This window comes from Sphingomonas phyllosphaerae, assembly GCA_036946405.1.
Lineage (GTDB): Bacteria > Pseudomonadota > Alphaproteobacteria > Sphingomonadales > Sphingomonadaceae > Sphingomonas > Sphingomonas phyllosphaerae_D.
In genome coordinates this window covers 3,534,230-3,649,572 of record JAQIJC010000001.1, presented here as the reverse complement: position 1 = coordinate 3,649,572, position 115,343 = coordinate 3,534,230, and the positions used below count along the sequence as shown (strand labels likewise).

General features: G+C 65.2%; 100 protein-coding genes and 1 tRNA gene (1 of these 101 cut by a window edge). 54 read left to right on the top strand and 47 right to left on the bottom strand.

Annotation, left to right across the window (positions count from 1 at the left end; genetic code table 11):
• From ftsZ to PGN12_16890, 3 genes are all read left to right on the top strand, one after another.
• Positions 1-1,042, top strand: the 3' portion of a protein-coding gene (gene ftsZ, locus PGN12_16900) for a cell division protein FtsZ (protein MEH3105566.1). It extends 449 nt beyond the left edge of the window; 1,042 of the gene's 1,491 nt are visible here — the last part of the coding sequence; its start codon lies beyond the left edge, outside the window; its stop codon occupies positions 1,040-1,042.
• Positions 1,043-1,291: 249 nt separating this feature from the next.
• Positions 1,292-3,247, top strand: coding sequence for an SPOR domain-containing protein (locus tag PGN12_16895; protein MEH3105565.1), 1,956 nt, complete (start codon positions 1,292-1,294; stop codon positions 3,245-3,247).
• A 1-nt stretch (position 3,248) separates the two neighbouring features.
• Entirely contained in the window at positions 3,249-4,412 is a 1,164-nt protein-coding gene (locus PGN12_16890; protein MEH3105564.1) for a deoxyguanosinetriphosphate triphosphohydrolase, read from the top strand.
• A 186-nt stretch (positions 4,413-4,598) separates the two neighbouring features.
• On the opposite strand, the gene PGN12_16885 is transcribed toward PGN12_16890, so the two are convergent.
• On the bottom strand, positions 4,599-4,886 hold the full coding sequence (locus PGN12_16885; protein ID MEH3105563.1) for a hypothetical protein: 288 nt from the start codon (positions 4,884-4,886) through the stop codon (positions 4,599-4,601).
• 155 nt (positions 4,887-5,041) lie between these two features.
• Here PGN12_16885 and argS point away from each other — a divergent pair, with 155 nt between their 5' ends.
• Together argS and PGN12_16875 are read left to right on the top strand one after the other, a co-directional pair.
• Positions 5,042-6,769, top strand: coding sequence for an arginine--tRNA ligase (argS, locus tag PGN12_16880; GenBank protein ID MEH3105562.1), 1,728 nt, complete (start codon positions 5,042-5,044; stop codon positions 6,767-6,769).
• Positions 6,769-7,503 (top strand): SPOR domain-containing protein, encoded by a 735-nt coding sequence (locus PGN12_16875; protein MEH3105561.1) that lies wholly within the window; start codon positions 6,769-6,771, stop codon positions 7,501-7,503. The genes argS and PGN12_16875 overlap by 1 nt, the downstream gene beginning before the upstream one ends.
• On the opposite strand, the gene PGN12_16870 is transcribed toward PGN12_16875, so the two are convergent.
• Positions 7,493-8,365, bottom strand: coding sequence for a MipA/OmpV family protein (locus PGN12_16870; GenBank protein MEH3105560.1), 873 nt, complete (start codon positions 8,363-8,365; stop codon positions 7,493-7,495). The two genes, PGN12_16875 and PGN12_16870, sit on opposite strands and share 11 nt — an antisense overlap.
• Positions 8,366-8,594: 229 nt before the next feature.
• On the opposite strand from PGN12_16870, the gene PGN12_16865 reads away from it, so the two are divergent.
• Positions 8,595-9,608, top strand: a complete 1,014-nt coding sequence (locus tag PGN12_16865) for a beta-hexosaminidase (GenBank protein ID MEH3105559.1) — start codon at positions 8,595-8,597, stop codon at positions 9,606-9,608.
• Positions 9,609-9,677: 69 nt separating this feature from the next.
• Here PGN12_16865 and PGN12_16860 read toward each other — a convergent pair whose 3' ends face one another.
• From PGN12_16860 to aroQ, 4 genes are all read right to left on the bottom strand, one after another.
• Positions 9,678-9,965, bottom strand: coding sequence for a GIY-YIG nuclease family protein (locus PGN12_16860; protein MEH3105558.1), 288 nt, complete (start codon positions 9,963-9,965; stop codon positions 9,678-9,680).
• Positions 9,966-10,049: 84 nt separating this feature from the next.
• Positions 10,050-11,399, bottom strand: a complete 1,350-nt coding sequence (gene accC / locus PGN12_16855; GenBank protein MEH3105557.1) for an acetyl-CoA carboxylase biotin carboxylase subunit — start codon at positions 11,397-11,399, stop codon at positions 10,050-10,052.
• 131 nt (positions 11,400-11,530) lie between these two features.
• Positions 11,531-12,016: an acetyl-CoA carboxylase biotin carboxyl carrier protein gene (accB, locus tag PGN12_16850; protein MEH3105556.1), complete on the bottom strand. Its 486-nt coding sequence runs from the start codon at positions 12,014-12,016 to the stop codon at positions 11,531-11,533.
• Between the two features lie 39 nt (positions 12,017-12,055).
• Positions 12,056-12,490, bottom strand: coding sequence for a type II 3-dehydroquinate dehydratase (aroQ, locus tag PGN12_16845; protein MEH3105555.1), 435 nt, complete (start codon positions 12,488-12,490; stop codon positions 12,056-12,058).
• A gap of 74 nt (positions 12,491-12,564) precedes the next feature.
• On the opposite strand from aroQ, the gene thiS reads away from it, so the two are divergent.
• The gene (thiS, locus tag PGN12_16840) at positions 12,565-13,599 is read left to right on the top strand and encodes a sulfur carrier protein ThiS (protein ID MEH3105554.1); all 1,035 of its coding nucleotides are present in this window, start codon (positions 12,565-12,567) and stop codon (positions 13,597-13,599) included.
• An 83-nt stretch (positions 13,600-13,682) separates the two neighbouring features.
• Positions 13,683-13,865 carry a CsbD family protein gene (locus tag PGN12_16835; GenBank protein ID MEH3105553.1) on the top strand — a complete coding sequence of 61 codons (183 nt, stop codon included), beginning with the start codon at positions 13,683-13,685 and terminating at the stop codon, positions 13,863-13,865.
• Between the two features lie 243 nt (positions 13,866-14,108).
• On the opposite strand, the gene PGN12_16830 is transcribed toward PGN12_16835, so the two are convergent.
• The 12 genes from PGN12_16830 to PGN12_16775 all read right to left on the bottom strand — a co-directional run bounded on the left by PGN12_16830 (position 14,109) and on the right by PGN12_16775 (position 22,391).
• On the bottom strand, positions 14,109-14,702 hold the full coding sequence (locus tag PGN12_16830; protein MEH3105552.1) for an exopolysaccharide biosynthesis protein: 594 nt from the start codon (positions 14,700-14,702) through the stop codon (positions 14,109-14,111).
• A gap of 34 nt (positions 14,703-14,736) precedes the next feature.
• Entirely contained in the window at positions 14,737-15,075 is a 339-nt protein-coding gene (gene grxD / locus PGN12_16825; protein ID MEH3105551.1) for a Grx4 family monothiol glutaredoxin, read from the bottom strand.
• A 37-nt stretch (positions 15,076-15,112) separates the two neighbouring features.
• A complete protein-coding gene (locus PGN12_16820; protein MEH3105550.1) occupies positions 15,113-15,346 on the bottom strand; it encodes a BolA/IbaG family iron-sulfur metabolism protein in 234 nt (77 codons plus the stop codon).
• Positions 15,347-15,351: 5 nt separating this feature from the next.
• Positions 15,352-15,675 (bottom strand): DUF1476 domain-containing protein, encoded by a 324-nt coding sequence (locus PGN12_16815; protein MEH3105549.1) that lies wholly within the window; start codon positions 15,673-15,675, stop codon positions 15,352-15,354.
• Between the two features lie 61 nt (positions 15,676-15,736).
• On the bottom strand, positions 15,737-16,738 hold the full coding sequence (locus tag PGN12_16810) for an NADPH:quinone oxidoreductase family protein (protein ID MEH3105548.1): 1,002 nt from the start codon (positions 16,736-16,738) through the stop codon (positions 15,737-15,739).
• A complete protein-coding gene (gene leuD / locus PGN12_16805; GenBank protein MEH3105547.1) occupies positions 16,701-17,330 on the bottom strand; it encodes a 3-isopropylmalate dehydratase small subunit in 630 nt (209 codons plus the stop codon). The genes PGN12_16810 and leuD overlap by 38 nt, the downstream gene beginning before the upstream one ends.
• Positions 17,331-17,454: 124 nt before the next feature.
• Positions 17,455-18,885 carry a 3-isopropylmalate dehydratase large subunit gene (gene leuC / locus PGN12_16800; GenBank protein MEH3105546.1) on the bottom strand — a complete coding sequence of 477 codons (1,431 nt, stop codon included), beginning with the start codon at positions 18,883-18,885 and terminating at the stop codon, positions 17,455-17,457.
• Positions 18,886-19,075: 190 nt separating this feature from the next.
• Complete coding sequence (locus tag PGN12_16795) at positions 19,076-19,768, bottom strand: glutathione S-transferase (protein MEH3105545.1); 693 nt, start codon at positions 19,766-19,768, stop codon at positions 19,076-19,078.
• A gap of 4 nt (positions 19,769-19,772) precedes the next feature.
• Positions 19,773-20,423, bottom strand: a complete 651-nt coding sequence (locus tag PGN12_16790) for a 3-oxoacid CoA-transferase subunit B (protein MEH3105544.1) — start codon at positions 20,421-20,423, stop codon at positions 19,773-19,775.
• Positions 20,423-20,737, bottom strand: coding sequence for a DUF5076 domain-containing protein (locus tag PGN12_16785; GenBank protein MEH3105543.1), 315 nt, complete (start codon positions 20,735-20,737; stop codon positions 20,423-20,425). The genes PGN12_16790 and PGN12_16785 overlap by 1 nt, the downstream gene beginning before the upstream one ends.
• Positions 20,734-21,681 (bottom strand): acid phosphatase, encoded by a 948-nt coding sequence (locus PGN12_16780; GenBank protein MEH3105542.1) that lies wholly within the window; start codon positions 21,679-21,681, stop codon positions 20,734-20,736. The genes PGN12_16785 and PGN12_16780 overlap by 4 nt, the downstream gene beginning before the upstream one ends.
• Entirely contained in the window at positions 21,678-22,391 is a 714-nt protein-coding gene (locus tag PGN12_16775; protein MEH3105541.1) for a CoA transferase subunit A, read from the bottom strand. The genes PGN12_16780 and PGN12_16775 overlap by 4 nt, the downstream gene beginning before the upstream one ends.
• Positions 22,392-22,596: 205 nt before the next feature.
• Here PGN12_16775 and PGN12_16770 point away from each other — a divergent pair, with 205 nt between their 5' ends.
• The 8 genes from PGN12_16770 to PGN12_16735 all read left to right on the top strand — a co-directional run bounded on the left by PGN12_16770 (position 22,597) and on the right by PGN12_16735 (position 32,315).
• Positions 22,597-24,249: a thiamine pyrophosphate-binding protein gene (locus PGN12_16770; protein ID MEH3105540.1), complete on the top strand. Its 1,653-nt coding sequence runs from the start codon at positions 22,597-22,599 to the stop codon at positions 24,247-24,249.
• Between the two features lie 96 nt (positions 24,250-24,345).
• Positions 24,346-24,714 carry a BlaI/MecI/CopY family transcriptional regulator gene (locus PGN12_16765; GenBank protein ID MEH3105539.1) on the top strand — a complete coding sequence of 123 codons (369 nt, stop codon included), beginning with the start codon at positions 24,346-24,348 and terminating at the stop codon, positions 24,712-24,714.
• Positions 24,711-26,333, top strand: a complete 1,623-nt coding sequence (locus PGN12_16760) for a peptidase M56 (GenBank protein MEH3105538.1) — start codon at positions 24,711-24,713, stop codon at positions 26,331-26,333. Before PGN12_16765 ends, PGN12_16760 begins: the two co-directional genes overlap by 4 nt.
• A 156-nt stretch (positions 26,334-26,489) precedes the next feature.
• On the top strand, positions 26,490-27,347 hold the full coding sequence (locus PGN12_16755; protein ID MEH3105537.1) for an MBL fold metallo-hydrolase: 858 nt from the start codon (positions 26,490-26,492) through the stop codon (positions 27,345-27,347).
• On the top strand, positions 27,332-28,039 hold the full coding sequence (locus tag PGN12_16750; protein ID MEH3105536.1) for a DUF4230 domain-containing protein: 708 nt from the start codon (positions 27,332-27,334) through the stop codon (positions 28,037-28,039). The genes PGN12_16755 and PGN12_16750 overlap by 16 nt, the downstream gene beginning before the upstream one ends.
• A 345-nt stretch (positions 28,040-28,384) precedes the next feature.
• Entirely contained in the window at positions 28,385-29,383 is a 999-nt protein-coding gene (nadA, locus tag PGN12_16745) for a quinolinate synthase NadA (protein MEH3105535.1), read from the top strand.
• Positions 29,384-29,808: 425 nt separating this feature from the next.
• On the top strand, positions 29,809-30,180 hold the full coding sequence (locus tag PGN12_16740) for a hypothetical protein (protein ID MEH3105534.1): 372 nt from the start codon (positions 29,809-29,811) through the stop codon (positions 30,178-30,180).
• Positions 30,181-30,230: 50 nt separating this feature from the next.
• A complete protein-coding gene (locus PGN12_16735) occupies positions 30,231-32,315 on the top strand; it encodes a prolyl oligopeptidase family serine peptidase (protein ID MEH3105533.1) in 2,085 nt (694 codons plus the stop codon).
• A gap of 269 nt (positions 32,316-32,584) precedes the next feature.
• On the opposite strand, the gene PGN12_16730 is transcribed toward PGN12_16735, so the two are convergent.
• The 7 genes from PGN12_16730 to PGN12_16700 form a co-directional block, all read right to left on the bottom strand.
• Positions 32,585-33,550 carry a cation diffusion facilitator family transporter gene (locus tag PGN12_16730; protein MEH3105532.1) on the bottom strand — a complete coding sequence of 322 codons (966 nt, stop codon included), beginning with the start codon at positions 33,548-33,550 and terminating at the stop codon, positions 32,585-32,587.
• A 239-nt stretch (positions 33,551-33,789) separates the two neighbouring features.
• Positions 33,790-34,461 carry a spermidine synthase gene (locus PGN12_16725; protein MEH3105531.1) on the bottom strand — a complete coding sequence of 224 codons (672 nt, stop codon included), beginning with the start codon at positions 34,459-34,461 and terminating at the stop codon, positions 33,790-33,792.
• Positions 34,458-34,820 (bottom strand): DUF6481 family protein, encoded by a 363-nt coding sequence (locus tag PGN12_16720; GenBank protein ID MEH3105530.1) that lies wholly within the window; start codon positions 34,818-34,820, stop codon positions 34,458-34,460. The genes PGN12_16725 and PGN12_16720 overlap by 4 nt, the downstream gene beginning before the upstream one ends.
• A gap of 154 nt (positions 34,821-34,974) precedes the next feature.
• Positions 34,975-36,024 (bottom strand): glycerophosphodiester phosphodiesterase, encoded by a 1,050-nt coding sequence (locus tag PGN12_16715; GenBank protein MEH3105529.1) that lies wholly within the window; start codon positions 36,022-36,024, stop codon positions 34,975-34,977.
• 47 nt (positions 36,025-36,071) lie between these two features.
• Complete coding sequence (locus PGN12_16710) at positions 36,072-38,483, bottom strand: TonB-dependent receptor (protein ID MEH3105528.1); 2,412 nt, start codon at positions 38,481-38,483, stop codon at positions 36,072-36,074.
• Between the two features lie 16 nt (positions 38,484-38,499).
• Positions 38,500-40,812 carry a TonB-dependent receptor gene (locus PGN12_16705; GenBank protein MEH3105527.1) on the bottom strand — a complete coding sequence of 771 codons (2,313 nt, stop codon included), beginning with the start codon at positions 40,810-40,812 and terminating at the stop codon, positions 38,500-38,502.
• 269 nt (positions 40,813-41,081) lie between these two features.
• Positions 41,082-42,671: an alkaline phosphatase D family protein gene (locus PGN12_16700; protein MEH3105526.1), complete on the bottom strand. Its 1,590-nt coding sequence runs from the start codon at positions 42,669-42,671 to the stop codon at positions 41,082-41,084.
• A 167-nt stretch (positions 42,672-42,838) separates the two neighbouring features.
• Here PGN12_16700 and PGN12_16695 point away from each other — a divergent pair, with 167 nt between their 5' ends.
• Positions 42,839-43,693, top strand: coding sequence for a type 1 glutamine amidotransferase (locus tag PGN12_16695; protein MEH3105525.1), 855 nt, complete (start codon positions 42,839-42,841; stop codon positions 43,691-43,693).
• A 51-nt stretch (positions 43,694-43,744) separates the two neighbouring features.
• Here PGN12_16695 and PGN12_16690 read toward each other — a convergent pair whose 3' ends face one another.
• Complete coding sequence (locus PGN12_16690) at positions 43,745-43,900, bottom strand: DUF2256 domain-containing protein (protein MEH3105524.1); 156 nt, start codon at positions 43,898-43,900, stop codon at positions 43,745-43,747.
• Positions 43,901-43,986: 86 nt separating this feature from the next.
• Here PGN12_16690 and PGN12_16685 point away from each other — a divergent pair, with 86 nt between their 5' ends.
• Both PGN12_16685 and PGN12_16680 read left to right on the top strand, forming a co-directional pair.
• A complete protein-coding gene (locus PGN12_16685) occupies positions 43,987-45,006 on the top strand; it encodes an SMP-30/gluconolactonase/LRE family protein (protein MEH3105523.1) in 1,020 nt (339 codons plus the stop codon).
• Positions 45,007-45,093: 87 nt separating this feature from the next.
• Positions 45,094-45,321: a hypothetical protein gene (locus PGN12_16680; protein MEH3105522.1), complete on the top strand. Its 228-nt coding sequence runs from the start codon at positions 45,094-45,096 to the stop codon at positions 45,319-45,321.
• 156 nt (positions 45,322-45,477) lie between these two features.
• Here the strand turns inward: PGN12_16680 and mnmA are convergent, their stop codons facing one another.
• The gene (gene mnmA / locus PGN12_16675) at positions 45,478-46,602 is read right to left on the bottom strand and encodes a tRNA 2-thiouridine(34) synthase MnmA (GenBank protein ID MEH3105521.1); all 1,125 of its coding nucleotides are present in this window, start codon (positions 46,600-46,602) and stop codon (positions 45,478-45,480) included.
• A 140-nt stretch (positions 46,603-46,742) separates the two neighbouring features.
• Between mnmA and PGN12_16670 the strand changes: the two genes are divergently transcribed.
• The 3 genes from PGN12_16670 (at position 46,743) to PGN12_16660 (ending at position 47,702) form a co-directional block, all read left to right on the top strand.
• Entirely contained in the window at positions 46,743-46,883 is a 141-nt protein-coding gene (locus PGN12_16670) for a hypothetical protein (protein MEH3105520.1), read from the top strand.
• Between the two features lie 101 nt (positions 46,884-46,984).
• Positions 46,985-47,287 carry a DUF1153 domain-containing protein gene (locus PGN12_16665; GenBank protein MEH3105519.1) on the top strand — a complete coding sequence of 101 codons (303 nt, stop codon included), beginning with the start codon at positions 46,985-46,987 and terminating at the stop codon, positions 47,285-47,287.
• A 157-nt stretch (positions 47,288-47,444) separates the two neighbouring features.
• Positions 47,445-47,702 carry a GlsB/YeaQ/YmgE family stress response membrane protein gene (locus PGN12_16660; protein ID MEH3105518.1) on the top strand — a complete coding sequence of 86 codons (258 nt, stop codon included), beginning with the start codon at positions 47,445-47,447 and terminating at the stop codon, positions 47,700-47,702.
• A 130-nt stretch (positions 47,703-47,832) separates the two neighbouring features.
• On the opposite strand, the gene PGN12_16655 is transcribed toward PGN12_16660, so the two are convergent.
• On the bottom strand, positions 47,833-48,564 hold the full coding sequence (locus PGN12_16655; GenBank protein MEH3105517.1) for an SIMPL domain-containing protein: 732 nt from the start codon (positions 48,562-48,564) through the stop codon (positions 47,833-47,835).
• A 166-nt stretch (positions 48,565-48,730) separates the two neighbouring features.
• Between PGN12_16655 and PGN12_16650 the strand changes: the two genes are divergently transcribed.
• The 7 genes from PGN12_16650 (at position 48,731) to PGN12_16620 (ending at position 58,308) form a co-directional block, all read left to right on the top strand.
• The gene (locus PGN12_16650; GenBank protein MEH3105516.1) at positions 48,731-49,909 is read left to right on the top strand and encodes an efflux RND transporter periplasmic adaptor subunit; all 1,179 of its coding nucleotides are present in this window, start codon (positions 48,731-48,733) and stop codon (positions 49,907-49,909) included.
• Between the two features lie 13 nt (positions 49,910-49,922).
• Positions 49,923-53,132 carry an efflux RND transporter permease subunit gene (locus PGN12_16645; GenBank protein ID MEH3105515.1) on the top strand — a complete coding sequence of 1,070 codons (3,210 nt, stop codon included), beginning with the start codon at positions 49,923-49,925 and terminating at the stop codon, positions 53,130-53,132.
• Between the two features lie 230 nt (positions 53,133-53,362).
• The gene (locus tag PGN12_16640; protein MEH3105514.1) at positions 53,363-54,571 is read left to right on the top strand and encodes a DUF445 domain-containing protein; all 1,209 of its coding nucleotides are present in this window, start codon (positions 53,363-53,365) and stop codon (positions 54,569-54,571) included.
• A gap of 88 nt (positions 54,572-54,659) precedes the next feature.
• Entirely contained in the window at positions 54,660-55,781 is a 1,122-nt protein-coding gene (locus tag PGN12_16635) for an ABC transporter permease (protein ID MEH3105513.1), read from the top strand.
• On the top strand, positions 55,781-56,737 hold the full coding sequence (locus tag PGN12_16630) for an ABC transporter ATP-binding protein (GenBank protein MEH3105512.1): 957 nt from the start codon (positions 55,781-55,783) through the stop codon (positions 56,735-56,737). Before PGN12_16635 ends, PGN12_16630 begins: the two co-directional genes overlap by 1 nt.
• A 3-nt stretch (positions 56,738-56,740) precedes the next feature.
• Positions 56,741-57,706 carry an MlaD family protein gene (locus PGN12_16625; GenBank protein ID MEH3105511.1) on the top strand — a complete coding sequence of 322 codons (966 nt, stop codon included), beginning with the start codon at positions 56,741-56,743 and terminating at the stop codon, positions 57,704-57,706.
• Between the two features lie 11 nt (positions 57,707-57,717).
• Complete coding sequence (locus tag PGN12_16620) at positions 57,718-58,308, top strand: ABC-type transport auxiliary lipoprotein family protein (GenBank protein ID MEH3105510.1); 591 nt, start codon at positions 57,718-57,720, stop codon at positions 58,306-58,308.
• Positions 58,309-58,483: 175 nt separating this feature from the next.
• Here the strand turns inward: PGN12_16620 and PGN12_16615 are convergent, their stop codons facing one another.
• Positions 58,484-59,335, bottom strand: a complete 852-nt coding sequence (locus PGN12_16615; GenBank protein MEH3105509.1) for a peptidylprolyl isomerase — start codon at positions 59,333-59,335, stop codon at positions 58,484-58,486.
• Between the two features lie 90 nt (positions 59,336-59,425).
• On the opposite strand from PGN12_16615, the gene PGN12_16610 reads away from it, so the two are divergent.
• From PGN12_16610 to PGN12_16600, 3 genes are all read left to right on the top strand, one after another.
• A tRNA-Ser gene (locus PGN12_16610) sits at positions 59,426-59,516 on the top strand.
• A 156-nt stretch (positions 59,517-59,672) separates the two neighbouring features.
• Entirely contained in the window at positions 59,673-60,980 is a 1,308-nt protein-coding gene (locus PGN12_16605) for an integrase arm-type DNA-binding domain-containing protein (GenBank protein ID MEH3105508.1), read from the top strand.
• A 390-nt stretch (positions 60,981-61,370) separates the two neighbouring features.
• Positions 61,371-61,652, top strand: coding sequence for a hypothetical protein (locus PGN12_16600; GenBank protein ID MEH3105507.1), 282 nt, complete (start codon positions 61,371-61,373; stop codon positions 61,650-61,652).
• A 194-nt stretch (positions 61,653-61,846) separates the two neighbouring features.
• Here the strand turns inward: PGN12_16600 and PGN12_16595 are convergent, their stop codons facing one another.
• The 3 genes from PGN12_16595 to PGN12_16585 all read right to left on the bottom strand — a co-directional run bounded on the left by PGN12_16595 (position 61,847) and on the right by PGN12_16585 (position 63,595).
• Complete coding sequence (locus PGN12_16595) at positions 61,847-62,077, bottom strand: AlpA family phage regulatory protein (protein MEH3105506.1); 231 nt, start codon at positions 62,075-62,077, stop codon at positions 61,847-61,849.
• Complete coding sequence (locus PGN12_16590) at positions 62,077-62,361, bottom strand: hypothetical protein (protein MEH3105505.1); 285 nt, start codon at positions 62,359-62,361, stop codon at positions 62,077-62,079. Before PGN12_16590 ends, PGN12_16595 begins: the two co-directional genes overlap by 1 nt.
• A gap of 193 nt (positions 62,362-62,554) precedes the next feature.
• Entirely contained in the window at positions 62,555-63,595 is a 1,041-nt protein-coding gene (locus tag PGN12_16585; protein MEH3105504.1) for a hypothetical protein, read from the bottom strand.
• Between the two features lie 233 nt (positions 63,596-63,828).
• Here PGN12_16585 and PGN12_16580 point away from each other — a divergent pair, with 233 nt between their 5' ends.
• From PGN12_16580 to PGN12_16555, 6 genes are all read left to right on the top strand, one after another.
• Positions 63,829-64,164, top strand: a complete 336-nt coding sequence (locus tag PGN12_16580) for a hypothetical protein (protein ID MEH3105503.1) — start codon at positions 63,829-63,831, stop codon at positions 64,162-64,164.
• Positions 64,142-65,896: a hypothetical protein gene (locus PGN12_16575; protein ID MEH3105502.1), complete on the top strand. Its 1,755-nt coding sequence runs from the start codon at positions 64,142-64,144 to the stop codon at positions 65,894-65,896. The genes PGN12_16580 and PGN12_16575 overlap by 23 nt, the downstream gene beginning before the upstream one ends.
• Positions 65,881-66,303, top strand: coding sequence for a TIGR02594 family protein (locus PGN12_16570; GenBank protein ID MEH3105501.1), 423 nt, complete (start codon positions 65,881-65,883; stop codon positions 66,301-66,303). The genes PGN12_16575 and PGN12_16570 overlap by 16 nt, the downstream gene beginning before the upstream one ends.
• Positions 66,300-66,737, top strand: a complete 438-nt coding sequence (locus PGN12_16565; GenBank protein ID MEH3105500.1) for a hypothetical protein — start codon at positions 66,300-66,302, stop codon at positions 66,735-66,737. Before PGN12_16570 ends, PGN12_16565 begins: the two co-directional genes overlap by 4 nt.
• Positions 66,738-66,925: 188 nt before the next feature.
• The gene (locus tag PGN12_16560; protein MEH3105499.1) at positions 66,926-70,660 is read left to right on the top strand and encodes an FAD-dependent oxidoreductase; all 3,735 of its coding nucleotides are present in this window, start codon (positions 66,926-66,928) and stop codon (positions 70,658-70,660) included.
• A gap of 61 nt (positions 70,661-70,721) precedes the next feature.
• Positions 70,722-71,963 carry a DUF1996 domain-containing protein gene (locus PGN12_16555; GenBank protein ID MEH3105498.1) on the top strand — a complete coding sequence of 414 codons (1,242 nt, stop codon included), beginning with the start codon at positions 70,722-70,724 and terminating at the stop codon, positions 71,961-71,963.
• Between the two features lie 187 nt (positions 71,964-72,150).
• Here the strand turns inward: PGN12_16555 and PGN12_16550 are convergent, their stop codons facing one another.
• The gene (locus PGN12_16550; GenBank protein ID MEH3105497.1) at positions 72,151-73,038 is read right to left on the bottom strand and encodes a hypothetical protein; all 888 of its coding nucleotides are present in this window, start codon (positions 73,036-73,038) and stop codon (positions 72,151-72,153) included.
• Positions 73,039-73,242: 204 nt separating this feature from the next.
• Between PGN12_16550 and PGN12_16545 the strand changes: the two genes are divergently transcribed.
• Positions 73,243-73,788, top strand: coding sequence for a hypothetical protein (locus PGN12_16545; GenBank protein MEH3105496.1), 546 nt, complete (start codon positions 73,243-73,245; stop codon positions 73,786-73,788).
• A gap of 31 nt (positions 73,789-73,819) precedes the next feature.
• Here the strand turns inward: PGN12_16545 and PGN12_16540 are convergent, their stop codons facing one another.
• The gene (locus tag PGN12_16540) at positions 73,820-74,569 is read right to left on the bottom strand and encodes a hypothetical protein (protein ID MEH3105495.1); all 750 of its coding nucleotides are present in this window, start codon (positions 74,567-74,569) and stop codon (positions 73,820-73,822) included.
• A 501-nt stretch (positions 74,570-75,070) separates the two neighbouring features.
• Between PGN12_16540 and PGN12_16535 the strand changes: the two genes are divergently transcribed.
• The 5 genes from PGN12_16535 to PGN12_16515 all read left to right on the top strand — a co-directional run bounded on the left by PGN12_16535 (position 75,071) and on the right by PGN12_16515 (position 79,862).
• The gene (locus PGN12_16535; protein ID MEH3105494.1) at positions 75,071-75,760 is read left to right on the top strand and encodes a hypothetical protein; all 690 of its coding nucleotides are present in this window, start codon (positions 75,071-75,073) and stop codon (positions 75,758-75,760) included.
• Positions 75,760-76,365 (top strand): hypothetical protein, encoded by a 606-nt coding sequence (locus PGN12_16530; protein ID MEH3105493.1) that lies wholly within the window; start codon positions 75,760-75,762, stop codon positions 76,363-76,365. The genes PGN12_16535 and PGN12_16530 overlap by 1 nt, the downstream gene beginning before the upstream one ends.
• On the top strand, positions 76,355-77,434 hold the full coding sequence (locus PGN12_16525; protein ID MEH3105492.1) for an MBL fold metallo-hydrolase: 1,080 nt from the start codon (positions 76,355-76,357) through the stop codon (positions 77,432-77,434). The genes PGN12_16530 and PGN12_16525 overlap by 11 nt, the downstream gene beginning before the upstream one ends.
• Positions 77,435-77,593: 159 nt before the next feature.
• A complete protein-coding gene (locus PGN12_16520; protein MEH3105491.1) occupies positions 77,594-78,217 on the top strand; it encodes an SOS response-associated peptidase family protein in 624 nt (207 codons plus the stop codon).
• A 91-nt stretch (positions 78,218-78,308) separates the two neighbouring features.
• Positions 78,309-79,862 carry a diguanylate cyclase gene (locus tag PGN12_16515; GenBank protein MEH3105490.1) on the top strand — a complete coding sequence of 518 codons (1,554 nt, stop codon included), beginning with the start codon at positions 78,309-78,311 and terminating at the stop codon, positions 79,860-79,862.
• A gap of 687 nt (positions 79,863-80,549) precedes the next feature.
• Here the strand turns inward: PGN12_16515 and PGN12_16510 are convergent.
• Complete coding sequence (locus PGN12_16510; GenBank protein MEH3105489.1) at positions 80,550-80,966, bottom strand: BLUF domain-containing protein; 417 nt, start codon at positions 80,964-80,966, stop codon at positions 80,550-80,552.
• Positions 80,967-81,642: 676 nt separating this feature from the next.
• On the opposite strand from PGN12_16510, the gene PGN12_16505 reads away from it, so the two are divergent.
• From PGN12_16505 to PGN12_16495, 3 genes are all read left to right on the top strand, one after another.
• Positions 81,643-81,945, top strand: a complete 303-nt coding sequence (locus PGN12_16505) for an integration host factor subunit beta (GenBank protein ID MEH3105488.1) — start codon at positions 81,643-81,645, stop codon at positions 81,943-81,945.
• Between the two features lie 1,016 nt (positions 81,946-82,961).
• Complete coding sequence (locus PGN12_16500; protein MEH3105487.1) at positions 82,962-86,792, top strand: DNA methyltransferase; 3,831 nt, start codon at positions 82,962-82,964, stop codon at positions 86,790-86,792.
• 644 nt (positions 86,793-87,436) lie between these two features.
• Positions 87,437-88,351, top strand: a complete 915-nt coding sequence (locus tag PGN12_16495) for a DUF2971 domain-containing protein (protein MEH3105486.1) — start codon at positions 87,437-87,439, stop codon at positions 88,349-88,351.
• A 392-nt stretch (positions 88,352-88,743) separates the two neighbouring features.
• Here PGN12_16495 and PGN12_16490 read toward each other — a convergent pair whose 3' ends face one another.
• The 4 genes from PGN12_16490 to PGN12_16475 form a co-directional block, all read right to left on the bottom strand.
• The gene (locus tag PGN12_16490; protein MEH3105485.1) at positions 88,744-89,424 is read right to left on the bottom strand and encodes a hypothetical protein; all 681 of its coding nucleotides are present in this window, start codon (positions 89,422-89,424) and stop codon (positions 88,744-88,746) included.
• 184 nt (positions 89,425-89,608) lie between these two features.
• Positions 89,609-90,763, bottom strand: a complete 1,155-nt coding sequence (locus PGN12_16485) for a hypothetical protein (protein ID MEH3105484.1) — start codon at positions 90,761-90,763, stop codon at positions 89,609-89,611.
• Between the two features lie 290 nt (positions 90,764-91,053).
• The gene (locus PGN12_16480) at positions 91,054-92,730 is read right to left on the bottom strand and encodes an alpha-L-fucosidase (protein MEH3105483.1); all 1,677 of its coding nucleotides are present in this window, start codon (positions 92,728-92,730) and stop codon (positions 91,054-91,056) included.
• A gap of 184 nt (positions 92,731-92,914) precedes the next feature.
• A complete protein-coding gene (locus PGN12_16475) occupies positions 92,915-93,778 on the bottom strand; it encodes a GDSL-type esterase/lipase family protein (protein MEH3105482.1) in 864 nt (287 codons plus the stop codon).
• A gap of 144 nt (positions 93,779-93,922) precedes the next feature.
• On the opposite strand from PGN12_16475, the gene PGN12_16470 reads away from it, so the two are divergent.
• The 3 genes from PGN12_16470 (at position 93,923) to PGN12_16460 (ending at position 102,391) form a co-directional block, all read left to right on the top strand.
• The gene (locus tag PGN12_16470) at positions 93,923-96,787 is read left to right on the top strand and encodes a TonB-dependent receptor (GenBank protein ID MEH3105481.1); all 2,865 of its coding nucleotides are present in this window, start codon (positions 93,923-93,925) and stop codon (positions 96,785-96,787) included.
• Between the two features lie 1,007 nt (positions 96,788-97,794).
• The gene (locus PGN12_16465) at positions 97,795-100,632 is read left to right on the top strand and encodes a TonB-dependent receptor (GenBank protein ID MEH3105480.1); all 2,838 of its coding nucleotides are present in this window, start codon (positions 97,795-97,797) and stop codon (positions 100,630-100,632) included.
• Positions 100,633-100,705: 73 nt separating this feature from the next.
• On the top strand, positions 100,706-102,391 hold the full coding sequence (locus PGN12_16460; protein ID MEH3105479.1) for a DUF5597 domain-containing protein: 1,686 nt from the start codon (positions 100,706-100,708) through the stop codon (positions 102,389-102,391).
• A 138-nt stretch (positions 102,392-102,529) separates the two neighbouring features.
• On the opposite strand, the gene PGN12_16455 is transcribed toward PGN12_16460, so the two are convergent.
• On the bottom strand, positions 102,530-103,312 hold the full coding sequence (locus PGN12_16455) for a FadR/GntR family transcriptional regulator (GenBank protein MEH3105478.1): 783 nt from the start codon (positions 103,310-103,312) through the stop codon (positions 102,530-102,532).
• Between the two features lie 359 nt (positions 103,313-103,671).
• On the opposite strand from PGN12_16455, the gene PGN12_16450 reads away from it, so the two are divergent.
• On the top strand, positions 103,672-103,827 hold the full coding sequence (locus tag PGN12_16450) for a transposase (GenBank protein MEH3105477.1): 156 nt from the start codon (positions 103,672-103,674) through the stop codon (positions 103,825-103,827).
• Here the strand turns inward: PGN12_16450 and PGN12_16445 are convergent.
• Together PGN12_16445 and PGN12_16440 are read right to left on the bottom strand one after the other, a co-directional pair.
• Positions 103,818-104,129 (bottom strand): hypothetical protein, encoded by a 312-nt coding sequence (locus PGN12_16445; GenBank protein ID MEH3105476.1) that lies wholly within the window; start codon positions 104,127-104,129, stop codon positions 103,818-103,820. The two genes, PGN12_16450 and PGN12_16445, sit on opposite strands and share 10 nt — an antisense overlap.
• Positions 104,130-104,132: 3 nt before the next feature.
• Positions 104,133-104,270 (bottom strand): hypothetical protein, encoded by a 138-nt coding sequence (locus tag PGN12_16440; protein ID MEH3105475.1) that lies wholly within the window; start codon positions 104,268-104,270, stop codon positions 104,133-104,135.
• 161 nt (positions 104,271-104,431) lie between these two features.
• Here PGN12_16440 and PGN12_16435 point away from each other — a divergent pair, with 161 nt between their 5' ends.
• A complete protein-coding gene (locus PGN12_16435) occupies positions 104,432-106,537 on the top strand; it encodes a TonB-dependent receptor (GenBank protein MEH3105474.1) in 2,106 nt (701 codons plus the stop codon).
• Between the two features lie 351 nt (positions 106,538-106,888).
• Here the strand turns inward: PGN12_16435 and PGN12_16430 are convergent, their stop codons facing one another.
• The 5 genes from PGN12_16430 to PGN12_16410 form a co-directional block, all read right to left on the bottom strand.
• A complete protein-coding gene (locus tag PGN12_16430) occupies positions 106,889-107,650 on the bottom strand; it encodes an SDR family NAD(P)-dependent oxidoreductase (GenBank protein MEH3105473.1) in 762 nt (253 codons plus the stop codon).
• An 81-nt stretch (positions 107,651-107,731) separates the two neighbouring features.
• A complete protein-coding gene (locus tag PGN12_16425; protein MEH3105472.1) occupies positions 107,732-108,817 on the bottom strand; it encodes a catalase family protein in 1,086 nt (361 codons plus the stop codon).
• An 11-nt stretch (positions 108,818-108,828) separates the two neighbouring features.
• On the bottom strand, positions 108,829-110,859 hold the full coding sequence (locus PGN12_16420) for an L-dopachrome tautomerase-related protein (protein ID MEH3105471.1): 2,031 nt from the start codon (positions 110,857-110,859) through the stop codon (positions 108,829-108,831).
• 170 nt (positions 110,860-111,029) lie between these two features.
• The gene (locus PGN12_16415; protein MEH3105470.1) at positions 111,030-112,112 is read right to left on the bottom strand and encodes a catalase family protein; all 1,083 of its coding nucleotides are present in this window, start codon (positions 112,110-112,112) and stop codon (positions 111,030-111,032) included.
• Positions 112,113-112,167: 55 nt separating this feature from the next.
• Positions 112,168-113,259, bottom strand: coding sequence for an alpha/beta hydrolase (locus PGN12_16410; GenBank protein ID MEH3105469.1), 1,092 nt, complete (start codon positions 113,257-113,259; stop codon positions 112,168-112,170).
• Positions 113,260-113,388: 129 nt separating this feature from the next.
• On the opposite strand from PGN12_16410, the gene PGN12_16405 reads away from it, so the two are divergent.
• Together PGN12_16405 and PGN12_16400 are read left to right on the top strand one after the other, a co-directional pair.
• A complete protein-coding gene (locus PGN12_16405; GenBank protein ID MEH3105468.1) occupies positions 113,389-114,135 on the top strand; it encodes a Crp/Fnr family transcriptional regulator in 747 nt (248 codons plus the stop codon).
• 102 nt (positions 114,136-114,237) lie between these two features.
• Complete coding sequence (locus tag PGN12_16400; GenBank protein ID MEH3105467.1) at positions 114,238-115,317, top strand: sodium:calcium antiporter; 1,080 nt, start codon at positions 114,238-114,240, stop codon at positions 115,315-115,317.
• Positions 115,318-115,343: the final 26 nt, after the last annotated feature.

Sequence of the window (115,343 nt, the reverse complement as noted above, 5' to 3'; positions counted from 1 at the left end):
CGATGCGGGCATCGAGGAATTGCAGAAGTTCGTCGACACGCTGATCGTGATCCCGAACCAGAACCTGTTCCTGGTCGCCAACGCCAACACCACGTTCAAGCAGGCCTTCGAAATGGCCGATGAGGTGCTGCAGCAGGGCGTGCGCGGCATCACCGACCTAATGGTCATGCCCGGCCTCATCAACCTCGACTTCGCCGACGTCCGCTCGGTGATGCAAGAGATGGGCAAGGCAATGATGGGGACCGGCGAGGCGGAAGGTGACGACCGTGCGCTGATCGCCGCGCAGAAGGCGATCGCCAACCCGCTGCTCGACGGCGTGTCGATGCAGGGCGCCAAGGGCGTGATCGTCTCGATCACCGGCGGCGACGACATGCGCCTGCTCGAGGTCGACGAGGCCGCCAACCACATCCGCGAGCTGGTCGATCCGGACGCGAACATCATCTGGGGTTCGGCGTTCAACCCGGAGCTGGAAGGCAAGATCCGCGTCTCGGTGGTCGCGACCGGTATAGAGAGTGTCGGTCAGGCGACGGCCCCCGCCGCCGCCAGCGCGCCGTCCGAGCCGCCGCGCACGTTCAGCTTCTCCGCGCCGCGTCGCACCGATGCCGCCCCGGCGCCAGCCGCCGCCGCGCCGGCCGCGACCCCCGCGCCGCAGCCGGTCGCTTACGAGCCGACCCCGGCCGTCCCGCCGCAGCAACCGAGCGGCGCCGCCGCCGGCGCGATGGCCGAGGGCGTGCCGCCGGCCAACGGTGGCGCGAACGTCGATCCCTCGCCGGCGCGCCCGGCCGAGGACGAACTGGTACTGGGGGCGGAGTCGCTGATGCCCGCCACGCCGCCGGCGGGTGACGCGCAGCGGCGCCGCTTCCTCGCGCCGGGTGCCGAGGAAGAGACGCCCGCCCCCGCACAGCCGCGCGTCAAGCTGGGCGGCACGCTGTTCGAGCGGATGCAGAACGCGACCCGCAATGCCGGTGGCCGCGCGGTCGAGGACGACGGGCGCGAGCCGGGCGATCTGCCGCGCTTCCTGCACCGCCAGAACAACCAGTAACGGCTGCGGCGGCGGCGCGCGGACCGACCGCGCACCGCCGTACAGGCTCGCTTCGTCGCAGCCGGGTCGGCCATGTCATTGCCGGCCCGGTGGCGACACGCTCTATGGCGCGATGACCTTCCGTCCGCCTGCCCTCGTCGCCACCGGGTCCGTGGTGATCGATGCGGGCGACGGTGGCGCCGCGATTTCGACACCTTCTTTTTCCGATCCGTCCTGCTCCGTCGCGGGTGGGCGCGGGGAGCTTTGCGCATGACCCATATCGCTCGATCGCGATCGGGACGTTTTCCGCTCGCCGGGTGCCTCGCGGTGGCGCTTGCCGCGGGTACGATCGTCGGCGCGGGGCACGCAACCGCGCAGGAGGTCGTCGCGACTCCCAACCCCGACGCCGACCGGCTCGCCGATGTCGTGCGTCGGCTCGGCAGTGCGCCGCGCGACCTGTCGGCGCTGATCGAGGCGGGCGACCTGTCGTTCGCGCTCGGCGATGCGACCGCCGCCGCCGCACTCTACAAGCGCGCCGAGGCGGTCGATCCCAACAACGGCCGCGTCAAGGCGGGCATCGCGCGCATCCTCGTCAACGGTGAGCGGCCGGGCGAGGCGCTGCGCTATTTCGAACAGGCGCAGCGGCAAGGCGCGCCGATGCCGCAATATGCCGACGATCGCGGCCTCGCCTATGATCTGATCGGCGAGCAGGAACGCGCGCAGCAGGACTATCGCCTCGCGCTGGCGCAGGGCGGACGCGAGGCCGCGAAGGAGGATGAGATCCGCCGCCGCTACGCGCTGTCGCTCGGCATCTCGGGGCGCCGCGACGAGGCGCTGGCGGAAATCGAGACGTTGCTGCGCCGGCAGGATCGCGGCGCATGGCGTGCGCGCGCTTTCATCCTCGCGATGAACGGTGACGTGCCGGGCGCGAACAAGATCGCGACCAGCATGATGCCGCGCGGCATGGCGGGCGGGCTGGCGGCATTCTTCCAGCGACTGCCGTCGCTGTCGCCGGTCGATCGCGCGTTCGCGGTCCATTTCGGCGAAGTCGCGCCGACCCCGGCGCGGCTCGCCGATGCGCGGATGGTGCCGCCGCTGACGCCGCTGGCGGTGACGCCGGCGCGCACGCAGGTCGCCGCGATCGCACCCACGGTTCAGCCGCTGCCGACGTCGCAGAAGAAGCTGTCGCGCAGCGAGCAACGCCGCCGCGACCGCGCCGAGGCGCAACTGGCGGCGGCGAACACGCGTGCGCCGGTGCCGACCCCCGCCACACCCGCATCCACACCCGCACCCGTCCCCGTGCCGCCCGTGCAGCAGGCGGCGGTGGAAGCGTCGCGTCCGGCTCCGCAACCCGTGATCGAAACCGCTCGGCCGACGCCTCAGGTCGCCGCCGCGACACCCACACCCGCACCGGCGCGCGCGTCTGCGCCGACCGCCGTCGCGTCGGCACAGCCGGTTCCTGCGCGAACCGCTACCCCTCCGCCGGCGCCGCAACTCGCCGCCGCGACGACCACGCCGCCGCGTCGCGAGATCACACGCCGCGCGCCGCCGCTGCGCGTCAGCCCGCCGCGGATCAGCGAGGATTCGATCCTCGCCCGGATCGTCGCGGGCATCTCGGTGCCGGCCGCCGAGCTCGGCGTCGCGCCGATGCCGGGGGCGCAGCGCGTGCCGGTGGTCGCCCCGCCGGCGCCGTCCGCCGCGACGCTGGACGAAGCCGCGCGGACCGCCGAGCGCAATGCCGCCGCCGACGAGCAGAAGCGCACCAAGCTCGCCGCCGTCAAGCGCCTCTCGCAAAAGGCGGTCGCCGCCGCCGATGAGCCGGAGGAGAAGCCTGCCGCCAAGCCGGCGGCCAGGCCGCTCGATCGCAAGGCGCGCGCGAAGGAACTCGCCGCGGAAAAGGCGAAGAAGGAGGCCGCCGCCAAGGAAGCCGCCGAAAAGAAGGCCGCACGCGCCGAGCCCGAGCGGATCTGGGTACAGGTCGCCAGCGGCGCCAACGAAGGTGATCTGCCCAAGGCGTGGAAGAACGTGCAGGGCAAGGCCGATGCGCTTGCCGGCAAGCGCGCCTATACGGTGTCGAACCGCGCCACCAACCGGCTGGTCACCGGGCCGTACAAGACCGAGGCCGAGGCTCGTGCGATGGTCAACACGCTGAAGAAGCAGGGGTTGTCTGCTTTCACCTTCACCAGCGAGGCCGGGCAGAAGATGACGAAGCTGGGCGGCAAGTAACATGGCCGCGCTCGCGCCGTGGGCGGCGGATCCGGCGCGCAGCCGCGGGCGGCTGCACCGCGAGGAAAGCGCCGATCGCGGCCCACGCGACGCGTTCCAGCGCGACCGCGACCGGATCATCCACTCGATCAGCTTCCGCCGCCTGCGCCACAAGACGCAGGTGTTCCTCGCGCCCGACGGCGATCATTTCCGTGTCCGCCTGACTCACAGCCTCGAGGTCGCGCAGATCGGGCGGACGATCGCGCGCGTGCTGGGGCTCAACGAGGATCTCACCGAGGCGCTGTGTCTCGCGCATGACATCGGCCACCCGCCGTTCGGCCATGCCGGCGAGGACGCGCTGCGGCAGGCGATGGGCGCGGCGGGCGGGTTCGACCACAACGGCCATACGCTGCGCACGCTGATGCGGATCGAGCGCCCCTATCCGCGCTGGCCGGGGCTCAACCTGACGTGGGAGACGCTGGAGGGGCTCGCCAAGCACAACGGCCCGATCGCGGTGCCGGCCTGGGCGCTGGCGGAAGCGGATGCCGAGGGGGCGCTGGAGCTGACCAGCCATGCCTCGCTGGAGGCGCAGGTCGCGGCGCTGGCCGACGACATCGCCTATGACAATCACGATATCGATGATGGCTTGCGCGCCGGGCTGCTGACGCTCGACCAGATCGAGGCGGTGCCGCTGATCGCGGACGGCTGGCGACGCGTCACCGCGCGCTTCCCCGACTTGCCGCGCGAACGGCTGGCGGGCGAGCTGGTCCGCAGCCAGATCGGCGCGATGGTCAACGACCTGATCGCCGAATCGCGCGCGCGGATCGCGGATGCTGGCGTCGCGAGCGTCGAGGACGTGCGCGCCGCCGGTCGCGCGCTGATCGGCTTCTCGCCGTCGATGGCAACCGCCGAGCGCGAGCTCAAGCGCTTCATGTACGCCAATCTCTACCACCACCCACGACAGCTGGCGGCGGCGGGCGCGGCGCATCGCGTCGTGTCGGGGCTGTTCGCCGCCTATCGCGACGACCCGCGGTTGTTGCCGGAGGAATGGCGCGAGCGATTGCCGGACAGCGAGCCGGGGATCAGCCGGCACATAGCCGACTTCATCGCCGGGATGACCGATCGGTACGCGGTGTCGCGCTATCACGAGACGGTCGGGGCGATCGACCTGCCCGAAGGCTTCTGATCGGAAACGTCATTGCTTCGCTAGGCTCGCAGTGACGGACTTTCTTCGTCGTCCCGGACTTGATCCGGGACCCCGCTTCCTTTCTGACCGTCGCCGGTAGAAGCGGGATCCCGGGTCAAGCCCGGGATGACGGGCTATTTCAGCGATCCGCCTCCCGGGTCACACCCAGGCTGACGAGGCGCCAGATCAGTTCGTCGCGACCGACACCGGCGCGAGCGGGTGTGCCGCGCGGAACGACACGTCGCGGCCGTTGGCCTGCCCCGACACCCGCGTGCCGTTGACGGTCAGGCGGAAGCGACCGTTGCTGCTGCCGACCTCATGGCCCTGGATCAGCGTGGTGCCGTCCTGGTTCGCGGTCAGCGAATAGACATAGGTGTGCCCATCGCGCGTGAAGCTGCGCTCGACCGGTGCGGCGGCCGCAACGGCGGGGAGCAGCGCAGCGGCGATCAGGGCGAGGGAGAGCGAGGAGCGCATGCGACGTTTCCTTGTCTGGAGATGATGCGCTGCAGCATCCCTGCTGCACTGCAACAGCGCAATTGCCGGTCGCGCATTCGTCGTTGCGATTGCTGCAACCAAGCCGGTGCAGCGGCATTTTGCGTCCGCCTCGCCCTTGAGCTAAGCGGCGCGGCATGACGCTTTTCACCCGCTTCACCGCCCATGTCGACACCGCGCTCGACGCGCTGACCGCCGCCGGCACACTCCCGGCCGACCTCGATCGCCGCAACGTCACGGTCGAGCCGCCGCGTGACGCGACCCACGGCGATCTGGCGACGAACGCCGCGATGGTGCTCGCCAAGCCCGCCGGCACCAACCCGCGCGCGCTGGCAGAGGCGCTCGCGGGCGAATTGCGCGCGCTGCCGGAGGTCGCCGACGTGTCCGTCGCAGGGCCGGGGTTCATCAACCTCCGGCTGCACGACGATGTGTGGCGCAAGGAGATTGCGACGATCGTCGGCGAGGGTGGCGATTATGGTCGCTCGACGCGCGGGCAGGGCGTGTCGGTGAACATCGAATATGTCTCCGCCAATCCGACCGGGCCGATGCACATGGGGCATTGCCGCGGCGCGGTGGTCGGCGATGCGCTCGCCAGCCTGCTCGAGTTCGCCGGACACAAGGTGGTCCGCGAATATTACGTCAACGACGCCGGCGGACAGGTCGACGTGCTCGCACGCTCGGCGCACCTGCGGTATCGCGAGGCGCTCGGCGAGGATGTCGGTGCGATCCCCGAGGGGCTGTATCCGGGCGATTATCTCGTGCCGGTCGGGCAGGCGCTCGCGCAGGAGTTCGGCGACCTTTATGCCGCCGCGCCCGAGAGCGAGTGGCTGGCGCTGTTCCGCATCCGCGCGGTCGCGGCGATGCTGGTGCTCATCAAGGATGATCTCGCGCTGCTCGGCATCCACCACGACGTCTTCTCGTCGGAGGCGGAGTTGCAGGCGGCGAAGAAGCCCGAGGCTGCCGAGGCGGTGCTGCGCGCGCGCGACCTGATTTATGACGGCGTGCTCGAAGCGCCTAAAGGCGAGACGCCCGAGGATTGGGAGCCGGTCGAGCTGCCGCTGTTCCGCTCGACGCAGTTCGGCGACGATCAGGATCGCCCGATCCGCAAGTCGAACGGCAGCTGGACCTATTTCGGCGCCGACATGGCGTATCATTTCCAGAAGGCCGAAAGCGCCGATCAGCTGATCGATATCTGGGGCGCCGACCACGCCGGCACCGTCAAGCGCATCCAGGCGGCGGTCGCCGCGCTGACCGGGGGCAAGACGCGCTTCGACGTGCGGCTGGTGCAGATGGTGCGGCTGCTGCGCGGCGGCGAGCCGGTCAAGATGTCGAAGCGGGCGGGCAATTTCGTGACGCTGGCGGACATGGTGCGCGAGGTCGGCAAGGACGTCGTCCGCTTCACGATGCTGACGCGCCGGCCGGATGCGCAGATGGACTTCGACTTCGCCAAGGTGGTCGAGGCATCGAAGGAAAACCCGGTTTTCTACGTCCAATATGCGCACGCGCGCGTCCATTCGCTGCACCGCCGCGCCGCGGAGGCAGGTATTTCGGCCGAGAATGCCGACCTGTCCCGGCTTGATACGGAGGAATTGGCGCTGGTGCGGCTCGCCAGCCAGTTCCCGCGCGTCGTGGAAACCGCTGCGGCAGCGCGCGAGCCGCATCGCATCGCCTTCTACCTCTATGATCTGGCGGCCGAATTCCACTCGCTATGGAATGCCGGCAACGACCGCCCCGACCGCCGCTTCCTGGTACCCGACGATCACGCGGTCACCGCGGCACGTCTGGCGCTCGCCGCCGCGATCGGCCAGATCATCCGAAACGGCCTCGCCATCATGGGGGTAGAGGCGGTGGCGGAGATGCACTGATGCGGGAGGGGGAGCCGATCGGCCGGATGAGCGACGCGGATCGCCTGCCGTGGCTCGACACCGTCGAGGCCGACGATCCCTATGCGGTGCCGGTCGGGCGGATCGTCGCGCTGGTCGCGGTGGGGTTGCTGGTGCTCGCCGCGATCCTGTTCGGCCTGTATCGCTGGCAGTTTTCGGGCAGCGGCGGCGACGGGCGGCTGATCGCCGCCCCGGCCGGCGACTATAAGATTCGCCCCGACGAGCCCGGCGGGATGAAGGTGATCGGCGAGGGCGACTCGGCGATCGCCGCCAGTGCCGGCAGCCACACCGATGCCGCGATCGATCTCGCGCAGGTGCCCGAGGCGCCGGTCGCCCGCGCCACGTCGCCCGTGCCCGGCCCCGGGGCGACCGCCAGCGGCGCGTCGACCGCCAGCGTGTCGGTGCCGCAGGCGGCCGCGCCGCTGCGCGCGCAACGCCCGGTCAGCGCACCCGCGACGCAGGTGTCGGGCGCGTCGTCGGGTGGGGCGATGGTCCAGCTCGGCGCTTTTCCCAGCCAGGCGGTCGCGAACACCGCATGGAGCCAGATCGCGCGCCGCTTCGGCTATGTCGCGACGCTCGAGAAGATCGTCCAGCCGGCGGTCGTGAAGGGTCGCACCGTCTATCGCCTGCGCGTCAACGCCGGCAACGCCGCCGCCGCCAGCGATCTCTGCGCACGGCTGAAGCTGGCCGGCGAGGGCTGTTTCGTCACCGGATGAGGCGGAAGATGCCGCGATCGGGGAGCCGCACCGAAAAGGTGTAATGCACGCCGATCGCGACCTGTAGCTGCGTCGCCGAATCGACGCGGCGGATGATCGGCGAATCGGCGGCGCCACCGACCAGCCGTTCGTAGGTCACGTTTGTCTCGACGCCCCAATGGCGCGTGATTTCCTTCGACGCGCTGCCGGTCAACGCCAGCGAACGCAGCCCGGCCTTGGGCGTGTAACGCGCCAGCCCGGTCGCGGCGGCGGCGCGATCGTCGACGCCGAACCAGGCGCGTTGATAGCGTCCGTCGCCGATCAGGACGCGCGGGCCCAGCGACACCAGCCAGTCGTCGCCATCGCGGCGGACATAGTCCATCCCGAGCTGGCTGATCCAGCCGTTGTGCCCGTTGACGCCCTTGCGCACGTCGCCGCGCCAGCGGACCTGATCGCCGGTCCATGTCTCGATCGAGCCACCCAGTTCCAGCGTCCGCCCGATACCCGGCAGGCCGGGGACGAGATCGTTGCCGCGCCGCCGCCCTTCACGGCGCAGTGCGATCGCATATTCGGTCCGCCCGCGGCGGATCAGCGTCAGGTTGGTGCCGTCATCCGGCGCGCCGAACGCGAACGGCGTGTCGCCGCGCGTGCGCGAGAGGCTGAACCACGGGCTCAGCCGCCGCTGGTCATCGCCGGGAAACCACGGCTGCCATTGTGGCCCAACGGCGACCTGCACGCGCATTGGGACCCGCGGCGGGGGAAGGTCGTCGGGCGTGGTCGATTGCAGCGCGCCCGGATCGGCCGGCGGCGGCGCGTCCTGCGCCCGTGCGACGTGGGGCAGGGCCGCGACGATGAGGCAAGCCAGGCAACCCGAAACGCGCATCGTCTTCTCCCGCAATCGTCACCCAAAGCGCTTCCCGACCCGCCGGCATCACCCTGACCGTTCGTGCTGAGCTTGTCGAAGCACGTGCCCGTTCATCCGCCCTTCGACAAGCTCAGCACGCACGGCAGGTGTGGGTCGACGGCCCGACATTAGCGCCCATAGCTAAGCCGGACGCGCAGACTTCCAAAGTCATTTCCTCCACCCCGCATTCCGCCCTAGAAGCGCGCGCATGAAGCCTGTGATCTTCGGCCTGTCCGGCCCCGTCCTCACCGCGGCGGAACGCGCCTTCTTCCATGCGGTGCGCCCCGCCGGCTACATCCTGTTCCGCCGCAATGTCGAGACGCGCGCGCAGCTGCGGGCGCTGACCGATTCGCTGCGCGAGCTGGAGGGCCGCGACGATGTCGCGATCCTCGTCGATCAGGAGGGTGGACGCGTCGCGCGGCTCGGGCCGCCGGAATGGCCGGCGTTCCCCGCCGGACCGGACTTCGACCGGCTCTACGAGCTGGCGCCGATGTCGGGGATCGAGGCGGCGCGCGCCAACGGCCACGCGCTGGGGCTGATGCTGTCGGAGGTCGGGATCACCGTCGACTGCCACCCGATCCTCGACGTGGCGCGCCCCGAGACGACCGAGGCGATCACCTGTCGCGCGTTCGGGCACGAGCCGATGCGGGTCGCCGCGATGGGTCGTGCGACGCTGGAGGGGCTGGCAGCGGGTGGCGTGGTCGGCGTGGTCAAGCACATGCCGGGACACGGCCGCGCGCTGGTCGATACGCATTACCACTTGCCGACCGTCACCGCCTCGGCGGCCGAGCTGGAAGACGACCTCGCGCCGTTCCGTACGCTGGCGCACGCTCCGATGGGGATGACCAGCCATATCGTCTATCAGGCCTGGGATGCCGAGCGCCCCGCGACCTTGTCACCGGTGGTGATCGAGGAGGTGATCCGCGGGCGGATCGGCTTCGACGGGCTGTTGATGACCGACGACATCGACATGAAGGCGCTGTCGGGCTCGGCGGGCGACAAGGCCGCCGGCGCAATCGCGGCGGGGTGCGACGTGGTGCTCGATTGCTGGGCACGGATGGCGGAAATGGAAGAGATCGCCGCGCGGCTGGGGGATATCACCCCCGCGGCGCGGACGCGGCTCGACCGCGCGATGGCGGGGCGCGTGGCGCCGACGGGCGACATGGCGGCGCTGCTCGACAAGCGCGATCGGTTGCTGGGGCTGGTGGAGGGGCACGCCTGAACTCACTCAAGCCGTCGCTTCGGACCTAACCGTTTCGTCGCCCCGGACTTGATCCGGGGCCCCGCTTCTTCACGCGAACCGCTCCAACAAATCGAGCCAGTCGGGATTGTGACGCTCGATCAACGCGAACTTCCACTCGCGTCGCCAGCGTTTTAGGCGCTTCTCATGCGCAATGCAGGCGGCAATCTGCTCGCTGAACTCGGTCCAGACGAGCCGGTTCAAACCGTAATGAGCGCAGAACTCCGATCCCTTGCCGGCGCGATGCTGCGCGACCCGCGCGACCAGATCAGCCGTCACGCCGACATACATCGTCCCGCGATAGCGATCGGCCATGATGTAGACCCAGCCGCCAGCCATGCGCGAAGGGGAGAAGAAGCGGGGCCCCGGGTCAAGCCCGGGGCGACGCAGATTGGTGAGAATGGCCGGAAGAGTGAGCTTATCTCACCCCTGTTTGGCGAGCCACTCCTCCAGCCATTTGATCGTGTACGCCCCCTCGCGGAACTCGGGATCATCCAGCAGCGCCTGATGCAGCGGGATGGTGGTCTTCATCCCCTCGATCACGAACTCCTCGAGCGCGCGGCGCAGGCGGCGTAGCGCGCCTTCGCGGGTGGTGCCGTAGACGATCAGCTTGGCGATCATGCTGTCGTAATAGGGCGGCACCTTGTAGCCGGCGTACAGCCCCGAATCGACGCGGACGTGCATCCCGCCCGGCGCGTGATATTGCTTCACCAGCCCCGGCGACGGCGCGAAGGTGCGCGGGTCCTCGGCGTTGATCCGGCACTCGATCGCATGGCCGCGGAACACCACGTCTTCCTGACGCAGCGTCAGCGGATGCCCCTCGGCGACGCGGATCTGCTCGCGGACCAGATCCAGCCCGGTGATCGCCTCGGTCACCGGATGCTCTACCTGCAGCCGGGTGTTCATCTCGATGAAGTAGAATTCGCCGTCTTCCCACAGGAACTCGATCGTCCCCGCGCCGCGATAGCCCATGTCGGCCATCGCCTTGGCGACGATCCCGCCCATCCGCTCGCGCTCGTCGGCGGTGATGACCGGGGAGGGGGCTTCCTCGACCACCTTCTGGTGGCGACGCTGGAGCGAGCAGTCGCGCTCGCCGAGGTGGATGGCGTTGCCGTTGCCGTCGCCGAACACCTGGAACTCGATGTGCCGCGGGTTGCCGAGGTACTTTTCCATGTAGACGGTCGCATCGCCGAACGCCGCCTTCGCCTCGCTGCCCGCCTGCTGCATCAGCGTTTCGAGCTGATCGGCGGACTGGCACACCTTCATGCCGCGTCCGCCGCCGCCGCTGGCGGCCTTGATGATGACCGGATAGCCGATTTCCTCGGCGAGCGCCTGCGCCTCGGCAACATCGCTGATCGCGCCGTCCGAGCCCGGCACCAGCGGCAGCCCGAGCGCGCCCGCGGTGCGCTTGGCCTCGACCTTGTCGCCCATCACGCGGATATGCTCGGGCTTCGGCCCGACGAAGATCAGATTATGCAGCTCGACGATCTCGGCGAACTTCGCGTTTTCGCTGAGAAAGCCATAGCCGGGATGGATCGCGTCCGCGCCGCTGATCTCGGCGGCCGAGATGATGTTCGGGATGTTGAGATAGCTGTCCGCCGCGGCGGGCGGCCCGATGCAGATCGCCTCGTCCGCGAGCCGGACGTGCATCGCATCGGCGTCGGCGGTCGAGTGGACCGCGACGGTCTTGATGCCCATTTCGTGGCACGCGCGGTGGATGCGCAGCGCGATCTCGCCACGATTGGCGATCAGCAGTTTCTTGATCTGGGGCATGGGTGACAAACCTAGAGGTCCGTTCGCCCTGAGCTTGTCGAAGGGCGTGTCCGAAGCGCGATGCTTGCGGCACGTGCTTCGACAGGCTCAGCACGAACGGGGAAGAGAAAGGCGCGCGGGAGCGGCGTAGCCTACTCCACCACCACCAACGGCTGGTCGAACTCGACCGGCTGGCCGTTGTCGACCAGGATCGCCTTGACGACGCCCGCCGATGGCGCGGTGATCGGGTTCATCACCTTCATCGCCTCGACGATCAGCAGCGTGTCGCCCGCCGCGACGCTCTGCCCGACGCTGGAGAAGGGCTTCGCACCCGGCTCGGCGGCGAGATAGACGGTGCCGACCATTGGCGAGCGCACCGCGTTTGCATCCGACGGTGCCGACGGCCCGGCGACGTCGACCTGCGGCGCGGCCGGGGCCGCGGGCGCAGCAGGCGCCGGCGCATAATGCATCGCCGGCGCGGCACTGACCGCTGCCGCCTTGCGCGCGACGCGAATCTTGCGATCGCCGTCCTCGACCTCGATCTCGGTCAGCTGCGTGGTGTCGAGCAGCTCGGCGAGCTGGCGGACCAGATCGACATCGACCTGCATCGACCCGCTATTGTGTGAAATGTCAGCCATTGAACCCCGATTATCCCTGACCTTTGGTCGCGGCTCCTGTCAGAAGCGCGCCGCGGCTTCAAGCGCGAGCTGGTACGACAGTGCGCCGAAACCGGCAATGCTGCCCTTCGCGGCGCGCCCGACGAACGACGTGTGACGAAATTCCTCGCGCGTGTGCGGGTTCGACAGATGCACCTCGATCACCGGCGTCCTGATCGCCTTGATCGCGTCATGGATCGCGATCGAGGTATGGGTGAACGCCCCGGCGTTGAGCAGCACCGCGCGCGCGTCATGCGCCTGCGCCTCGTGCAGCCAGTCGACCAGATGCCCTTCGTGGTTGGACTGGCGCATATCGATCGCCAGCCCCAGCTCGCGCGCCCGGTCTTCCAGCGCGCCGGCGATATCGTCGAGCGTGTCATGCCCATAAATATCGGGCTCGCGCATCCCGAGCAGGTTGAGGTTCGGTCCGTTCAGGACATAGACGGTGTCGGTCATCGCGCCGCATCATCGCATCCGGCGCGGTGCGGCGCAACGTTGCCCCTCGCGGCGCGCGTGCCTAGATGACGCGCATGGCACATACTGACGGCACCATCACCATTTCCGTGAACGGCGAGCACAAGCGCGTGACCGCCGGGATCACCCTCGCCGAGCTGGCGGAGTCGCTCGGGCTGGTTCCCGAGAAGGTGGCGGTGGAACGCAACCTCGAGGTCGTCCCGCGCTCGACGCTGACGCAGGTGGTGGTCGAGGATGGCGACGAGCTGGAGATCGTCCACTTCGTCGGCGGCGGCGACCATCCGGTCGCGGGGGGCGGCGGCGATCATGTGCAGCCGATCACCGACGACAGCTGGACGGTCGCCGGGCGGACGTTCCGCTCGCGGCTGATCGTCGGCACCGGCAAGTACAAGGATTTCGCGCAGAACGCCGCCGCGGTCGAGGCCTCCGGCGCCGAGATCGTCACCGTTGCGGTGCGCCGCGTCAACGTCAGCGATCGGAACGCGCCGATGCTGACCGACTATATCGACCCGAAGAAGGTCACCTATCTGCCCAACACTGCCGGATGCTTCTCGGCCGAGGACGCGATCCGCACGCTGCGGCTGGCGCGCGAGGCGGGCGGCTGGGATCTGGTGAAGCTGGAGGTGCTGGGCGAGGCGCGCACGCTCTATCCGAACATGCGCGAGACGCTGAAGGCGACCGAGGTATTGGTCCGCGAGGGCTTCAAGCCGATGGTCTATTGCGTCGACGATCCGATCGCCGCGAAGCAGCTCGAAGAGGCGGGCGCGGTGGCGATCATGCCGCTCGGTGCGCCGATCGGCTCGGGGCTCGGCATCCAGAATCAGGTGACGATCCGGCTGATCGTCGAAGGTGCAGGCGTGCCGGTGCTGGTCGATGCCGGGGTCGGGCAGGCGAGCGACGCGGCGGTGGCGATGGAGCTGGGCTGCGACGGCATCCTGATGAACACCGCGATCGCCGAGGCCAAGGATCCGGTGCTGATGGCGGCGGCGATGAAGGCCGCGGTCGAGGCTGGACGGCTGGGTTACCGTGCCGGTCGCATGGGCAAGCGCCGCTATGCCGACCCGTCGAGTCCGCTGTCGGGATTGATCTGAAACAAGGTTTGTCCTGCCGTTACGGAACTGCGGCGTTGCAACACCGTTCTGTCGTCACAGGGTTTCGAGTAAGGAGATCGACGATGGGCGAGCTGACCGACAAGATCAAGGGCAATGTCAACGAAGCGATCGGCAAGGTGAAGGAAGCCGTCGGCGACCACAACCGCGATCCGAACCTCGCCGCCGAAGGCAAGGCACAGCAGGCCGAAGGCAAGGGCGAGCAGTTCAAGGGCAAGGTCAAGGGCGCGCTCGGCGACGACATCTGATCGGCCCTGCGCGTGAGATGAACGGGAGGCCGCACCGTGAACAACGGGGCGGCCTTTTCTTATCGTCATCCCGGACCTGATCCGGGATCCCGCTTCTTCTTGCCGAGCCAAAGGCAAGCGGGGCCCCGGATCAAGTCCGGGGCGACGATACCAGTATCACGTCATTGCGAGCGGAGCGAAGCAATCCAGAGCCGGACCAGGACGCCCTGGATTGCTTCGCTCCGCTCGCAATGACGATGCGCGCTAACCCCGCCCGCTCCACAACCCCACACCGATCCCGACCGCGGCCATCGCCAGCACCGTCGCGACGATCATCAGCAACCCGTCGCGCGCGGTGATCGCCAGCCCGAACGCCGCGATCGCCAGCATCGGCGCGGTGGTGGCGAGCGGCAGCAGTTCCAGCGGCGGCACCGCGCAGGCGAGCGCGATTACGCCGATCGCCGCCGCGCGCACGAACGGCCCGCGCGTTAGCGCCGGCAAGCGCCCGTGGAACCAGCGATCCATGAACCGCGCGACCCCGCGCGTCTTGTCCACCGCCTTGCGCACCTTGTCCGAGGACACGGCGCGCCGCCGCACGAAGCCGGGCAGCCACAGGTGCTTGCGCCCCAGCGCCATCTGCACCGCGATCAGCATGATGACCGCCGCCATCGCGGTCGGCAGGCCGGGAATGCTGCCGATCGGCGAAATGTCGATGAGCGGCATGACGATCAGGAACGGCCCGAAGCCGCGCGCGCCCAGCGCCTCGACGACGTCGCCGACTGCGATCTCGTCCTGCTTGCCGGCGAGATCGTCGATCGCATCGAGGATGTCGCCGACGCTGTGAGGTTCATCCACCATCGCCGATCAACCGACCGGCGCGGCGCAGGTTTCCTTACGCCTGCGGCGCCGCTGCCGCACCCGCCTTCTGGAACAGTTCGGCCAGCTCGCCGGCCTCGTACATCTCCATCATGATGTCCGATCCGCCGACGAACTCGCCGCCGACATAGAGTTGCGGGATCGTCGGCCAGTCCGAATAGCCCTTGATCCCCTGCCGGATCGCCTGATCCTGCAGCACGTCGACGCTCTCGAACTGCACGCCCAGCCGCTCTAGGATCGCGATCGCGCGGCTCGAGAACCCGCATTGCGGGAACAGCGGCGAGCCCTTCATGAACAGCACCACCGGGTTGTTCTTGACCAGCGCGTCGATGCGGGCGTTGGTATCGTCGGTCATATCGTCTTCCTTGCGAATGCGGTCGTGCGTCTCGCGCTTACTTCGGAACGGCGGTGGTCAACTGCAAGGCGTGGAGCACGCCGCCCATCCGCCCGCCCAGTGCGGCATAGACCGCCTGATGCTGTTTGACGCGCGGCATTCCGGCGAACGATGCCGACACGACGCGCGCCGACCAGTGATCGCCGTCGCCGGCCAGATCGGTCATCTCGACATCGGCATCGGGGATGCCGGCCTTGATGAGCGCGGCGATGTCGCTTCCTTCCATCGGCATCGGGGTTACTCCGGCTGCATCAGCTGGCGACGCGCCTCGACGGTCTGGTCCGCCAGCGCCTGGCGCACCGCCGCCTCGTCGATGTCGATGTTGGCCGCGGTCAGGTCGCCATAGACCTTGCGGACCACGTCCTCGTCGCCGGCCTCCTCGAAATCGGCCTGTACCACCGCCTTGGCGTAAGCGTCGGTTTCGGCGGGGGTGAGCTGCATGAGTTGCGCCGCCCACTGCCCGACCAGCCGGTTGCGGCGCGCCGTGATCCGGAACGCCACCTCCTCGTCGCGGGCGAACTTGGCTTCGAACGCGCGCTCACGATCGTCGAAAAGGGTCATGCTGGCTCCCATCGGTCTATGATCGATGGATAGTGCGCGCCCCGACGACATTCAATGTCGCTCAATCGGCGACGCGCACCACCATTTTGCCGATCGCGCTGCGCTGGCCAAGCCGGGCGACCGCCGCGCCGCCCCGATCGAGCGGGAACACCTCGGTGACCCGCGGCGCGATCCGCCCCGCCTCCCACAGCTCGAGCAGGTGCAGGATGTGCGCGCGATTGGCCGCCGGCTCGCGTCCGGCGAAGGCGCCCCAGAACACCCCGCACACGTCGCAGCTTTTCAGCAACGTCAGGTTGAGCGGCAGCTTCGGGATCCCGGCCGGGAAGCCGACCACCAGATAGCGTCCCTCCCAGCCGATCGCGCGCAGCGCCGGCTCGGCATAGTCGCCGCCGACCGCGTCGTAGATCACCTGAAAGCCATGCGCGCCACCGGCCTGCTTGAACTGGTCCGCCAACGCCTTCGACGCCGGCTTGTCGAACGGCGCGTGCGGATAGACGATCACCTCGTCGGCTCCGGCAGCGCGCACCGCCTGTGCCTTGTCCTCGCTCGACACCGCGCCGACCACCTGCGCGCCAAATGCTTTCGCCAGCTCGACCGCCGCCAGCCCGACTCCCCCCGCCGCGCCGAGCACCAGCACGCGGTCGCCCGCCTTCACGCGCCCGCGATCGACCAGCGCATGGATGCTGGTGGCATAGGTGAGCAGCACCGCCGCGCCCTCCTCGAATCCGCGCCCGTCAGGCAACGGATAGAGTGCATCGGCGGAGACGGCGCGTCGTTCGGCGAGCCCGCCCATCAGCACCGTACCCATCACGCGGTCGCCGACGCGCCACTGCGTCACACCCGCGCCGATTTCGGCGACGATGCCGGCGATGTCACCGCCGGGCGCGAAGGGGCGGGGCGGCTGGAACTGGTAGCGATCCTCGATCACCAGCACGTCGGGATAGTTGATCGAACAGGCCTTGATCGCGACCACCACCTCGCCCGCACCGGGGCTCGGATCGGGCAGCTCCCCGACTTCCAGAGTTTCAGGTCCGCCCGGCGCCCTCGACAGCAAAGCCCGCATCCACCCGCTCTCCCTTGATCCAGGGCCGCTCGTCGTCGAGCCGCTCCTCGAATTTCGAAATCGCGGTATCCTTTGCCAGTGTCAGCCCGACCTCGTCCAGCCCTTCCATCAGGCAGCGACGGCGAAAGGCGTCCAGTTCGAAGGGGAAGCGGTCCTGATAGGGGGTGGTGACGGTCATCATCTCCAGATCGACGATGACCGGATCGCTTTTCGCCACCTCGATCAGCCGGTCGACCGCCTCCTGCGGCAGCACGACCGGGACGATGCCGTTCTTGAACGCATTGCCCGAGAAGATGTCGGAGAAGCTCGGCGCGATCACCGCCTTGATCCCCATGTCGCCCAGCGCCCAGGCGGCATGTTCGCGGCTCGACCCGCAGCCGAAATTGTCGCCCGCGATCAGGATCGGCGCGCCGGCGTAGCGCGGATCGTCGAAGATGTTGCCCGGCTGTGCGCGCACCGTCTCGAACGCGCCCTTGCCCAGCCCCGAGCGCTTGATCGTCTTCAGCCAATGCGCCGGGATGATGACGTCGGTGTCGATATTCTTGGCACCCCAGGGATAAGCGGTGCCCGCAACGCGCGTGACCGGCTCCATCAGCGCGCCGGTCGGCTGGCCGGGATCGCCGGGCGCGCGATCGCGGCATAAGCGGCGACACCGCTCAGCACCGAGCCGGCGATCAGGAAAATGAAAACCTTCTTCATGTCGCGTCCCCTTATCCTCAACCCATCAGTTCGCGCACGTCGGCGAGCCGTCCGGTGACCGCGGCCGCCGCCGCCATTGCCGGCGACAACAAATGGGTGCGGGCGCCAGGTCCTTGACGTCCCACGAAATTTCTATTGCTGGTCGAGGCGCAGCGCTCACCCGGCGGGACCTTGTCGGGGTTCATCGCCAGACACATCGAGCAGCCCGGCTCGCGCCACTCGAACCCGGCCTCGGTGAAGATGCGATCGAGCCCCTCGGCCTCCGCCTGCCGCTTGACCAGTCCCGAGCCGGGCACGACCATCGCGTGCACGCCGTCGGCGACGTGCCGGCCGCTCGCCACCCCGGCGGCGGCGCGCAGGTCCTCGATGCGGCTGTTGGTGCAGCTGCCGATGAAGACATGCTGGACCGGCACGTCCTGCATCCGCATGCCTGGGGTCAGCCCCATGTAATCGAGCGACTTCTGCGCCGCCTCGCGCTTCGACGGGTCGGCGAAGCTGTCGGGCGCGGGGACGAAGCCGGTGATCGGCACGACATCCTCGGGGCTGGTGCCCCACGTCAGCGAAGGCGCGATGTCGGCGGCGTTGAGCACCACGCTCTTGTCGTAGCGCGCGCCTGCATCGCTCGGCAGCGTCCGCCACCACGCGACCGCCTTGTCCCAATCCGCGCCCTGCGGCGCGAGTGGACGACCCTTCAGATAGGCGAAGGTCGTCTCGTCGGGCGCGATCATCCCGGCGCGCGCACCGCCCTCGATCGACATATTGGCGATCGTCAGCCGCCCCTCGACTGACAGGTTGCGGATCACCTCGCCGGTGAATTCGATGACATGGCCAGTGCCGCCGGCCGCGCCGATCTTGCCGATGATCGCCAGCACGACGTCCTTGGCGCTGACCCCGAAGCCGAGCGTGCCGTCGACGCGCACTTCCATCGTCTTCGACGGCGACAGGATCAGCGTCTGCGTCGCGAGCACATGCTCGACCTCGCTGGTGCCGATCCCGAACGCGAGCGCGCCCAGCGCGCCATGCGCCGAGGTATGGCTATCGCCGCACACCATCGTCGTGCCGGGCAAGGTGAAGCCCTGTTCCGGTCCGACGACATGGACGATGCCCTGCTTGGCCGACAGCGCATCGATATAGGGCACGCCGAACGCGGCGACGTTGTGGCGCAGTGCGCCCAGTTGCTCGGCACTCTCGCGATCGGCGATCGGCAACTCGTGCCCGTTCGCATCGACGCGCGCGGTGGTCGGCAGGTTGTGATCGGGCACCGCGAGCGTCAGGTCGGGGCGCCGCACCCGGCGTCCGGCGGCGCGGAGCCCCTCAAACGCCTGCGGGCTGGTCACCTCATGGACGAGGTGCCGGTCGATATAGATCAGGCAGGAACCATCGTCGCGACGCTCGACCACGTGAGCGTCCCAGACCTTCTCGTACAATGTGCGGGGAGCGGAGGACATGATCCGCGGCTGTTAACCGAAAAGCATCGCGCATCCAAGTTCGCGCGTAACAAAATGGCGTGGACGACGGGGGGCGTCGCCCTCCGCCGTCATTGCGAGCGTAGCGAAGCAATCCAGGGTTGAACCAGGACGCCCCGGATTGCTTCGCTCCGCTCGCAATGACGAAAGAGAGAGCCGGCTTCGTAATCTTTTACGTTGAAGACGCCCGACGATCCTCGGTCACTACGCCGACCGCCGCCACTTCCGCCTCATGCGACGCCTCGCGGAACGTCTCCGCCAACGCAGCATCTTCCCACGCGCGCATCGCCGGTTGCTTCAGCATCCGCTTGACCCATTCCGCGCCCGCCGCACCGACGTCGATGCCATAGGTCCGCACCCGGAACACCACCGGCGCGAAGAACGCATCGACCGCACCGAAGCGCTCGCCCGCCAGAAACGGGCCGCCGAACCGCGTCAGCCCTTCTTCCCACAACTCCGCCAGCCGCGCGACCTCGCGCGCGAGTCGCGGCGAGGTGGCGTGCGGCGTCACGCGCTGCCCGACCGTCATCGCCCGTTCGCGCCGCAACGCGCCGAACCCGCCGTGCATCTCGGTCGCGGCGCACATCGCCCACGCACGCGCCGCCGCGCCGGTCGGCCATACGCCGTCATGCCGCTCGCCGAGATAGAGCGCGATCCCGAGCGAATCCCACACTGTCCGCTCGCCGTCGATCAGCACCGGCACCTGCCCGGTCGGCGAGAAGGCGCGGAACGCATCGTAATTGTCCATCGCCGCGAACGGTTCGATGCGATCCTCGAAGGCGATGCCGAGGGAGGTCATCAACACCCACGGCCGCAGCGACCAGCTCGAATAATTCCGATTTGCGGTGATCAGCGTATAGGCCATCGCCTCAAACCTCGTATCGCGCCGCCGTCTTCGCCGCGACCTCGTCCGCGGTGACGCCCGGCGCCAGCTCGACCAGCCGGAACGGCGAGTCGTGATCGGGGCGCTGGAACACCGCCAGATCGGTGACGATCATGTCGACGACGTTCTTCCCGGTCAGCGGCAGCGAACAGGCGGGCAGGAACTTCGGGCTGCCATCCTTGGAGACATGCTCCATCACGACGATGATCTTCTTGACGCCCGCGACCAGATCCATCGCGCCGCCCATGCCCTTGATCATCTTGCCGGGGATCATCCAATTGGCGATGTCGCCGCCCTCGGACACTTCCATCGCGCCCAGCACGGTCAGGTCGATATGCCCGCCGCGGATCATCGCGAAGCTCTGCTCGCTGCCGAAATAGGCCGAGGAGGGCAACTCGCTGATCGTCTGCTTGCCGGCGTTGATCAGGTCGGGATCGACCTCGTCGTCATAGGGGAACGGCCCGATGCCCAGCATCCCGTTTTCGGACTGGAGCGTCACTGTCATCCCGTCGGGGATGTTGTTGGCGACCAGGGTCGGAATGCCGATCCCGAGGTTGACGTAATAACCGTCCTTCAGCTCGCGCGCGGCGCGCGCCGCCATGCCGTTGCGATCCCAGCCCTTCGCTTCCTGCGACATCAGTTCAGGCTCCCGTTCTGGATGGTGGTGATCTCGGTCGCCTGCTCGCGCAATTGCGCGCTCAGCCCGGCGACGATCGCCTGCAACGCTTCGTCCTCGGTCATGCCGTAAGTGCCGGCATAGGCGCGCGCGGCGTGGCGGACGGTGTCGGCCATCAGATAGCCGAACACCTCCGCGTCATCGAGCACGCCCGCGTTGATCCACACCGACGCGCCCGCGCCATCGGTGACCCAGATCCGCGCGACCTCCGCCGAACGGTCGGTCAGCACGTCGCCATGCTCCAGCGAAATCGCGCCCTTGGGTTCGTCGGTCATGGCACGTCCTTCCAGCGTTTGTCGGCCGGGAAGGTCTCGTCCCAGCCACTGCCCAGCCCTGTGCCGTAGACGGGGTTGGGCAATACGAACCAGCCATTGCCCCAACGCGCCTCGATCGGCGCGACCGCGGTCAGCATCCGCCGTCCGACCGCGGGGGCCGGGCCGGGCGGGTTGAAGAGGTCGGCGAAGTCGCCGAGCTGGTCGCCGGCCAAAGCGACGACGCAATATTTCGCCGCGATCGCTGCGCGCCGCCCGTCCTTGCCCGACTTGCCGTCGGCATCGCCCTTCAGGAACAATGTCTCGCCGTGCCGGAACTCCCCGAGCCCGGCGTTCGTCAGCGCCTGCGCAGTCGCCTCGGCATTGGTGATCGAGCGGTTGGTGTTGATGACCATCGTCACCCCCATCGCGCGCAACGCATGGAACGCCGCCACCGCCCCCGGCACCGCGGCCACGCGTGTCGCGCCGGCCTGTTCCCAGCGCTCCCAACGCTTTTGGTCGAAGCCGCGCGCGGTCTGCGCATCGTCATATTCGTAGCCGAGGTTGAGCACCGCGGTTTCGTCCATGTCGAGCACCACCGCGGGCGGCAGCGTCCCGCACGGCACCGTCTCCGCGCTCGCCGCGGTCGCGCCGGGCGCGAGCACCACCGACGCCGGCCAGCGCGGCAGCGTCCCAGCGGCGCGCTGCGACGGCAGCCGCCCGCGCCGGTCGCGTGCGACAGTAAGCACGTCGCGGACATAACGGACCATGCCGTTATACGCCTGCTCCGACAGCGCCGCCGCTTCGCCGGAACCGTACAGCCATGCCATCGCGGGCGGTACGCCCGGCGGCGTGGGCGGATCGACCGCCAGCACCGGCGCGCTCGGCCGCCCGAGCAGCACCCGCCGCTGCGCCGCGCATCCGCCGAGCGTCGCGGCGAGCGCCAGCAGGACGCCCGCGCGCTTCACGCTGTCTGCACGCGCGGGCGGGTGGTGCGGAACTCGATCTTCTTCTCGTAGGGGCTGCCGACGATCATCCGCTTCACATAGATGCCGGGCAGGTGGATGTGATCGGGGTCGAGTGTGCCGACCGGCACCACTTCCTCCACCTCGGCGACGCAGATCCGGCCCGCGGTCGCCATCGGCTGGTTGAAGTTGCGCGCGGTCTTGCGGAAGATCAGGTTGCCGCTCTCGTCGGCCTTCCAGCCCTTGATGATCGACAGGTCGGCGCGGATGCCGCGTTCGAGGATATACTCCTCGCCGTCGAAGACCTTCACTTCCTTGCCCTCGGCGACCTGCGTACCGACGCCCGTCCTGGTGTAGAAGCCGGGGATGCCCGCGCCGCCCGCGCGGCACCGTTCCGCCAGCGTGCCCTGCGGGCAGAATTCCACCTCCAGCTCGCCGGACAGGAATTGCCGCTCGAACTCCTTGTTCTCGCCGACATAGGAAGAAATCATCTTCTTCACCTGCCGCGTGCGCAGCAGCTTGCCGAGCCCTTCGCCATCGACCCCGGCATTGTTGCTCGCGATCGTCAGGTCCCTGGTGCCCGCGTCGCGGATCGCGTCGATCAACCGCTCGGGGATGCCGCACAGCCCGAACCCGCCGGCGCAGATCGTCATCCCGTCGAACAGCAGCCCGTCCAGTGCGGCGGCGGCATCGTCATACACCTTATCGACCACGGCTTGCCCACTCCCGTCCGGCCCTCGGATCGCGCGCGCCACGGTGCCCCGTGCCGCACACCCCCGCTCCTTAGCGCGCGGCACCGCGAAGGCAACGGCCCCGCCGCCCCTTCCGTCATCCCGGATCAGGTCCGGGGCGACGGCGTGGAAGGGCTAGACCACAACCCCCTTGCGGCACCTTCGCTTCCCTCTAGGCTGCCCGCCCATGACAAGCCTCAGAACCGGTGGCCGTATTCTGGTCGACCAGCTCGTCGCACAGGGCTGCGACCGCGTGTTCACCGTACCGGGGGAGAGCTTCCTCGCGGTGCTTGATGCGCTCCACGACACGCCCCAGATCGACGTGGTGACGTGCCGGCAGGAGGGCGGGGCGGCGTTCATGGCGTGTGCCGACGGCACGCTGACGCACCGCCCCGGCGTCGCCTTCGTCACGCGCGGGCCGGGGGCGACCAACGCCGCGATCGGCGTCCATGTCGCGCATCAGGATTCGCAGCCGATGATCCTGTTCATCGGCGACGTCGACCGCGGCACCCGCGACCGCGAGGCGTTTCAGGAGATCGACTTCGCGGCGATGTTCGCGCCCCTGTGCAAATGGGCGGCGCGGATCGACGATGCGCGGCGCATCCCCGAATATGTCGCGCGCGCCTATGCCACCGCGGTGAGCGGGCGGCCGGGGCCGGTGGTGCTGGCGCTGCCCGAGGACATGCTGCTCGATAAGGTGGAGGCGACCGATCGCGCGCGCGTCGACCGCGTGTCGCAGGATGTCGACGCCGACACGCTGGATCGGCTGCGCGACCTGCTCGCCACCGCCGAGCGCCCGCTCGCGATCGTCGGCGGGGCAGGGTGGGACACCGCCGCGGCCAACGCCTTCGCCGACTGGGCGACGCGCGCGGGCGTGCCGGTCGCCGCCGCCTTCCGCCGCCAGGACGCGATCGCCAACGACTGCCCGGCCTATGCCGGCAACCTCGGCTATGGCCCCAACCCGGCGCTGGTCGCGCGCGTCCGCGACGCCGATCTGCTGCTGGTGGTCGGTGCGCGGCTCGGCGAGGCGACCACCGACGGCTATGCGCTCGTCAGCCCCGATCATCCCGGCCAGCGACTCGTGCACGTCCATCCCGATCCGGCGGAGCTGCACCGCGTCTATGCCACCGACCTCGCGATCTGCGCCGGCATGGCGGAGTTCGCCGAGGCGCTGGTCCCGCTCGACGGCGGTGCGCACCCGCATGCCGCCGAGGCGCGTCGCGATTACGAGGCCTGGACGGTGCCGCAGCCGCGCGATGGCGTCGCGCTCGACCTCGGCCCGTGCGTCGCGGCGATGCGCGACGCGCTGCCCGGCGATACGATCATCTGCAACGGCGCGGGCAATTTCTCGGGCTGGTGGCACCGCTACTGGCGCTATGCCGGGCCGGGCACGCAGCTCGCGCCGACCGCCGGTGCGATGGGCTATGGCCTGCCCGCGGCGGTCGCCGCCGCGCTGCGCCGGCCGGGACGCAGCGTCGTCGCGGTCGCGGGCGACGGCGACTTCCTGATGAACGGGCAGGAACTGGCGACCGCGGTCCAGCACCATGCCGACCTGCTCGTGATCGTCGTCGACAACGCCACCTATGGCACGATCCGGATGCACCAGGAGCGCGAATACCCCGACCGCCCCGCCGCGACCCGGCTCCACAACCCCGACTTCGCCGCGCTCGCCCGCGCATACGGCGCGACCGCCGAGACGATCGAGCGCACCGCCGACTTCGCCCCCGCGCTCGACCGGCTGCGCGCCGCGTCGGGGGTGCGGCTGCTCCATTGCCGCACCGACATCGAGCAAATCACCCCCGCGACCACGCTGACGGCGCTCCGGCAGCGCAAGCTGTAAGGAATAACCGGCCACCTCCCGTGAAATCGCTATTGACTACAGACGTAATCGACATGATTACAGCTGTAGTCGATAAGCGTGACGAGGGAGCGAGTCGTGGTCGAACGGATCAGCGATGCCGAACATGCGGTCATGGAGGTGCTGTGGGACGAAAGCCCGCTCACCGCGCAGGATGTGGCCGAGCGGGTGGACCCGGAGCGCGGCTGGAGCGCCGCCACCGTCAAGACCCTGCTCGGGCGGCTGCTCGGCAAGGAAGCCGTCCGCCACGAGGTCGACGGCCGCCGCTATCTCTACAGCCCGGCGGTGCGCCGCGAGGATTATGTCGCGCGTGAATCCGAACGACTGATCGACCGGCTGTTCGGCGGCCGGCTGACCCCGCTCGTAGCGCACCTCGCCGAACGCGACGCGCTCAGCGATCAGGACATCAGCGAGATCGAAGCCCTGCTCAAGGCGCTCAAGCAATGATCGGCTGGGCACTCGAGGCGATGCTGGCGTCGGCGCTGCTGATGCTGGCCGTTCTGGTCCTGCGCGGACCGGTCCGCAACGCGTTCGGCGCGCGCGTCGCCTATGCGCTGTGGGCGCTGCCCGCGCTGCGGATGGTGATGCCGCCGCTTCCCGAGGGCTGGCGCGGCGAGGCGCTGCCGGTGCTGCCCGCGCCCGAGCCGATCGTCATCATGCTCGGCGATCCGGTCGCCACGCTGCCGGTCGAGACGACCCATACCGCGCTCGGCTGGCCGCCGGTCGCGCTGGGCCTGTGGCTGGGCGGGGCGGCGCTGCTGCTCGTGTGGCAGGCGGTCGGCTATCTCCGCTTCCGCTACAACGTGCTGCGGCTTGGGATCGCGGTCGACCGCGTTGGCTCGATCACCGTCGTGCAGAGCGCCGCCACCGACGGCCCGCTCGCCTTCGGCGTCTTCGATCGCGTCGTCGCCTTCCCGCGCGACTTCGCGGCACGCTTCGATCCCGAGGAACGCGCGCTCGCGCTCGAACACGAGCTGGGCCACCACGCGCGCGGCGATCTGGTCGCCAATTGGGTCGCGCTGGCGGTGCTCGCGCTGCACTGGTTCAACCCGCTGGCGTGGACGGCCTTCCGCAAGTTCCGCGCCGATCAGGAAATGGCCAATGACGCGCGCGTGCTGGCGCGCTCCGGTGGGGCGGCGCGCCACGCTTATGGCTGCGCGATCGTCAAGGCCGCGCACGGTCGCGCGGTGTCGCCGGCCTGCCACCTCAACACCGTCAAGGATCTGAAAGGGAGACTGAAGATGCTCGGCAAGAAGAACGCCACGCGCACGCAGACCGCGACCGGCAGCATGGCGATCATGGCGCTGGCGATCGGCGGCCTCGCCTTCACCGCCTCCGGCACGCAGGCCGCCGAGCGCGTGCGCGCCGGAGTGGAAGATGCGACGGGGATCGAGATGACGATGCCGGAGATGCCCGAGACTCCCGAAACGCCCGACGTGCCCGACATGCCGACGGAGCCGGGCACCCGCCATATCAGCGTGCAGACGGACAAGGGCCGGCACACGACGGTCATCGTCACCAGGGACGGCCGTACCACCACCTACACCGGGGACGCGGCCGAACGGTATCTCGCCGCCAACCCTGCGCCCGTGCCGCCGGCGCCACCGGCCCCGCCGGTGCCCGCCACCGGGCCGGTCCCGCCGGTGCCGCCGATGCCGCCGATGCCGCCGGTTCCGCCGGTGCCCGGCGACGCCGACGTCGCCGAGCTGGGCGCACGCGACGCCGAACTGGGGCGCAATGCCGCCCGACAGGCCGCGCTCGACGCCGCGCGCGTGCAGCGTCAGGCCGCACAGATCGAACGTCGGGCCGCCTTCGAATCGGCGCGTGTCGAGCGACAGGCGGCGTGGGCGGCGCGTCACGCGGCGCAGATGGATGCGATGCGGGTCCGCCTCGACGCCGACAAGCTGCGTCGTCAGTCGCTCCGCGCCGCGTTGGCCGGTCTGGAAAGCGCCCGTGCCGGGCTGGCGGTCAATACGGGCCTGACCGACGCGCAACGCGCCGAGGCGCTGGCCTCGCTCGACCGCGAACTCGCCGACATGCGCCGCCGCATCGCCGACCGCGATTGACCATCTCCTCCACCGTCATCCCGGCCTCGCGCCGGGATCCCGTTTCTTCCTCCGGCCGCCAGGAAGAGGCGGGGCCCCGGCTCAAGGCCGGGGTGACGGCGGATGCGTGTCGTCTACCCTTGCACCCGCCCGGCACCGCCGCCATGTGAAGCGCAGATGGCAGACGAGCTTCCCACCGGCGTGGCCGTGACGCTGGAACCTTTGGTGACGCGCGTCCTCGCCCCCAATGCCTCGGCTTACACCTACACCGGCACGCAGACGCACCTCGTCGGCACCAGCGACCTCGCGATTATCGACCCCGGTCCTGCCGACGACGCGCACCACGCCGCGCTGCTCCGGGCCATCGCCGCGCGCCCGGTTCGCGCGATCCTCATCACCCATCACCACCGCGACCATTCTCCTGCCGCGCGCCGCCTCGCCGCCGAGACGGGCGCGCCGATCACCGGCTGCGCGCCGCTGGTGGTACGCGAGGCGGGCGAGCAGGCCGACGCCGCCTTCGATGCCGATTACGCCCCCGATCGCGTACTGGCGGACGGCGAGCAGGTCACTGGCGACGGCTGGACCCTTCAGGCCGTTGCCACCCCCGGCCACACCGCCAACCATCTCGCCTTCGCGCTGCCCGAGACGAACGCGCTCTTTTCGGGCGACCATGTCATGGGCTGGGCGACCAGCGTCGTCTCACCACCCGACGGCGACATGGGCGATTACATGGCGAGCCTCGAAAAGCTGCTGCTCCGCGACGACCGCATCTATTACCCCGGCCACGGCGAGGCGGTCGAGCGCCCGCAGCGGCTGGTGCGCGGGATGCTCGGCCACCGCAAGCAGCGCGAGGGGCAGATCCTGCGGCAGCTCCGCGAGGGGCCGCAGCCGATCGCGGCGATGGTCGCGCGCATGTACGTCGGGCTCGACGCACGCTTGCTAGGCGCGGCGTCGCGTTCGGTGCTCGCGCATCTGCTCGATCTCGCGCGGCGCGGGCTGGTGACGGAGGAGGGGGATCTATGGCGGAGCATCTGACCGGGCTCGGCAAGCTGCTGGTGTCGCTCGCGATCGCCACCGCGATCCTCGTCGCGACCTTCGTCGGCTATCGCTATTTCACCGAGAAATACACCGTCGCCACCGACGGGAGCGGCGTCGCGGTCGCGCGCGTCGTCGCGGGGCGGCTGTACGGCAGCAACGAGCTGCGCGTGAGCCATCTGTCGGGCACCGTCCAGTCGACCGCCTCGGCGACGCGGATGTTCGGCTGGCTCAAATATGTCCGCGTCATCAAGGCGCCGTATGACGTCGATTATTTCGTGCCCTTGGGCAGCCTGCGCCCGCGCGACTTCCGCTACGACGAGCGCCGCCGCCGCTTGCTGGTCGAGGTGCCCGACGTGACGGTCGGCGCGCCCAATATCGACGAGAGCCGCGTGACGATCGACACCACCACCGGCGTCCTGCCGCCGCGCGGCGCAATGGCCGAGTTGCAGAAGAAGGTGTCGGCGAAAGCGACCGACGTCGTCGCCGCCAAGGCGCGCGAGCCCGAGAACATGCGCAAGGCACGCGAGAACGCCCGCGCCGCGCTGGAGCGCCTGTTCGAGGGCACGCTGGAGGCCGCCAATCTGCCGGTCAACGTCGAGGTGCGTTTCACCGGCGAGCCGCGCCCCGACAATCGCGACCAATGGGACCTGACGCGCTCGCTCGAGGAAGTGCTCGGCAACGCGCGGTAGGGCGGGGGTCCGTTCGCCCACCCGTCCTCAGTCATTCCCGCCCCCCCCACCGTCATTCCCGCGAAGGCGGGAATCCAGAACCTCTGACGTCTCGACCATTGCGAAGACCTGCGCGTATGGACCCCCGCCTTCGCGGGATGACGCCCACTTGTTCGTGTTGAGCGTATCGGTCCATGCCCACCCCCGTTTGTGCTGAGCTTGTCGAAGCACGTGCGCCAAGCGGAGTGCACGTAACACGCACTTCGACAGGCTCAGTGCGAATGGATGATTTTGTTGCGCCTTGCTCGCCAGCCCCCCGCATCGTTCCGCTTGATTGCGCCCCGTGCACAGGCCATCTGACCGGACATGGAACAGCCGACGAACCTGACGGGCCTCGACCTGCGCGCCGAGATCGACCGCCTCCGCAAGGAGCGCGACGCCGTGATCCTCGCGCATTACTATCAAAAGCCCGAGATCCAGGACCTCGCGGACTTCGTCGGCGACAGTCTCGACCTCAGCCGCAAGGCGCAGGCGACCGACGCCGACGTCATTGCCTTCTGCGGCGTGCGCTTCATGGCCGAAACGGCGAAAATCCTCTCGCCGCAGAAGACGGTGATCCTCCCCGACATGGACGCCGGGTGCAGCCTTGAGGACAGTTGCCCGCCCGAGCAATTCGCCGCGTTCCGCGCGCAGCATCCCGATGCCATCGCGCTCACCTATATCAATTGCTCGGCGGCGGTGAAGGCGCTCAGCGACGTCATCGTCACCTCCTCCTCGGCCGAGACGATCCTGTCGAAGATCCCGCCCGAGCAGAAGATCATCTTCGGCCCCGATCGCAACCTCGGCGGCTATCTCGCGCGCAAGACCGGGCGTGATCTGATCCTGTGGCCGGGCGTGTGCATCGTCCACGAGGCGTTCAGCGAAACCGAGCTGCTCAAGCTGCGCGCGCAGTATCCGACCGCGCCGATCGCGGCGCACCCGGAATGTCCGGCGGTGATCCTCGACCATGCCGATTACGTCGGCTCGACGCGCGGTATCCTCGATTACGCGATGGCCATGCCGGGCGACACGCTGATCGTGGCGACAGAACCGCACATCATCCACCAGATGGAAAAGGCGCTGCCGGGCAAGACCTTCATCGGCGCGCCGGGCGCGGACGGGAACTGCAATTGCAATATCTGTCCATATATGGCGCTGAATACGCTGGAGAAACTCTATGTCGCGCTGCGCGATCTGACCCCGCGGATCGAGATGGACGAAGGTTTGCGCGTGCAGGCCAAGAAGAGCCTCGACGCGATGCTGGCGATGGCGAGCACGACGGTCGGGCAGGGCGACCTCGGTCCGGCGAAGGTGACGGGCGACTGATCTCCGCCGTCACCCCTGCGGAGGCAGGGGCGATGTGTATGTCGTTGCGTGCAACCCGCGCGGGGCGTCTCCCCTGCGCAGGCAGGGGCCCATGTCTGTCTTGTGCCGCGCGACGTTGACACGACAACTGGCGTTATTGTGTCAACCCGTCCGCCCGGACGACACAGCCATAGGCCCCTGCCTCCGCAGGGGCGACGGCGCGAGGGGAGCGTTGGCCGTTGCCACACCACCCCTGTCCTACACCGCACCCCATCGGCTAGACTGGCCGGCGTGACGCCCATGCCCTTGCCCCACCGCCCTCTCGACGCTCGTTTTGCGCGAACTTCGCAAACATCCGCGTTCCGAACGCCGGTAGTGCCCCGCGCAACCCGCTGATGCCACGTGCCTTTTTCCATTTCGCCCTCAAGGCCGCGATCGACGATCCCATGGCCGATACGGCAACCTTCATCGCCCAAAAGGCGATGTACGGCGGCAAGACGATCAACATCGGCGACCGTATCTTCCTCTTCGCCAGCGAGACGCATGGCGGCCGCGGGCTCATCGCGCGCGGGATCGTGACCGCCGCCGTCGCGACGCCACGCACCGACGCGCTGCGCCAGACCCCGCGCGTCTCGGTCACGATCCGCCGGGAGGGCGTGGCGAAGCGCGCCTGCGGACGAGGCGAGTTGCGCGCCTGGCGCCAAGGTCCTGATGACGCGCCGCAATTCGAGCTCGATTTCAAGCTGTACCGGCAAGCGACCGACAAGATCGTCGGGCTCACCGAGGCGACCGCCGCCTGGCTGGAGCGATTCTTCTGATGGCGTCGCGCGCCCTTCCGCCCGATCGTGGCAGCCGTTACCATATCGTCATGCACCGTCTGATCCCGCTCGCGCTCGCCCCGATCGTCCTCGCCGCTGCCCCTGCCGCCGACCCGTACCTCTGGCTGGAGCAGACCGAGGGCACGCGCGCGCTCCAGCAGGTCAAGGCATGGAACGCCGAAACCGAGGCGCTGCTCACCAAAAGCCCGCGTTTCGAACAGGATCGCGCCCGCGCCAAGGCGATCCTCGACGATGAGGCGCAGATCGCCGAGGTCGACACTGTGCTCGGCGACCGCGTCACAAACCTCTGGCGCGATGCGAAAAATCCGCGTGGATTGTGGCGGGTCGCGACGCTCGCCGACTATCAGGCCGGTCGCCCGCAATGGCGCACGCTGATCGACGTCGACGCGCTCGGCAAGGCTGAGGGCAAGAGCTGGGTCTGGCACGGCGCGACGTGCCTCGAACCCGATTATGCGCGCTGCCTCGTCCGGCTCAGCCCCGGCGGCACCGACGCGCAGGTGGTCCGCGAATTCGACCTGACCACCGGCCGTTTCGTCGACGACGGCTTCGTCCTGCCCGAGGCGAAGAGTGACGTCGTCTGGGTGGATCGCGACACGTTGCTGGTCGCGACCGACTGGGGTGCAGGGTCGCTGACGACCTCCGGCTATCCGCGCATTGCGAAATTGTGGAAGCGCGGCACGCCCTTGGCGGCAGCGACCACCGTCCACGAATCGCCGGCCAGCGCGGTGCAGGTCGGCGCGGCGGCGTTCGTCGACGCCACGCGTCGCTGGCCGATGGTCAGCGTCGGCCACACCTTTTTCGAGCGCGAGCTGCTGGTGCAGGCGGCGGACGGCAGGTTCGTCCCGCTCGGACTGCCCAAGGGTGCCGACGTCACCGACGTGATCGGCGGGCGAGCGATCGCGAAGCTCAACAAACCCGCCGACGGCTTCCCGGCCGGTGCGCTCGTCGCCTGGTCGCTCCCTGACATCATCGCCGGGCGTCATCCCAAGGGCGAGCTGGTAATGGCACCGAGCGCGACGCAGGCGATCGAGGATGTCTCGGCCAGCGACAACGTCTTATGGGTCAAATTGCTCGACGACGTGTCGGGCCGGCTGGTCGCGCTGCGCCGTCAACCTGACGGGCGCTGGACGCAGACCCCGGTCGCGCTGCCCGGCAACAGCACGCTTCATCTCGGCGCGACGACGGGAAAGAGCGACGCGGCGTTCGTCACCGTCGAGGGGATGCTCACCCCGCCGACACTCTATGCGGCGCGCACGGGCACGGCGCCACGCGCGGTACAGGCGCTGCCGGCGCGGTTCGACGCGGCGAAATATCAGGTGGTGCAACGCTTTGCGACGTCGCGCGACGGCACGCGCGTGCCTTATTTCCTCGTCACCAAGAAGGGCGCGACCGCGCCGGCCCCCGCGCTGATCCATGCCTATGGCGGGTTCCGCAACGCACAGACGCCGACCTATCTCACCGAGCAACCCTATCGCGCCGGGCCGCTGGCGCTGTTCTGGGTCGAGCAGGGCGGGGCCTATGTGCTCGCCAATTTGCGTGGCGGCGGCGAATATGGGCCGCGCTGGCATCAGGCAGGGCTTCGCGAGAAGCGCCAGAATGTGTTCGACGACCTCCACGCGGTCGGCGACGATCTGGTCCGCACCGGCGTGTCGACGAAAGGAAAGATTGCGATCTCAGGGCGTTCGAACGGCGGTTTGCTGGTCGGGGTGGCGATGCAGCAGCGGCCGGACCTCTATGGGGCGGTGATCGCGGGGTCGCCGCTGGAGGATATGCGGCGCTATTCGCATCTGTCCGCTGGAGCGTCGTGGATCGACGAATATGGCGATCCGGACAAGCCCGCCGACTGGGCGTTCATCCGGCGCTACTCACCCTATCAGAACGTGAGGGCCGGGGTCCGCTATCCGCCTGTATTCTTTTATCTTTCGACCAAGGATGACCGCGTTCATCCCGGCCATGCGCGCAAGCTGGCGGCGTTGTTGAAGCAGAACGGGAACACGGTTTACTTCCACGAATATCTGGAGGGCGGGCATTCGGTCGGCGCCGATCATGCGGAAGATGCGCGCCGCGCGGCGCTGCTGAATGCGTTCCTGGGACGCGAATTGATCCGAAGATAGCCGAGGGTCTGTACTCAATCGCAACAAGGATCGAGATCGCCTGAGGAAGGTCGCCCACGAGGAGTGCAGCGCAGCCGGGTAGCAGAGCTACCCGCAAGCGAGCGACGATGCTGGGCGGCCTTCCTCAGGCGACCGCTCCGCGGCGGGCGGCTTTTGGCGCCGTGCGGCGTTGCGCGTCGGTCACGATGCAAAAGCATCGCTCCCTCCTTGCTCCTGGCCTGGCGCCAAAATCCGCTCCGTCACGACCTTGTTGCGATTGAGTACAGACCCTAGACGGTGCGCTCGTCCGCGAGCGTACAGGCGGTGCCGGTCTCGATCTGTACCGTCGTATGGCCGATTCCGAAGCGCTCGTGCAGCATCGCCTGCACATCCTCCAGAAACGTGTCGCCCGGATGCCCCGCCGGGATGCGCAGATGCGCGGTCAGGCTCGGTTCGGTGGTCGACATCGGCCAAATGTGGAGGTCATGCACGGCCTCGACGCCGGGCAGCGCGGCGAGCGCGTCCTTGACCCGGTCATAGTCGATTCCGCGCGGCACCGCGGACAGCGACATCTCGACGGTCTCGCGCAGCAGCCCCCAGGTCTGCCAGAAGATTACCACCGCGATGACGAGGCTGACCAGCGGGTCGATCCATGCCGCGCCGGTCAGCCAGATCACGACCCCGGCCGCGACCACCCCGGCCGACACCAGCGCGTCGGCGAGCATGTGGAGATAGGCGCCGCGGACGTTGACATCACCCTTGCGCCCGCGCGCGAACAGCCATGCGGTCACCGCGTTGACGGCGATCCCGAGCGCGGCGACGGCCGAGACGGTCAGCCCCGGCACGGCGGGTGCGGACCCGAAGCGGTGCACCGCCTCCAGCGCGATCGCGCCGATCGCGACCAGCAGCAGCAGCGCGTTGGCGAGCGCGGCGAGGATCGTCGACCCCTTCAGCCCATAGGTGAAGCGCTTCGACGGCGCGGTGCGCGCCAGCGCCGCGCCGCCCCATGCCACCGCCAGCCCGAGCACGTCGGAGAGATTGTGCCCGGCGTCGGCGAGCAGCGCGACCGAGTCGAACAGCCAGCCGGCAACGCCCTCGGCGATGACATAGACGAGGTTGAGCGCGATCCCGATCGCGAACACATGATCCCAGCGCTCGGGCGGGGTGGCATGTGCGTGGGAATGGCCGTGATCGTGGTCATGCCCGTGATCGTGGCCGTGGTGGTGATGGTGATGGTGATGGTGCCCGTGACCCATGCGCGGCATCTACCATCAGGCCGGGGCGGGTGACAGCACTAGGTGATGTACGTCGGCGAAGGCCGGTATCTAGTCGGGTGCCGCAGGTGACCAGCGTTGCGCTTCACCTGAGAGGCCTTCCCAACTGGGCCCCGGCCTTCGCCGGGGTGACAGGTGTCGTTGGGGATATCTGCTGCCCCTCATCGTCATTGCTTCGCTACGCTCGCAATGACGGCTCAGGAGCGGGGTTCCGACCGAGCCTAGCGGCGCAAGCCGAACCAGATGACGTGGGTCGCACCCTTGCCGTTCTCGCGCGCGCGGACCTTGACCTCGTCGACCGCGAAGCCGCTGTCGGCGAAGCGGCGGGCGAAGCGGGGATCGGGCGCCGCCGACCACACCGCCAGCACCCCGCCGGGGCGCAAGGCGGCACGCGCCGCGGCCAGCCCGCGCGGGCCATAGAGGCCGTCGTTGGCGGGGCGGGTCAGCCCATCGGGGCCGTTGTCGACGTCGAGCAGGATCGCGTCATAGCGTCCGCTGCCGGCGGCGATCGCCGCGCCGACATCGCCCATCCTAAGCGTCACGCGCGGGTCGTCGAGGCAGCCGTCGGTCAGCGCCGCCATCGGCCCGCGCGCCCATTCAATGATGCCCGGGACCAGCTCGGCAACGGTGACCTGCGCCGAGGTCCCCAGCCGGGCGAGCACAGCGCGGAGCGTGAAGCCCATGCCATAGCCGCCGATCAGGAGGTGCGGGGCGGGCCGGTCGACCAACCGGTCACACGTCATCGTGCCGAGCGCGACTTCCGAGCCGCTCATCCGCGTGCTCATCAGCTCGTTGCGTTCGAGCACGATCATGAAGTCGGCACCGCGACGGAACAGCCGCAACGGCGGTCCGTCCGGCACCTCCGCTACCCCGAGCAGCTCGGGGCGGATCACTTCTTCTGGCGAGCCTTGCGCGCGGCGTAGCGGGCGTCGCGCGCCGCTTTGAGTTCGGCGGCGGTCGGCAGCACCGGCGGGCGCTTGGCGGCGGCGGCCGCCTCGGCGGCGGCAGCGGCTTCGGCGGCGGCCTGCGCGCGCGCCTCTTCCTTGGCGGCCTTTTCGGCGGCGATCGCCGCCTTGCGCTGCTCGCGCTTCTCGGCCTCCGCAGCTTCCTTGGCCTCGCGCGCGGCGAGACGGGCGGCGACCTCTGCAGGATCGGGGGCGGCCTTGTTCTTCAACGCCTCGAGCGCGCGTGCCTTGGCGTCGCGGGCGGCGGCGGCGCGCTGGTTGAAGTCCGGGGCCTTGTAACCTGCCATGCTGCGAAATTCTCCTTGGGGAACGATAACGCCGAAACCGGCGAAAAGCACAACGGCCCCGCATCGCTGCGGAGCCGTCGGGAAAGCCGATGAAGCGAAAGGCTACACCAGACGCATCCGAATATACGAGCCGGACGCCTTTCGCGCAACCGCTTTATCGGTCGCCGTCCACCGCCCGCCGCCCGAGCGCGGGATCGTCGGTGAAGAACGAGTCGATGCCGAGTGCGATGTAGCGGCGCATTTCGACCACCGAGCCGGCATCGTGGCGCGCGTCCGGCCCGGCGGTGCTGCGGAAGTCGGCGGCGAGGAAGCGGTTCTCGGGACGGAAAGTCCAGGGGCAGACCTCCAGCCCGGCGGCATGTGCTTCGGCGACCAGATTGGTCGGCGCGCCGAGCCGTCCGTCGGCGGCGAGCGGGATCAGCATCCGCGTGTTCGGCGCGACGATGTCGGCGTAGCGCGCGATTTCGCGAAGCCCGGCGGGCGACACCATCGTGCGATAGTCGAGCGTGCCGCCGGCTTTCGCCACATCCGCCGGCTTCTGCGTCGGATCGCCGATCAGCTGGACGAGCCGGAGGTTGCCGCCCTTCGGCAGCTTTCCGCGAACGTAGCGCAGGTTGGCGACCTCGAACGACTGCAATTGCACCGGGGCGCGACGGGTATAAGCGTGCGCGGCGAGCACCGCGAGGAAGCGGTCCTCGACCGGCAGCCCCAGCCACGCGAAATAGGTCGAGTGCTTCAACTCGGGCACCAGCCCGATCGTTCGCCCGCGCGCCGCCGCCTCGGCCGCGGCGAAGTCGATGACCTCGTCGAGCGTGACGATCTGGAACTGGCCGTCATAGCTGCGGCTTTCGGGGCGGACCGTGCCGAGCCGTTCCTTGGCGCGGAGCGTCTTCAGCTCGGCGAGCGTGAAATCCTCGGTGAACCAGCCGGTCTGCGGCTCGCCGTCGATCGTCTTCGTCGTGCGGCGCGGCGCGAATTCCGGGTGATCGGCGACATCGGTCGTCTCGACGATGTTGTTCTCGTGCCGCGCGACCAGCACGCCGTCCTTCGTCGGGACCAGATCGGGCTCGATGAAGTCGGCGCCGTCCGCGATCGCCTTGGCATAGGCGCCGAGCGTATGTTCGGGGCGCAATGCCGAGGCGCCGCGGTGCGCGAACACCAGCGGCTTTTTCGCGGTCGACGCCGCGCCGGCGGTGGAGGCCACCCCCAAAGCGATCGCGGACCCGAGGGCGGCGCGGCGCGTCATCACGCTCAGAAGCCCGCGCTAAGCGTGACGAACGCCTGACGCGGCGCGAGCGGGAAGAAATTGTACGTCCCAGATGCCGCGCCGACGCTGATCGTCGAATAGGCCTTCTTGTCGGTGATGTTGATGACGTTGAGGCTGACGTTCAGCTTCTTCGCCAGACCCTCGCCCGACAGCGGCATGTCGAAGCCGATCCGCCCGGAGAGCGTGAAATAGCCCGGCACCTTCAGATCGTTCGTGAACGTGGCATAGCGACGACCGATATAGTCGCCGATCAGTTGCAGCTCCACTCCGTTACCGTGAAGCGTCGCGACGGTCTTGTTGAGCCAGTCGGGCGAGCCGGGGACTTTCTTGCCGGCGGTCGGCACGACGGTCTGCGCCGCGCCGACCGTGTAGTTATCGGCGTAGCGCGAGTTGTTGTACGACAGCGCATTGTAGAGCGAGAAGCGGTCGCCGAAGCGCAGCGTCGCCGCCGCGTCGACGCCGTCGGTCCGCACGCTGCCGACATTGGCGATGATCGGTGCGCCGCTGATGATCGCGGTAATCGTGGTGGTCGGGCTGATCGCGAGCAGCCGGTTCGAGAAATCGACGTGATAGTAACTGATCTGACCCTCGAACCCGGTTAGCGGCCCGAGATCGAGCGGGCGGCGGGTGCGGAGGCCGGCTTCATAGGTCCAGCTGGTTTCGGGCTTGGTATTGCTCTTGAAGAATTCGAACAGCGTCTGGCTGCCGAGCGCGAACGGCGAAAGGCCTGCGGCGGCGCTCGTCTGGAACTGGCGGATGTTTTTCTGCGCGTTGACGAACAGCTGTTCGTGGTCGGTCGCATCCCACAATGCGCCGACCTGCGGCAGGAACCATTCGTCGGTGTTGATCCGCCCGACCGGCAGCTCGCGCGAGCCGGTGAACGAACCGGGGATCGGCTGCACCGGCACGCGCTGGCGCGCATGCTGGAAGGTGCTCTTGAACCCGGCCTGCAGCGTCAGCGTGGGAACGATCTTCCACGCGTCCTGAAGGTGCGCCTGGATCTCGGTCACCCGGATCTCGCTGCCATATTGCGTGATGAGCGGCCTGGCGAGGTCGAGCGGGCGCTCATAGGGCGAGGATGGATTGTTGACGTCGAGCGCGTACCAGCGGCGGTAGGCGGCGGAGCTTTGATGCTCGTACCAGCCGCCCAGCTCGATCGTGTGGTCGCCGAGTTCGGCGCGCAGCGTCGAAATGCCGCCGACGCGGTCGATGCGATATTCGGTGGTGCGCGTCGCCAGGCCGGAGCCGCCGAAGATCGTCGACAGCCGCGCGAGGTTCGCCGCCGAGGTGGGGCTGCTGCCCGCGACGCCGGGGTAATAGAAGGAGAAGAGCTGCGGCAGCCCGGCGACGGTGATCGGGCCGGCGACGATGCCGACGCCGTCGTTGTGGTGGAAATACGCCTGGTTGGAGAAGGTCACGCGGTCGGTGACGTTCCAGTCGTATTTCAGATAGCCGAGATAGTCGGTGCGTAGCGCGGCGCTATAGTAATTGCTGTAGTTCGACCCCGATGCCGCATAGCTGGCGGCGTTGTTGTACGGCAGCTGGTTGGCGAGATACGCCTGCATCCCCGCGAAGTTCGGGTAGAGGAACGGGCGGATGTACGGCTGGTACGTCTGGGTCGCGGAGACGACGGTCGCGTCCTCGTTGGGCTCGGCCTTGTCGGAATAGGCGAAATAGGCGGTCAGCTTGCCGGTCGCGTCGTCGTGGACGAGCTTGGCATTGCCCTGCCAGCCCTTCTGATAGCCCGCGAAGTCCCAGGCCCGCGCGCGCTGGCGGACACCCGAAATGTAGAAGCGTGTGTTCTGACCGATGTCGCCACTGTCGAGGCGGACGTAGCTGCGCGTCGCCGCGTAGCTTCCGACGGTCTGCGCCGCGGAGATGCCGAACTCCGGCTTCGGATCGTTGGTGAAGGTGTCGATCGTCCCGCCGAGATTGCTGGTCGAGGCGGTGCCGAGATCGCCCGCGCCCGAGGCGAGCACGACGCGGCCGACATTCTCCGAGATCGTCGCGCGCTGTGGGCTGAGGCCGTTGTAATTGCCGTATTGCTGGTCGCCGAGCGGGACGCCGTCGAGCGTATAGCCGAGCTGCTGCGCGTTGAAGCCGTGGACGAACAGCGAGATGTTCTGCTCGTTGTTGCCCCATGGATCGGCGGTCAGATAGGTGACGCCGGGCAGAGTCTGGAGCGCCTTGAGCGGGCTGATGCCGGGCAGCACCTTCTGGATCTCGACATTGGTGATCTGCGCGACCGCGCGGGTGGCGGTGCCGGTGACGATGATGTCGTCACCGGCCGGCGCTGCGTCGGTGGCGGCGGTAGCGGGGGCGACGCTTTGCGCGGCGGCCGGCAGCGCGAGGACGAGCGCGAGCGGAGCGACGCCCGCCGTCAGGAGAGAACGCATGGGTTGGGACTTTCGATCAGAGGCCGGTGCGCAGCGACACGAAGAACTGGCGCGGTGCGCCGGCGAGCAGCGTCTGGTTGTCGCCGCTGCCGCCGTAGCCGTTCGAGCCGATCGTCGAGACGTAGCGCTTGTCGAGCAGGTTGGTCGCGCTGCCCTCGATACGCACCCCGTGCAGCCCGCCGAGGTCGCCGATCGTATAGCCGATCGTCGCATCGACCAGCACCCGGTCGCCGACCGACTGGTCGTTGGTGTAGGTGAAGTAGCGCTTGCTCATGTAATCGGCGCCGACCCGGGCGAGAAAGCGGCCGTCGTCATAGACGACCTCGCCCTTGGCCATGTGGCGCGGGCTGTCGACCACGGTCCTGCCGCGCGTCGCGGTGATGAGCGCGCCGTTCGCGCCGAGCACGTCGTCCTTATATTCGGAATGGTTGTACGAATAGGAAGCGAAGATCGAGAGCGGGCGCGCGATCCTGTAGAGCGCGGTCGCCTCGGCGCCGTAATTCTCGACCCCGCCGACGTTCTGGAGCGTCACCGGATTGCCGACGATCCCGGCGCCGTTGGTATAGGCGAGCAGACGGTTCGCGAAGTCGACGTAATAGCCCGCGATCGACCCCTGGAACCCGCCGGCGCGGAAGCGCACGCCGGCCTCGGCGGTCTTCGAACGTTCGGGGCGCAACCGGCCGCGGATCGCGTCGAAGCCCTGCTGCGTGGTCGCGAACGGCGAGGCACCGGTCGCCGAGGAGACGAAGGCGCGCATGTTCTCGGTATAAGTGACGAACGCCTCGGCCGCGCCGAAGCCATAGACTGCGCCGACCTGTGGCAGAAACCAGTCCTTCGCATCGATCGTGCCGCTGGCGAGCGTGCCGACCAGCGGCGTCGCCTTGTTGACGACCTGATAGCCCTTCCAGCCCCCGGTCAGCGTGAGCTGTCCGAGCGTCAGCCGATCGCTGACGTAATACATCGTCGTGTCGGTCTGGAAGTCGACGTCGAACTGGGTTGCGAACGGATCGCGCTGGAACGACAGCACCTTGCGCGACGGAGTCGACTGATCGGCCAAGCCGTAGAACCGGCGCGCCTGGCGGAAGCCGTTCGCCTCGAACCAGCCGCCCACCTCGAGATGGTTCGCACCGGTTTCCACCGACACGCGCGCGATCGAGCCGAAGCGGTCGATGGCATATTCGGTGGTACGGATCGACAGGACCGAACCGCCCGGCGTGCGGACGTAAGGCGTGACCCACACGCCCTGACCCTCGTTGCCATGATAATAGCCGGTCATCGCGAAGGAGACCGCGTCATTGACCGGCGCGTTCATCGTGATTCCGGTCAGGTAATCGCGGCGCAGTCCGGCGGCGTCGAAATAGGCATCGTCGACCGAGGTATAGGGTGACGGATAGGTGAGCCCGGCGCCGGGATAGGGGAGCGTCGCGGTCGCCGAGGCGGCGCGCGTCTGCTGGTTCCAATAGACCTGGCCCAGGCGCAGCGCGGTCGCGTAATCGGGGTTGAGATTGTCGGCGTCATAGCCCAGCCGCCGGATCATTTCGAGGCTGAGGTCCTGATAGTCGTTCTCGCGGCGATCCGAAAAGTTGAAGAAGGCGGTGATCGAACCGCGTGCGCCGAAATCCTGCACCAGCTTCGCGTTCGCCTGATGCTGCCGCTGGACGCCGTCACCCTTCCACTTGCCGGCCTCCAGATAGCCGTAGCTGAGATAGCCGCGCAGCCCGCTGCCGGTGATGTCGCCGCTGTCGACGCGCACGAAGCCGCGGTACGTGTCGTTCGAGCCATAGGTGCCGGAGGCGGCGATTCCGAATGCGTCGGACGGGCGACGCGAGGTGAATTGCAGCGTGCCGCCGAGGTTGGAGGTCGACGCCTCGCCCAGCGCGCCCGCACCCTGCGCGACGGTGGTGGCGTCGACGTTCTCGGAGATGATCGCGCGGCTGATGTGCAGGCCGTTGGCGTTGCCGTAGCTCATGTCGCCGAGCGGGATGCCGTCGAGCGTGAAGCCGAGCTGGTTTTGGTTGAACCCACGCAGCGAGATGCGGCTCGACCATTCATACGCCCCGAACGCGTCGGCTGACTGGAAATTGACGCCCGGCAGCTTGGCGAGCGCCTTGAGCGGGGTGGTGCCGGGGGTCTGGCGTTCAATGTCGGCGGCGGTGATCGTCTGCACCTGCCGCGCCTGTCCGAAGCCGAGCACGACGACCTCGCTGCCCTGCGTGTCGGCGGGGGTGTCCGTGGCGGGATCAGCGGCGGGTGGCGTATCGGCGGCGAAAGCCGGGGTCGCGGTCACGGCGAACAGCGCACTGCCGGCGAGCAGCATCGAACGGAGCATGATCTTTTCCCTTTGGTGACGCGACCTTTAACGGTCGTCGTTACCGCGCCTTTGGGCGCTGCTCTTTTCGTCCGCGTGACCGATTGGTTGCAGGTTCGTGACGGCGGAGCGGGTCGCATTAATTGTCGGATTGTGTGGCATTTGTGCGTGACTGCCCGCCGCTCCGTCATTCCCGCGAAGGCGGGAATCCAGAACCTCTGACGGTTGCGCGTCTGTCGACGGACCTGCGCGTCTGGATTCCCGCCTTCGCGGGAATGACGGGGGCGGTGCTACGCCATCACGTTGCGGCCGCGTGCGACCGTCGCCGAATAACCGATCGTCGCGCCGGGGGTGCGCTTCGTGATCGTGTCGACCATGATCCAGTCGTTGCGGACGCGATCGGGCGCGATCGTCAGCGCCATATAGCCGCGGCGCGACGTGTCGCACCATTTCAGCTCGGGATTGGCGCGCACCAGATCGGCGGCGATGCGGCGCGGATCGTACGTCGAGGCGCTTTCGAAGCCCGGCGAGGTGACGCTGTGGCCGGCGAACTCGACCGCTGCGGCATGGCCGTCCTGCGCGAGGTCGTACGCCCAGGCGTTGTGGCTGTCGCCCGAGATCAGCACTGTGCTGCCGCCGAGCTGCTGGACCCGCCGCAGGAAGCGCGCACGCGCGGCGGGATAGCCGCCCCAATTGTCGAAGTTGAACGGCAGCCCGGCCTGTGCGGCGGCGATGCCGGTGGTGACGTAGCGGTTGGAGTTGGGGGCGACCCATGTCTGCGCATCGGCGGGCATCACGGTCTGTCCCATGATCGTGCCGAAGCCGACGACCTGCCAGCGTCGTCCGCTGCGCACCGAGGCGGCGAGCGCGTGGTTCAGCCAGCTTTCCTGCTGCCACCCCATCATCGTGGCACCCGGATCCTGCCACGCGCCGTCCCGGAACGCGCGCAGGGCGGCGGCGGGGTCGCTCGACTTGAACAGCGCGTCGAGGTCGGGCTGCTGGGTGCGCCCGAGGAGGCGCGTCTCGGTGCGGAACAGCGTCGCAAGCGCGCCGATGTCATAGCTTTTCCACGGTTCGTCGGACACCGGCATCCATTCGCGATACGCCTGGATCGAGGCCGCGCGGCGCTGGTTCCAGTCGCCCTCGGTCGCGAGATCGTGGTTCTGCGCGCCGCCCTCCCAGCTGTCGTTGGCGCTTTCGTGATCGTCCCATTGCGCGATCATCGGCAACCGCGCGTGGAGCGCCTGGAGGTCGGGGTCGGCGCGATAGCTGGCGAAGCGCTGGCGATAATCGTCAAGATGGATCGTCTCGGCGAGCGGTTGCGGCAGGCGACCGGGGACCAGTTGGCCGTTCGTCGGATAATGATCGGGCGCATATTCGTAGAAATAGTCGCCGAGGTGGATCGAGCAGTCGAGATCGTCGCGCGCCGCGGCATGGGCATAAGCGTTGAAGAAGCCATAGCCGATGTTCGAGCAGGAGAAGATCGCGGCACGCCACGGCCGGACGCCATCGGCGGGCAGGGTGCGGGTGCGCCCGATCGGCGAGCGCGTGCCGTCGGGGGCGATGAAGCGGAACCAGTACCAGCGATCGGGGGCCAGCCCGTCGGCGGTGAGCTTCACGGTATAGTCGCGCCACGGACCGGTGATCTGTGCGCCGACCGCGCGCGCGCCGCTCATGTCGGGTTGTTCGGCGATCTCGGCGGTGACTTCGCCCGCGCCCGCCATCACGCAACGCGTCCACAGCAGCACCGAGTCCGGGCCCGGCTCGCCGCTGGCGACCGAATGGGTGAACCTGCGCGCGCCTTCGGTTGTGGCGGCGAACAACGGTGCAGCGGTCAGCGCACCGGCGCCGACGATCAGGGAACGGCGGGAAACGAGCACGGGCAAGCCTCTTCATCTGCGCGGACCGGGACGGCGCGCGGATGGGCGTTGTTTGTGGAGCCTTGATGACAGGCGTGGCTGTCCGGAGAAGAATATCGCCCGGCAGGGGCTTCCGGCGACGTGAAGCGTTGGCGCGGTTCCCGAACATGACCCCGAGGTGGACCAGCGTGCCCCGATTTCTGATAGCGCAGAGCGAGACTCCCGAGGAGCGCGAGGCGCGTCGCGCGCATACGGGGCAAAGTTCGGGCGAGAGCTATGCCGAGACGCTGGAACAGATGATGCCCGGCGCGACGATCGAAATCTGTCAGCCCGCCGACGACGATTCGCCGGCCTTCGCACCCGAGCAGCTGGCGGAATATGACGCGGTGTTCCTGACCGGCTCGCCGCTGCACGTCTATGACGACACGCCCGAGGTGCGCCGGCAACTGGCGTTCATGCGTGCGGTGTTCGCGGCGGGAACGCCATCGTTCGGGTCGTGCGCCGGATTGCAGGTCGCGGTGGCGGCGGCGGGCGGCACGGTGCGCAAGATGCCCGAGCGGATGGAGGCCGGGCTGTCGCGGCGGATCGTCGCGACCGCCGAAGGACGCGAGCATCCGCTGCTGGCGGGGCGCGCCGCGACGTGGGACGCGCCGGCGATCCACGGCGACGAGGTCGAGACATTGCCACCGGGCGCGACACGGCTGGCGGGCAATGCGGTGACGCGAGTGCAGGCCGCCGAGATCCGCCACGACAAGGGCGTGTTCTGGGGCGTGCAATATCATCCGGAATTGTCGTTGCGGGAGGTCGCGATCGCGCTGCGGCGGCAGGCGGACGGGCTGGTCGATGCCGGATTGGCGGAGACGCCGGAGGAGGTCGATGAGCGCGCCGACGTGTTCGCGGCGCTGCATGACGCGCCCGACCAGCGGTCACTGCGGTGGCGGCTGGGGGTCGACGGCGAACTGGCGGACACCGACGCGAGGCGGCGCGAGATCGCGAACTTTCTCGGCGCGCTAACGTCGATCGACCGGCGCGGCGCGCGGTGAAGTTGGCGAAGGTGGCGCCGATAGGGATTGTCGAAGGGGGCGGGGTGGCGATCAGGGCGATCGCGCCGGCTGCTCGCCGACGCCGCGGCAGCGGTCCGAGCAATATTTGACTGCGTCCCAGTCGCGCGCCCACTTCTTGCGCCATGCGAACGGGCGGTGACAGCTCGCACAGATCTTTTCGGGCAGATGCGGTTTCTTGTGCGCCATCGCGCCTGAACCCGTTTGGCGCGCCGCGCGATCCGTGCGAGCGTGCGGGTGACGCGAAAAGTCGAGGGGATTGCAGGATGATGGCGATGGACGCTCACCGACCGGGCCGGCGCGCGGTGCTGGCGGGTCTGGCGGGTTCGGCGCTGACGGGGTTTGCGGATGCGGCTCCGGCGGTGGTGCTGCGGCGGCTGACCCCGGCCTTCGATCGCATCGTCGCGCCGGGCACGCGGGTGGAGGTGATCGCGACCGGCATCCAATGGGCAGAGGGGCCGGTGTGGGCGCCGCGGGACGGCGGCTACCTGCTGTTTTCCGATCCGCCCGCCAATATCGTGCGGCGCTGGTCGCGTGGCGGCGGCGTGACGACGTTCCTGTCGCCGTCGGGCGCGCCGAATCCCGACCGAACGGTCCTGCGCGAGCCGGGCGCGAACGGGCTGACGCTCGATCGCGGCGGGCGGCTGCTGATCGCCAACAGCGGCGGGCGGTCGATCGATCGCGTCGATCTCAGGACGCGGGCGCGCACGGTGCTGGTCGACCGGTACAAGGGCAAGAGGTTCAACAGCCCCAACGACATGCACGTCGCGCGCGACGGCGCGATCTGGTTCACCGATCCGCCCTACGGCCTGGCAGGAGACGATCGGTCACCGGCCAAGGAGCAGAGCGTCAACGGCGTCTATCGCTGGCGCGCGGGGGGCGAGGCGGTGCTGGTCGACGGGTCGTTGACGCGACCCAACGGCATCGCGCTGTCGCCCGACGAGCGGCGGCTGTACGTCGCGGTGTCCGACTCCGCCGATCCGCGCGTGATCGCCTATGATCTCGGGCGCGACGGGATGCCCCGCGCCTCGCGGGTGCTGGTGTCGGCGAAGGCGTGGCACGCGCAGGGCAAGCCGGGGTTGCCCGACGGGATGAAGGTGGCGCGCGACGGAACCCTGGTGTGCTCGATGCCCGGCGGAATCATGTTCCTGACCCCGGATGGCGAGCCGATCGGGCTGATCGAGACGACGACGCCTGCCGCCAACGCCGCGTTCGGAGAGGGGGGCGCGGCGCTGTACGTCACCAACAACGACCGCGTGCTGCGGGTGGCGCTGCGTCCCGGATGGCAGCGGTGACGAAACGGGGTTGATCTCCCATCAATCCGATGTATTTTGGAATGGACGGTGGCGCTCCGCCATCGACCATGAAGGGGATGTGCGTTGATGAAGAAGATCGTTGCTGGCATGTCCGCGGTGGCGCTGGCGCTCTCGCTGGCGGCATGCGGATCGAAGACCGACACCGCGAACGACACCGCGCTGAATGCCGAGCTGGGCAACGATGCGGTGGTGAACGAGACGCTGCCGGCCGACGAGAACCTGTCGGATGTCGGTGCGCTGCCGCTGAACGCCACCGACGGCAACGTCGCGACCGCGACCACCAACGCGCTCTGACGATTTCGCGGGCGGCGGCGATTGCCGTCGCCCGCCTCTCCTTACCGTCTGGAGTTGCTCCCTAGACGAAACTGGTCCGGTGTCCCCCAGCGGCGCCGGGCCTTTTGTCTGGGAGCGGCTTCGGATCGATCGGGCGGTCGACCCCGGCGCCGGGCGTCAGGACGCGGCGAGCGGGACCATTTCGCCGTTGACGAGCGCGGGCTCTGTGGCCGCGATCCAGCCGCCGCCCAGCACGCGCTCTCCGGCATAGAGCACCGCCGCCTGACCGGGGGCGACGCCATATTCGGGCGTGTCGAAGATCAGCCGGTCGCCTGACATGCGCGCCGGCACCGGCCTGGCCATCGACCGGACCTTGGCGGTGAGCGGACCCCCCAGCGGGCCGAGAACGTTCAGCCGCTCCAGCCGTGCCGCCGCGACCGCCAGCGCGGCACGCGGACCGACCACGACACGCTGCGACTCCGGCTCGAGCCGCACGACGTAGAGCGGCTCGGGCGTGCCGCCGATCTCGAGCCCGCGCCGCTGCCCGACCGTGTAATGCACCAGCCCGCGATGCTCGCCGAGCTTTCGCCCCGTCAAGTCGACGATGTCGCCGCCGGTCGCCGCCTCCGGGCGTAACTTCTTGACCAGCGAGGCATAATCGCCGTCGGGGACGAAGCAGATATCCTGGCTGTCGGGCTTGTCGGCGACGAGCAGCGCGAGGTCGGCGGCGAGTTCGCGGACGCGCGACTTGGGCAGTCCGCCGAGCGGGAAGCGGAGGAAGTCGAGCTGTTCCTGCGTGGTGGCGAACAGGAAATAGCTCTGGTCGCGCGCGGGATCGGCGGCGCGGTGCAGCTCCGCGCCCGACGGGCCTTCGACGCGGCGCACGTAATGGCCGGTCGCGAGACAGTCCGCGCCGAGATCGCGGGCGAGCGCCAGCAGGTCGGTGAACTTCGGCCCCATGTTGCACTGGACGCACGGGATGGGGGTGCGTCCGGCGAGATATTCGTCGGCGAAGGCGTCGACGACGTTCGCGCGGAAGCTGCTTTCGTGGTCGAAGACGTAATGCGCGATGCCGAGCTTGTCGCAGACCGCGCGCGCATCGCGGATGTCGCGACCGGCGCAGCATGCTCCGGCGCGTTTCGTCGCCTCGCCATGATCGTAGAGCTGGAGCGTGACGCCGATCACTTCGGCCCCCGGCTGGCGCGCCGCCAGCGCGGCGACCACCGAACTGTCGACCCCGCCCGACATCGCCACGACGATGCGTCGCGCACCGGGCGCGAGCTGGAATTCACCGCTGTCCATGATGGCGGCGACCATACAACCGCGACCCCGGCGGCGTAAACCGAAATGAACGAAGCGTTTCCACCGGCTTTACCGGGCTTTCAGACCGTCGGGGCTAGACCGGCAGGATGAAAGCCGAACACTCCCCTCAGGATATGCCGTTGTTGTGCAGCCTGCGCGCACGCCAGCTCGCGTCGCGGACCGCGCAGGTCGCGCGGGCGCTGGACGAACCGGCGCGCCCAGCCGGCGGTGCGTTCAACGCCGACGCCGCGGCGGCAATCCACCATTGGAAACAGTCGTGAACGGGTCGTTTACCGCACCGCTTTAGGGGCCGTTCAATCCGTCGCCGTTACGCAGCAGGTACGACATGGAATGGGGTCGCGGCCCCGAACCGAGGTTTGGAATGATAGAACAACAAGAAAATTGTCGCCCTGCCAAGGTCATAGGCCCGCTGGGCGAGCCGCTGACCATCGACTCCCTGCCGCCGCCGGACACGACCCGTTGGGTGGTGCGCCGCAAGGCCGAGGTGGTCGCGGCGGTTAACGGCGGTCTGCTGAGCGTCGACGACGTCTGCACCCGCTACAGCCTGACCGTCGAGGAATTCGCCGGCTGGCAACGCGCGATCGACCGGTCGGGGATGCCGGGTCTGCGCGTGACCCGCATCCAACATTACAAGTCGTTGTATGAGCGCCAGCAGAAGTTCTGACCCCTTGTCGCACGTCGTCCCGCGTCGAGACAGGCGGATGGGGCGGCGTGCGCAAACGTAATCACGATCCGGGTTACGCGACCGGAACAATGTACCGGGTTCGTGAGTAATTCCCGCCAGAGCAGCCACTCCGGGCGCATCTGAGGGGAGTAGTATCATGGGTATCATTCTGTGGCTTATCATTGGCGGTGTCATCGGCTGGCTGGCCAGCATGATCATGCGCACCGACGCGCAGCAGGGTATCTTCCTCAACATCGTGGTCGGCGTCGTCGGCGCGTTCCTCGGCGGTCTGATCTTCTCGGGCGGTTCGATCAACAACGCACCGCTGACGATCTACTCGTTCCTGGTTTCGCTGCTGGGTGCGGTTATCCTGCTGGCGATCGTTAATCTGGCGCGTCGCGGCCGCGTGCGGTAATCGCACACGACCACGATCGTGCGACAAGGTGGCCGCCCGGAGACGGGCGGCCGCTTTTGTTTTATCGAGGTCGAGCGATCGAGCGTCTGTGTTCGTCGCCCCGGATCAAGTCCGGGATGACGGAGGGTGATTACTTCAGCAGGAAACGGACGTTGACGCTGGCGGTCACGTCGGTTTCGCCGGGCAGGACGACGGTTTCCGCGTCCGACTGCACGGCGGCGCGCGCCATCATCGGCATCGGGCGCGGTCGGTCGCCGGCATTCTCGCCCGCCTCGTTGATCGCGACCATCCGCGCGACCGACAGGCCCGCGGCCCTGGCATAAAGTTCGGCGCGCGTCCGCGCCTTGGCGATCGCCTGCGTCCGCGCTTCGTCCAGCGCGGCGTCCGGATCGGAAAGCGACAGGTTCGGCCCATCGATCTGGTTGGCGCCCGCGCGCACCAGTGCATCGAGCACCGCGCCGGCCTTTGCGATATCGCGGAAGCGGATCGCGACCGAATTGCTCGCCTGATAGCCGGTTACGACCGGCGGCTTGCCATCCTGATAGCGATATTGCGGCGAGAGCGCGACGTTGCTGGTCGACAGGTCGCGCGCGGCAAGCCCGGCCGCCTTCAATGCCTTGATGACGGCATCCATCCGCTGCGCATTTTCCGACAGTGCGGTGGCGGCGACCGGCGCCTGCGTCACGACACCCGCGGTGATCGTGGCGAGGTCCGGCGTGCGCGACACGCGCCCGGTGGCGGTGACGTCCAGCACGGTCCCGTCCGGGACGACCGTCGCCATCGGCAGCGCGACCTGCGCCGCGGCCGGCACCGCCAGCATGGCGGCGGCTGACAGCATCAGCGCGGGCATCATTCGGTTCATGCGAAAAACTCCCCTAACTCAAGTAAATGTTCCCCTGCCAGCGTGCGTCGGAATGCAAGATGAACGGGACAGGCCGTTTCAATGGCGATATGACGCACCGCAACCGCGCGCCGCTTGTCACGGTGACGTATGCGTGTAATACACGCCGGGGCGCGAAAGGGGAATCATGACGTACCAGGGCGGGGAGATGCAGGGCGAACAGCTGGTGCTGGAGGATCGCTCGCCACGCACGCGGCGTCGCTGGTTGCTGATCGTCGGGCTGGTGGCGCTGATCGCCGCGGCGGTCGCCTGGTATGTGTTGCGTCCCAAGCCCGCCGAAGCGCCACCCGCCACCGCCGCCAGTCAGGCACCTGCGGTGACGGTGATCGTGCCGGGCGCCCAGTCGGTGTCGCGGATCATCAGCGCGACCGGCACGCTGGCGGCGACGCGTGAAATGCCGGTCGGCGTTGCGGGCGAGGGCGGGATGGTCAGCCGCGTGCTGGTCGAGCCCGGCCAGTGGGTGCGCGCCGGGCAGGTGCTTGCGACGATCGACCGATCGGTGCAGGCGCAGACCGCGCAATCGCTCGCGGCGCAGATCAACGTCGCGAAATCCGACCTGACGCTCGCGCAGGCCGAGCTGGAGCGTGCGCAGAGCCTCGTCGATCGCGGCTTCATCTCCAAGGCCGACGTCCAGCGTCGCATCGCGACCCGCGACGCGGCGCGCGCGCGATTGCAGGTGGCGCAGGCGACCTTGTCCGAGCAACGCGCGCGTAACGCACGGCTCGACATCCGCGCGCCCGCCGCCGGGCTGATCCTGACGCGCGGCGTCGAGCCGGGGCAGATCGTCAGCTCGGGGTCGGGAATGTTGTTCCGCATGGCCAAAGGCGGCGAGATGGAGATGCGCGCGCAGCTCGCCGAGAGCGATTTACAGGTGGTGCGCGTCGGCTCGCCCGCGAAGGTGGTGCCGGTCGGCGACACGCGCGCCTTCCCGGGCAGCGTCTGGCAAGTCGCGCCGGTGATCGACCCGCAGACGCGGCAGGGGATCGCGCGGATCAAGCTGTCCTACGACCCGGCGCTGCGCCCCGGCGGCTTCGCGAGCGCGACGATCACCGCGGGCGGCGCGCGCCAGCCAGAGCTGCCCCAATCGGCGCTGTTGAGTGACGAGAAGGGCAATTACGTCTATCTCGTCGACGCGCAGAACAAGGTCGAGCGGCGCGCGGTGACGCTGGGCACGGTCGCCGACGATCGCGTCGCGATCGCCAGCGGACTGAACGGCGACGAGCGTGTCGTGCAATCGGCCGGCGCCTTCCTGAACCCCGGCCAGACGGTGCGTCCGCAGCGCGCCAAACCGACCCCCGCGCAGTAAAGGACGGGACGTCATGGGCTTTCGCAACATCTCCGCCTGGTCGATCCGCAACCCGGTGCCGTCGATCGTCCTGTTCCTGATGCTGACGGTCGCCGGGATCGTCAGCTTCGTGCGGATGGACATCAACGAACAGCCCGACATCGACTTCCCGATCGTCTCGATCGACATTACCCAGCCGGGTGCGGCGCCGAGCGAGCTGGAGACGCAGGTCACGCAGCGCGTCGAGGCGGCGGTGCGTTCGCTGGAGGGGATCGACGAGATCCAGTCGTTCGTGTCGGAGGGTACGTCGACGACGATCGTCCAGCTCGACATCGGCACCCCGATCGACCGCGCGGTGAACGAGGCGCGCGACGCGATCACGCAAATCCGCGGCAATTTGCCCGAGGGGATCCTCGAGCCGCAGGTCGCGCGGGTGAAGATCAACGACAACGATCTCGGCAGCTACACCGCGGTCGGCACCGACATGACGCTGGAACAGCTCAGCTGGTACATCGACAATACCGTCACCAAGGAGCTGATGTCGGTGCCCGGCATGGGCGGGGTGACGCGCAACGGCGGGGTCAGCCGCGAGATCCGCGTGATCCTCGACCCCGCACGGCTCGCCGCGCAGGGGCTGACCGCAAGCCAGATCAACGCGCAATTGCGGCAGGTGAACCTCAACGCGCCGGGCGGACGCGCCGAGATCGCGGGCGCGGAGCAATCGGTGCGCGTGCTGGGCAATGCGCATACCGCCTATGAGCTGGGCCAGTTGCAGATCAACGTCGGCAACGGCCGCACGGTGCGGCTGTCCGACGTCGCGACGGTCCGCGACCTATATGCCGAGCAGCGCTCCGCCGCGTCGGTCGACGGGCGGCAGGCGCTGTCGTTCGATTTCACGCGCGCCAAGGGCTATTCGGACGTCACCGTCTTCCGCGAGGCGAAGGCGAAGCTGGAAGCGCTGGAGAAGCGCAACCCGCAGGTCCGCTTCAAGATGCGGCTCGACGGGTCGAAATATCCGCTGGAGCAATTCAAGACCGCGATCCACGCGATGATCGAGGGCGCGATCCTGGCGGTGATCGTCGTGTTCCTCTTCCTGCGCGACTGGCGCGCGACGATCATCTCGGCGCTGGCGATCCCGCTGTCGGCGATCCCGGCGTTCTGGTTCATGGATTTGATGGGCTTCACGCTCAACAACATGACGATGCTGGCGCTCAGCCTAGTCGCGGGCGTGCTGGTCGACGACGCGATCGTCGAGATCGAGAACATCGTACGCCACATGCGCATGGGCAAGAGCGCGTATCAGGCGTCGATCGACGCCGCCGACGAGATCGGCCTCGCGGTGCTGGCGACGACGATGGCGATCGTCGCGGTGTTCCTGCCGGTCGGGCTGATGCCGGGGATCGCCGGGCAGTTCTTCAAGAATTTCGGGCTGACCGTCGTCGCGGCGGTGCTGATGAGCCTCGCGGTGGCGCGGCTCATCACCCCGATGGTCGCGGCCTATTTCCTGAAGGCCGGCGGGCATGTCGAACATGGCGGCGGCTGGCTGCTCGACACCTATCAAAAGCTGCTGATCTGGACGCTCGACAGCACCCGCGCGGTGCGCGCGCGCGCCAAGGGCGGGGTGCACCGCGTCGTCGGTTATTGGCGCGATCACCGCGTGTGGATGATCGGCGCGGGCGTGCTGGCGTTCGTGGCGACAATCGCGATGTTCGCGACCTCGCCGCTGACCTTCCAGCCGGCGCGCGACATGCCGCGCTCGACCGTGACGATCACGATGCCGCCGGGCAGCACGCTCCAGACGACGCAGGGCGTGGTCGATCAGGTCTATGCCGTGCTCAGCAAGCAGCCCGAGGTCGAGAGCATCTATACCCGAACGCTGGTCGGATCGGGCCGCGTCACCGCGCAATTGCGCGAGAAGCGAGAGAAGACCTCGACCGAGTTCGAGCGCGCGCTGGCGCCGGAGCTGGCGAAGATCGCCGACGCGCGGGTCAATTTCCAGTCGCAGTTCGGCTGGGGCGACAACAACCGCGACGTCTCGATCACGCTGGGCGGCGACGATCCCGTCGTGCTGCGACAAGCCGCCGACCGGCTGGTCAAGGAGATGGGGACGGTGCCGGGGCTGCTCGCGCCGCGCATCGCGGGCGATCTCAACCGGCCGGAGATCATCATCAAGCCGCGGCTCGATCTCGCCGCCAGCCTGGGGGTGACGACGTCGGCGCTGTCGAATGCGATCCGCATCGCTACGATCGGCGACATCGACCAGAACAGCGCACGCTTCTCGCTCAACGACCGGCAGATCCCGATCCGCGTCGCGCTGGAGCAGAGTTCGCGCTCGCGGCTGGCGACGATCCAGAATTTGCCGGTGCAGACGCTGACCGGCGGTTCGGTGCCGCTGAGCGTGGTCGCGGAGATCGGCTTCGGCTCCGGCCCGACGCGTATCCAGCGCATCAACCAGCAACGCCAGCTGACGGTCGGTGCCGATTTGAGCCCCGGCCAGACGATCAGCGTGATGCTGCCCAAGGTGAAGCAGTTGCCGGCGATGAAGAACCTCCCGCTGGGCGTGGGCGAGCTGAGCGTCGGCCAGGCCAAGTGGCAGATGGAGATGCTCCAGAACTTCATCGTCGCGGTGGTGGCGGGCGTGTTCCTGGTCTTCTCGGTGCTGGTGCTGCTGTACCGCCGCCTATTGCCGCCGCTGGTCAACATGGCGTCGCTGACGCTTGCGCCGCTCGGCGGGCTGATCGCGCTGCGGCTGACCGGCAATCCGCTGTCGATGCCGGTGTTCATCGGCTTGCTGATGCTGCTCGGGATCGTCGCCAAGAACTCGATCCTGCTGATCGACTTCGCGCTGGAGGAGATGCAGGCGGGCGTGCCGTCCTATGACGCGATCGTCGATGCCGGGCACAAGCGCGCGCAGCCGATCGTGATGACCACCGTCGCGATGGTCGCGGGCATGGTGCCGACCGCGCTGTCGCTGTCGGGCGACGGGGCGTCGCGCGCGCCGATGGGGATCGTGGTGATCGGCGGGTTGATCGTCTCGACCCTGCTGACGCTGCTGATCGTGCCCGCGGCCTTCTCGCTGGCGATCGGGGTCGAGCGGCGCGTCGGGCCGTGGCTGGGGCGGCGGTTGCTGACCTATCGTCCGGGCGACGAGGGTCCGGTGATCGAGCACTCGCCGCAAGATGCGATCGGTGCGCCGCATGGACGGATCCCGTTCCGGGGAGAGGGGTCGCATCCGGCGGAGTAGGGGTAACTCCCCTTCAGAGGAGGGGCTGGGGGTGGGCGTGTCTCACCGAGCCAATGCCTGCGGAACTGCCCCACCCCATCCCCTCCCCTGAAGGGGAGGGGCTTTTCCGGGATCGAAGGCCTATCGTCTCTGCGTAGGGGCAGCCTTCTGCACTTGAACTTCGCGGGCGATCGGGGATTGTTACGGGGATGATCGTCCGTGTCGCCCCTCCGCCTGCCGCCCTTGTAAGGATGCGGCGCGTCGCGGGGCTGTTGCTGGTGGCGATGGCGGCGGCGTTCTTCGCGACGCGCGCGCTGGAGCCGCGGCATTCGGCCTGGGGGTTCGTCCGCGCCTTTGCCGAGGCGGCGATGGTCGGCGGGCTGGCGGACTGGTTCGCGGTGACCGCGCTGTTCCGCCATCCGCTTGGGCTGCCGATCCCGCATACCGCGATCATCCCGCGCAACAAGGACCGGATCGGCGATCAGCTCGCGCAATTCCTGCGCGAATATTTCCTGATCCCGGCGGTGGTCGCGCGGCGGATGCAGCGGATCGACGTCGCCGCGGCGGCGGGGCGGTGGCTCGCCAATCCGCGCGGGGCAGGGGGCAGCCGGCTGACACGCGGCATCTCGCGGCTCGCGACCGAGGTGTTGCAGGCGCTCGACCAGGAGCGGCTGGGCGGGATGGTGCGCGCGATGATGGTGACGCGCGTGCGCGAGACCGAGCTGTCGCCGATGCTGGGCCGCGCGCTGGCGGCGGCGATGGCGGAGGAGCGGCATCGCCCCGTGATCGATGCGCTGGTGCGCTGGATGCGCGGCGCGCTGGGGTCGAACGAGCATCTGATCCGCACAATCGTGCACGACCGCGCCGGCACGGTGCTGCGCTGGACCGGGCTGGACGAGACGCTGGCCAACAAGATCATCGACGGGCTCGACAAATTGGTCGCGGAGATGGCCGACAATCCCGAGCATCCGCTGCGCCTGAAGGTCGAGGAGGCGATGGCGGGCGTCGCCGAGCGGCTCCAGCACGATCCAGAGATGCGCGCGCGGGTGGAGACGGTGAAGATCGAGCTGCTCGAGAATCCGGCGATGCAGGACTGGATCAACGGGCTTTGGGAACAGGCGCGCGCCGCGATGCTGCGCGCCGCGCGCGACCCCGATGCGTTGATGGCGGGCAAGCTGGGGGAGGCGTTGCATCAACTGGGCGCGACCTTGCAGGACGATCCGCGGCTGGGGCGGATCATCAATCGCTTCGTGCGCCGCGCGGCGGTTGGCGCGGCGGCCGATTACGGCGACGCGATCGTGCGGCTGGTGTCGGAGACGGTGCGCGGCTGGGATGCGCAGACCGTGACGCAGCGACTCGAGAATGCGGTCGGCAAGGACCTGCAGTTCATCCGCATCAACGGCACGCTGGTCGGCGGCATGGTCGGCGTGGTCATCCACACGATCGATGTGTCCTTGTGAGCGAGCGATCACAAATGTGGTACGCGCGCGGAACGATTGGCGTGCTGGGCGCTTGTGACCGGATGAGCTTTGCCGCATGGATCGACCGATGAGTGCGGCTGCCGATTTCAGTATCGATCAAGACGGTGCCCGCGCGGGCGGCGGGCAGGTGTTGCGGGTGACCGGCGACCTGTCGCTGGCGCGGCTGGGCGATCTTCCGAGCCGATTGGAGAAGCAGGGCGGGCAGGTTTCCGTCGTCGATCTGTCGGCGGTCGAGCGGATCGACACGATCGGCGCATGGGTGATCCACCGTTTCGCGCGGGAGCATGACGCGCGGATCGAGGGGTTGAGCGGCGACGGGCAGAATCTACTGGAACAGGTGCAGGCCGCCGATCAGCCGGTGCAGATGCGCCCGCAATCGCGCTCCGCCTTCCGGCGGGTGCTCGCGGAAATCGGCGAGTCGACGTCGAACTCGGCGCGCACCGCGCTGGGCCTGCTGGCCTTCATGGGCGAGACGGTGATCGCGTTCGGCCATGTCCTGCGGCATCCGAGCCGCTTCCGCTTCAACGCGACCGTGCAGCGGTTCGAGGTAGTCGGCGTTTCGGCGCTCGGCATCATCGGCCTGATGAGCTTCCTGATCGGCGTGGTGATCGCGCAACAGGGCGCGGTGCAATTGCGGCAGTTCGGGGCCGAAGCGTTCACGATCAACCTCGTCGGGCGCATCACGATGCGCGAACTTGGCGTGTTGATGACCGCGATCATGGTCGCGGGGCGATCCGGCTCCGCGTTCGCCGCGCAGCTCGGCACGATGAAGCTGACGGAAGAGATCGACGCCATGCGCACGATCGGCGTCTCGCCGATGGAAGCGCTGGTGCTGCCGCGCACGATCGCGGCGATCATCCTGATGCCGCTGCTCGGCTTTTATTCATCGATTATCGCGATCATCGGCGGCGGGCTGTTGTGCTGGTTCGCGCTCGACATTCCGCCGGTCGCGTTCGTCGCGCGCATCCGCGAGGTGGTGCCGATCACTGACGTGTTCGTCGGGCTCATCAAGGCCCCGGTGTTCGGCGCGATCATTGCGGTCGCCGGCTGTTTCCAGGGGATGCAGGTGAAGGGCGACGCCGAACAGGTCGGCCTCAAGACGACGTCAGCGGTGGTGCAGGCAATCTTCATGGTGATCGTGGTCGACGCGTTCTTCGCCGTCTTCTTCGAACAGATCGGCTGGATCTGATGCCGCAGCACAACGCCAGCCGCCCCGACAGCGCGCCGATCATCAAGGTGAGCGGGCTGCGCAACGAGTTCGGCGATCAGGTGATCCACGACAACCTCGATCTGGAGGTGCGGCGGGGCGAAATTCTCGGCGTCGTCGGCGGGTCGGGCACCGGCAAGTCGGTGCTGATGCGCTCGATCATTGGGCTGCAATCGCCGAGCCGCGGCGTCGTCGAGGTGTTCGGCGAGCCGACGCTCGATCGCAGCGAGCTGGACACGGTCGAGATCCGCAAGCGCTGGGGCGTGCTGTTTCAGGGCGGAGCCCTGTTCTCGACGCTGACCGTCGCCGAGAATGTGCAGGTGCCGCTGCGCGAATTCTATCCCGACCTCGACCTTGCGCTGCTCGACGAGATTGCGTCGTACAAGGTGGTGATGACCGGCCTGCCGGCCGACGCCGGGCCGAAATTTCCCGCCGAGCTGTCGGGCGGCATGAAGAAGCGTGCCGGGCTGGCGCGCGCGCTGGCGCTCGACCCCGAATTGCTGTTCCTCGACGAGCCGACCGCGGGGCTCGACCCGATCGGCGCGGCGGCGTTCGACGATCTGACCAAGGCGTTGCAGAAGACGCTGGGGCTGACGGTGTTCCTCATCACCCACGATCTCGACACCTTATATGCGATCTGCGACCGCGTCGCGGTGCTCGCCGACAAGCGCGTGATCGCGGTGGGGACGATCGACGAATTGCTGGCGCTGGATCATCCGTGGATCCAGGAATATTTCAACGGGCCGCGCGGCCGGGCGGCGGTCGCCTCGCAGGAGCGCGGTGTCGCGGACGATGCGGCCGCACACCCGACCGAGGTGGCGCAGCTGCAAAGCGGGCAGCGCTCGCAGGGCGGCATGGCGGACGATTATGCGCGCGGCGCGGATAGGGCGGATCACGGCAGGTCGGCCGGCGTCACCGGGTCGGGCGAGAGGGGCTGAGAGATGGAAACGCGTTCGAACCATGTCCTCGTCGGCGCGGTGGTGCTGATCCTGCTGGCGCTGGTGGCGGTCTTCACGGTGTGGATCGCGCGGATCGGCGGCGCGGAAGAGCGCGACTATGACATCTTCTTCCGGCAGGCGGTCGACGGGCTGGCGAAGGGCTCGTCGGTGACCTTTTCGGGCGTGCCGTCCGGGCAAGTGAAGAGCATCTCGCTGTGGAAGCCCGATCCGCAATATGTGCGCGTGCGGATCAGCGTGAACAACGACACACCGATCCTGCGCGGCACCACCGCGACGATCCAGGGCAGCTTCACCGGCACCAGCACCGTCAGCCTCGACGGCGCGATCAAGGGCGCGCAGCCGATCACCTGCCCCGAGGGCGACGCCGCCAAGAGCGTCTGCCCGTTGGGCGTGCCGGTGATCCCGACCAAGACCGGCGGGATCGGCGCGATCCTCAATTCCGCGCCGCAGCTGCTGGAGCGATTGTCGACGCTGACCGAGCGGCTGACCGGGATGCTGAGCGACCGCAACCAGGCGTCGATCGCCGGCATCCTCGACAACACCAACCGGCTGACCGACGCGCTCGCCGATCGCGGGCCGGAGATCGCCGCGACGCTGGCGCAGACGCGGATCGCGATCCAGCAGGCGGGCAATGCCGCGGAGCAGATCGGCGCACTGGCGCAGACCACCAACGGCGTGCTGGCGAACGACGTCCAGCCGGCGATGGCCAATCTCAACAAGGCGATCACGTCGGCGCAACAGAGCGCGGATACGCTGAACGCCGCGATCGGCGATGCGCGGCCGGGGCTGACGACGTTCAGCAAGCAGACGATCCCGCAGGTCAATCAGCTGGTGCGCGACCTGCGCGTGACCGCCTCGTCGCTGAAGTCGATCTCGGAGCGCGTCGAACAGGGCGGCGCCAGCTCGCTGGTGGGGCAGCCGGCGCTGCCGGACTATAAGGGGAAGTGACCGTGCGTGCTTTGGCGAACAAGCTTCTGATCGTCGCGGCGCTGGTGCCGCTGGCCGGCTGCATCCGCTTCGGCGCGTCGCCGCCGCCCTCGCTACTGACGATCGCGCCGCAAGCGCAGCCGGCGGCGGGCATGGTGCAGAATTCGGCGACCGGGCGGGCGATCGTGATCGAGGTGCCGGCGGTGCCGCAGTCGATCGCGGGCACACGCGTGCCGGTGCAGGCGACCGATACGTCGCTCGCCTATGTCAAGGACGCGCAATGGGCCGAGCCGCCCGCGCGGCTGTTCGCGCGGCTGCTATCCGACACGCTGACCGCGCGCGCGCAGATGGTCGTGCTGTCGCCCGCGCAATCGTTCGACGCGCCGAGCGCGACGCTTGGGGGCGAGCTGCGGACTTTCGGGGTCGATGCGGTGCAGCGGCAGGCGGTGGTGACCTATGATGCGTCGTTCACGCCGGCGGGCAAGCCGACGGTCGAGAAGCGTCGCTTCGAGGCGCGCGTGCCAGTTGCCGCAATCGACGCGGCGCAAGCGGGCGCGGCGCTGAGTCAGGCGGCCAATCAGGTCGCGCAACAGGTGTCGGACTGGGTCGGCGGGCAGCGGTAGGACGGGTCGGTCCTGCCGTCAGCCGGAGGGCCTTGTTACCCCGCAAGCTGCGGGCATCTGCACTGCCTTATTCCGTCATCCCGGACGTGATCCGGGATCCCGCGTCTGCCCTCCAGAAGCGGGCTCGGGATCAAGGCCGGTGTGACAGAGCAGGCCGTCCTGCGGCCCCGTCACTTCAAGGCACCCGCCGCACCTCCAGTGGCACCTCGCACACCTCGATCCCACCACCGCCGATCGTCGGCGCGGGCGGGTTCTCGCGACGGCGGATCATCGCCGCGAAGCGCGGATTGTCGGCGGCGCGATATTGATAGCGCGGGCGCTCGGCAGCGGGGATGTCGATGGCAAGCCGCATCGCGACGATCGGGGTGTGCTCGGCGGCGTCGGCGTAGAAGCCCATCGGCGCATCGCTGCGCGGCAGCGACGAGAGATATTGCATTCCCGCGATGATCCGCCCGACGAGCGCATAGTTGCGGTCGAGCCGTCGCGCCGACTGGCCGATCGGCGTCGACATCTCCGCGCCTGACCCGGAGGTGGGATCGGCATCGCGCGCGACGTTGACCATGCCATAGCAATGCGTCAGCCACGCATGGCCGTGCCCGTCGCTGGCGACCGGCCAGCCGTCCGCAGTGATCCCCGATGCCGCCGAATGCGGATCGGCGCGCGTCAGCGTCTGCGCTGGCGCGAACCGCGCGATCTCGAACTCGGGGGGCAAATGCGTCGGCACGCCGGGCGCGAGCGGCTTCTTCTCGCTGGCGTCACCCCATTGTGCCACCCAGTTTTCCTGCACGCGATAGACGCTCAGCCCGTCCCACCAATGCGCGTGCGCCAGCGTGCGGATGCTCGCGACGTGCAGCGGCGCATAGCCGGCCGCAAGCCGGATCACGACGCTGCGGTCGCCCTTGAGCCGCATGACCAGCAGCTCGTCATCGGGGATGGTGCGCCAGTCGCTCTCCACCGGTTCATGGGGCGCCGGCACCGCCGCGGCGGGCGTCTGGGCGAGCAGCAGCAGGGCGGTGAGCATCGACATCCCCGCACCGTGACGCATCGCTGCGCGCGAGGCAATCGATGCGCTTGCGCAATATGGCGACTCCGACTAGTGCCGCCCTTCCAAGCATGCGGAGCGGTGGCCGAGTGGTCGAAGGCGCTCGCCTGGAAAGTGAGTATACGTCAAAAGCGTATCGAGGGTTCGAATCCCTCCCGCTCCGCCAAGACCGCTTTCCAGCCGGTCCCGAACAGTCCCATTAACCGCTGATTTGCGTGCGTTTTCGCGCTATGCTCGTCCCGATCAATCCCGATCCTCGCCGCACAAGCGCGGGGTATCGGGGGGCATCGTTCGGGGTATCGATTTTGCGGAGTGGGGTACGATGGCGCTGACCGACACAGCGGTGAGGAAGGCAGAGCCTCGGGAGAAGCCGTACAAAATGGCCGACTCCGGCGGCCTCTATCTGTATGTCGCGCCCTCGGGCCTCAAGTCCTGGCGGATGAAGTTCAAGGTCGGAGGGTCAGAGAAGCTGCTGACCTTCGGCCCCTATCCCGACGTGAGGCTGTCGGTGGCGCGCGAGCACCGCGACGAGGCACGCCGCAAGCTGCGCGAGGGCATCGACCCTTCGGGCGCGCGCAAGCGGGCCGAGGAGGAACGGGAGGCCGCGCGCGCCGAGCAGGCCCGCCTGCTGACGTTCGAGCAGGCCGCCCGCCGCTGGTGGGATATGCAGCGCGGCCGCTGGGCTCCAGTTCACAGCGAGGATGTCATCACCAGCCTGGTGCGGGACGTTTTTCCGACGCTGGGCGCGCGGGCGCTGGTGGCGATCAAGGCCCCCGACGTGTTGGCGACGCTGCGCGCGGTCGAGGATCGCGGATCGATCGACACGGCGAAGCGGCTGCGCCAGCGGATCGCCGCCATCTACGACATGCACATCTCCGAGGGTGTCACCGAGAGCAACCCGGCGGCGGCGATCGGCAAGGCGCTGAAGCCTTTGCCGAAGAAGGGCCGGCAGCCGGCGATCACCGATCCTGACGAGGCGCGGAAGGTCCTACAGGACGCCGAGGCGTCGGGCGCGTCACCGATCACCAAGCTGGCGTCGCGCTTCCTAGCGCTGACGCAGAGCCGCCCAGGCATGGTCCGGGGCGTGATGTGGGTTGAAATCGAGGGCATCGACTGGGACGATCGCCGCTACGGTCCCGAGCTGCCCATCTGGCGTGTGCCGGCCTCGCGCATGAAGCTGATTATGGATCTGAAGGACGAGGAAGCGTTCGAGCACCTGATCCCGCTGTGTTGGCAGGCAGTCGACGTGCTGCGCACGATCCATCGCCTGACCGGCCGCAATCTGCTCATCTTCCCCGGCCAGCGGCATAGCCATCGCCCGCTCAGCGAGAACGCGATCGGCTACCTCTATAATCGTGTGGGGTATCATGGCCGGCACGTACCCCACGGCTGGCGCTCGTCGTTCTCGACGACGATGAACGGGCTAGCAGTGCGGCAGAAGCGCTTGGGTGACGAGGCGGTGATCGAACTGATGCTGGCGCACGTACCGCAGAACAAGGTGAAGGCGGCATACGATCGTGCCGGGCACATGGAGCGGCGGCGCGAGCTGTCGCAGGAGTGGGCGGATATGTTAATGAAGGGCATGCGGCCGGCTGCGGCGCTGATAGAGGGCAGGCGGAGGGGAGTTTGACTCCGCTGAGCTGTCGGTGACGGGTGGGGAGAAGGCAGTATGAGCGCCCTCAGCGCTTGAAGTGCCATCCTGAGAACGGATCACGAAACCACAACATCGTGTGGTGTAGTAAGATCAAGCGTCACCATATAAAGATATCTTGAATTGTTGCTCTAAGGCAACGGTCCCGACATGTTCTCAAGGGAACGGTCAGAATCCTGCTAGACTCTTGTCAGCCGGTTAACGATGGTTGTTGGTGACATGATTTGGGCCGGAGCTGTGGCGGCTCCGGCCCAGGTCATCCGCTAAACGAACTGCAATCGTCGGCGGAACGGCTAAGAAGCACCTGAGGAATACAACCTTAGGACGACGGGTCAAGGCGATTGCGACAATCGGCAAGGAGCCGACGCAATGTCTAACAACCTTCACATTTCCTATGACCTGAATGCACCTAATCAGAATTATGAGAAGGTGATCACCGCTATCAAGGGCCTCGGCGGGTGGGCGAAGATCCACAAGTCGTTCTGGTACGTCAACTCTACCTACACTGCATCGCAAGCATGCGCGATCGTTTGGGCCGCAATGGACTCGAACGACACGGTGTATGTCATTGATGCCACCAACAACGCGGCTTCCTGGCAAAATATCAACCCCGAGGTCGCGACCTACATCAGGGATCGTTGGCTGAAGTAATCTCGCTTCCCACCTCGAAGCGTTAGTCCGCAGTCAGCGCAATGGGCTGGCCCACCAACTTGGCCAATCGAGCGGCCTCCCGGTCGGTATCGGGGATAAGCTCAAACCTGTGGTTTTGCCCAAAGAGCTTCATACGCCACCTCTGGGTTTGTAAACACATAATTGGCTCTTAATTACGCCTGATATGCACCTAATTAGGCAGCAGAAAGTTGTCGAGGAGTAACCCTCCATCCCATCGGGTTTGCTACCCAAGCATCGATGTCGGCCTGATACCACGCCACCAGTCCATCGCTGATCGGCACCGACGCTGGAAAAGTGCCGGCGGCGATCCGCCGGTAAATGGTCGTGCGCGATAGGGCGGTGCGCTTCCGTACATCCGTCAGGCGCAGGAGGCTGTCGCGGCTGCGATCGGGCCTCGTCGCCATCACGCCGCTACCTTGTTTGCAGGCCGGGCGAGCGGAAACGCGATAATCCGCTCACCATCATCAGGATCGCCGCCGTCGCGCCCTTTCCAGTCGCCGCAAAATCGATCCTCATGCGTGACCGGGAAAACAGAGACGGGGAAGGTCTGCGCCGCCTGAACGACCGGCGCGTGAACCTGGCAGGTGCCTTCCTCAAAAGATGCGCTCGGATCACGGCTCGCGTTGGCGAGCCGCGGTCCCATGCGCTGCCACCAGTGACAGGTGGCGCAACGGCGGCAGTCGGTCATATCGGCATGGCTCCGCTTTGATACTCCCCGCACTGGTGCCCCCTGTGGACGGCGGGGAAGATCGACGTCAGGTCGGTCGCGGTGAAAGGGCGAGGGGGGTAGCGTCGACAGATGCCGATCGCAGCACTGCCCCTCAGGGGCGCGGCGCTTGCATCGATTTCACCAGAGGCGAAGTGCGTACAGCTGCCGCAGGTCACGCGCCCTGCTCCGACAGGCTTACCCCCGCGATTCGTGCGAGATCCTCGATCGCTCCCCAGGCGAGCTGAACCTGCGGGTTTGCCGTCTTCAGCCCGGCCACGAACTTGGGGTCGGCAGGGTCCATCATTGCCCGGTCGGACCAGCCCTCACCAACCATATGGAGGAACGCTGCGCGCATCTTGGCGATGACGCCCTCCAGCGTGGTCGCGGTATTGTCGGATAGTGTCGCAAGACAAGCGTCGTACGAAGCGAACAGCGCGCTCTGCTCTCCCTCGGTAAGATCGTCGCGGCTGTACTCGTCCGTCATTTTCCGGCGGTTCGACGTGAAGGCTTCCAGTAGCAGAGCGTCTCCCTTGAGGCTGGATCCATGGCGCCCGAAGCGGCGGGCGTCCGCGGTGACCGCTTCCACGATCCCGTCGCGCTGGTTCAAGCGCCACTGCTCGCCGTCCGCCAACAGCTTCAGCTTGACGGCAAGTTCCGCCGGCCCCGGTGCGACGGAGAGGAGCAGGCGATCCAAGGCATCGCCCTCGGCATCGACGAGGTCGTCGTATTTCGCCTGCATGGCGTCGTCGACGTCGCTGCCCGCCGGGCTGTAGACGGCTTTCTCAAACGTCAGGCGCTCGCTGCGGGCAGAAGCATGGTTTTCGTATCGCCGCTGCCAGGCGATAAAAGGCCCGCGCATGTAGCGGTCGTAGCCGTCAGGCATGACGATCGGGACAGGGGCGGTCGAAGCCGGCATATCGTCGGGATGCAGATAGCCGACGCCGAAGAAGCGACGTGCGTCGGCGATCGCGGCAACTGCCTCTGCATCGCCAATCTCGGCGCCCTCGGCAGTAACCTGAGCGAGGGCGATAAGCTTCATGACTGCATCGTCCGCGGAGCGGGAGGGGCGGTAGATGATGGCGGACTCGATGGTGTTGATGTCGCCACACGCCACGGACATCTCTGCATCGGAATGCGCCACCGAATTGTTCAGGCGCTCCATGATCGCGTTCCGCTGGATCAAGAGTTCGCGATGCGATGCGGCGTCGTCCAAGGCAACGGCATCTAGGAACGCCTGACGGATCGCGCCGCCAACTGGCTGAGAGAGGTTGAGCGCAGCGCTGACGGCGAATGCCCGCGCGGCCAGTCGTTCCAGAGCTTCCAGCAGCTGGACCTGATCACCGGAATGGAGACAGATGCCATACTCACCGATGGGACCGAGTTCGCCAGCTCGGGCATCATCGTAAAGCTCGATGAGATGCGTCTTGAACGTAAAATCATGCGGCGATGCTGGTCGCGCTGGCGAACCTCGTCGCGGTGATCGTTGACACGATGCGCAATGCGCAGGTGCCCAACGAGGTGGTGCACCACTTCATTGATGAGCTTGCCGAGCTGAACGCGATCACGCTGAACGGGGAACCAACGGGCAAGGCCCCGATCTGCGCGGCTCCGACGGTAGCTACCAGCAGGCACAGGATTTTCGGGTCGCGTTCACCGCTCCCGCGTGACCTTCCCAAGGAGAAGCACCATGACCCCCAAGTTCATCGCCACGCGCAATTTCAAGGACAGCGGCAGCGAGCGCGAGTTCGAAGCCGGGCCGATGCCGGACGACGTCGATGCTGAAACCGGCGGCGTGACGGACAACGGTGCCGATCCTGCGCTCGGGCAGACGTCCACGCTCCAGCTTCTCCAGTCGGTGCCGGTGACCGACGCCATGCTGGTCAGCAGCCTCGTCGCCGAGAACGATGCGCCGACGTGGGCGGCGGGCACCGGCTATGCCAAGGGCGCGCGGGTTATCCGCGCGAGCACGCACCGGATCTACGAGAGCCTGATCACCGGCAACACCGGCAAGACGCCGGAAGCGGAACCGGCGTGGTGGCTGGATCTCGGGCCGACGAACCGCTGGGCCATGTTCGATCAGGCGCTCGGCACCGCGACGACCCGCAGAGGCGGGGTCGAGGTGACGCTGAACGGCGGGGCTGCCAACGCCGTGTCTCTGATCGACCTGGTGGGCGACACCGTGCGGGTCCGCGCGAACGGGTACGACCAGTCGCAGGCCGTGAAGCCGGGAGCGCTGACCTTCACCGGCTTGCCCGGTAGCGGGCAGGTAATCGTGACGGTCAGCGGCGCCCAGGCGGCGGTAGGCACGCTGCTGATCGGTCGCATTGTTGGTCTGGGCGTGACGGAGGCGGCGCCGACCGCTGGGATCACCGATTTCAGCCGAAAGGAGACGGACGATTTCGGGTCGGTAAGCGTCGTCGAGCGCGGCTACCTGAAGCGCATGACTGCGCGCGCGCTGATCCGCACGGACGCGGTCGACGTGGTGGCGGATCGCATGGCCTCGGTGCGCGCGCGCCCGTCACTCTGGATCGGCCAGTCAGGTGTCGACGCCATCACCGTCTATGGCTTCGTCAAAGACTTCGAGATCGAGGTCGGCACCGCGGTCAGCAAGCTGTCGCTGACGGTGGAGGGCCTGACGAAGGCCGCGCCCATCGCGACCACGGTCGCGCAGCTGGTGCCCCGCGGCCCGTACAATGCTGCGACAATCTACGCCGAGGGCGCGCTCGTCGAGGATCAGGGCGTGACATGGCGCTACATCAACGCGACGCCGACCTCCGGCTATGCCCCGCCGGCGCTGCCGACGACCAGCAACGCTTTCTGGCAGGTGTTCGCCAGCGCCGGCATGACGCCCGAGCAGCAGGCCGAATACGAAAAGCTGGTGGCGGCGCTGGCGGCGCTGACGTCCGACAACATCATCGCGTCCGGCGGCGAGAAGAACCAGATCATCCAGCTGTACTCTCAGCTGACCGATGAGAGCGCGCGGGCACATGCCGCGAGTCTCGGCCTTGCGGCTACCTATGGGGGTGATCCGACGTACACGGAACGAGCCGCCCGCGATGAGGCGCTCGGGGCGCTCGACACCTATGTCCACCTCGCCTATGCGAACAGCGCGGACGGCAGCATCGACTTCCATCTGAGCGACCCAACCGGCCGAAAGTATCTCGGCACCTACACGGACCAGACCGAGGCCGACAGCCCGAACCCAGATGCCTACGCTTGGAGCCTGATCAAGGGAGCCGACGGCACGAATGGCGCGAACGGCGTCTCGCCGATCGCGGTATCGCTCCAGCCATCCACAATCACCGTCCAGACCTTGGCAAACGGAACGCCCTATGGCGGGCAATTTCCCTACAGCATCGGTGTGACCGCAACCCAGGCGGGCAGTGCGATCCCCGTCACCGGCCTCTCGATCATCGCGACCGATGGCATGACGTTGGCGCTGAACCCGCTCCGGATCACGGGTGTGACGAAGACGGACGCTTACGCCGTGATCGACGTATCGGCGGCTGGCTGAAGCTGCTCGGGGCATGGTGGGCGAACGACGAAGAGCCGTGGTGCGGCACGTTCGTTGCGATTTGCCTCAAGGAAGCTGGCCTTCCGATCATCAAGCACTGGTATCGCGCGAAGGCGTGGGCCGACTGGGGCGTAGCGGTGTCGCCGCGTCTCGGCGCGCTGCTCGTCTTTGGCCGCGCAGGCGGCGGACACGTCGGCTGGTACATTGGCCAGGCATGGCGGACGATCGCCGGCAAGCGCGTCCTCTTCTTCCGCGTCCGCGGCGGCAACCAAAAGAACATGGTCTGCGATACGTGGATCGAGGCCGAGCGCATGATCGCTTGCCGGTGGCCTGCCGGCGTGACCGCGACCGGCGCTGAGATCGAACTCGCATGGAACGGCGAACCCGTTTCGCGGAACGAAGCGTGACGCGGGCGGCGGTGTGGGCGCTCCTGCGCCGCTTCTGGCCGGTCGCCGTCATCGCCCTCGCGCTGTTCTTTCGCGCTCAACGCGACGATGCACTCCAGACCCTCGCCAACGAGCGACAGGCATGGACCGCATCGCTCGACCGCGCCGATCGCGCGAAGGCGGATCAGGAGCGTGACTTCGCCCAGCGGATCGCCGCGGCAGCCAACTCCTTTGCCGATCGCCTGGCCGCGCGCGAGCCGATCATCCTTCGATCCACCAACACCGTGAGGGAATATGCTCAGACTGCTGCTGGCCGCGTCATCTGTCGCAGCCCTGACCGGGTGCGCGACATCGATGCGCTCGATGCCGATCTCGCCGATCGAAGTCCCGGCACCGCCCAGCGCGGCGCTGACACCCTGCGACCCAACGCCGCAGCATCGCCAGGCGGACGGTAGCGCAACCGCCAGCGACGACGATGCGTCGATCCGCGACGGTCGCTTCGACCTCAAGAGCTGCGACGACAAGCGGCGCCTGCTGATCGAGGCGTGGCCTCGATCCAGCACCAGCACAGCGCCTCAGGCTCGCTGACCACCAATCATCCGACATCCTTGCCGGCCCGACCGGCTTCCCGGGGAGAATAGATATGCCTTCGACGACTGCTGCCGGTACCGGCATCGCCATTTCTGCCAGCCTCCCCGCCACTCAGGATGGTGTCGGCTATGGCGCGCTCTCGTACACCGAGATCAGCAACGTCGAGTCGCTGGGCGGATTCGGCGCGTCGACCGAGGTAACGACGTTCCAGCCGCTTCGCGGAGCCCAGCAGAAGCACAAAGGTCCGACGAACTTCGGCACGCTCAATCCGACGATCGCGCTTGACGAGGCGGACGCCGGTCAGGCGCTGCTGGCCGTCGCGTCAGCGCCGACGAACAGCAGCCTCTATGCGATTCGGGTCAGCAAGCCCGATGGCTCGCTCCGCTATTTCTCGGCGCGCGTGTTCGGGATGCCCGAAACGATCGGTGCCGCGAACTCGATGATCACGGCGGCTCCTGTGATCGAGATCAACACGCCGGTTGTGAAGGTGGGCGCTGGCGCCCCCGCCGCGCCGTCGTTCACCGTTCAGCCCTCGATCTCACCTTCGAGTGGTGCGGTCGGCACTACCTTCACCGCCTCGGACGGCGCGGCGTCGAATGCGACCAGCTATGCTCGTCGGTGGCTCTTGAACGGGGCCGCGATTGGTACGGGTTCGACAGTCACGCCGAATGCGACCGGCACCCTCACCCTCGAGGTCACGGCGACCGGCCCCGGCGGAACTAGCGCGCCCGCGACAAGCTCGGGTGTCACGGTGTCCGCAGCTGCTACGCCAGCTCCCGTCTTCTCGACGCAGCCTTCGATCTCGCCGTCGAGCGGAGCGGTCGGCACCACTTTCACGGCGAATGACGGCGCTGCCTCCAACACCACCGGCTACACCCGGCGCTGGCTGCTCGGCACGACTGCTATCGGAACCGGTACGACGGTGACGCCGAACGCCTCGGGCTCGCTGACGCTCGAAGTGACGGCGACCGGGCCGGGCGGAACGAAGCAGGCAACCAGCTCGGCAGTGACGGTCACCTCCACCCCGGCTCCGTCGCCAACCCTCGGCACGCTTACCCTGTCCGACGTCACCTTCCAGCGCGGTACCGCCAAGACGGTCAACATCCTCGGCGCGACCAACGGGAGCACGATCACAGGCAACAGTCTGCCGACCAGCTTCAGTCTCGATAGCGCCGCTCGCACCCTGACCTATAGCGGCGCCGGCACCGGGGCGGCCAGCCCGACGCTTTCGCTGACAGAGACGCTCGCAGGTGCCACCAACAGCCCGAACACGTCTTCGATCGGCATCGTGATCAATGCCGCGTCGGGCACCTTGCCAGCCTTCACGATGCAGCCGGAGACGACGACCGCCGTATCGAACTTCTCGACGCCAGCGAGCGCCGGCCAGATGCGCGCGATGGACAAGGCCATCCGGCGTTTCAAGGCGGAGGGCATCTGGTCGAAGATCAAGGTGTTCGGAACCGTTGGCGCAGATGCTCAGCAGACCGCCGTCAACTGGAAGACAGGCGCCGTACTCGCGACGACTGGCGCTCTGACGATCACGACTCCGTTCGAGGCGATGACGCCGGCCCAGACGGCCCTCATCCGGTCGGGCGTGCTGATGAGCGACCTCGACCCGACCAATGCGACGATCGGCTCCTACAGCAAGCAGACCACTTCGATGGTCGCGAACATCGGCGCGAAGAATGCGGACGGGAATATGTTCTCCGTCTCGCCGAAGGTGGCGACTGACGGCGTCGGCAAGGGCGGCATCGGATCGCCCGAGACGCTCTTCACTGGGGCGCTGTCCGAATACGATGGGGCAGGCTGGCAGGCGGTCACCCGACTGCCGGCGGATGGCAACAACATGCGCGCCTATCGCTTCGGCGCGCCGAAGGGTGTTCTTGCATCCGCCCCCGGATCGGCAGCGTCGATGAGCGTAACCGAACTGTACATCGGCGGCTACAACAACAATGGCACGGCGGTTTCTTCCGGACGGCGCATCTTCGCGTGGTTGATCGCCGAGGGCCTGACCGATCAGCAGATGAAGGCGCTAGGCTATATCGTCGAAGGTCTCTCGGACTCCCTCAAGTACGGAGAGTACAACGAGATCCCGGCGGGGTATGGCGCTACGACGGTTTCGTCGGATTCGGTCTTCTACGGCGTCACTCCGATGAGCATGGTCGGTGCCTGGGAAGCGAAGCGGCAGGGTCTAAGCCCGATCATCGTCGGCGGCTGGCGCGAGCGCCGGCCGGGCGGCATGTCGTCAGGCGGGCTGGGCTTCACGGACTTCCTTACGCAGTCCGCGCTCCAAGGGCTTCCGCGCTGGATGCTGGCACAGCTTCAAACGATGGACGGCCAGGGAACGAACGTTTTTCAGTTCAATCCGAAAACCTTCGACAAGCTGACGCGCTCGATGTTCGATCCGCGGTTTTCGTTCGGCTATGACATTCCCATCTACTATTCGGACGGGATCGCGACCGGCGGCGTCACGAAGACTGGCACCCGAGTGACGAAGATCGTCACCCGCGATGGTCGCACGATCAACTGCACCGGCTATGTCGCAGATGGCTCATACGAGGGTGACTTGGCGCGACTGACGCCGGGGGTGACGACGGTATATGGGCGCGAGGCAGCGAGCGGCACGTCGGCGGAACTCAAGAACGGCGAACGCGGTCTCTTGCAGGATGCGGGCGGCAACGGTCACCAGTTCCGCAACAAGGCCGACAATTCGTTTGTGAAGGTCGATCCATGGGTTGTGCCAGGCGACACCACGTCGGGGCTGCTGCCCAACGTCAACCGCATCTATGTCGCGGGAAGTCCGGCGAATGGCGCGGCGGATAACAAGGTTCAAGCGTTCAACTTCCGATCGACCTTCACCAGCGGTGATCTGTACCGCCGTCCGTTTCCATTCAGTGCCGGCAACCCGCCGGCCGGCTACAATAAGCTGTACTATGAAGCACTCGGCCGCTTCCTTGCGATCTCGACCACTTCCGTCCTTGCCGATTTGATGAAAAACGATCCGCTGCCGGGTGTTGGCGGTGTGTCCGACATCAACGCGAAGAATGGCTTCTCGACCGACTTTTTCGCGAAGAACTGGGGCTATCTGGAAGGGACGAACGCTCAGCGCGAGGCGATCTGGAAAGACCTCTGGAACAAGACGATGGGCTTCTGGTACTATCTCCAGTACGAGAATGACTCGCGCATTTCGACTGCGATCCGCACGGAAGCCCTGAAGTGGGGCCTGTCGATGATCCACTACACTGACCCGCATCCTAATGACGATTATGGCTACATTCCCCAGCTGTACGTTCGTGAGGGCTTCCGCCTCGTTGGTGATCTCATCGTCACCGGTGATGATGCGCAGCGCACCGACGGCACTACGCCGACTTCGATCAAGACAATTGCCGTCGCAAGCTATGACGTGGACAGCCACCATGTCGAAACGGTGGCGGAGAACGTCGGCGGCACTTGGGGAATGTGGAACACGGGCAACGTGCAGGCCAGCCAAGGCGGCGCGGACGGCGTCCAGCCGATCCCCTATGAGGCGATCGTGCCGAAGGCTTCGGAGTGCACGAATATGTTCTGCTTGTTCGGCATCTCGGCGACCCATATCGGTATATCGTCGTACCGCATGGAGTTCACCGGCATGTTGGCCGGGCAGAGCGCCGCACACGCCATGAAGGTGGCAAAGGCAGCCAGCGGCCAGGACGTGCAAAGCGTCGACTATCCGACGCTTCGGAGCTCCATCCTCAATGCGGCGACGCTGACTGGAGAAACTGCGCAGCTGCTCCCGCAGGTCAACTGATCAACCTTTAAGGGCGCTCGGCCCCGAGCGCCCTGCTTTCTGCGCAATAAGCGAGGTCGACATGAAAAGATTGTTCGGTGCGGCGCTCGCCGCCCTGTGCCTTGCCGCGCCTATTGCGGCGCAGGGCCCAACGCTGAAAAGAGAGGCCCCGCCGGTTGCCGCAGCACTCGGCGAACCTCAGGCAAAGACATGGCAGGCGTGGCGAGAGCAGTATCTACGCGCGCTGAGCATGATCCGAAAGCCGGTCGGTGATATCGTTGAGCCCGAGCTCGGGGCAGACTTCACGAAGGTGCCGGCCTCGATCCCGACCAATCAGCCGATCGCGCCTTTGCTGTCAACGGGCTGGCCCCCGGCTGTGAGCGGGAAGCCTGACACGGTCGGCGCGTTCCGTTTCCTCTGTGCGCCCGGCCAGGTCAGCCGGGATGACCCGATCGTCTTTCCGAACCAGCCCGGTAAGAGCCACCTCCACCAGTGGTTCGGAAACCTGTCGGCGGATGCGTCCTCGACCTACGAAAGCCTGCGCACGAAGGGCGACAGCACCTGCGTCAACATCCTGAACCGGTCAGCGTACTGGATGCCGGCGATGCTGAACGGCAAGGGCATGGTCGTCCGACCGGATTACGTGTCGATCTATTACAAGCACTTCCCGGCCGGCTCGGCGGATTGCGCCAGCGTCGCTGCGAAGGGCTGCACTTCGCTTCCCCGCGGGCTAAGAATGATCTTCGGCTACGACATGCAGTTCGGCACGCCGGCGACCGGGTCGGGCTACTTCAACTGCGATGGCCCGACGGCGAGATCGGGGCATTACGCCACGATCACCGAAGCGGCGAAGAACTGCCCTGCCGGCAATCGGTTGGGCGCCATTATCAACGCTCCGCAATGCTGGGACGGCAAGCGCCTCGACAGCCCGAACCATCGCGATCACGTCGGCTATGCGATATGGCGCAACCTTCCCGACGGGCGCTCTGCATATTCCTGCGATCCTGCACACCCTTATGCGATCCCGGGCTTCACGATGGGCGCGTGGTACTCGATTGAGAGCGGCGAGGACGCGGCCGATTGGTATCTCTCATCCGACGAGATGCCTGGAATGGCTCGTATGACGCCGGGCTCAACCTTTCACGCTGACTGGTTCGGCGCGTGGGACGACGACATCATGGCCGTGTGGATGCGGAACTGCATCGACAAGCTCCTGTCGTGCAACAGCGGCGATCTCGGGGATGGGCGCGGGCTCAAACAGACCGGAGACTGGTCGTTCAAGACCGCAAACCGGCTAGTGCCGATCCCCGCCTTGCCGCAGTAAGGTCCTACTCACGGGCACGGTGAGCCTTCGGTGCTGCAGCAGTGGCTGCAAACCCACGGAACTCCGTTTGCAAGGGGGGCCACACCGAGCCCGCGACATAGCGCGACTCCGACTCAACTATAGTTCCTCGGCGACTTCTTGAGTCAGTACCTCGTCGTAAATGTTTCCTTCGGCGCGGAGCTGTATATCAAAAAAATCTTTCCTCGAATCTCATGAGAATGGTTTCTACCGAGTCATACAATTCAGTCAAAGCTGATACGACGGGCACCCCACTAAATCGAGCCATATCATGCAGGCCAATATTAAATGTTGGCTCGAAATTGCTGTAAATTCCTGCGCCGGGTGTGGTGGTGATAAACTCCATGTCATCGTGAGGCGAGGAGAATAAAAAACGTCGATCAGCGACGCTATTGCCAATAACACGTGGCCTAAGCTCGTCAACTGGTTGATGCATGACGTTTTTGCCTGGCTTTGGTAACGCTTCCGGAGCACGCACTAGATGCTGCCCCTTCCTTGAGCCCCATCGAAGTAGAAGAGCCCCAGTGATCACGAGCTCTTGAAATGCTAAATCAGTAAAGCTCATCTTTATGGGCTCTGCCAACGAGCGATGCTTATCACGATTGTCGAGTGTGTTTATTACCCAAATAATATCTCCCGCTCCCCCTCTATACGGCTCGATCTCCCTCAGAAAATCAATAACATCAACTGTGAAATGATCGGACAAATACTTTAGCAACGAAGGCATTTCATTTGCATGATTTCCAACGGGAAACTTCAACGCACCTGGCTTCGCGCTTTCTGTATGAATTTTGTCATATCGAAAGCCAGCTGAAAGCATCCTATCGAGAGGAGTCCTAATATTATGCACAGCATCAGCTATCGCGCACTCAATCTCTAAAGGTATGGCATCTAAAACAAAGCTCCACACCTCCTCTGCTCCCGAAGCATCAACCTCAGGGGCAAGGCGATAAGGCCTCTTATCGAAGAATAGCTTGATCGCGCTGTCTACGTCTCTGATATGAAGCCGCGCCCTTTCAAGTTTGGCGAAGCTTGATTCAAGAGGATGGTTCGACATGTTTTTACACTACTTCTCGCGACAATAATCTCTTCGTAGCGCAATTTTGTATAATAGAGAATAGCTGCCGGAAATGCATCCCTGTCCCGCATTTTAAGGTTATTTTATTCAACTAGCCTCCGCCGCTCCGGCGAATCACGGGTGACGGTTCTAGCTACCTAATGCACCCCCGCGCCCCCTCAATCCAGCCTTTTTGTTCCTGCAATGTTCCGGCATATTCAACACATGGTCGGGCAGCCGAAATCCCTCTACGACCTCCGCAAGGTGGAGGGAGCGGTCAACGTCACCTGCAAGGCGTGCGGGAAGTCACGGCTGTACGATCTCGAGGAACTGATCAAATCGCGGACGTTCCAGCGGTTGTCGACCGATTGGGAGGTCGTGATCCGCGAGATGGCGTGCTGGCACTGCGCCGATCGCACAGAGACGCGTGTCGCCATCGTCCCCTATGCCGCCAACGACCGCGAGTTGCGCGCGCGCCGCGCCGAGACGCTGCTGATCAATCTGGCGCTCAAGGTGCTACATCACGCTGCGTACGGGGCGCGCCGCGATGACATTGACACGCCGGCCGTCCGCCTCGCGTTGCGCGTGCTGCGCCCTTTCCTGCCCGATCGCACGCTCCTTATCCGATACTGGGATGAGGGAAAGGCGGCGAAGGGGCAGGCACTCAGCGACGCTGTCCACGCGCACAATTGGATCGTGCAGGCATTGGTGACACGGGGGTACTCGGTTTGGGCTGAGTTCCGGCTTTAATCGATGTCAGACTGCGCAGGAGACGCGTGTGTCAACCAGCCTGCTTTGGCTGTAAAAGGTTTGACTTAACGAGGCTATCCCGGAATGCTATAAGCTCATCGCGAGTGAAAGCTTTATGTCGGCCCGGCAACATTTGAAGATGCTCGCGTATGGTACGCAACCTCGGGGTTTCCTCGCCCCCTTGAAAAATCTCTTTGTATCTCTTTCGAGAGAACCAAGCTTTCATATCGGCTGCTTGTATTGGTGAAAATTGGCCGTCAGTCATAAATTCCGGCTTTGATACTAGCCGAGAGGTAACTTGGGGTGGCATCTTTGCCATGAAATCTAAAACACTTTCGTCCCCAATTTTTGATTCCCAACCTGCGTCAAAGAAAAATTGGAGACTAGCACCTTTTGTGAAATCTTTATCTCGCAAAAGCTCAAACAACGTATTATAAAACAGAAAATAATAGATATTTTCCCAGTAAAGAACCCTCGTATCAGTAAATACTTCCTTATGCAGTGCTTGGTCTATAGTGAAGGTAAAACTAAATTCGGCATACTCTACAATTATATTGTAGAAGTATTCAACGATTTTCTCTCTTTCGTCGATCGGCCGGCTTCCAAGGTCCGACATCTTAAAAGGTTTTCCCTCAAGATATTTGTCGCAACCCACTTGCCAGTGTTCTTTGAAATTTTCCCATCGCTCTGGAGTTGATGCATATCCTGCAAGGGCGAACGCGCCTGTGCTGGCTCTGAGGTCGTCGAAGCTTTCATCCACGGCTATTTGTAAGGTGCGCAAATCTGTCCTCCAATTTTTGCTCGTCCACCGTAATTGCGCTGACTTTCAAGGGCGCCTAACGATTCATGCTTTGCATCAACGAGTCGACACAAGCCGCCAAATGCATAGCGCGTTCGAAAATTCATCGACACGTTCTTCGCCCCTTCGTGCGGGAGCAGCGGCTGCTGACCGAGTTTTGGAAGGCCGCAACGGCAGAGCCGCGACATCCGTGGACGAGCTGCCATCTGCCATATCGCTGGATTGCGCAGCGGCTTGTCGAGCAGGGTGCTGATGTCGACGAGGTCAACCGACCTTAGCCTACAGCAAGGCGGATTGACCAGTTGCACGGCGGGGCGCTGCCGCCGCCGCTAGAAGGCGGCTGCCTGCCCATGACCGAGCGCACCGACGATTTGATGTAAGCCGGATTGGTCAAACGGTCTCGCCTGGGTCACTAAGTTTTTGCTCATTGACTCGACTTAGCTATAGCCTCTGGCGGTCAAGCTGGGGGAGCGAGTCGGGCATATGGAACAGATCGAGATGCAGGGCATCGCGATCGTGCTGATGGGCACGTTCAACCCCACCATTATCACACCCGACTGGCTCGCCCGTCACAAGATCATTGATGAAAATGAGGTTGATAGCTCGGCTATCGTAGTTATTCACCCTGAGGTCTCTCAATTCACCGTTGGCGACCTAATATTCGAGGTGAACACCGAACGATTTGTGCTGCATGTGACCGCAGAGCCCTTCGTGCGTTCGGTTGATATTGTAGTGGACATATTCAAGGATAAGTTAAGTCATACTCCGATAAGCGCCATGGCTATCAACTATTTGGCTCATTTTAAAGTGCCCAGCCATAAACATCAAACTGCGTTAGGCCGGGCTCTCGCTCCGCTACAGGCTTGGGCTGATTGGGGGCAAACTTTCGAAGCAGATGAGCCCTCGAAGGTCGGAGGCTTGGTTTCGCTTACCGTGCAGCAGTCCGCGCCGAGTGACCGTGCCGCTGGTTATGTGCGCTGCACTATTGAGCCGTCTAATCGCATTCAGCCAAGTGGCACTGGTGTCTTCATGCAGGTCAACGATCATTACTCTAGTCCCGGTGCTGGCTCCAGCGTAAATTTCATGGAGGTGTGCCTTGATCGCTTCGGCCCGTCTATGGAGCGATCAAAGGAAATAGTCAGCTCAATGATAAAGTTCTCGGAGTCTTTGTGATGGCATCGCTTCCCATACACTATGACTTCTTCAATGAAAGCGAGAGTGAGCAATTTGGGGCACAGTGGAACGAAAAGTCCACGTCGTTCTCTTCTAGGTCGAAGATATCACTTGTTCCGCGGCCGAAAACGGCGGTATGGCCAAAGAAGGTAAGTCCCCTTCCGGAGGAAAATGCTTCGCTGAAGTCGGGAACTCAGGTTTCTGAGGAGGCGGCAAAGCTGTCGGCATCGAACCAATTCTCCCTTCCCGCGTTCACGTTCCGACCGACGACGATAGGCGTTCACTCCATGAACACTCTGCAAGAGTGGGAAGGTTTGATTATCGATGTGAGAGGCGATGGGTTCTCTGCGCGCCTAAAAGACTTGACGGACCGAAACAGGCGCGAGGAGCTCGCGGAGTTTGATTTTGATGCTGTTGACAAGGTCGATCTGGTACGGGTCAGAGAAGGGGCGGTTTTCCATCTCATAGTGGGCTATACGCGCCGCTCTGGTGCTAGGCGCCTTGAGACCATCGTCTATTTCCGCCGTCACTTGGCAAAGAGTAATGATGATGCAGGAAACTTCTTAGCGGATCTATTGGACGAAGTAGCGGGCGATGTTGACTGATCCCCCTCGCTCTGACGAGATTGAAGTATCTATATTCAGTCGTGGTTACGGTGAGTCGATCCTTGTTCACCTAAAGAATGGCCGATGGATTATCATAGACTCGCTTGAAACGGAGCATAAAGCACCTGTTGCATTGCAGTACCTACGGGCGATGGAGCTAGAGCCAGAAAATTGCGTGGACGCACTTCTGCTTACTCACTGGCATGATGATCATGTTGCTGGCGCGACGGCTCTTGTATCGTGTCTACCAAAGTCGATAATCGCCTTATCCAGCTTTCTACAAGGGGATGAATTTAAAACCTTTCTGCGAACCCGCGGCTTTCCTACGTCGGGTAGCTATGGAAATGGATTGAAAGAACTGATCGGGGTTTGCACCCTCCTGAAGGATCGTGATCGCCCGCGGAAGTGGTGCAGTGCGGATAAGCTAATCTCCGCAGATCGTATAAATGGTTCGTACAAGTTTGAGGCCCTATCTCCGTCAGAGCATGATTTTGAGGACTTCGTTGAGTCAATCGCGGCACTTGGTGGTGAGGGAACTCGCATACCGGCACCACGCCGCAACGATGCGTCAGTCGCGAGTGTTGTGGAATTTCCAGACGAAATGCTGCTGTTTGGAGCGGACCTTGAGATAGGTTCTTCGGGGAAGGGGTGGGTGGCAGTCCATGAACTTGTATGGAAAGGCCGACGAAAAGCCTCCTTCTTCAAAATTCCGCATCACGGTTCAAAGAACGCGCATTATCCGCCTATCTGGGCAGATATGCTTGTCGAGAATGTAACGGCCGCTTTGACGCCATGGAATAGAAGTGCCAAGCTACCAACCCGCGAGGACGTTGCGCGGATCCTTGAAGGAACTGAGTCGGCATATGCTGCTGCAAAACCCTTAAATTCTGCTGCTTTGAAAAGGCAGAATGCGGTCGAGAGGCAGACACGTGCAGCGGGGATCAAAATTGCCACTCCAGCGAGTGACTTAGGCCACCTTCGGTTCCGTAAGTCCGCGGACACGTGGGCAGTGTCTTACGCGAATGACATCAGCTCTCACCTATCTGATATTTTCAAGCACTCTGCGTGATGCGCCGAAAGGCGTGCTTAGAAATTCATCCACCACGATGGCTGCCAGTTTCTTCTTTAGTGCAGAATGCAGGCTGAGTCTAACACCTACAAAGACACGCCGTCTTCATTGAGCATGTCTCGATTGGAGCGATCGATAGCAAGGTGACCGCATTAGACGATGTGCAACAGATACCGCCTGACCGAAGCGCAGATCGCGTTGGCTGCCCGCTACGGTGTTGAGGCACCTTTTCCGCCTGATCACACGATCCCGCCGCCTGAGCTCTTCCCCGACAAGCCGGCGTTCGTCGTGCGGCAGAAAGGCGCGAGCCGCGTGCTCGACACCATGGCATGGGGCTTCCCGCACAAGGTGCCCGGCAAGCGGATCGATAAGGCGACAGGCAAGCCGGTCCTGCTCAACAAGAGCGTGACCAACGTTCGCAACTACAGCTCCCCGTTCTGGCGCTCGGCGCTGATGAACCCGGAGCGGCGGTGCCTGGTGCCGTTCACCAGCTTCAGCGAATATGGGCAGACCCGCGGGGCCGACGGCAAGCTGCCACTGCATTGGTTCAGCGTGCCCAGCCGGCCGATCGTCAGTTTCGCTGGTGTGTGGCGACCGACCGAAAGCGGTGCCGTGTTCGCGTTTCTCACCTCCGATCCCAACCCGCTCGTTGCGTCAATCCATCCGAAGGCGATGCCGGTCCTGCTGCACGAGGATGACGAGGAGCGCTGGCTGACCGCTCACGTCGACCAAGCGATCCTGCTCGCACAGCCATATCCATCCCAGCTAATGGCAGTCGACTAACAGGCGGCGCTGCTGGAAACGGTGGAAAAAGCGTGGTTGCCGTAGCGAAATTAGGAGGGGTCGTTTACCAATCGCTCTTACTAGGGACGACGTGAAAGAGCCTGACCGCGCCTTTATCCGCGATCTGCCAAGCGGCACGTACATCGAGCTCGTCGCCAGCTTATGCGACACGCGCATGCCCGCGATGATCATGAGCCTGATGTTTGTGGCAATCGGGGCGTTTGCGATGCGCGCCGCTCAAGACGGTCTGCTCACCGGCTTGGTCGCGTTGGGTACGTTGGCAAGCGCGGTCCGCCTCTTTGTGCTGCTACGCGGCCGCAGGCTTTGCGCTCGACCGGACTTCTCACTTGACGATGCCACTCGCTTCGAGAGGCAGTTTGCGGTCACCTACTGCGCCTTTGCGTGCATCTTCGGGCTTTTCGCCGCCCGGGCGCTGGCTCTGCCGCTCGTCGAATGGCAGATGCCTGTTAGCATCGCCGTCGTTGGCTACGCCGCTGGCGCCGCGGCGACGATCGCTCTTCGACCCCGAATAGTCGTCACCAGCTTGCTGCTTTCGGTGCTCCCGCCTTCCGGCGTTCTCTTGTTCCGCGCCGATACGAGCACCCTGGTCTCAGCTGCAGCACTGCTCGCTCTACTCGCAGGGGGCTTACGCAGCCTCAGCAAGCGTTATGTTTCGCAATCGACCAAAGCCACCAGTCGCCGCGACTATGCCCGCCAAGCGCAAACGGATCACCTGACCGGTGTTGGCAACCGGCTCGCGCTCGCCAATGCCTTCGATGCCTGCAAAACCGCTGAGCGGGTCGATCGCATTGCCCTGCACTACGTGGATCTAGACGACTTTAAGGCCATTAACGATCAGCTCGGCCATCAGGTCGGCGACCGCATCCTCAAGCTTGTTGCAGAAAAGCTGCGCGGCTGCAGTCGACCAAACGATGCTGTCGTCAGGCTTGGTGGAGACGAGTTCGTCCTCCTTCAGAACGATGCAGACAGTTATGAGGAGGTCGAGCAATATGCCGCCCGCATCGCACGGGCCCTCAACGCCTTATATCGCGTCGATGCCCTGTCAGTGTCCGTGCGAGCCAGTGTTGGCTCTCGCCGCGGCGCGGGCTACATCCAGAGCGTGGAAGCGCTGCTTACCAGTGCGGACGCCGTGCTGCGGCAGCGGAAGATCGAGCGTAAAACCCGCGCCTCGCGCCCGCTTTTGAAGGAGGCCGACTGGTCGATAGTGTCCTCTCAGCGACCAGAAGCTGAGCGCCAACTGTCGAACAATGAAGCTGAGGTGCAGTCCCAACTGCTGCTGCTCGGCATTGCCAAAATGACGTGGGAAGCCGCGCCGGACGGCGTCGTAGAAGTCGACAGTCCGACTTGGCGCGACTACACCGGACAGAGCTACGACGACTGGAAGGGGTTTGGCTGGCTGACCGCCATCCATCCCGATGATCGGCAGGTCATCAAAGCAACCTGGCGCGACGCAGTCCGTGATGGCCGTTCAGTGCACGCTGAATACCGGTTGAAGCGATATGACGGCCTTTACCGGTGGATGAGCGTCCACGCTGTTCCGCTTCGTAACGAGGATGGCTCAATCGCCCGATGGCTCGGAGTGAATATCGAAATAGAAAACTCTGGGCGGGTAGGGCAAAGCTAGCGTTGGTCCAGTGGATCACGGGTTTGGCTACGCTCCCATGAAGCCGCGGCTTGTTCGGTTTCCTCAGCCAAGCGGATGATGGTCGCTCGGTCGTTCTTGCTGGTGAGGCCTTCCGCTACGCGTCGCCACCGCGCTGCTTCGCTTCTAAGCCGGGAGCCGTCAGTTGCTTTCGATTGATCGGTCACCCGTCACCTCTTCGATGCATGAGCGATCGATGAAGGTTGCGTGGCTAATGCGCTTCGCTGATTCAGGCCAGTGACCCTGTCGCACAATCTAGGCGGTTCGTCGGATTTGCAGTTTCTAGCGACGGGCGGACGTGCCTCGATCCTGGCGAGAGACTGCGAAACCGCGCATCCAATCGGCTCGCTCTCGTTCGACCAGCGTTGTGCGATAAGGGCAGTCAGCAGTTGACGTCTGACGCGCAGCGCCCGCCTTCAAGCCTTCAGCATACGCGTTTTGTACCATGTCGAACCCCTTGCGACTCGGATGAGCTTTCGCCGCATAGCCATGTCCTAAATTGGTTACAGCAACATGGTTAACAAAGATTAACGCGACGGCCGGATTGGTTACTAGCCGGGTAGAAGGCGGCTTAGAAACGCCAGGCACCAGTGCCGGGCGAAGTTAGAACCCGCGCGGCAAGGGTACTACACAGGTATTAGACAAGCAGCGAGGTTACAAGCGACCCGGCTATGCAATTCGCCTCTTGCTCGCGAGACGCGCGAAGCCGATGAATTGCGCACGCATGTGTGGATCTGCCACGAGGCTAACATCGGCTTTTACCTGCTCGACAAACTTCTCAAGATCCTCCCCCTGACGTGGCGGCTCGTCCATCGACCAGTGAGGAAACTCGCGATGCTCAATCGCCCCGGCGAAGACCTCCACGATATCTCTATGATTCCGATTCCGGACGATTCTGGCCATTAGGCTCTCTACGGCCGGACGCTCGCCTTCGATCGCTTGAAGGAAGCGAACGCCGTCATACAGGAACAAGCCGGTGATCCCGTCGCGCAGGTTGCGTTGAGTGGATGTCTCGCAAAGCTCTCGCAACTCGTCGTCGTTCAGGAAGTGCGTGGCGCGACTGGAATAGATGATGCGAAAGAGCACTGCCGTTCCTTGACGGTGGAGGAGCTCTCATAGTCGGGCGCCCACTGCAAAACAGCTAATTGATCTGGATTGTAAATTTTCGCTGCGACAACGAAGCTCGCTGAAGATCGTCATTGTAATGTTCCGGGCTGCCTCAGAAGCTCATAGAGCTTGGCGACCTCATAGAGGCGATCGGCTTCAGCGGTTCGGCCAGCATGAAGCAGTTCATCGACCCGATCCTGCAGCCAGTATGGCGTGTCCGGGCCTCGGCGACGCTCGATCGCGATCAACTCGCTCCACTGGGCCCGGCGTATCGTCAAAAGTCCAGTCCTCGCCGGTCGATTTCGTCGGCCATCGCCTCCATCCGCGGGTCACCGCTATCCCACGTCGTCCGCGACCATTCGGTGATGAGTTCCTGATCCGTCCAGGTGGCGAGAGCCTCAGGTGTCGGTGGCCGCTGCGAATCATTGTCGGGCATTTGGAAAGGCTAGGCTAGTTAGATGACGGCGCAAGCCCGGAAGCGAGCCCCGTCCGGGCAACGGCGAGTCCCCCACGGATCCAACGCTCATCGAGCGATCTGACAGAATTGTAACGCCCGCGTAACTCGATTTGTGTTTGCAATCGTTATCAGCTGTATACGATCGGTTCCCACCCCCGCCCTCGATGGGCTCGCCGGTCGTGTAAAGGAGAGAAGTCTGTGACGCGCTCGCAGCTGAAAAGCGCCTTGATGCGGGGGAACCCGACCCTCTCCGCAAGAGACATTGACGCCGTGATGACCATCTTCTTCGAAGACATAACGGACCGCTTGAAAGAAGGCGGCCGTGTTGAACTGCGAGGTTTCGGCTCGTTCGCGACACGTGGCCGGCAACTACATGCCGGTAGGAACCCAAAGACTGGCGAGACGATTCAGGTAGAGGCGTCTCGCAGGCCGTACTTCAGGCCTAGCAAAATGATGTACGACCGCTTGAACGTCGACACGTTCAAACCGATTGAAGGTTGACCGGTGCCAGCGATGCCGAGTGTCCCTTGGCACTGCCGGGCTGATCATGCGAATGGATATCGAACGAGACGGACCCGAAGTGACTGCGTGGCAAGAAGGGATGTCCCACATCGTGCCAAACAGCAGTGGGGTATCAAGAGGGGTATCAGATCAGCTGCGGCGCTCCTAAGTCGCAGAAAAACGTCGTTCGTTCGTGGTGTTGGGGCGGGCTCCCGCTCCGCCACTCAGTCCTATCCCACCGCCTCAGAGCGACCTTCTTCAAGAAATCCCGCGGGAAACTGCGTCGTTCTCACGCGACTCCGTATCTCGGAGAATTGCCTGATAACCGACCTTCCTGGAAGGACATGGCGTTTTCTCCGCACCGCCGGGGGGCAGTACCAAAGCCAATGATCTGCTGTTTTCCCGTGCTTGCCGTCCGGCGATGGTGTCGGTCATAAGCATCGATCGAGCTCAAGTCATCGGGTTATTTTCGCGCGCTTTACGCCGGTGTGAGGTGCGGCGATCGGAACGCTGTTTTCCCTGATCTCGCGCGATTAACAGGGAATAACCACAAGAAACAGGCGACGTGCTCATCCCGGCACAGTCAAAACTTCAGCTTTTTCGCGTCCTTCGTGATCAAATTCCCTGCTTTTGATTACAGGGAATTGCGTGCACCGAACAGGGAAGAGGTCGATGCAAGCAGGGAGCGGTATATCTGATGCAGAGATATGGTCGGAAGAGGCGAACATAACTGTTCATAAGTGGAGGCGATTGACAACAAAATTCGTCCTTCATGATTGCTTGCTCGCGGTGATTGCTTCTTCATCTTTATGGTGGCATAAGCGGCATCGGAGCTGAACCTCCGCCCGAGCAGCATCGCCTAACCGCACAGCAGCATCCGGGATCACGTTGGGATGCATGGCGAACAGCTTGCATCCCGCCTGCTGAACAACCGACCGGTTGGGCAGGCGAGTGGTCGCGCGTGTCTGCTGACGCTCGGTCCTCGTCCCGTCCTTCCGACACATGAAGGACGAACCATGAAGACCTCGCCTCGCTCTCGCAAAGCTGCCGGCGTAGCTGCGGACGATGCCGCGCTGCGCGATCTGTCGCGCGCCATCGAACAGCGGCTCGGACCCATCGAATATCGCCGGCTGAAGGACATCATCCCCTATGCGGGGAATCCGCGTCAGCATCCTGAACGCCAGATCGTGCAGCTCATGGCGTCGATACGCCAGTTCGGCTTCACCATGCCGCTTCTCGTCGCGGAGGCCGGCGAGCTCATCTGCGGCCACGCCCGGCTTGAAGCCGCCCGCCGTCTCGGCATGGAGGACGTGCCGGTGCTGGTGGCCCGTTGCTGGAGCAAGGCTAAGATCAAGGCCTATCGCCTCGCCGACAACCAGCTCGCGCGCGCAGCGACATGGGATGAAGATCTGCTGCGCGTCGAGATCGCCAGTATCATCGAACTCGACGAGACGCCCATCGAGATTCTCGGCTGGTCGACCGGTGAGATCGATGTGCTGCTCGACGGCGCAGGGGTCGAGGACGATGCCTCCGACTCGGATGATATGCTGCCCGAGCCGCGGACCACGCCGGTAGCGCAGCCCGGCGACCTCTGGCTGCTCGGCCGCCATCGCCTGCTATGCGCGTCATCGCTCGAGCCATCGAGCTGGGAGCGGCTGATGGCCGGCAACGTCGCAGCCATGATCCTGACCGATGCCCCGTACAATGTCCGCGTCAACGGCCATGTCTCAGGCGGCGGCCAGCACGCCGAGTTTGCGATGGCATCCGGCGAGATGAGCGAGGCCGAGTTCATCCGCTTCAACGTGTCCTATCTCGCCAATATGGCCGCGCACCTCAAGGACGGCGGGATCGCCATGGCATTCATGGATCACCACCATCTGTTCGAATTGATGACGGCGGCGCGCGAGGTCGGGTTCAAACATCTCAACCTATGCGTCTGGGCGAAGACCAACGGCGGCATGGGGAGTCTGTACCGCAGCCAGCATGAGTTGGTGTTGGTGCTGAAACACGGCACCGCGCCGCACACCAACATGGTCGAGCTCGGCAGGCATGGCCGCTACCGCACCAACGTCTGGAATTGGGCCGGTGCCAATGCATTCGGTGCGTCGCGCGACGCTGACCTTGCCGATCATCCCACGGTCAAACCGGTGGCGTTGCTCGCCGAAGCGATCCGCGACGTGACCCGGCATGGCGAGATCATCATCGATGCATTCTCGGGCTCGGGCAGTACGATCCTCGCCTGCGAACGTAGCGGCGACCCGCATCGCCTCAGCTCGGCGGACGGCGAGGAGCGCGTGGCGCAGCTGCTTCGCCGCGACGAGGCGCCCTGGTCCGACATCAAATCGGTCGCCGCAGCCCTGCGCTGGACCCACTTCTCGTCGCAGCGCTCGACCGCCAGACTCGGTTACGAGCACGGCGACGCGATACTCAAGGCGTTCGCTGCGCCGGCGGGGCTCGAACGTCTCAAGGGCTTGGACCGGCGGCTCTGGGGCCGCGAGACGCAGTCCGCCGTTAAGGAGCTGGAGCGTGAGGTGCGCGCCAAGGAGCGGCAGCACAGCACAGCGCTCGACCGGCTGGATCAGCTCCGATTGCCTCTCGCGACGAACGGAGATCTGGCGACGCGGCAACGGCTCAACGACCTTCGGGAGGCACTCGCCAAGGAGCCGGGGCTGCCGCCCGCCCCTGACGGGATAGACCTGGAGCGGCTCGACAACCACCTGGCGACGTTCCGCTCGGGGCTGGAGGCGCGGTTGGGCGAGGTCCGGTCGCTGCGGGCCCTCCTGCGCGACGCCAACCCGCGGGTGCGGCGCCTGACCATCGAGGAGGACGAGGCGCGACAATCGCTGCGGACAGCCGAGCAGATGGCGGAACGGCGCGTCGAGGCGCGAGGGCTCGCCGCGTCCGAGCGGGACGCGCGCCAGGCCGAACTGGATCGGATGAATGCGACGCGCGCGAGCCTCGCCGGCGCGCTCGGCGCGAGGGCCGAGCTCCTGGAGCTGCAACTCGAGCGCGGCGAGCTGCGGCGTCGCGCCGCGGACACGAAGGCGCAGGGCGAGGCGGTCGCGGAGAAGATCGCCCGGCTGGACGAGCTGGAGGCGGCGACGACCAAGCTGCGCGCGGGGACCGCGCTGCAGGAGATCGACCGCAGCCTGGCCGAGCTGGCCGAGCTTGGCGACCCCGAGGAGGCCCAGGCGTCGGCCGCGCGGCAGGTCGCGGAGCTCTCGGCTAGGCGCGACGAGCTGGCTGGCATTCGCGAGCAGTTGCAGGGCGCGCTGTCGGACGAGACAGACCGCCTCAAATCGCTAGCCGCGCTTGCCGCGGCGGTGGCCGCGCACCTCCATGCGGAGGACACGCGATGCCCGGTGTGCGCGGCCGCCTACGAGCTCGGCGAGCTCGCGACGCGCGCGCGGGCGGCGGCGTTCACCCCCGGCCCCGCCGCCCAGCAGATCACGAAGTCGCTCAACGAGACCACGCACGAGCTCGGCCGCGTGTCTGGCCAGATGCGCATCGCCCTGGCGCGCGCCGAGGAAGCGCGAGCGGTCGCGGCCGCCATCGCCCGGCACCAAGCCGACCGGGCGCGCCAGTTGGAAGCCTACGGCGACGGGCAACCGACTGCCGAGGCGCTCGAGGAGGTCCAGTCCCGGATCGAGGACCTGCGCGAGGAGCTCGAGGCGGGCGGCGAGGTCGAGGCGCGCTTCATGCGGGTCGAACTCCAGGAGCTACAGCGGCGGCTCGCGCCGCTCCTCGCCGACCTGGAGGCGCGCCTGCTCGAGAACGAGCGGGTGCTAGAGACCCTCGCCGTCCAGCCGTACGGAGAGCGGCCCGAGACCGACCTCCGCGCCCAAATCCGCGCTGTCGACGCTCAAATCGACCAGGTCGCGGTGCAGCTCACGGCCGCCACGACCGAGTACGGCTTCGCTGTCCAGCTCGCCGAAGGCGTCGAGGACAACCTGAGGCGACTGCGCGAGCTGCACGGGAACGCGGAGGCGTCGCTTTTCGAGGAGAGCCGGCGCGTCGTGAACTGGACGCGCACGCTCGCCGAGATCCTGGATGGCGCGCCGGAGGACGAGTTTGCGGAGCGGACGCAGGAGCAGTCGGTTAGGATTGGCATACTGCTCGAGCGCCTGGCCTCGATCCGAGACGAGGTCGCGCGCGCGCGGCAGTCGCCCGACAGAGATGACGAGCTCACGCTGCTTCGGGCAACGTACCTGCCTTCAGCCGACCGCGCCAGCCCCGCAGAGCTGCGCGAGGCCATCGACCGGGAGCTCCGCCGCGCGCGCGCCGATCTGGTTTCGTTGCAAACGCTGCGGAAGCGCCTGAGCCAACGGGCCCGGGTCAGGCGGGACATCGACAAGAGGCTGCAGGGCACCGCGCTAAGACCGTGGAACGGCCTGTTCCGCGCCGTCTACGCGAGCTTGGCCGGCTCGTTGGGCGAGACGCTGGAGTGGACGGCGGACCGCGTCGACATGCGCTTCCGCGAGATCGGGTCCAGCGTCAGGCCGAACGTCGCGGGGGAACCGATTTCTGGTTGGCTCGCCGGACATTACTTCTCCGAAGGCCAGCTGGCTGCGCTCCAGATATCGGCGATGATCACGGCATCCGTCCTGCTGCCTTGGTCGCGGTGGAACGCCCTACTCCTCGACGATCCGCTCCAGCACGCCGACGTGATCAAGGTCGGCGCATTTGCCGACCTGATCAGGTCGCTCTGCCTCGACAAGAGGCACCAGATCGTCATGACCACGCACGATCGTGTCCAAGCTGAGTTCATCGCCGCGAAATTCGCCGCAGGCGGGCTCGGCGCGAAGATCATCGCCTTCGAGCGGCCTCTGCCCGTGCAGGGCCAATGAAGCTCGGGGCCGGTCGGCGGGCCACACTCACCGCGGCGCGTCGATTTACGGCGGAATGCCGGCACGGCTAGCGTCTGGATCTGTCCCCCCCGGTCCCGAGCGGCTTTTGACTCGGGACCGGGGGGATGGAGACGGTCGGGCCGATGTCCGCGGTGCGGGAGCTGCACCGCTTCGACTTTCCTTGCGCTTTGGCCTCCGGGTCGTGGAGGTACGCCACTTCAAGGAAGTGCATCTTAAATCTGCTTTTCCCGATGATATCTTCTGTTTTCGCGCTGCCGTTTTCCATTATCCGGGCGGTTCAGCCCGTCGCTTGCTATGTCTCAAGTTCGACGATCTCCAAGATGAACGAGCGGCAGGAAGTGGGCGCCCAGCAGGGAGCACTGAGTGACCGCCTTTGGGTCCTCGAAGCCGCAAGCTGCCGGACGGCTTACGCCCAGAGAACGACATTCGACGTGGCTCGAGCAGCTATCAGAACCGGCCATTTCTTCATATGCTCGCTGCTGGGCGAAAGTGCGCCGAGCGCAAACTCACGAATTTAAAAGGATATCCGCCCAGATTTGCTTGTAAAAAAACTAGTCCAGCTCTTGCATTTGACGCTGATTTAACATCCTTTGGCGAAAGCGCTACGACGGGAGACGACACCGATGAACGATCCAGATCCGCTATTTGCTTCCACATACGCTCGTGTTCTGAAGCCGAATTCGGAAACTGTCTTATATCATTATTGCAGCACCCCAACGCTGCTCTCGATCCTAGAGCACGGAAAACTGCGGTTCAGCGATGTCAACATGATGAACGACCCGCGCGAATGGAGGTATTGCTACGAATTGTTCGAGCGAGCAGCCAATGCATTGCTTGAAATGGTTTCAGATTACCCAGCACTTGAAGGACTGGATACAAGCTTTTTCGACCATATCGATGGCTATCTGTCGCCCAAGCAACTAAGAAGCCACCCGGTGATCGCGTGCTTTTCGAAGCGACCAGATGTGCTCAGTCAGTGGCGTGGCTATGCCGACAATGGCAAAGGCTGGTCGATCGGATTCAGTGGGTTAGCGCTCGATGCTATGCCGGTCACGCTGCTTGAGGTGGTTTACGATCCCGAGCAGCAAATCACCGAGGTGCGCAATTTTCTAGCCGCTATGTACCTAACTTGGCGCAAAGAAGGTGGCGATTTCAAAGATACCGTCGGTGAAGACGCCGCGTTGCTCTCCAGCTTCATCCTTGGATACAAACATCCATCGTTCGAGGAAGAGCAAGAAGTACGCGCGCTGCATGAATTGCGCGTCGATATCTCAGAGGACGGGTGGGAACTAATCGACGAAGGTGGCACGGCGAATGGCGAAAAGGTTAAGGGCGAGGCAGTAGGCTTCCGCGCCGCCGGATCGGCTGTCGTTGCGTACGTTGATATTCCGTTGCAGCGTGTTGCCGGAGTGGCAATTAGAGAGGTTTGGTTCGGCCCAAGCAACGACAACGGCCCGGGAAACGCGCTTTATCCCTTGACCCGCTACGGGCATCGCGGCGTTGATCTATTGTGGTCGGCCTCAAGCTATCGAGCCTAGCCCGCAGCGCGCTCCGAATCTGAAATGCCGGTGTCCACTATCTCACGACGTCCAGGCGGCTGATCCGGCTCGCTAAAAGCGGCCGTCAGGCCGACCTGAATAAATGGCAGAAATTAGGAAGTCGAACGGGCGCCCTGAATGTCGGAATGTCGGTCGCCAGTATCGTTCATTCCCTTCGGGCTCCCGGCGCCGGCTCCCGACCAGGATGCGTCGCTTAGCTTTCCTCCGGTGAACGTCCAGTTTTGGCAGAAGCCGCCGATCAGCCTGATTCAAAGCGGACAGTCGCCCAAGGGCCCTTAAACGATCGTTCCGACCCGCTAAATTGCCACTTGGAAGCGGCTACTGGTGGAACCTCTCTCTTCAGACCGCATACTGGTAAGTCTAAGGCCGCATCACTCAGACGGCTGCTGCTCGATCTTCGGGAAATTGTCTACGTCAAAATAAGGGTCCGTGGTCCACCCATGCTTCTCGGCCATCGTTAAGCGGAAAACTGCGGCCTCCCAATGGGACAATAACCCGTCAGCGTCAGCGAATTCCTGGGCCATTATTTCGAAGTTTATCCCAACACGGTCATAGCTTTTTCGCTTCTCGAAGGCCATCTTGCGCGACATCCCGAACCGGAAGAGGTCGCCCGACGGATCGATGGCATCATAGGCGCTGACCAAGTGCAGCGTTGACGCGAGGCGCGCATCGCGATCGACCGCAAAGCCGTTCGCCAGAAGCCAGGTATAAGCCACGCCCCAGAGCGCCAGCAGACCATGCTGAGCCAGCGGTTTCTTGTCGACAGCCGCATCGCGGGCGAGGATCGAACTTAACAGCGCTTTCAGGCGCAGTTCAAGCGTCTGGCGTATGATGTGCGCAACCGGCGCCGTCCAGTTACCAAGTTGCTCTTTGCGATAGGTTTTTAGAAGCGCCGTCGCCGCCATCTGAAAATCAAGCGCAAGCTCGCCGTAGCTGCACTGGCCATTGTGGTTTTCGACATAATAGATTGCCTTCGGCTCATCGCCGAAAGTGGAGCTAGGGCCTTGCCAGATCTCGAAATGAAAGGGCGGATCTTCAGGTGTGCTGGTCATTCACCCAGCTTAGCGCCGCGGCCAGAGTGGCGAAATACCCACGTTATGCAATTGCTCCAAGCTGATCCGCACCAATCCCGCCTTTGCAAGCGAACGATCGCTGGCCGACGCATGGGGTGGCTGCGCCAATCGCCTGCGGGAACGAGGTTCCGCGGGTCGTCGAGGATGGGCTTAATCGTCATGGTCAGTCCGTCGCCGCCGGTTCTACAATGCCGTTATGGACCGGCTGCAGGATGCCGTCGGCGTCGGGTTTGGCGATGCCGACACTGCCCGCGCGTAGTGTGCCGCCCGTCGCATAGAGAAGGTCGAAGACCAGGATTTCTTCCTCGCCATCGCCATCGAGATCGGCGCGGAATAGCTCGCTGAGCGCAAGGGCGAAGCCATTGCGCGGTTCGATCGCCACGCGCCAGTCTTCCTGCTCGACCACGTCGCAGGCACCCTCGGCGATCAGGTCGGCGATTGTCTTGCATCGTGCAAAGAGTGGGCCGTCTGTTTCCTCATCGAACTCGATCCACACTTGTCTGACCCAGGCGGACGACCAACGATCGAGGTTGCGGCAGGTAATGCGCGGGTAGCGGAGCACCGAATGTGGCGCGAACGTGGCAGTCTCCAGCGCCGCCAGCATGCCGCAATTGCGGTCAGCCATGCCGTAACAGTTCATGTCGAACTGCGTCTCCGGCCAGTAGCCCTTCTGCTGGGCGACTTGGAACTCGAGGCAATTGGTGCAAATCGTTCTAGTTCCCGCATCATCTCGAACTACCACGGCATCAATGCCGCCACCGCCAAGCGCGAAGGGCTTGGTCATCAAATCGCGAGCCAGCGCGGCGTTAAGCAAGGTGATATCATCAGCGCCAGCCAGTTCCGGCGAATGGCGCAGTCGCGTCATGCCATCTTGCTGACGGTGCACGTCGACCACGTCCTCGACGTCGAGTGAGTTCCGATCTGCCTTTGCTTTAAGCTGAAGGTAGGCAGTTAGCAACTTCCGATCCTCGATCGACGCCGCAAGCTGTGCCTCAATCAGCTCTTGATGCTGTCGAGCGATGTCGAGGAAGTTTATGAGCACGTTGTTGGGCCGAACCCGGGCGCTCTTGGTTCCATTCTGGAAACGTTTCGTTGGCAAAAGGTTGCCCAGCCCATTCAAATCAAAGTCTTCCGCAACGATACTTTCGCGTTTGAGACGGGCAAGATCGTCTGGCGCGATCGTGATCGGCACGACATGGTCGATCTCCAGGTCGCTAAATGCGATGAGGTCGCCCGTATACGGACAGCGCTTGTTGTACGCTTCCCAGATGACGGCGCGCTCTTCGGTAGAGAGTTGACGGCGCTTGGCCTTCGCCAAGGTTTTCGCATCCTTCATCGACTTCGAACATGGCATTCGCGTGAACGGTTCGCCAGTGGCTAGCGGAAATATGCTTGGTTACCGTGGAAGACTGGAATGTCTGCCCTCGACGAAACCGGTCATTCAAGGCGCCCATGGGGAGGACGGCTACGTCCCACTTCTCGCCCTTTCCGCCATCGCTGGTTGAGGTGTCGGGCGAACATGAATGGATGTCCGAAGTTGGAGAGCGCAAAACCACCGCGGAATGTCGTGTTCTGGGTCTGATCGAAATCAGCTACCTCGTAGGAAGTCTAGGCCACAAGGCCGTCACCCTCGATGACAAGAGCGAGTCCGATGCGATTTCGCAGGCTGTCAGGCAAACGCACTACAAGAGCGTCGGCCGAGCGTGTAAATGGCAGCGGCTCCAAACTTCCCGGTAAGGTCACTTTGCTCACTGTGCCTCTGCCGACCGGATTACCGCTTCCCAACAACGTCAGTCGGACAGCGCTGTCTGCGGGCCAGCCCAGTACCAGAGCATGCACCGCAGAGTCGCGCTTTACGTAGCGGATATCAGCGGCAGTGTAGGTGGTTTCCTGACCGCCTTCGGAGAAGGCACCTCCTGCGCCGTGGCTCGCTCCTTCCCCGTTAACGCGCCATGGACGAGTGCCATAGATCGCTTCGCCGAACTTCTGCATCCACACGGCGATCTCCTCGACGATCTGGCGTTCACGATCATCGATCGTGCCATCACCGCGCAGCGGGACGCTGAGCATCAGGTTGCCGTTCTTCGAGACGACATCGCACAACGTGTGCAACACCTTCGCTGGCGTTTTATACCGGTTCTCGCGGTAATATTGCTCCCCGTAGAACCAGTTGCCGAGGCAGGTCTCCGTCTGCCACGGGAAACGGTCGATATAGCTCTTCTGTCCGCGCTCGACCACGTCAACAAGACCCATGCGTCGCTGGGGAGCCGTTTCCTTCGCCGTGACTACCCCTTCTAGACGGCCATCATGCCACGCCATGTTGCGATTATAGAAGTAGGCAGCCATGTCGAGACCAGCTTGGCCGAGTGGTAGATCGTGGTTGTCGAAATAGAGCATGTCGGGCCGGTATTTGTCGATCAGCTCGCGGCAGCGCAGCGACCACCGCCGCACGAACGCCGGGTTTCGCGGCGCGCCCTCATCCCAAAGTGCATCGGTCGCTGCATGCCACGCGTTTGCTTCCGCAAGTGATCGGATCCCGTCGGGTATTGCCATACTGCGCCCGGTATACAGGTCCTGCGGGTCGAGCCCCTCCCACCATCGGCCGCGTCCGTCCGATCGGGTTAGGCGGGCGGCATCATAGCGCTGACCCTGTCGTGGACCTTCCGGGTCATAGCCGTACGCGACCTGATTCCAGTGCCAGGCATGACCCGAGTGGTTGGAAACCGCAAAACGCAGGCCGCGCTCGCGGGCGAGCTTCTCCCATGTTCCCACGATATCCCGCCTTGGCCCGACCCTCGTCGAGTTCCAGGCATGGTGCGACGAAGTGTAGCAATCGAAATTGTCGTGGTGGTTTGCGATCGCCATGAAATAGCGCGCTCCGGCTCGCTTGTAGAGATCAAGCAGTTCGGCAGGATCCCAGCGCTCGGCACGCCAACGGTGCTGGATATCCATGAAGCCGGTGTCCGCGGGATGCCCGTAATGCTTCAGATGATGTTCGTAGGAAGGATGGCCCTGCAAATACATGTCGCGCGCGTACCAATCGTCTCCTATGCCCGGCACGGAAGCCGCCCCCCAATGGGCCCAAATTCCGAATTTCGCGTCGCGGAACCAGTCGGGCGCGCTGTAGCCGCTAATTAGCGAGTCCCAATTAGCCTCGAACTGCCGTGGTGGCGCAACCGAAACGGGCCGAAGCTCGCTTTGCCGAAGTGGTACACTGGCGCGCACGGAAGCCGCCGACGCCGCGGCGGCTGTCAGCCCGCCGCGAAGAACTGTTCGCCTGGACATGTACATCCTTCTGTCTCCGGTTATCGCTGTACCCTACGTTTGTGGTTCGGGCACAGGTGCCGATCATCAGCGAATGGGTTGGCAGGCAGGTCGATCAACTAGGTATACGTCCGTTCCAGGAGGAACGGCCACTCGCGCTCAAGTCCTGGCGACGTCTGGTGAGCGGGCCAAAATCGCCAATAGTTCAATGTGTCTTTTCATGGTGGATCGGAGCCGCCAGCGCGGCGGCGATCGCCTGCTCTGCCACGGGAGCCATGCGCGCATAACCTGCAGCTAGCGGATGAACGCCGTCGTCTGTGTAGCGGGCGTCGAGCAGACCAGCCCGATCGACAAGCGCCGCATAGTAATCGGCGTAGGCGTAGCCGCGTCGCTGACAGAAGCCGCGCAGCCAGTCGTTCAAAGCGCGCAGCGTTGTCGGCTTGCGCTCGCGAACGACGTCCCGGGCGGAGGGTGTGTAATCGTTGACCGGCAGCAGCGATCCGAAGACCACCTTGACGCCATGTGCGTCCGCTAGGTCTGCCATGGCTTCCCAATTGGATTGGATCTGCTCCGGGGCTTCTTGCTGCAAGAAGCCTTGCACGTCGTTGACGCCAGCCAGGATGACGACCGCGTCTGGCCGGAGCGAGATTACGTCCTGATGGAAGCGCAGAAGCATCTGCGCAGTCACTTGGCTGCCAATGCCCCGATTGACATAGGGACGTCCCGGAAAGCTTCGCGCTAGATCCCAGCGATCTGTGATTGAATCGCCGAGGAAAACGACTCGTCGCTCATCGCTTCGTGGCGGACCCAGCCGACGGTTGGCGGCCTGGTAGAGGTAGCGCTCTCCGAAATCGCGCATCAGGCTCGGTACCAGCCGTGCGCGGAAGGGGCCAAGCCATGGTCCCCAATCGCGTTCGGCTATGAACCGCCGCTCTGGAGAGCTCTGATATGGAGCGGGAGCTTCGGCATTAAGCGGTGCGGTCATTGTCAAAATCGCGGCGGTGGTCAGGACCATTTTTGACTTCTGCACGTGTCGCCAGGACCGCTTGCCAATCAGGCCGCCGACCATTTGCCTCTCCCCTCGGTACTTCGCGGTGCAAGATTGCCGCAACACTGGAGATAACGCTATCAAATTATGCTGGTAAAAACCTTTTTTATATTTCACAACCCTCGGCAGGGCTCGAGACAGGGTCGTTCGAGGAGGGAAATTGATATGGTCAACACCATCTTGCTGCGTCGGCGGTTTGCAGGCGCGTCGACTGCCGCGTTGCTGTTGGGCTCCGGCGCTCCGGTATGGGCGCAGACTTTCCCGGCTGGTGCTTCGCAAAGCGGCTCCGTCTCGCCGAGCGGCGATCAGGGTAGCGGGGGCGAGGTGTCTGATGCCGGAGGTGACGAGATTGTTGTCACAGGCACGAGGGCAAGTCTGTCGAGCGCCCAGGCAATCAAGCGTAATGCCGACCAGATCGTCGACTCCATTGTGGCCGAGGACATCGGCAAATTGCCCGACCGCAACGTCGCGGAAGCATTGCAACGCATCACCGGTGTGCAGATCCAGCGCAGCTTTGGCGAAGGCAGTTCGGTGGCGATCCGCGGGTTGAGCCAGGTCCGTACCGAGGTCAACGGCCGCGACATTTTCACGGCCAACAACGGCCGCACACTGAGCCTGGAGGACGTCCCCTCCGAACTGCTGGCCGGCATCGACGTGTACAAGAACCCGTCGGCGAACCTGATCGAAGGCGGGATCGGCGGATTGATCAACCTGCGCACCCGCAAGCCATTTGACTTTGACGGCTTCCGCCTGTCGGCGAGCGGCAGTAGCAATTTTTACGACCTGTACGATACCACTAAGCCACAGGCGAACCTGCTGGTGTCCGATCGCTGGAACACTGGAATCGGCGAGATCGGCGTGATGGTCGATGTGGCATATCAACAAACCGCATTCCGGCAGGACCAGATCTCCAGCCAGCCGATGTTCCTGCTGCAAGATGGGCTGAATGCCGACGGCACGCCGGTCAACGCGTCCGATCGGCAAGTTGCGACCGGGCTGAACCGGCTTGGCACGCCAACTTATCTGGCCCACGGTGTCGGGATCGGCCAGTATTTGGGTGATCGTCGTCGCCTGGGCGTAGATGCAGCGGTGCAGTGGCGTCCGACCGACACGGTCGAAGTGACCGCCGAGTACATCCGCTCGGACTACAAGTTCCGATATGGTGATTACAGCTTCTTTGCCTATACCGGCCTCAATCCGATCATCCCGGACTACACGCAGCCGTTCACCTATGACGCGGAAGGCAATTTCCGCAGCGGCACGTTCGTCAACGTGCCGATCAACGCCAATACGAGCCTCGAAAGCCGCCGCTCCGTCACCAGCGACTATTCGCTAAACTTGAAGTGGCGCCCGTCAGACAGGGCCACGATCACCGCCGACGCGCAGTACATCAAGGGCACTACCGACGGCCAGCGCTCGATCGTGATCCTGGCGTCAAGCGCGGAGCGGCTCTACCATTCGGTCGCCGAAGATGGTCCGCCGACCTTCTTCATCACACCCGACGGCAATGCCGGCAACGGCAATGGACTGGTCACCGATCCAGCAAACTACGGAAGCGGCGCGGGGTACCTCGACCACATCGACCGCTCGGTTGGCGACCAGTACAGCGCGCGTCTTGATGGCGAATACAAGTTCGACGGTAGCTTCCTGAAGTCTGTAGCGGTTGGCTTGCGCTATACCGATCGCTCGGCGACGACCGACAGCTCGACCTATGCCTATTACGGCCTGAACCGGCCGCTTGCCGCCGACTTGCTGGAACTCCGGCCGTTCCGCGGCAACCTGTATCGTGGCTTTCAAGGCGTTCCAGACGGTGCGATCTTCTTCAACCGGGGGATCACGCTCAATTACGATCGTACACGTGCTGTACTTGCCGATTACGTCGATCCCTCACAGCGTCAGTCGTTGTTGGACGGCGTCGGCTACGGTCCTAACGACCGCAATGTACAAGGCGAGACAACCTACACTGCTTACGGTCTTGTGCGGTTCGGCACCACCGACTTCGCGCTGCCGTTCGACGGCAACCTAGGCGTGCGCATCATCCGAACGCAGACCAGTTCTGCCGGCTTCCGCGGTGAGTCTCCCCGAGTACAGACCGGCGTCGATACCACCACAGGTCTGCCGATCTTCGGCAACGGTCCGGTCACCTTCGTGCCTGTAGCGGTCGACTCCTCTTATACCAAGGTGCTGCCAAGCCTGAACCTGACATTTCACCTAACCGAGCCGCTGCAACTGCGGCTCGCGGCGTCCAAGGCGCTGACGCGTCCTAGCTTCGATCAGCTTAATCAGAACATCACGATCAACCAGAATGTCCCCACCAACGGCATTCCGACCGCTTCGTCGGGCAACGCCAACCTGCGCCCGCTTACCGCAGACCAGCTCGACGCCAGCCTCGAATACTATTTCTCGCGCACTGGCTCGCTGTACGCCGCAGCGTTCTACAAGAAGGTTGACGGCTTCATCACCAACGGTGTCTTCGACGAAAGCTACACCTTCGGCAACGAGACTGTGACCTATCAGGTAAGCCGTCCCGTCAATGGCGACGATGGCCGGATTAAGGGGTTCGAGGTCGGGGGCAACACCTTCTTCGACTTCTTGCCGGGCTGGCTCTCGGGCTTCGGAGCGCAGGCCAACTTCACTTATGTCGACAGTAAGGCTCCGTCGCCGGACGCACAGGACACCTCCGGCGCAAGTCTTTCCGTGCCATTGGAGCAGCTGTCGAAGTACAGCTACAACCTCGTAGGAATCTACGACAAGGGGCCGCTATCGGCGCGCGTCGCGTATAACTGGCGATCGAAATATGTCGTGACGACGCGTGGTAACGGGTCTGGCAACCTGCCGATCTTCAACGATGCGCGAGGGCAACTTGACGCGTCGATCACCTATACCGTCGCGCCGCACTTCGCGTTAACGGTAGATGGCACCAACCTCAGTAACTCGGAGAACCGGACGTATTACGGTGTCGCAAGCCGGCCTCAGTCGGCAGTTCTCAACGATCGCCGGATCAGTGTGACGGCTCGGTTGACCTACTAAAAGGATGAAATGATAGTAGTAAAGGGCAGGAAAGCCTGCCCTCTACGACTTGTAAGGCATCATGGCGCTTTAGTTGACACCTTTAAAAGTTGTTTTCTTAGCTGGGCTTACAAGGCAGGTAAGATCCGGAAAAAGCTAAAGAAATGTCTGCTGTATGATGATGGTGAACGAGCGTCCGCTTTCGAGATAAGATTCAGGGCACCTAAATGACCGCGACCTGGTCTAATCGCAAGGGGGCAGATTCGCTGGCAAAAACGGCCAGCAACATAGTCGACTCAGATACAATGGGCCCATGAGCCTGCTGCGCGCTGACGTAGTCGGATAGAACGTTTCGCGCAGCGCCATCCACTAGCGACAACCTGATCCCGAGCGCAATCTTTAGCAGCAAAGGTTAGTCCGCCAATTTTGTGATCTGCCTCCTCGGGCGATTAGTACCCCGGCTTGTATAAAGCTTTACAAGGCGACCATGCATTAACGGACCGATGTAAGCTCTATCTCAATATAAGCTCAAAGTGAGATTTTTGTATCTCACAGACTTTTAACTTCATAAGAGCTGATGGTCTCTGATTGCGCAGGTGAAAATCACAAGCCAGCCCGCCTAGTTCTTTAAGTTGGTATGTCAGCGCCGATCTCTTTGCTGTGCTATTTGAAAAATTTTGGAACTGCAATCGTTTGCGGTTGCCGTAAGCGTAAGGCTGACAAAAGAATTATGGGTTGTCTGGCCACTCTGTAAGGGGGATGTTGACCAATCGCCCTTCCTGCCTTACAAAACAGTGATAGCGCTAACGGCGCAGGTGGTTTGCCGATACGAAGCAGGCATCATAATGTTGAGGAGAGGCATCGTGCTCGTTAGTCATCGCATCGTTCGTCGTTCTCTGCGCGCTGCTGTTGCGGCGACTGCCCTCATTGCCGCTGATGCACAGGCGCAGAATGTCATTTCAGGACTGGGAGGTCAGCAGCCTTCACCGGCGACACAGGTCGACACCGCCGTCAACCCGGATGCGCAGGTGCCGCAGAGTTCGGTGCAGAGCATCGAGCAGGCGACCAATGCCGGCCAGCCAGGCGATGACATCGTCGTCACCGGTATCCGCGCCTCATTGCAGAGCGCGACCAACGCCAAGCGCAATTCGGTCGGATTTGGCGACTCGATCTTCGCTGAGGACATTGGCAAGCTGCCGGCCACCAACCTCGCCGAGACGCTGAACCGCATTCCCGGCGTACGGCTGAACCGTGACATCAGCGGCGAGGGCACTCAGGTGTCGATCCGCGGGCTCGGACCCAGCTTCTCCAAGGTGTTGCTCAACGGCACGCAGTTCGCGGTCGCATCTGATGGTGGCACCAACGGCGGGCAGGGTGACAACCGTCAGGTCGACCTCGATTTCTTCCCCTCAGAGCTGTTCACGCGGCTCGACGTCGCGAAATCCGCGACCGCCTCGACGCTGGAGGGCGGGATTGCCGGCACCGTCAACCTGCGTAATGCGCGACCGTTCGACAAGCCGGGCACGCACGTTACGGTCGTCGCGCAGGGCGCCTATACCGATAGCAACGACAAGGTCGGGCCGCGCGGCGCGCTGGTCGCCAGTCACACGTTCGGCGACACATTCGGCATCCTCGTCGGGGTGGCGGGCGTGCGGCAGAAAACGCGCATCGATGGCTACGACACGGTCGGCTTCACCGACGCGAACCTGGCGTGCGGCACCGGATGCAACGTCTCGCCGCCGGAGAGCAACGGCTTCAGCTTCGCCAGTACGACCCCGGCCAATGTCGGGCGCGGGCTGGTGACCGGCGCGCCGGTCGATCTCGCTGCCACCTCGGGGCTGACGCTGTCGGAGCTGTCCAAGGCGATCCTGCCGCGGCTGGGGCGGCCAACGCTGACCGAGGGAACGCGTTCTCGCATCTCGGCGATCGCGTCGATGGAATGGCGCCCGTCGGACACGTTCCACTTCGCGCTCGACGGCATCTACGCCAAGTCGAACCGCGATTACGTGCGGTCGAACATGAACTGGCAGGTCCGCAATTCCGGTCCGGGAACGTCGCCGCAATCCACCGGCGGCATGGTGCCGTTCGACGTCACCGTCGATCAGAACAATGTCATCACCTCTGGTGTTTTCGCCAATTCGTCGTTCTTCTCGGAGAACAGCCTGTTCAACCAGCGCACCGAATTCTGGAACGTCACGCCCAGCGTGTCGTGGCGCCCGACCGAGCGCGTCAAGGTCGACCTGTCGGCCAATTGGGGCAAGAGCAACTTCTTCCGCGAGCAGCCGACGTTCGCGTTCCAGACCGCTCCCAACTCCGGTGTAGAGGTCACTTACGACAACACGACCGGCAGCCCGCAGCCGATCATTTCCGCCAACCGCGACCTCGGCGACCCGAACCTTGGCTGGCAATGGTATCGCGTCAACGTCCAGAATATCCGCCGGGAGACCGAGACCAAGGGCGCGCACCTGGACGTGTACGTCGGCGACGATCAGCTGAACTTGAAGGCGGGTGCCGCCTATGACGAGGCGCAGCGCAGCATCCGCGCCTTCGACAATACCAACGCCTATCAATTGTCGGTGTGCGGCAGCCCGTGCACCGGCAACACCGGAACCGTGCCGACCAGCGCGCTGTCCCAATATCTGATGCGCACGCCGGTCACGAATTTCGGGCATCTGTCGGACGGCAAGTTCGGCGTCACCAGCTTCATCATGCCCGATTTCGACGCTTTGAAGCGTGCCACCAACTATGCATCTTTCCGCGACAATGCGCCCGAGGCGCGTGGTTCGGTGACCGGCGGCGCGACCGGCGACATCTACGAGACCGTCTGGGGCGGCTATGCCGAGATGAACGGCGTATCCGAGATCTTTGGGCGCGAACTCCACGCCAACGCCGGCGTGCGCTACACCTACACCCGTCAGAAGGTGGTCGGGCCGAGCCAGATCGGCACCGCGATCGTCGACATCACGGCGCGCTCCAACTACGTGCAGGTGCTGCCTTCGGCCAACTTCGCCTACGATGTCTTCGACAACCTCAAGCTGCGCTTCGCCGTGTCGAAGTCGATGACGCGTCCTGACGCCAATCTCGTGCTGCCGGGTGTGACCTTCTCGGATCCCAGCGCGCAGATCGCAAGTGCGGGCAACCCGGCGCTCGAACCATACACCTCGGACAACATCGACGTCGGCGGCGAGTTCTACACCGGCGGTGCTGGCTATGTGGGTGTCTCGTTCTTCCGCAAGAACATCAAGGGCTTCACCGCGACGATCCAGCAGCAGAGCCCGTTCGGCGACCTCAACATCCCGCTAGACGCGCTGCAATCGACGCAGCGGCAGGCGCTGCTCGACCGCGCCGCGGCGGCCGGTGTTTCTCCCGCGCAGGTCGCGATTACCGTCAACCGCCCGGTCAACCTCAACAATCTCATAATTCAGGGCGTCGAGGGGACGTGGAACCAGCCGCTCGACTTCCTGTTCAAGGGGCTCGGCTTTCAGGCGAATGGCACCCATATCACCCAGGATTCGGACAGCGGCCTCGTCGCACCCGGCGTGCCCAAGTGGGGCTATAACGTTCAGGGCTATTACGAGAATTACGGCTTGTCGCTCAGCCTGAACTACGTGTGGCAAGGCGCGGTGATCGCCGCCAACGCCCCGCAGAACAATTTGCCGCTCGGCCTGCTGGCTGATGCGCGCGGGCAACTCGACCTATCGGCCGGCTATCAATTGCCGTTCCTGAACAAGGCGATGCGGCTGACGCTGGACGTGCTGAACATCACCAACGCGCCGATCCGCACCACCTTCGGCTACGATAATGCGGCGTACAGCGTCTATTATCCGGGGCGGCAGGTGCTCTTCGGCCTGCGCGCCAGCTTCTGATCGGATGCGGGACGTCGGCCTCTCGACTGAGGCCGGCGCTTTTCCGAAAACGCGACTTGCTTGGGGAGCTGCGATGTTCAGCCTGTTGTCCGCCGTCCGAATGATCCTCACCGTGCTCGCCTTTCTGGTAGGCACGGCGGTACACGCGCAGTCCGCGGGCACGCCGCACCTCGAACGGCGCGGGAAGGCGACGCAGCTGATCGTAGACGGAAAGCCCTTCCTCGTGCTGGGCGGCGAACTGCATAATTCGAGCAGCAGCGATCTCGCTTACATGGCGCCAATCTGGCCGCGTATGAAGGCGATGAACCTCAATACCGTGCTTGCGCCCGTCGCCTGGGAGACGATCGAGCCACGAGAAGGCCAGTTCGATTTCAGCAATGTCGATGGCTTGCTGAAGGGGGCGCGTGCCCAGAATTTGCGCCTCGTGCTTCTCTGGTTCGGGGCGTGGAAGAACACCTATTCGAGCTACGTGCCGGGATGGGTGAAGCGCGATCAGGCGCGCTTCACCCGCGCGCAAACCAGCGACGGCCGCGGTACCGAGCGGCTGTCACCCTTCTCGACGATCACGCGTGACGCCGATGCGCGAGCCTTTGCTAAACTGATGCGCCACCTTCGCGATGTCGACGGGACGCAGCACACCGTGTTGATGGTGCAGGTCGAGAATGAGGTTGGCGTGATTCCGGAATCCCGCGACCATTCGGCTGCGGCCGAGGCCGCGCTCGCCGCGCCTGTACCGGAAGCGATCGTGCGCTACCTCGCCGCGCATCGCACCACGTTGCACCCAACGCTGCGCACCGCGTGGGAGAACGCCGGTGCCCGCACCGCTGGAACGTGGCGCGAGGTGTTTGGCGAGGCGGGCATGACGGACCCGTTGTTCATGTCCTGGGCGTATGCCACCTTCATCGAAAAGGTGACGGCGGCGGGAAAAGCGGAATATGCGCTGCCGATGTTCACCAATGCCGCGTTGATCCGGCCAAATTACGAGCCCGGTCAGTACAATTCTGGCGGTCCGTTGCCCTTCGCGATCGACATCTACAAGGCTGGGGCACCGTCGCTCGACTTCCTGGCGCCGGACATTTACTTCGAGGACTATTCCAATTGGGCGTCGCAATATGCCCGCGCCGACAATCCGCTGTTCGTGCCGGAGGCGCGCGGCGGGGCCGTTGGCGCCGCAAACGCCCTCTATAGTTTCGGTTCGCTTGCTGCGATCGGCTTCTCGCCCTTCGGGATCGATGGCGAGGGGGTCGTGCTTCAGGGCGACGCAAGTATTGGCCTGAGCGCCGCGGGCGAAGGCGATCCGGCGATGACGGCGCTCTACGGTCAACTCGCTTCGATCGCGCCGCTAATCCTTGAGAAGCAGGCACAGGGAGCACTGACGACCGTGTTGATGGAGGGCGGAGCGCAGCGCGCAGGGCGCGGGCGGATCGGTGACTATATCGTCAACATGGTGCGTGCCAGCGGCGCGAAGGGCGATGTGGACCAAAGCAGCCGCATCGCTGCCATGTTCCTGCAGAACAGTACTGACGAGTTTCTTGTGATCGGCAGCGGTGACGCACAACTCAGCTTCACCACCGATCGGCCCGGTGCTCCGATCGTCGGGGTGGAAAGCATCGACGAACAGTTCTTCCGCAACAATCAGTCGGTCACCGGGCGGCGATTGAACGGGGACGAGACTGGACAAGGGCAATCGCTGCGCCTGTTCGCGAAGGATGCCGCTGAAAACAAGGCGTACCGGGTTCGACTTTATCGTTATCGCTGATCGGATGACCCATTAGACTAGACACCGCCCGGTTGAGGAGCGTGCAGGCCGGCAGTACGATCACCCGGATGCGGTCAATTGTGATGGATGCGCTCGCTTACCTTCACGATCGAAGAGGTTGTCGGCGCGGTGCTTCAGCTATCCGGCGGATTCGGACACGCCAGCGCGCCGCGCGAAAACATGGCGGCGTTCGTCCATCTTCAGCCGCGTGCGCTCCCGTGCGTCGTGCTCGGTCGCCAGATAGAGGCTTTCTGTGACACGTTTCAGGTGATCTTGCATCGCCTGGCGGGCACCGGCGCCGTCCCGTGCACGTAAGGCATCGAGAATACGTCGATGATCCTCCACCGGGGGCTGGATTCCGAGCTGTCGGGCGAGCGAAAAGAGGTAGCTGCACAGCGGGGAACTATATCGTTTGTCCCAAAGCGTCCGAACGACGCTCAAGATGGCTTCGTTACGCGTCGAGGCAGCCAGCGTTAAATGAAAAGCCCGGTCTGCACGTTCCCGGATGGTTTGATCCAAGTCGCTGTCTGCAATTTGCGACAACAGGCTTTCCAGTTCGGCCAGTTCCTTTTGATCAATCGTGGCGGCTGCCAGAGCCGCAGCTTCACCTTCAAACAGGCGACGCGCCTCGGTGACTTCAAAAGGGCCGGCGTTATCAGTCAAGTACGAGGATTCAGCTTCGGCCTCGGTGGCGATCACGCGGGCCCCCGCTTTATGCCGCATCTCAACAAGACCGCGCAGCTCGAGGACGATCGTTGCCTCACGAACTGTCGGCCGGCTGACTCCGAACGTTTCTGCGATCTCACGTTCGGACGGCAGTCGGCTATTTACGGGATAATGCCCCAATTTAATCGACTGTTGAAGACGCCGTGCGACATGCATGTACAGCCGCTCAGGCTCGTCCTTAGACTGATCGATCATTAGCGTCGCATCGTCCTATTTACTTTCAGGCAGCTGCCTTGGCGATCAGAATGCCGCTCGCATACTTATTGCCTCCGCTTGCCTTAACATGTCTACTAACATTCTCACAGATGATCGTGCGGGAGCCAAAACGGCACCGTCGCAGGTAGCTGAACGTGCCGACACGTTCCAAGATCGTTTCGCGTGCCCTATCGTAGAGCGTCTGGAACGATGCTCCTGCGTGGTCCGGTGTGTCGCAAGCGCATGGTTGATGACACAAGCGTACGCGTTCGGCCTGACCCGTGTTGCGGGGAACGGCATGAGCGGTGATGTCCGCTGCTGCTGGGGTCTACTTCTGGAGTCCAGAAGGAGATCAGGAGATGGCCCGGATGGAGATCATTACCCGGACGGAACGCCGTCGCATCTACAACGACGATGAGAAGGCGGCGGTCGTAGCTGCCAGCTTCAAGCCAGGGGTCACCGTGCGTGAGGTAGCACGGCGCTTCGGCATCGCTGCCAGTCTGGTCTACAATTGACGGTCGGCGCACCGGAAAGCCGTCAGTCTGGCTGAGCCGATGCAGTTCATCTCGTACAGCGCGGTCCCGGTGTTGGCGACTGAAACGCCGCTGCCAGAATTGTCGCCGATAGGAGGAGCGACCGTCGCTGCCGAGCACATCGCCGTTTCGGCAGAGGAGATGGTCCGTCCCGCTTCCAGCACGAAACCGGGCACCATGGACATCGCCGTTGCGCTGGGTAGACGAAACTGGACCAGCAGCGCCGCGGCAACGGCCGCCACACGCGCGATGCTGCGATCCAGACAGGCTCGGAAGAACAGCATCGATCAGATCAGCGGCGCCAGCACCAGCGGAAAAGCGAGGTTGTCGATGCCGGCCGCCCCACCCGGCAGCCACAGCGGCATGCCGGCCAGCAAGGCCAGCGTCACCACGATCGCTCCCGGCCCCGCAAGCAGGATGCGCATCAAGCGGTTGGAGGGTCGCGGCAGGGCCGTGTGCGTCGCTGTTGGCATCGACACTGAATAAAAAACCAAACGCCAAGCACAAGGAAAATGCTATTGATACTTCTTCGCAAAAGTGTAGGAGCGCTGAAATCAGGGTAGACGAACGAAGAAGGCTTGGGGCAATGGCGAAGTTGATCGTGGTGGCGGGCCTTGCAGGCGCGCTGCTCAGCCAGTCGGCGTGGGCGCAGTCGACTCCACAAGAAGACGGCGAGGACATCGTCGTGACGGGTGCTACCGCCGGCACCAAGACCGAGACGCCGCTGATCGAGCTGCCGCAGCCGCTTACCGTCGTCCCGGCCGACCGCTACCTTTCGCAGGGCGCGATCAACATCAGCGACACGGTCAAATACGCCGCCGGTGTCCTCGCCAACCCCTATGGCCGCGACACGCGGGTGGACAGCTTCAACGTGCGCGGGATCCAGGCCCTGCAGTTCCGCGACGGCATGCGCGACATCTTTTCCTATTACGCCAGCATCACGTCAGACCCATACAACTTCTCCCGGGTGGAGATCGTTCGGGGGCCGGCGTCGGTGCTGTACGGCCAGGGTTCGATCGGCGGGCTCGTGAATCTCGTCTCGAAGTTGCCGGAGTTCCGGACCGGCGGTGAGCTGAACCTGGTCTACGGCAGCTACGATCGAAAGGAAGTGCTGGGCGACGTCAACCTGGCGGTGACTGATCGGCTGGCGATCCGCGCCGTCGGCCGCGTTCGCGATGCCGACACCTATGTCGATCACGTCCCCGACGATCGCGTGATGTTCGCGCCGTCGATCCGGTGGCAGCCGTCGATGAGCACCGACTTCGTGCTGACCGGCCTGTATCAGGAGGACGACACCGGCTCGACCTCGCAGTTCCTGCCGATCGTCGGCACCTTTCGCCCTAACCCCGCCAACCCCGGCGCGCGCCTCGACCCGTACACGTTCGTCGGCAAGGCGGGGTGGGATCGCTATGCCGGTCGTTCGCTGCAGGGCGGCGGGTCGATCGTCCACCACTTCTCCGACGCGGTGCGCGTCAGCCTGAAGGCCCGCTACATCGACAGCGACCTGGAATATTTCACGCACTACGCGGACAGCTATACCAAGCCGACCGACCCGTTCTCGTTCTACGGCAATGACGGTCGCTCGATACGGCTTTACGCCGACGCCAGTGATGCTCGCATGAACGTCTTCTCGACCGACAACAACGTCCAACTGACGTTCGACACCGGCGCGGCGATCAAGCATACACTGCTTGTGGGGATCGACTACAGCTGGAACAAGGTCGGCAAGCGGGCGGCGGACACATCGGCGATCCTGGAGATCGTCGATCTTTATAACATCGGTTACGATGCGCTGCGTACCTATGATCCCGCCGGTTCCTTCGCCTACGACGCTCAAAAGCAGCTCGGCGTCTACGTGCAGGATCAGATCCGGCTGTTCGATCGCGTGTCCGTGGTCGTCGGCGCACGCCGCGATCATGTCACCAACTCTGCAGGGCAGGAGGACAATGCCACGACCTTCCGCGCCGGCGTCATCGGCGAGCTCGGCGCGGGGTTCTCCCCATTTTTCAGCTACACCGAGAGCTTCCTGCCGATCGCGGGCCGGTTGAGCGGTCCCGGCGGGGTCCAGGGCGCACCCTTCACCCCGCAGACGGGCACGCAGTACGAGGCCGGGATGAAGTGGCAGCCGCTGCCTTCCACCCTGGTGACGGTTACCGGCTTCCACATCAAGGAACGCAACCGCGTCCTCTATCTCGCCAACAACGCCATCACCCAATCGGGCGAGCTGACGACACGTGGCATCGAATTTGAGGCGAGCCATACGCTACCCGGCAATTTCGAGCTGCTGCTCAATTATGGTTATGCCGAGTTGAAATCCGAGGTGAATACTGCGCTCGACTACATGCCTCGCCACACGGCTTCGGTCTGGTCCACCAAGACGTTCGGCATCGCGGGTGATGCGCAACTTCGCCTGGGCGCGGGCGTGGTGTACAGCGGCGAGAGCAAGTCAACGGGTCCGCTGGATCCCTATGGCCTCAACGCCGCTATACCCGCCGGAACGCTTTACACGATCGTCACGCCGTCGCGCACAACGGTCGATGCTTTGGCGGAGATTGCCTGGGACAAATGGCGATTGGCGTTGAATGCCACCAACTTGTTTGATGAAAAGGCGTTCGCCTCGTGCCTCGCACGTGGCGACTGCTTCATGGCCGCGCCTCGTAACGTGATGCTATCCCTTGGCTTCCGCTTTTAGAGCTGAGTATCAGAGATTTGAACAGTGAGACGGCGGAAATTGTGGGAAGGCAGGCACCCCATGATTGGCCTGCCTGCGCGTTATCCGTCTCAGCTTAACCCTTACTTCATCCTCGACCTGTCGCGCGACTGCATCTCTCGGTGGTGGTGACGTGAGAGCTTAAGTCGAAAACGGCTGAACAAGCGGCCGCTTCCGGGAAGGTCCTCAGCAAGGCGGAATGTCGCTTTGTGGGTCAATTCACTCCGATCTAAGCTTTGTCGGCTTAAGATAATTGACCCAGCATGAATTTGGCGTCGGCAACAGGGGCAAACCTGGATTGATAGGCGGGCTCCAAGGCCCGCCTCACATTCATCACGACAGCGGCGGTTGCCCGTTTGAAGCAGTAAGGCCCCCATCGACCGGCAGGTTCACGCCCGTCACAAAATGAGCGTCCTCGCTCGCCAGGAACGCGATCGCCCCCGAGATATCGGCTGGCTCGGCGCCGCGGCCCATCGGGATACGCTCTTCGAACTTGGCGATGAGCTCAGGCTGTTCCTTCATCCCCGCGGTCAGCGCGGTGTAAGTGAGCGACGGATTGACCGCGTTGACGCGGACGCCGTGCTTCGCCTCGTCCATCGCCAGCGCACGGGTGAAGTTGCTCACCGCTCCCTTTGCGGCGCAGTAGAAGCTATGGTTCCAGTCGCCGCCCAGGCCGGACACCGATGAGATGTTGACGATGCAGCCTTTCGATTGGCGCAGATGGGGGATCGCCGCGCGGCTCATGTGAACGACGCCGTAGAGGTCGGTCTCGATCACCTTGGTGAATTCGGCGAAGTCACCTTCATCAACCTTGCCGAGATGATCGACGCCGGCGTCGTTGACCAGCACGTCGATCCGGCCGAAGCGATCGACCGCAGCCTGGACGAGCGCCTCGCATGCAGCGCGGTCGGACACGTCGGTTTTGCGGGTTTCGACTGTGACATGCAATTCGCCCGCCAGCTTGTCGAGTGCGGCCTTGTCGATGTCGCCCAACACCAGCGTTGCGCCTTCCTCGGCGAAGCGGCGTGCAGCCCCTTCACCGATCCCCGAGGCGGCACCGGTGATGACGATGACCTTGTTGGAAAAGCGCGCCATCACGCGTTCTCCGCCTGAACGTAATGCTTGCCTTCGAACTTCATGATTGTCCTCTCACTATGGTCAGGACTGGCGTTCAGCTCAGGCTGGGATGTCCTGGATGGTGGCGGTGTTTGCGGCGGCAATGCCGTTCTCTCGGTAGCGGAAGTCGCTGAGCGCCTGGTAGACCTGCATGCGCGCGCGCATCACACCGCCCAGCGGGCGATGCACTTCCAGGCTATGGGCCGGGCGGAACGTCATCACCTCGTCGAAATAGCGGACGCGGTCGGGACCGTAGGCGGACTGCCGCGGCAGCCGGATCGTGGCGACGGTGCGGTACGGGCTTTCGCCGGTTGGCCAATCGACGGACGTGTCCTCGATGGGCTGCGTCTCGGCATCGGTCCACAGCTGCGCCCGAAGCTCGAACACTGCATCGTTGCCCGCGAAGTAGTCGACCGCCGCATGGCGGAAGCCATCCTCGTCCTGATGCGGGTCGAGCTGCCAATCGGCGAGCGCCTGTTGTTCGGCTGCGACAGGAAACGCCCCGATCTTGGCGACATGGTCGCCGAAGCGCACCGGGCACTGGCTGAAATATGCCTCGACAAGCGGGTGGCTGAAGGGGTGGCCATAGAAGTCGAGCGTCGGGCTTGGACCGGCGCCGACGGCGTTCAGGACCTTGTTGATGTTGCGAGCGACGGAGGCGGCTGCGCTCTTCACTCCCTCGGGCATGGGAACCGTCAGGCCGATCTTCTTGGCTTGCGAGAGAAAACCCGCAGCGGTCCCCGCCGGAAAGGTCGTGCCGCTGGCCAAGACGAAGTCCTGCGTCGGCGCGTCATGGCCGGGCAGCCTCGCGCCCTCGACGCCGAACACCTTGATCGACATGCCACGGTGGGTCGAGACGCGATCGCCGAGGTTCTCGCCAGGTCCTTGTGCGAAGCGGACGGCGACATCGAACGTGCCGGGTTCCGCGAAGAGGCCCTGTGCGAGTTCGGGCGGCAATCCGGGCGCGACGATGAGCGTGCCGATCACGCACGCCGTGCTCTTGGCATGGCTTGCCCGCACCGCGTGCCCGTCGCGCTTCTCGACCCTCTGGCTTTCCTGGGTCATGCCCTGGATGATGCCGTCGATGCTTTCTTGTTCGTCGGGTTCGCGTGTTTCGATGTCGGGCGAATAGCGCGGGTAGGTCATGGGACGTCCGATCACTTGGCGGGCGCGAAGGAGAACAGCTGCGTCTTGATCGACGGCGGTGCGCCGGGCGTGAACCAGTTGGTGTCCTGGATATGGCTGGCGGTGACGTACATCGTCCCGTCACGTCCTTCGGAGAAGGTATCGGGCCAGCGCAGCCGGCGGTCGGTCAACACCGTCTCTACGGTCGCGCCGTTCAGCCGCTTGATCGCATAGTCGGTCGGCGAGGTCAGGTAGAGCACGCCCGCCTTGCTCATCCACAGGCCGTCCGCAACGTGGGTCTGCGCGACCGTCTTCACCGCCGCCGCCCGGTCGGCCTCGCTGACGTTCGGCCGCAGCTTGGCAGTGTCGATCGAATAGAGCGTCTTGCCGGTCAGTGCCTGATAGTAGAGCGTCCGGCCATCCTTGGAGATCGCGATGCCATCGGCGGCGAAGGCAGGCTGGCGGCCGTCGGGGCGCACCAGCGGCTTGCCGTCGAGCGTGACCTTCACCGTCTTGTCGATCTGCGTCGAGGCGTGCCCGTCGAGCGCGCGGTGGCTCTTCCCGCTCTCCAAATCGACGACGATGATCGCGCCGCGCGTGCCGCTGTCGGTGATGTAGCCGGTCTTGCCGTCGGGCGAGAAGCGGATGTCGTTGAGGTAGGTGCCCTGCAGCGCGACGTCGCCGGGAACCAGGATCGTCTTCGTTACCGTGTTTGATGCCAGATCGATGCGGACGAGCTTGGGCGCGCCTTCGAGGATCTTCTCGTTCCCCGGCGCGCCGGGATCCAGCACCCAGAGATTGCCGTGGCCATCGGGCACGATCGACTGCACGCAGACGAAATAGTCGCCGACCGGCAGTTCGTTGGCGCGGGCGTTGCGCCAGCTGTTCCACCTGGCGTCGGGATAGGGACGCAAGCTGCCGTCCTTCATCACCTCCGCGACGGAGATGGGCGCGTCGTCGGTCCAGCGGGGAAAGTTGACGAAGCGGCGGCCATCCTCGGTCACGGCGACGCCAGTGGCCTGATGATCGAATTGCGCCACCTGCGTCAGCTGTGCGCTGCGTCCCTGCGCGTGGGCGACGCCGGCTGCGGCAGCGGCGACCAGGCCGATGGCGGCGATCCCGGCGGCATAGGGGGCGGCTTTCTTCATGGGCAGGCTCCTGTCGGTGACATCGGTGAGCGCGGCGGGGTCGCCGGCGAAAAGGGTGAGGAGGTGGCGCACCACCGCTTGCGGGTTCTCACGCTGCGGAAAGTGGCCGACCCCGGTCATGGCGATGCGGGCGAACGGCCCGGCGAATTTCGCTCGCACGTCCTTCGCGGTCGAGGGCGGGTTCACGCCGTCGGCCTCGCCGTGGAGGTAGAGCGTCGGCAGCGACAACGTCCTGGTCGCCTTGACCTTGTCTTCCAGCCAGGCGCTTCGTGGATCGGGTTCCGCTTCGCCCCAGCGTGCGCGATAGCTGTGGAGCGTCACGTCGACCCAGTCGGGATTGTCGAACGACCGGGCGACACGGTCGAACGTGGCCTCGTCGAACCATCCCGGCGGGGACCAATTGACCCAATGCAGATGGGTGAACCCGCGCCGGTCCGCGCGCACCGCCTTTGCCCCGCGCGCGGTTGCCATGAACCAGTGATACCATTGCCGCTGGGTCTGCTCGAATGGCGGCGTCGCCATGCCGCCGAGCCGGGGCGGGGTCGACAGCATGGCCATCCGCTCCACCCGCTCCGGCCAACCGACCGCAAGTGCTTCGGCGGTGTTCGACCCCCAATCGTGCCCGGCGACCATGAAGCGGTCGATGCCGAGAGCATCGAGCAGCGCGATCATGTCGATCGCGAGAATCGCGCTGTTGCCGGTCCGCGGAGTATCGTAGTTGTTGAAGCGTGTGGCGCCGAACCCACGCAACGTCGGGACGATGACGCGGAACCCTTCCGCGGCCAGCGCGGGTGCCACCTGATCCCATGTCGAGGCGTCATCCGGCCAGCCGTGGATGAGGAGCAACGGCTGACCCTCCTCCGCGCCGTAAAGCGACACCTCCATGTTCAGGTCGCCAGCGGTAATCATCGGCATTCGTCTGCCTCCCGGCGGTCCAGTCTTTTGCGTGCGATGGTGACTCCTGCCGTCCCATCAGTGCTTTGGGTGCATCGATAGAGCCACGGCCAGAACGGCCAGCGCCCCGTTAATCTCCGCGCTGACCTGCCAACGTTGAGCGTCGAGGGGCCGCCCGCTACCTTTGCCAATTAGGCACGACCGCCAGCAGGCTCGTGGTAGGGGCAGCCGTTCACGCGAGCACGGAAGTCGGCGGAGTGGCGGTAGGTCTCGTTGCGGGCGCGGTTGATGTTCCCGAGAGGCCGGTGTGCGGCAAGCCCGGTCCAGATCGAGAAGCGCATCTCCTCGTTGATCCTCTGGACCTTGTCCTCGCTTAGGCTGTCCTGCCTTGCCACTCGAATGGTCGCTACGGTCTGGAAGGGCGCATCGTCCTGCTTCCACTCGATGGTCGGATCTTCGACTGGTTGCTCCTCGAGGTCGCGACAGAGTTGGACCCGCACCTCCCATTCCATCTCGAGTACCTGGGCCTCCGACCGGATGACGTCCCGCAGCGCATCGGGGCGGGTGCTGGCGTCGATCGTGGTGCCGGTCTGATCGGTCAGGTCCTTCGACACCGGGAAGATGGCAAACTTGGCGATATAGTCGCCATAGCGGAACGGCGTAACGCTGAAGTAGGTCTCGCCAAGCGGATCGGAGTTGGGTCCTCCGCCAAGCGTCTGCACCTTCGGGCTCTCGATCCCGACCGCACTCAGCACGGTGTTCACGCCGCGCAGCACTTTCGACATCGCCTCCTTGGTGCCCTCGAGCTTGTCGGTGGTGCCGGCCAGGAGCTTCAGGTTGCCCAGGAACTGGCCGGCGGTCTTGTTCTGGAAGACCGGGCCGTTGACCATGACGAAGTCCTGCGTCCGTCCGTCGGCACCGGGCAGGCGTTCGCCCTCGACGTCCATGACCTTCAGCGCCAGACCGCGCGGCAGGCTGATGGTGTCCGGCAGGATGTCGCCCGCGTTGGTCGAGAAGCGCATGACGACCTTGTGCTCGCCCGGAGTGGCGAACAGGCCTTGGGCCAGCTCGGGGGGAAGGCCGTCATGGACGGTCAGCACCCCCTCGAGGAAGCCGTGCGCCTTGGCGTGCACCGAACGGACCGCGTGACTGTAATCCTCCGCTGTCGTCTCGAGAATCTTGTCGAACGTCTGTTTGAGCTCTGCGATCGTCTCGGCTTCTTCCGGCTTCACGTCCTCGACGTCGGGCGAGTAGCGGATAGGTGCTTGGGTCATGGTCACAGATCCTATCGAACGGAGGAGGGGGCGGCCGACCGGCCGCCCCGTACGCTCAGCGCCGGGGCGCAGGCGCTGCGAACGCTGCCCGCAGCCGAGCAACCGCGAGGTCATTCGCCTGCTTGGCACCGGTCACGACCTTGGCCATGCCGAAGAACTCATGGGTGACGCCCGGGAAGATCTTCTGCTCGACCTTGTCGCCGGCCGCCCGCATCGCGGCCGCCAACGTCTCGCCATCCGAGCGCAGCGGATCGATCTGCGCGTTGATGATCGTCGTCGGCGGCAGACCACGCAGGTTTGCCGCGACCAGGTTCAGGCGCGGATCCTGCGCATCCGCCTTACTCGTCTGGTAGTAATAGCCGAACCACGGCAGCATCGCGGCATTGAGCGGCTTCGCGTTCGCCGAATCCTTCCGCGACGGCAGCGTCATGCTGCTTTTCGCGATCGGATAGACAGATACGATGTGTCGCGGCATCGTCAGGCCGTTGTCGCGCGCGTAGATCGCGGTCGCGACTGCGAGGTTGCCGCCGGCGCTCTCGCCGACCGTTGCGATCCGTGCGGGATCGCCGCCCCAGCTCGCCGCGTTTTGTAGCGTCCAGCGATAGGCCGCAGCCGCATCATCATGCTGCGCCGGGAACTTGAACTCGGGGGCATGGCGGTATTCGACCGAGACGACGATCGCGTTTAACGCCTTGGCCATCGCCCGCGGAGCCGCGTCGTAGGTCGCCACATCGGCGATGACCCAGCCGCCGCCGTGGTAGTAGACGACGACCGGCATGGGCTTGCCACCGGCGGGTGCACCGACCGGCTTGTAGATGCGCGCGAACTGCTTTGGGTCGCTGCCGTACGGCAGGTCCTGCGTAGTCACCGACGGATCAGGTGCGGTCGACATTCCCTTCTTCTGCATCGCCGCCTTGGCGCCGTCCGCGGCCGAGGGCTGCATGCGGGCTTCCGCAGGCGTGAGCGTCTCGATCGGCTTGCCACCGAGCGACGCGAGCGCGTCCAGGACCGACTGCATGTCGGGTGCGGCCTTGGGGGGCTGCACGGATGTCGCGGGCGGCGGCGGCGGAGGTGGGGCCGTGATCGAGCGTGCCGACTGGGCCAGAGCCGGAACGCCTGCGATCACGGTCGACGCAGCGATCAGCATGGAAATGGTTCTGCGCAAATATCCCTCCTGTAACTATCCGTTTCTCAACCATCGGGCGACCTGCAGCGTTTCGGTACGAAAGTAGACCCAAGCGTTTGGGCAATGAGGTTGGGCAGTATGGACGGCGGCATGGATGATCGGGCTTCAACGGCGGATGGTACGCACAGGCCAAATGCACTGCCATGTGAGGCGAATGCACTGTTGCGTCTTTTGAACGACGCTGATCGCGCTGCCCTTGCTCCCCATTTGGAGCTGGTGCCGTTCCGCAACGGCGACATGATCGCGCGGGCCGGCGACGAGGCGGACAGTATCTGCTTCCCATTGACCGGCATCGCTGCCGTATTGGACTCGCTGGAAGGCGATCGCCGGTACGCCGTCGCGTTGGTCGGAAGTGAGGGCTTCATCGGCTGGCATCTGCTGCTGGGTAACAGTCGATGGCCCCATGATGTGGTCATGAGGGCCGAGCACGGCATGGCGATGAGGCTATCCGCCCAAGCGTTGGATGAGGTCATGGCGGAACACCCGGAGATCAGGACTGTCCTGCTCCGCTTCGTCGACGTAGTCATGACGCAGATGGCCAGGACGATCGTCTCGTCGCTCGCACATTCGATCGAGCGCCGGATGGCCCGCTGGATCCTGCTCTATCATGACCGCGTATGCGATGACGACATCTGCATGACGCACGAGGAGTTCAGGCTCATGCTCGGCGTCCGTCGCAGCAGCGTCACCGATGCGCTTCATAAACTCGAGGAGGACGAGGCCATCCGCTCGGTGCGCGGGCGCGTCATCGTCCGCGACAGGGAGCGGCTGCTGCGCCTGGCTGGTGACACCTATGGTTTTGCCGAGGCAGAATACCGACGCCTGCTCGGCAACTGACGATCGCCGTTTCAATCGGGCGCAGGCGATGGCGTGGAACGCCTGACCAGCTGGTTCGCTGAGATCGGCCATCCGTCATTTCCCAGACATTGAAAGTTCCCCATGTTCGATGGACTTAGCCTGCCGGTCCTGCTCGCGATCTTTGCCGCGTGCGCGGGGGTGATCTGGATCGCGGGGGTGAAGCTCGCGGACACGACCGACATCCTGTCCTCGAGGCTGGATCTGGGCAAGGCGCTTGGCGGCATCATCGTGCTCGCGGTAGCCACCAACCTGCCCGAGCTCGCGATCACCGTCAGCGCGGCCATGGCGGGCAATCTGGGTGTGGCGGTCGGCAACATCCTCGGCGGCATCGCCATTCAGACGGTTGTGCTGGTGGCAATGGACATCGCCATGAAGGAGAAAGTGCCTCTGACCTACCGCGCTGCCAGCCTCACACTGGTCGTGGAGGCAATGCTGGTCGTGGCGGTCTTGATCGTGTCGATCATGGCGACCCAGTTGCCCGGCACGCTGATTGCGGCGCGCCTGACCCCTGGCGCGGTCCTGATCGCGGTCTTGTGGGTGATCGGCGTGTGGCTCTCCAGCCAAGCCAGCAAGGGGCTGCCGTGGCATGATACGAGCGGCACGGCGCCTGATGGTCAGGAAGAGCCCAAGGGGCATTCGCAGGCAAAGAAGGACGACGCGTCAGGGCGGCAGGGCGAGAGTACGATCCGTGTAGCTCTGGTGTTCGGTGCGGCGGCACTGGCGACGCTGGCAGCCGGTGTGCTGCTCGAGCGGAGCGGCGATGCTATCGCCCATCACGTCGGTCTCAGCGGCGTCCTGTTTGGTGCGACGATCCTTGCGGCCGCCACCTCACTGCCCGAGCTTTCGACCGGCATCACCTCGGTACGGATGAAGGACTATCAGCTCGCCGTCAGCGACATCTTTGGCGGAAACGCGTTCCTTCCTGTCCTCTTCCTCCTTGCAGTGATCATCTCCGGCAAGGCGGTGCTGCCGGATGCGAAAGCGAGCGACATATATCTGGCGGGTCTCGGCGTGCTTCTGACCTGCGTCTATGCCGCTGGCCTGATTTTCCGGCCCCAGCGGCAGATCTGGCGGATGGGAGTCGACTCCTTTGCCGTTCTCACCCTCTATGCTCTTGGAGTCGGCGGCCTATTCGCAATTTCGACCGCCCACGGCGGCTAGGCCAATCTTTCACTCTCGCCCTTTTG

Bases quoted from the DNA above. Each gene is read 5' to 3' on its own strand.
- PGN12_16860 (MEH3105558.1), bottom strand. From the start codon at position 9,965: ATGGCTGGCGGCTGGGTCTACATCATGGCCGATCGCTATCGCGGGACG.
- PGN12_16525 (MEH3105492.1), top strand. From the start codon at position 76,355: ATGTTGACTGATCCCCCTCGCTCTGACGAGATTGAAGTATCTATATTC.
- PGN12_16415 (MEH3105470.1), bottom strand. From the start codon at position 112,112: ATGACCCAAGCACCTATCCGCTACTCGCCCGACGTCGAGGACGTGAAG.
- PGN12_16625 (MEH3105511.1), top strand. From the start codon at position 56,741: ATGGAAACGCGTTCGAACCATGTCCTCGTCGGCGCGGTGGTGCTGATC.
- PGN12_16580 (MEH3105503.1), top strand. From the start codon at position 63,829: ATGCTGGTCGCGCTGGCGAACCTCGTCGCGGTGATCGTTGACACGATG.
- PGN12_16655 (MEH3105517.1), bottom strand. From the start codon at position 48,564: ATGAACCGAATGATGCCCGCGCTGATGCTGTCAGCCGCCGCCATGCTG.
- PGN12_16530 (MEH3105493.1), top strand. From the start codon at position 75,760: ATGGCATCGCTTCCCATACACTATGACTTCTTCAATGAAAGCGAGAGT.
- PGN12_16685 (MEH3105523.1), top strand. From the start codon at position 43,987: ATGGACGCTCACCGACCGGGCCGGCGCGCGGTGCTGGCGGGTCTGGCG.
- PGN12_16820 (MEH3105550.1), bottom strand. From the start codon at position 15,346: ATGCCGATGGAAGGAAGCGACATCGCCGCGCTCATCAAGGCCGGCATC.
- PGN12_16770 (MEH3105540.1), top strand. From the start codon at position 22,597: ATGACAAGCCTCAGAACCGGTGGCCGTATTCTGGTCGACCAGCTCGTC.
- PGN12_16890 (MEH3105564.1), top strand. From the start codon at position 3,249: ATGGCCGCGCTCGCGCCGTGGGCGGCGGATCCGGCGCGCAGCCGCGGG.
- PGN12_16560 (MEH3105499.1), top strand. From the start codon at position 66,926: ATGCCTTCGACGACTGCTGCCGGTACCGGCATCGCCATTTCTGCCAGC.
- PGN12_16830 (MEH3105552.1), bottom strand. From the start codon at position 14,702: ATGGTGGATGAACCTCACAGCGTCGGCGACATCCTCGATGCGATCGAC.
- PGN12_16555 (MEH3105498.1), top strand. From the start codon at position 70,722: ATGAAAAGATTGTTCGGTGCGGCGCTCGCCGCCCTGTGCCTTGCCGCG.
- PGN12_16575 (MEH3105502.1), top strand. From the start codon at position 64,142: ATGCCGGACGACGTCGATGCTGAAACCGGCGGCGTGACGGACAACGGT.
- PGN12_16660 (MEH3105518.1), top strand. From the start codon at position 47,445: ATGGGTATCATTCTGTGGCTTATCATTGGCGGTGTCATCGGCTGGCTG.
- accB (MEH3105556.1), bottom strand. From the start codon at position 12,016: ATGGCTGACATTTCACACAATAGCGGGTCGATGCAGGTCGATGTCGAT.
- PGN12_16750 (MEH3105536.1), top strand. From the start codon at position 27,332: ATGGCGGAGCATCTGACCGGGCTCGGCAAGCTGCTGGTGTCGCTCGCG.
- PGN12_16885 (MEH3105563.1), bottom strand. From the start codon at position 4,886: ATGCGCTCCTCGCTCTCCCTCGCCCTGATCGCCGCTGCGCTGCTCCCC.
- PGN12_16630 (MEH3105512.1), top strand. From the start codon at position 55,781: ATGCCGCAGCACAACGCCAGCCGCCCCGACAGCGCGCCGATCATCAAG.
- PGN12_16605 (MEH3105508.1), top strand. From the start codon at position 59,673: ATGGCGCTGACCGACACAGCGGTGAGGAAGGCAGAGCCTCGGGAGAAG.
- PGN12_16810 (MEH3105548.1), bottom strand. From the start codon at position 16,738: ATGCGGGCTTTGCTGTCGAGGGCGCCGGGCGGACCTGAAACTCTGGAA.
- PGN12_16730 (MEH3105532.1), bottom strand. From the start codon at position 33,550: ATGGGTCACGGGCACCATCACCATCACCATCACCACCACGGCCACGAT.
- PGN12_16480 (MEH3105483.1), bottom strand. From the start codon at position 92,730: ATGTCCAGGCGAACAGTTCTTCGCGGCGGGCTGACAGCCGCCGCGGCG.
- PGN12_16490 (MEH3105485.1), bottom strand. From the start codon at position 89,424: ATGACCAGCACACCTGAAGATCCGCCCTTTCATTTCGAGATCTGGCAA.
- PGN12_16720 (MEH3105530.1), bottom strand. From the start codon at position 34,820: ATGGCAGGTTACAAGGCCCCGGACTTCAACCAGCGCGCCGCCGCCGCC.
- PGN12_16640 (MEH3105514.1), top strand. From the start codon at position 53,363: ATGCGGCGCGTCGCGGGGCTGTTGCTGGTGGCGATGGCGGCGGCGTTC.
- PGN12_16645 (MEH3105515.1), top strand. From the start codon at position 49,923: ATGGGCTTTCGCAACATCTCCGCCTGGTCGATCCGCAACCCGGTGCCG.
- PGN12_16470 (MEH3105481.1), top strand. From the start codon at position 93,923: ATGGTCAACACCATCTTGCTGCGTCGGCGGTTTGCAGGCGCGTCGACT.
- PGN12_16635 (MEH3105513.1), top strand. From the start codon at position 54,660: ATGAGTGCGGCTGCCGATTTCAGTATCGATCAAGACGGTGCCCGCGCG.
- PGN12_16895 (MEH3105565.1), top strand. From the start codon at position 1,292: ATGACCCATATCGCTCGATCGCGATCGGGACGTTTTCCGCTCGCCGGG.
- aroQ (MEH3105555.1), bottom strand. From the start codon at position 12,490: ATGACCGACACCGTCTATGTCCTGAACGGACCGAACCTCAACCTGCTC.
- PGN12_16500 (MEH3105487.1), top strand. From the start codon at position 82,962: ATGAAGACCTCGCCTCGCTCTCGCAAAGCTGCCGGCGTAGCTGCGGAC.
- nadA (MEH3105535.1), top strand. From the start codon at position 28,385: ATGGAACAGCCGACGAACCTGACGGGCCTCGACCTGCGCGCCGAGATC.
- PGN12_16790 (MEH3105544.1), bottom strand. From the start codon at position 20,423: ATGTCGCAGGAAGCGAAGGGCTGGGATCGCAACGGCATGGCGGCGCGC.
- PGN12_16785 (MEH3105543.1), bottom strand. From the start codon at position 20,737: ATGACCGACGAACCCAAGGGCGCGATTTCGCTGGAGCATGGCGACGTG.
- thiS (MEH3105554.1), top strand. From the start codon at position 12,565: ATGGCACATACTGACGGCACCATCACCATTTCCGTGAACGGCGAGCAC.
- PGN12_16870 (MEH3105560.1), bottom strand. From the start codon at position 8,365: ATGCGCGTTTCGGGTTGCCTGGCTTGCCTCATCGTCGCGGCCCTGCCC.
- PGN12_16740 (MEH3105534.1), top strand. From the start codon at position 29,809: ATGGCCGATACGGCAACCTTCATCGCCCAAAAGGCGATGTACGGCGGC.
- PGN12_16760 (MEH3105538.1), top strand. From the start codon at position 24,711: ATGATCGGCTGGGCACTCGAGGCGATGCTGGCGTCGGCGCTGCTGATG.
- PGN12_16455 (MEH3105478.1), bottom strand. From the start codon at position 103,312: ATGATCGATCAGTCTAAGGACGAGCCTGAGCGGCTGTACATGCATGTC.
- PGN12_16535 (MEH3105494.1), top strand. From the start codon at position 75,071: ATGGAACAGATCGAGATGCAGGGCATCGCGATCGTGCTGATGGGCACG.
- leuD (MEH3105547.1), bottom strand. From the start codon at position 17,330: ATGGAGCCGGTCACGCGCGTTGCGGGCACCGCTTATCCCTGGGGTGCC.
- PGN12_16650 (MEH3105516.1), top strand. From the start codon at position 48,731: ATGACGTACCAGGGCGGGGAGATGCAGGGCGAACAGCTGGTGCTGGAG.
- PGN12_16595 (MEH3105506.1), bottom strand. From the start codon at position 62,077: ATGGCGACGAGGCCCGATCGCAGCCGCGACAGCCTCCTGCGCCTGACG.
- PGN12_16615 (MEH3105509.1), bottom strand. From the start codon at position 59,335: ATGTCGATGCTCACCGCCCTGCTGCTGCTCGCCCAGACGCCCGCCGCG.
- PGN12_16755 (MEH3105537.1), top strand. From the start codon at position 26,490: ATGGCAGACGAGCTTCCCACCGGCGTGGCCGTGACGCTGGAACCTTTG.
- PGN12_16835 (MEH3105553.1), top strand. From the start codon at position 13,683: ATGGGCGAGCTGACCGACAAGATCAAGGGCAATGTCAACGAAGCGATC.
- PGN12_16460 (MEH3105479.1), top strand. From the start codon at position 100,706: ATGTTCAGCCTGTTGTCCGCCGTCCGAATGATCCTCACCGTGCTCGCC.
- PGN12_16665 (MEH3105519.1), top strand. From the start codon at position 46,985: ATGATAGAACAACAAGAAAATTGTCGCCCTGCCAAGGTCATAGGCCCG.
- PGN12_16430 (MEH3105473.1), bottom strand. From the start codon at position 107,650: ATGGCGCGCTTTTCCAACAAGGTCATCGTCATCACCGGTGCCGCCTCG.
- PGN12_16405 (MEH3105468.1), top strand. From the start codon at position 113,389: ATGGATGATCGGGCTTCAACGGCGGATGGTACGCACAGGCCAAATGCA.
- PGN12_16450 (MEH3105477.1), top strand. From the start codon at position 103,672: ATGGCCCGGATGGAGATCATTACCCGGACGGAACGCCGTCGCATCTAC.
- PGN12_16440 (MEH3105475.1), bottom strand. From the start codon at position 104,270: ATGCGCATCCTGCTTGCGGGGCCGGGAGCGATCGTGGTGACGCTGGCC.
- PGN12_16705 (MEH3105527.1), bottom strand. From the start codon at position 40,812: ATGCTCCGTTCGATGCTGCTCGCCGGCAGTGCGCTGTTCGCCGTGACC.
- PGN12_16875 (MEH3105561.1), top strand. From the start codon at position 6,769: ATGCGGGAGGGGGAGCCGATCGGCCGGATGAGCGACGCGGATCGCCTG.
- accC (MEH3105557.1), bottom strand. From the start codon at position 11,399: ATGCCCCAGATCAAGAAACTGCTGATCGCCAATCGTGGCGAGATCGCG.
- PGN12_16495 (MEH3105486.1), top strand. From the start codon at position 87,437: ATGAACGATCCAGATCCGCTATTTGCTTCCACATACGCTCGTGTTCTG.
- grxD (MEH3105551.1), bottom strand. From the start codon at position 15,075: ATGACCGACGATACCAACGCCCGCATCGACGCGCTGGTCAAGAACAAC.
- PGN12_16865 (MEH3105559.1), top strand. From the start codon at position 8,595: ATGAAGCCTGTGATCTTCGGCCTGTCCGGCCCCGTCCTCACCGCGGCG.
- PGN12_16520 (MEH3105491.1), top strand. From the start codon at position 77,594: ATGTGCAACAGATACCGCCTGACCGAAGCGCAGATCGCGTTGGCTGCC.
- argS (MEH3105562.1), top strand. From the start codon at position 5,042: ATGACGCTTTTCACCCGCTTCACCGCCCATGTCGACACCGCGCTCGAC.
- PGN12_16735 (MEH3105533.1), top strand. From the start codon at position 30,231: ATGCACCGTCTGATCCCGCTCGCGCTCGCCCCGATCGTCCTCGCCGCT.
- PGN12_16410 (MEH3105469.1), bottom strand. From the start codon at position 113,259: ATGCTGATCGCTGCGTCGACCGTGATCGCAGGCGTTCCGGCTCTGGCC.
- PGN12_16475 (MEH3105482.1), bottom strand. From the start codon at position 93,778: ATGGTCGGCGGCCTGATTGGCAAGCGGTCCTGGCGACACGTGCAGAAG.
- mnmA (MEH3105521.1), bottom strand. From the start codon at position 46,602: ATGGACAGCGGTGAATTCCAGCTCGCGCCCGGTGCGCGACGCATCGTC.
- leuC (MEH3105546.1), bottom strand. From the start codon at position 18,885: ATGTCCTCCGCTCCCCGCACATTGTACGAGAAGGTCTGGGACGCTCAC.
- PGN12_16445 (MEH3105476.1), bottom strand. From the start codon at position 104,129: ATGCTGTTCTTCCGAGCCTGTCTGGATCGCAGCATCGCGCGTGTGGCG.
- PGN12_16795 (MEH3105545.1), bottom strand. From the start codon at position 19,768: ATGGCCTATACGCTGATCACCGCAAATCGGAATTATTCGAGCTGGTCG.
- PGN12_16600 (MEH3105507.1), top strand. From the start codon at position 61,371: ATGTCTAACAACCTTCACATTTCCTATGACCTGAATGCACCTAATCAG.
- PGN12_16690 (MEH3105524.1), bottom strand. From the start codon at position 43,900: ATGGCGCACAAGAAACCGCATCTGCCCGAAAAGATCTGTGCGAGCTGT.
- PGN12_16590 (MEH3105505.1), bottom strand. From the start codon at position 62,361: ATGACCGACTGCCGCCGTTGCGCCACCTGTCACTGGTGGCAGCGCATG.
- PGN12_16420 (MEH3105471.1), bottom strand. From the start codon at position 110,859: ATGCCGATGATTACCGCTGGCGACCTGAACATGGAGGTGTCGCTTTAC.
- PGN12_16680 (MEH3105522.1), top strand. From the start codon at position 45,094: ATGAAGAAGATCGTTGCTGGCATGTCCGCGGTGGCGCTGGCGCTCTCG.
- PGN12_16550 (MEH3105497.1), bottom strand. From the start codon at position 73,038: ATGTCGAACCATCCTCTTGAATCAAGCTTCGCCAAACTTGAAAGGGCG.
- PGN12_16815 (MEH3105549.1), bottom strand. From the start codon at position 15,675: ATGACCCTTTTCGACGATCGTGAGCGCGCGTTCGAAGCCAAGTTCGCC.
- PGN12_16545 (MEH3105496.1), top strand. From the start codon at position 73,243: ATGTTCCGGCATATTCAACACATGGTCGGGCAGCCGAAATCCCTCTAC.
- PGN12_16400 (MEH3105467.1), top strand. From the start codon at position 114,238: ATGTTCGATGGACTTAGCCTGCCGGTCCTGCTCGCGATCTTTGCCGCG.
- PGN12_16425 (MEH3105472.1), bottom strand. From the start codon at position 108,817: ATGACCTACCCGCGCTATTCGCCCGACATCGAAACACGCGAACCCGAC.
- PGN12_16435 (MEH3105474.1), top strand. From the start codon at position 104,432: ATGGCGAAGTTGATCGTGGTGGCGGGCCTTGCAGGCGCGCTGCTCAGC.
- PGN12_16710 (MEH3105528.1), bottom strand. From the start codon at position 38,483: ATGCGTTCTCTCCTGACGGCGGGCGTCGCTCCGCTCGCGCTCGTCCTC.